Below are 110075 nucleotides of genomic sequence, written 5' to 3'. Positions count from 1 at the left end.
ATAAACAGGCTTTCCGGTGGTTGCCAGCATGGTGTCAAATATGCCGTCGCCAAGCAGGAAACCACGATCTGTCGTTGATATGACGGCTTCTTGCCGGGGCAAGATTGTTCCGTTGAACCAGACGATACTCATGCGGCGGCCTTTTTGTCTTTCCATTGATCGGCAATCAGGAGGAAATTGCGCAGAATATCAAGGCCGTACGGCGTTAATACCGATTCAGGATGAAACTGGATGCCGAATGTCGGGTCTGTTTTATGTTGCACAGCCATGATGATTGAATCTTCGTCATCGGTTGTCGCGGTGATGTCGAGCGGACTGCTGGCTGAAAGTTCGATCATCAGGGAGTGATACCGCGCGGCTTCCAGAGGATTGGGTAATCCCATGAAGATTCCGTCGGCCTGATGTTCGATGGCGCTGGAGCGGCCATGAACAGGGCGCGGGGCGCGGATGGTCCGCCCGCCAAAGGCTTCCCCAATGCATTGATGGCCCAGACAGACGCCCAGAATAGGAATGCGGCCGGAAAAATGCTGCACAATGGCGTTGCTGATGCCCGCTTCACGCGGGGAGCAAGGGCCGGGAGAGATGATAATGGCTTCCGGCGGGTCCATGGCGATTTCATCCAGCGTGATCGCATCATTGCGCACAACGCGGCGTTCATGCCCCAATCGTCCGGTATAACGGGCGAGGTTGTAGACAAAGGAATCGTAATTGTCGATCAGCAATATCATGCGGCTTTCCTGCTTTTTTGATTTTGTGCAAAGCTGTCGAATATTTTTTGCGCTTTATCCAGTGTTTCCCGGTATTCGGCTTCGGGGCTGGATTCTGCTGTGATGCCGCCGCCGACATTCAGGCTTATCGTGTCGTCATCATAAACAAGTGTTCGGATGGCGATATTGCTATCCATATATCCGTCAAATCCGATTAACCCCATGCTGCCGCAATAAGGGCCGCGTGGCGCCAGTTCCAGTTCTTCTATGATCTCCATAGCCCTGATTTTGGGCGCGCCGGTGATGGAGCCGCCCGGAAAGCAACGGCGCAGCAAATCGAGCGCATGTTTATCAGCCCGCAGGGTGCCGACGATTTCGGAAACCAGATGATGTACACCGGGGAAGGTTTGTAGCTGGCATAATTTGGGGACGTCAATGGAGTGATCTTCGCATGAGCGGGATATGTCGTTGCGCAGCAAATCAACGATCATGATGTTTTCGGATCGTTCCTTGACGTTGGCAGCCAGTTCCCTGCGGATGGCCCTGTCCTGTTCGGGGTTTTCCAGATGCGGGCGGGTTCCTTTGATCGGGCACGTTTTGACGTGCCGGTCTTTAACTTGCAAAAATCGCTCCGGTGAACAGGATGCCAGTTTTCTGTTGCCGAAATTCATATAGGCGGCAAACGGCGCTTCGTTGATGGTACGTAAATGACAATAATGCGCAAAAGAATCAAAATCGGCGGTGATTTTCGTCTCAAATCTCTGGGACAGGTTTGCCTGAAAAATATCACCCGCATAAATATAATCGATTATTTTCTGGATGTCGGTCTTGTATTCATTCGGTGACTTTGTGGCAACCCATTCGACGCTATGATCTTGCTGTTTTGCGATTTGTTTTTTTTCTTTTTGTAATAATTCCCCGAATGATTCATAGCGTTGGCGGGCGCGTCTTTCGTTTTTGGAACGCACCATAAAAAAAGCTTTTTCTTCGATATGATCGAAGGCGATAATCTGGTCGTAAAGACCGATCTGCATATCAGGTTTTGAGGAAGGTTTTTCGTTTTTTTTCGGCAAAGATTCTTGTGTTCTCACCAGATTATAGCCGAAATAACCCGCGGCGCCGCCCTGAAACGGCGGCAGGTTAGGAACGGCTTTTTTCAAGAACGGACGACTTTCCAGACGTTCTCGAACGGCTGTGAACGGATCGCCTTTGTAGCAAAGCGTTTGATCTTCATTTGATACGCAAACCCGGTTGCCGGTGGCCTCGATGGTTTCGATCGGGTCGAACAGGACGTAACTGTAACGGCTGTCTTGATGGCTGCGGTGAGCGCTGTCGAAAAACAGGCTATAGGGCCGATTATGAACGCAGGCAAAAATAGCGACCGGATCATGAACGTCTATTGCAAAACTGTAAAGCGTCATGAAGTCCCCCTTCCGCTTTCAGGGGTTATGTAGTCTCTTTACCGGTGAAAAGCAACCCAAAATACGGGAAGAAATCTAGGAAATGTGGTGGTGCGGCGCCTTGAGGGCTGTGCTTTTTTCTTCCGCCATGATTTCGCTCAGTGTTTTTTCCCGGTGGCTTTCGTTAAAGGCGTACCGGATATTTGGTGCGCTGACCCAGCTTTTAATTTTGTTCCATACCGTACGCAGGGTTGTCGGCTTTTCTTTGATGCTGAAACTGGCGGGGTTGTCGTAGCTCCCGTCGATTTCCGCTTTGAGAGGCAAAAAGGCTTTATTATTTTGCGCGTCCATTTGGGCGGATAAAACCCTGTTGACCAACTGGTACGTGTTTTTCAGCATCGTTCGTTCATAAGGATCCGCTGTGTCTTTGATCAGGTTCGCAAAACTCTGGTTCAAGGAATAAATGCTGTGATGTAAATCGGTTATGTTCTCGTCCGAGGGATCCTGAGCCGAGTGTCTTATCTGTAAGTCTGTATGACGCAGCCTATGTTTGGCATTTTCAACTTTGTGGTACGGATCCTTGCCATGATAGACGCGAATTTTGTTATGGGTGGTCTCCAACCCCGGTACGGTCCAGTGATGATTGGCGAATTGGGACGGAGTGTCTTCGCTGTGTATCACGATTGTGTCACTATCTTTTTGTTTTTGCGGTTTTTTGCCTTCATACGCCACGAAAGGTTTTTGGGATATTGTCTGCAATTTTTGCGACATAACGTCGTCGCTGATTTTGCGTTTTTGTTCGTCAGCGATATAAAGTTTTTTAAGAATGGCCAATTCATTTTTCCATGCCGGAATCTCACCGGTTTCAGGTATGGGGCTGCTCATATCGTGGAGCAAGGCCATCATTTCGTTGAAAGTGTTTGAGGGCTGGCCTGCGTGATCCGTACAGGCTGTTTTCTTCATTTCCGGGATGCGGTCGTCAAACAAACGATTCATCTCTTTCATCGCGACCCGATATGTCGTCAGATAACGATCCGGGGATTCGCCAGTGGCGCGGCCTGTTAGTGCGCTGTTGATATGGTTGACCATGGATGCCCACAGGTCTTTTGCTTCTTCGGATAAGGGTAAAGCCAGACCTCTGTCCCGTATATCAGCCAGAGATCCCTCTATCGGTTTTATTTCCGGTGTTTCAGCTTTTTTGGCCGCGGCGGTTTGTTCAGGAACCACTATAAAGCCAAGCCAGTTTGGTATGGCTTCTTCGTCAACCTGTATACCGTCTATTGGTATGGCGGCGAACATGCTCGACATTTCTTTACACCCTGTATAATTATTAAGTTCTAATATATTACATAATTCATATAAAATTAGCAATAAAAAAAGTCAAGAATAGTTGTTTCTATATTTTATAAAAACGCCGGATTTCTGCGGTACATTCCGCTAATCCTATGCGGCTTACCGGAGCGCCGGGCGGGAAGGCATCCAGTAATTTTGTCGGCAGGGCCGAGTCCAGCATTACAAATACTCCGCGGTCGTCGCTTTTACGGATCAACCGGCCAAAAGCCTGCCGTAATTTCAGGCGTGTGGTCATTTCATCGAATGCGCGTCCGCCAAAGGCTTCGCGCCGGGCTTTGTGCAAGATGGTGGGGCGTGGCCAGGGTACCCGGTCATACACCAGAAGCCTCAGGGATTCGCCCGGGACGTCGACTCCGTCGCGCACGGCATCGGTTCCCAGAAGGCAGGCATGGATATCTTCGCGGAAAATGTCGACCAGTGTACCGGTGTCGATCTGGTCGATATGCTGGGCGTAAAGATGCAATCCTTTTTCCTCTAGCGGTCCGGCGATCTGGCCCTGAACCGCGCGCAGGCGGTTGATGGCGGTGAATAGCCCCAATCCGCCGCCGCCCGCGGCCTCAAACAAAGCGCGATAAGCGCCGGCTAACTGGTTGACGTCGTTCTTATTGACGTCGCTGATGATGAAGACGCGGGTTTGCTCTTCGTAATTGAAGGGCGAGGGAATGGAGAAATGCTGAGGGGTGTCTGTGAGCTTGAGAGCCCCTGTACGCAGATCCGCTGTTTCCCAGTTTTCGTCTCTATTTTCTCCTTCCCCGTCGCAAAGGGTTGCCGATGTCATCGCTATGCCATGGGCAAAGGGGGCGATCGCCTTGCTGAACGGGATCATGGGGTCCACCCAGTGACGATAGTAACCAATATCGTGGGCTTTTCCGTCTATACGGTCTATCTCGAACCAGTCGATGAATGTTGAGCTTTCATTTTTGGGTTGTTGTAAGGATTCAAGCATGGAAATCCATCCGGCCAGCGTATGATCGGCTCGGCGGTCAAGGCCGTTTGCCATGGCTTCCATCCGTTTCCTTGTGTCGCTGTTTAGCGTGTCGCTTTGGTCGGCCAGTTTTTTTCGTAGTATGGATGACAGGCGATGCATGGGTTTTTGTAAATTTTTGAACTTGTTGTGCAATAAATTTGCAGCATCGGCCAAGCCGTCAATTAGCGGGTGTGTCTCGGTTTCCAGGGAATAAGGTGTGTGAGCATCGTGGGTGCGTGCATGAACCTGATTATAGACGAGTGCTAAAAATTTTTCTGTCGGGCCGTCAGGATTCTTGTCGCGCAGACGGCGCGACCATCCATGTGCGGGTAAGGTTCGGGCTTCGTGGAAGATGGCTTCCATCTCATTTTCAGCTTCATTGTCGCCAGCGATTAAATCTTCTATCCGGCGTTTGAGGCCGCGCGCCCGGCTTTGACGGCCTCCTTCTGCGCCCCGTATCCATCGCCGGAGATCATGCGTTTCGCGCGCCGTCAAATGGCCGGCAAAGGCGCTGTCGGCCGCATCAAACAAATGGTGAGCTTCGTCAAAGATAAAACGCTGGGGCAGGGGATCGTCAGGACCGGAAATGACGGCTTTAATCATGACCAATGCGTGATTGGCGATGACAATGTCGGCTCTGCGTGCTTTACGAATGGAACGTTCAATGAAGCATTTGTGGTAATGATCGCAGGCGGAAAAAACGCATTCGCCGCGCCGGTCGGCGAGGCCTGTTGTGTGAGGATGTCCCAGTAAACCCGGCAGCCAGCCGGGAAAATCGCCGCCTTGCAGGTCACCGCTTTTGGTTGCTTCGGCCCAGCGGGCCATGATGCCGGCAGCGATAATTTGCTGCGGATATTTTGCCAGCGCGGCCCCCGCAACCATGTCTTCCAGATTGAGCAGGCATAGATAATTTTCACGGCCTTTGCGGATCGTTACTTTGTTGTCTTTAAGTTCGGGATTTGGAAAAACCCGGTCGAGTTCCTGATCAATCTGGCGCTGCAGGTTTTTGGTATAGGTTGCCACCCACACAGGCCCATCGTTTTTTTCTGCCCAGACACTTGCCGGGGCCAGATAGCCGAGGGTTTTACCCACCCCGGTCCCGGCTTCGGCCAGAATGGTGTGTGGCTTGTTTTCTTCCGCTATGGGGGCGAAGGCCGCGGTGATTTTTGCAGCATATTCTTTTTGTGCTGCGCGTTCTTCTGCTCCCGGCGCCAGCAACGATTGCAGCCGTTCGGTGGATTCGTCTTCACTGACGCCGTGATGGGATGGCGGCGGCGGGGGGGCATCTTCGCTCCATTCCGGCAAATAACGCCAGACATTAAATGTGCTTTTGGCGGCAATCGGCCGGGACGGGTCGTATTCCGTTCCTAGCGCGGCGCAGATTGATGGCGCCCACGCCCAGCCTTTGCCGTTCTTACCCATGGCGCGAGCGATTTCCAGAGCGTTCAGTCCTTTTTCTTTCAGGGGCTCTCGCTGCAAGTCGGTTAACAAAGCCTGTGCAGATTCCATCAAGGTGAACGGGGCATCTTCCAGTGTGTCCGGCGGCGTTAGCCCCAAAGCATTGGCCAATCCGGCCGGGGTCGGGACGCAAAAGCGTGCCGGATGAACAAAGGCAAACAGTTCCAACACGTCGCAGGCATGAATATCAATGCGTTCTCCCAGACGGGCCCGCGTATAGGGGCCGTGGCAAACCAGCACTGCGCGTTTGTGCAATTCCATTGAACCGCGGCCATGCGGCAGGATTTTGACTTCGCCATCCTCGGTCAGTAACGCGGCCTCCCGCGTATTCACGGCCAGCGCCGACAGAGCGGGCAGTGTGATGGGGGGTGGAGCAGGAGATGGTGCGGTTTCAGGCATTGCGAATCCATAGCATGTTTGTATCGACAAGGCAGCTATAGAGTGTTGGTGGCGGGAAATAATTGACAGAATAATTAACTTATGAAAAAAACAGAGAGTGTGAAAAATGATAAAGAGGATGTGTCTTTCGTGTTTTTATTACGGTCGATGCCGCAAGTATTACAGGGGTGCTTTGATGATGCCGTGTCTGGTCTCTACAGAGCCAAGCTGGAGAACGACAAGGAACTGGCATTAAGGGGGCAAAAGCTGCGGGTTGTCTTTGCGCCTGAATTTGGACCGGTTTCTCATATGGCTGTTCCCGTTTCACAGGATGAGGCGGCGGCGATCGTTCAGAATTGTACGGAAGAGCTGGCCCGTTTGCATATGCGGGATTTTCGTGTTTTAAAAGCATAAAGGAGATTTGTCTGATGAATAAGGTGTTTGAAAAAGTGGCGGCTCCGTTCCAGATGGTCGCCGGGGTATTTGCCCTCGCTGTGCGGAATGCGAATGAACCGTTTGACGGGTATGGCTCTTCTACGGCTTTGTTAAGCCGTATGAATGCGCGGCTAAAGCGTATGCTGCTAAATAGAAAACCAGGACTTTAGGGAATAGAAAACGGCTGATCGGTATTGAATGCCGGTTTGTTTTCTTCTGGCATTTTCCAGCGTTTCTGATCTTCTTCATTTAATACGACAAATGCATTTTGCGCGGGATCTACGGGGAAGAACCATGTCGGTGTTTTGATTTGTACATCAACGGCCAGTTTTTGATTATCAACTTCAACTAAGGATGTTTGCCCGGTTCCTTTCAGGTTCTTGTCAAGGGCGACGGGGCCGTCCTGGTATATGAACGTATCGAGCAAATACGGCTGTTCGTCTACGTTCACAATAATAGCGGCGTGCTGTACACTCCCTGTAAGTTCTTTGTGACGGTATTCAAATCTTCCAGAAACATAAGTTATATCCTTGTCTTCAAATCCGGCATACCGGAGTAAGGCCGTTTCGAAGGTTGCCAGGTTGTCGCAATCTCCACTATCCAGATTTTTGAACACGTCTTCATAGTTGGTGTCGCTGTGTTTTGTGATTTCCTCAAGGCGGGCTTCTTCTTGATCATAAGCCATATGGCCGAGGACGAATTGATGAACCGCCTGTAGCTTGTCCATGGGCGGGATATCCCTGATTTCAGAAATAAAAGACTGTATGGCTTCCGGAGCGGTTTCCAGTGACGGCAGGGCTTTTTGGATATCGCGCGCGTTGGGATGCTTGCTTTCGTTAGAGAGGTCATAGGCCGCCGTATTGAAGTTTTCCAGTGGTCCGGGGCGGTCAGGTTCTCTTTCCATCCTGAATATATTCGGGATGGTGGTGATGTCTCCGAGATAGTTAAAATTATCAGCCATAAACCCTTGTAATTCACATAAAACGAGATTTTGACTTCATTCTATATGACGGGTTTTAAGCAAATATTAATGGAAACGCTTATTTCCCGGGTGGGACAAATGCTTCCGGGGTATCTCTGCCGGGCCATTTTTCGATATACAGCGAGGTCGACGGGAAGGCAAAAGATGTTTTGGCTTTGTCCTCGACGATTTCCTTGATGGCCAGTGCGAATTGTTCTTTGACGTCCAGCCATTCTCCCCAGACCGTTGTGCGGGTAAAGCAGTAAATCATGATATCTATGGATGAGGCGCCGAAGCTGTCGACCCTGACGAACAGGGGCACTTCGTCGGGTTTGACGAAATCGTCGTTTTTTTCCAGATAGGCCAGTATTTCATCACGGATGGTTTTGAGCTGGTCAACGCTGGTGTCATAGACCACGCCGACTTTCCAGTAAATGCGGCGGTGGGTCATGCGACTGAAATTGGTGACGGCGGCGTCGGAGAGCTGGGCGTTGGGAACGTGCACCGGGGCTTTGTCGAACCGGCGGATTTTGGTGGACCGGAAACCGATATCTTCTACTGTGCCTTCGACAACGCCTTCGACCAAAATCCAGTCGCCGGGGGCAAAACGCTTTTCAGCAATCACAGTAATGCCGCCGATCAGGTTTTTGAACAGGTCTTGTGCTCCCAGAGCGACGGCCGCACCAAACAGCCCCAGACCGGCCAGCAGTGGCCCAACGGCAATCCCCCAGATTTCGAGGATAATCGCACCGCCGATAAAGATGACCAGCACTTTTAAAACTTTGAAAATCCACTGGACCATCATCGGGGTCAGGACTTTTTCCAGCTTGCGCATCATGATGCTCAGAGGGCCGAGCGCCCGGTGCAGCGACCAGAAAATGACAAAAACGATCAGGGAACGCAGGATGCTGTCCCACATTGTGCCGAGTTTTTCATCCAGCTCGGCATATTGTGCGGCAAAGAAAAGGCCCAGAATAACCGGGATAAAACGAATGGGCGGGATCAGGGCATCAATAATTTTGTCGTCGACCTTGGTGTCCGTCCGGCTGCTCCAGGCATGCAGGCGCGCCAGGATGTATTTACTGAATAGGCCGCGCAGCAAGAGGAAGCCTCCTAAAATCAGCAGGGCAATGATGATTTTTCCGATATCGACGCCCATAAACCCGTGTGTCCAGATGTCTGTGGTGATGGCCCATAAATCTTCGAGGGATTTGATTTCAGATGTGTTGATTTCGTTACTCATGCTTATTTCTCTATTTTCCTCGTTCGGTACGTATGGGATAATATAAGAGTATTTATAACGTTTTTTCTGAAGGATTCCATATCTATGTATCCCTTGATTTCTCTATTGCTTATCTGGTGCTGTGTTTATATTGCCATCATTTTTGCGCAAAAAACTCGATTAACGCCGGTTCTTTATTTTCTTTTTCTGGGATCGTTGATGGTTAATACCGGAATTTTGCCGCATGAGACGGATCCTTTTATCGAAGGGTTTTCAGAGATAGGCATTATTCTGATTATGTTTGCGCTTGGATTTGAAGAATGTTCGACTAAATTCGTCAAAAGTATGAAACGCAGTTGGGGGATCGCGTTTTTTGGTGCCGTTGCTCCTTTTTTTACAGCTTTTTTCTTAGCGCTGGTTTTCTGGGAAGATATTAATGTCGCAATTATTTGCGGTCTTGCTATGACGGCAACGGCCGTTTCTCTTACCATGGTTTCACTGAAAAGCGAGGGGCTTAATACATCGCGGGCCGCGACCGGGATTATGACATCGGCCATTCTGGACGATATTGCGTCTTTGGCTTTGTTGGCTATCCTGGTGCCTATTGCCGCTGGCGAAGGGGTGATTGATCCCCTTCATATTTTAATGATTGTCGGCAAGACTATCGCATTTTTTGTGTTTGTGGTTGCTGTCGCAAAATACGCATTACCGCATATTATGCCTCAATGGTTTGAGAGAGTTCCGGTGATTGGTAAATATGGAATGCGTCATTTGCTGGAGTTCGGGCGAGGGGAGCATGCGACACTTACCGTTTTGATTATGGCACTCGGTATGGGGCTTTTGGCTCATTACATGGGGTTCCACCCGGCTGTGGGGGCTTATATGGCAGGTCTTATCATGAAAGAGGAGTATTTCAATTTTCAATGTGCTGCCGGGACTAACCATTATGAGCGAACCAAAACGATCATAGAAAATGTTGCGTTTTCCTGGATCGGGCCGGTGTTCTTTGTATATCTGGGGACCCAGATTGTTTTTGATTGGGATGTTTTTGTATCCGTTATCCCCAAGACCATTATTTTGGTGCTAAGTCTTTTTGTGGCGCAGGTTCTTTCCGCGGCTTTGGCCGCCCGTTATACGGCTGGTTTCAGTAGTGTTGAAAGCCTTATGATAGGTTTTGGTATGCTTGGTCGTGCAGAATTGGCTTTTGTCGTGATGAGTATTGCGTATTTGGAGAAAAGCATTATTAGCACTGAGGTTTTTTATACGCTGATGTTTACAGCATTTTGGCTGAATGTTTCGGTGCCGGTGACCATATCGTTCTGGAAACCCTATTTTACCGGGCAGAAAACGATGCCGGGATTTGGCAATGACCGTAAGTGAATTTCTTGATTTGCAGGCATTGAAACGTCAGCTTTTAGTGCAGCGGGACGAACTGGAGCGGCTGAGTGCAATTTCGGCGGAAAGCCGCGCGGCGGTTGAACTGGACCAGACGGTACAGGGCCGTCTGTCACGCATGGATGCGATTCAGCAGCAGGAAATGGCCAAGGAAACCGAACGTCGCCGGGCGATTGAGCGCCAGCGGATTGATGCGGCCCTGAAACGGATGGAAGACGGCGATTACGGTTATTGTGTCAAATGCGATGAGGAAATTGTGGCGGCGCGTTTGAATCTTGATCCAGCGACGCCTACATGTATAAACTGTGCGTATTAACGCGCGATCAGGACGTGATAGAAAACGAGCAATGGAACTATATCCAGCTGAAAACAGCCGCTTTTCTTTCCGGCTATTTCAGGCGCGGCGGTGCCGGTTCCCAGTGTGCCTGTATAGGCGAATCCCCCGGTGAAATTAGGAGCGGCGATCACCGTGCCGGTATCATCGACCGGGACTGTACTGCCGAGTCCCAGGATTTTATTTATTTCCATGCATAGTCCCATTTCGCTATCCGGGAAAATATACATAGTCAGCAAATCTGTTGAAAAAGCATTATTGTTCGTTGTTTCTATGCCTTGAATTTCTAAGGATCCTTTGAAAGTCCAGATAGGTGTTTGTGAACTATCTCTTTCGTTCGGGACGCTCAGCCCTGCGCCTGCCGGATCGAATATTTTGCAGCCATCAGATGTGCCGGGATTTGTGTAACTGGTTAAAATCCAGTCAGGGCTTTCGAAGCTGATTTCATTTTCCGAGCAGCCATTCATCCGCAGACGGTCCACGGCTTGTTCGTAATTTTTGGCTGTGCGCATGATTTGACTGGCCTGGATGCGGTATTGTTCCGTGCGGCCGCTTTGCTCGGTGTTATCCGACGAGCGTGTGATGGCTATGGTCAGTGTTGCCATCAAGACAATGGCTATCAGAACAAACCAGACGGCATTGCCGGATTCGTTAGGTTTTTGTGGTGTGAGGGCGCATTTCATCCTTTCATTATGGCATGAAATGGGCTATGGATCATCCTCTATTCTGTCATTTAAAAAGAGGTGTAAAAAATGGGACAGCAACCCGCACAGCAAAACCCGTCGCAAGAACCGTCCGTTAACGACCTGCGCGAGGCCAAGCTGCGTAAGCTGAAGATGCTGGAGGATGCCGGTGTTAATCCTTATCCGCCGAAGTTCGAGCGGTCTCACCTCGCGGCCTGTTTGCAGGCGACGTATGCCGAACTGGAAAACGGCGTAGAGACGGAAGACAAGGTTGCCGTGGCGGGGCGTATTCGTGCCATGCGTAATAACGGTATGTTTATCGATTTGCATGATGCTTCCGGCAAGATCCAGATTTTCTGCCATAAAGAGAATATGAGCGAAGAGGAGCTGGAAAAGCTCAATACCTTCGATATCGGTGATATTATTGGCGCGCGCGGTACGATCCGCCGGACGCCGCGCGGGGAACTGTCGGTCAAGGTTGCCGATGTTGTCATGCTGACCAAATCGCTGTTGCCGCTGCCGGAGAAATATCACGGCTTGAGCGATGTCGAGCAGCGCTACCGCCAGCGCTATCTCGATCTGATTATGAACGATCACGCCAAGCAGACGCTTCGGTCCCGGTCGAAAATCGTACGGGCGATCCGCAGTTTTCTCGACGGGAAGGGGGCTTTGGAAGTTGAAACGCCGATTTTGCATCCGATCATGGGCGGCGCGACGGCCAAACCGTTTGTGACGCACCATAACGCACTTGGTACAGACTTTTATCTGCGTGTGGCGCCGGAGCTGTATTTGAAACGTCTGATTGTTGGTGGCTTTGCCGATAGCGTTTATGAAATTGGCCGGAACTTTCGGAACGAGGGGATTTCCCCGCGGCACAATCCGGAATTCACGATGGTTGAGGCTTATCACACCGGCTTTGATTATTATGATGTGATGGACTTGCTTGAGGATTTGATCCGGGCTGTGGTGCAGGAAACGCACGGTTCTCTCAAAATTCCTTATGGGGATTTTGAAATCGACTTTACCGGTCCGTGGCCGCGCAAATCCATGGTACAGCTTGTGGCGGAGGAAACCGATATTGACTTTCTGCGCTTTGAAACAGCCGAGGAAGCGCGCCGTGCAGCCGAAGATCTAGGGATTTCCGTTGATCCGAAAGCGAATTGGGGTCAGGTGCTGGAAACTGTGTTCGAAGAGCAAGTGGAACCGGGGCTGATCCAGCCGATCCATGTGACGGAACATCCGCTGGATATTTCGCCGCTGGCCAAGGTTCACCGCGATAACCCGCGTCTGACCGAGCGTTTTGAGACCTTCATCAACACATGGGAAATCGGCAACGGTTATACCGAGTTGAATGATCCGACCGAGCAGCGCCGCCGTTTCGGCTCGCAGGTTGAGGCACGCGAAGCCGGGGATGAAGAAGCGCAAATGCTGGATGAAGACTTCGTGACGGCGCTGGAATACGGTTTGCCGCCGACCGGGGGCTGGGGCATGGGGGTTGACCGGCTGTGTATGCTTTTGACCGATGCGTCCAACATCCGCGATGTGATTTGTTTCCCGACGCTTAAGCCGAAGGGCTAAGGGCGGGCTTCGAGACGTTCCCGGAATCTTTGGCGATTGCTTTGCATGACGGCTTCTTCGGTGTAGCCAAGGGTGGCGCTTGTTCCTATAGTGCAGGCCCCAAGGTTCAGAAAACAAGCCGAAGAGATGAAATCCCTCAGGGGGCCAATGGTTGCTTCGTGTAAAAATCTGTAAGTGCCGTCAATGGCAGGGGCGACCAGTTCGTCGCTGACCGTCGCGGCGGCCAGTCCCGCGCCGACACTGAGACTGCAAACGGCAAATCTTTGCGTTAGACTGAGCTCTCCGGCATCATACATCGTTGCTATTTTTCCCTCATATGCCCGTGTTTATCATTACTTTGCATAAGAGGAATTGATAGGCAACGGTTTTATTGTTTTTACAGGTCGTTTTTCCAAATTTGCTCTATCCTTCCCTTTAATTTATATTATGTCAAAACTAGAGGGCGTTCGATATGGTCAATTTGCCTTGTGACAAGGGATACAACAAACGTTATCTGCGGCCAGACTGGGACCGGGCGCAGTGGCGCACGTATATCCATGATACGGTTTACGACATCGTAAGGCACGGCGATTACAAGAAATGCAGGACTTATGAGGACTGGGAGAAAGGTGAACGGATTACCCCGCGGGTGCGGGATTTCTGGAATATGATTGTTGCCAATACTCGCCATAGCACAGCGGATAACCAGAAAATACGCATGGCATTTGTTGAGGTTGCGCGTGATTTGCCAAAAACCAATCGTCATAGCCGGTATTGGGATGAATGGCTTATCGGGATGGTTTGCACTGACGGATCCGGTGAAGACGGACGTAAAGTTGCACGGGCGCTGGATTATCAAAAGCATGTTTTGCCGTTCAAGGCAGACAGGGTTCGGAATACGCTGGCTGCCTATCTTGGCTGGTCTTGATTTTCGAGCTTTGGCCGGTCCCCGGTAAACAGAATTCCAGCCTTTTCCTTCGGCATTGATCCTGTTATTCTGAAATCTGGTTCGTTTTTTATGCTCGGAGCATTTATCCCGCATGGTTTTTTCTTCCCGTGACAAGCCACCGCCTTATGACTTGAGTAATTTTACCATTCTGGTGGTGGAGGACTCGGCCTATATGCATTCGCTGATTTCCTCGATGTTGAAGGTGTTTAATGTCGGCGATATTATGGTGTGCGAAGGCGGGCGCGAGGCGATTGATTTGCTGAAGGTCACGCAGGCCCGGACCAAAAGCAGTTATATCAACAGTGTCGATATTGTCCTGACCGACTGGCTGATGAACAAGGGCGCGGGCGAGGAGTTGTTGCGCTGGATACGGTCCAGCGACCGCGATGAAATCCGGTTCCTGCCGGTGATCGTGTGCAGCGGTTACACCACCGATACAATCACGTCGAAGGCCCGCGATCTGGGCGCTCATGAAATTCTGGTCAAGCCCGTGTCGGGGAGCAAGCTGGCCTCGCGGATTTGCTCGGTGATCGACAAGCCGCGGCCTTTCCTGAAAACGCCGCATTATTTCGGCCCTGACCGGCGGCGCAAGGAGCTGCCCTATAAGGGGAAAGAGCGGCGCTTGATACAAACGCAAATGATCAAGGTGGAAGATGTCGAAACCCTCTGGTGATAACGGTCTGTCCGTGCGGCTGTACAACATTAAAAACAGCCTGACGCGCAAGCTGGGGATACGGCCCGGCTGGACAAAAGATATGCCGGGGCATGTCGATGAGGCGCTGGTAAAGGAAGCAGACGCGCTGATTGCCGAGCGTTGTGAGCGCTGCCCGGAGGCAATCGGGCATTTCCTTGAGAAATTGACGGGGGCGTGGGTGAACATGCGGGATCTGCCCGATACGCCTGAGCGTGAAGAGCTGTCGCAGGTGGTTTTTATGACCGCGCACGAGATCAAGGATATCGCGGCGATGTGCGGCTATGATCTGGCGGCGTATTTTGCTGAATCCTTGCGCGATTATATTGACCAGACGGAGCTGAACCTTGAAGCCCAGCGCGTCATCATTCAGGCGCATGTCGATGCCTTGAGCGTCGTTCATAAGCAAGGGCTTAAGGCCGATGGTGGCCCGGCGGCGGATGAGCTGAAGAAGATGGTGAAAGTCGCCATCGAAAAGTACCGGTAGAGCGGGGGTTACTTTTCTCTCATTTCCTCCTATATTCCCCCTATGACCGCCGAAAACACACCATTTAAAATCCAGTCTGATTTTGAGCCCGCGGGGGATCAGCCCGCAGCGATTACGCAGCTTGTCACAGGTTTGCGCGACGGGCTGAGCGATCAGGTGTTGCTGGGCGTGACGGGATCGGGGAAGACCTTTACGATGGCGCAGGTGATCCGCGAGACCCAGAGACCGGCGCTGGTGCTGGCGCCGAACAAGACGCTGGCGGCGCAGCTATACGGCGAGATGAAGAGCTTTTTCCCCGATAATGCCGTCGAGTATTTCGTGTCGTATTACGATTACTACCAGCCGGAAGCCTATGTGCCGCGCACCGATACGTTTATCGAGAAAGACAGTTCCATTAACGAGCAGATCGACCGGATGCGTCACGCAGCGACGCGGGCCTTGTTTGAGCGACCGGATGTGATTATCGTGGCGTCGGTGTCGTGCATTTACGGGATCGGGTCGAAGGAAGATTATCTGGCGATGACGCTGGATTTGAGCGTGGGGCAGGTTCTCGACAGGCAAGAGCTTATAAAACAGTTCGTAGCGTTACAATATGCCCGCAACGATATTGCGTTCGAGCGCGGGACATTCCGGGTGCGCGGCGATACGGTTGAATTGTTTCCGGCACACTTTGAGGACCGGGCGTGGCGGTTTTCGCTGTTTGGCGATGAAATAGAGGAGATTGCCGAGTTCGATCCGCTGACCGGCGAGAAATACGGCAAACTGGACGCGGTGCGGATTTTCGCGAATTCGCATTACGTGACGCCCGGCCCCACGATCAAACAGGCAATCGCCCAGATTAAAATCGATCTGAAGGCGCGGCTGAAAGAGTTTGAATCGCAAGGGAAATTACTGGAAGCGCAGAGACTGGATCAGCGCACGCAGTTCGATCTGGAGATGTTGACCGCGACGGGGATGTGTCAGGGGATTGAAAACTATTCCCGTTATCTCACGGGCCGCGCGCCGGGGGAGCCGCCGCCGACCTTGTTCGAATATCTGCCGGACGATGCGCTGTTGTTTCTCGATGAAAGCCACGTGATGGTGCCGCAGCTCCGCGCGATGTATAACGGTGACCGCAGCCGCAAAAGCACGCTGGTCGAATACGGGTTCCGGGTGCCGGCGGCGATGGATAACCGGCCGCTGAAGTTCGAGGAGTGGCAGGCGATGCGGCCGCAGACGATTTATGTGTCCGCAACGCCGGGGCCATGGGAGCTGGAGCAGGCCGGCGGCGTGTTCGCCGAACAGGTGGTGCGGCCGACGGGGCTGGTCGATCCGCCGGTGGAAATTCGCCCGGTGACGCATCAGGTCGACGATTTGATGGGCGAGTGCAAGGCGGTGATCGCGCAGGGCGGGCGGGTGCTGGTCACGACGCTGACCAAGCGGATGGCCGAGGATTTGACCGAGTATCTCGATGAAAACGGCGTGAAGGTGCGCTATATGCACTCCGACGTCGATACGCTGGAGCGGATCGAAATTATCCGCGATTTGCGGCTGGGGACGTTTGATGTGCTGGTCGGGATTAACCTTCTGCGCGAGGGACTGGATATTCCCGAATGCATGCGGGTGTGTATTCTCGACGCCGACAAGGAGGGGTATTTGCGTTCGCGCACGTCGCTGATCCAGACGATCGGGCGGGCGGCGCGGAATGTCGATGCCAAGGCGATCCTCTATGCCGACCGGGAAACCGACAGCATGAAGGCCGCGATTGCCGAGACCAGCCGGCGGCGGGACAAGCAGCTGACGTGGAATGCGGAGCACGGCATTACCCCGGAAAGCGTCAAGAAGAATATCGGCGACGTGATGAGCAGCGTGTACGAGCGCGGCGATCACGTTCATGTCGGGCGCGTCGCGGGCCTGAGCGATCAGGAACAGGATTTGCTGCTCAACCCCGCGGCGCTGAAAAAACATATCAAAGCGCTGGAGGCGAAAATGCTGGCCGCCGCCGCCGATCTTGAGTTCGAGGAAGCCGCAAGGTTAAGGGATGAGATTAAGAAATTAGAGCAGGCGGATCTAGGACTTTCGTAAATCTTTCGTCCTCGCCTCTTGTCTGTCATTGCGAGCGACCGAAGGGCGCGTGGCAATCTAGGGCCACGAAGGATAATTCTGGATTGCTTCGTCGGCTTGCCTCCTCGCAATGACGATAGGGGGCAACGTGAAGACGCGAAGTTTTTTAAACGCAGAGTACGCGAAGGCGGGAATCTAGAAAGATATTACGCTTGCTTTTGTTGCGCTTCTCTTCTTCCTTTGAAGTCACGTGCGGAAGTTTTGAGCCACTTGGACAGCTTTTTGTTAGAAATATAAATATCCTTATATTTGTTTTCGTTCTCGCGAGTCCGTGGATCATAGGCTAAGATTTCAAAGTTATCATCTTTAAAGCCGGTAATTTGTCCTGAATGATCTAGGTGGAAAAATGGTGCCCAATGTATGTCAAAATTTTTCCATTCCTCTTGCGGGATTTTGTTTAGAGGTTCATTTCTGGTTAGATCTGCAAAATCATTTCTATCCGGGCGTCCCCAAAATATAAGCTCTCCATCCAGTCCTGCTTGTGTAAGGGCATCAATAAAGTCGAGTATTTCCAAACTGTTTGGCTTACAGAAGTCCCATCCGTATTTGGGAGCCAGCTTAACTAGGTCAAGCAAAGGGATTCTTTTTCTTTTATCAAAAATGCGTCGCATCCATGCGGGTGCAGTAGCATGGACCTGAATGGTGTTGGAAAAATGGAAAACGCTAAAATTCATACGTGATATTGAGATATAGTTTTCTCTTAATCAATTAAAAAACGAGTTTTCCCTCTCACTCCCGTAGTGCTATAACTTCCTCATGCTCATATCCCTTAGAAAAAGGAATTTCGTCATGCGTCATTTATTGTTTGTCTTTGCGGTTGTTTGTTTTATGCCGGTGGCGGCGTGGGCCGATACGGCCGGGGAGAAAGCCGAAATCCACGAGATGGCGCAAAAAACGCTGACGCGGCTTTATAAGGAAGAGCCGCATGCGCGCGACGCGATCGCCCGCGCCGAAGGCTATGCCGTGTTTTCCAGTGGCGGGATCAACGCCTTTTTTATCTCGGCGGCTTATGGCTCCGGGGTGGCACACAACAATATGACGGGCGCGGAAACGTTCATGAAGATGGCTTCCGGCGGGGTCGGGCTTGGTCTGGGGATCAAGGACTACCGGCTGGTGTTCGTGTTTCACACGCGCGAGGCCTATAACCAGTTTATTGACTCGGGCTGGGATTTTTCCGGGCAGGCGGACGCCGCGGCCAAGGCCGGGACATCCGGCGATGAGATGAGCGGCGCGGCGGATATTATGCCGGGCGTCAGCGTTTATCAGCTGACCGAAAGCGGGTTGGCGCTGCAGGTGACGTTACAAGGCACGAAATACTGGAAAGACGGCGATCTGAACTAACCGGATTTTTCGCCGCTTCCGGCGGACGGGGACTCTTTGTTTGGGCGCCGAAATATGTTAGAAATAACGTGACGTAAGAATTCGTTGTTTCACTTCCTGCCGGAGCGCGCCTGATGAATTTCGATCCTTTTAATTTGACGATTAAACAAATTGCCACGCTTGTTATCCTTGGGGTGGCGGGGCTGAATATTGTTTTGTTCGCGGGGTTCTGGTTTTTGAACGCCCAGATCGGGGTGGCTCACGATGGCTGGGACGCCATTCAAAAGCATGGCAGTTCTGAAGCCGATATCGGCGGCATTCTGGCCCGGCTGGATTTGATTACGGCGTGGGTGGTGTGGCTGTTCGTGCCGACGATGATCGGCGGAATTGCCGCGACGGTCTATGTTTACTATGGCCGGATCGTTAATCCGCTGACCGCGATTACCGGGGCGACGACGGTGCTGGCGACCGGGGATACGAGCACTGAAATCCCGCACACAACCAATACCGACGAAATCGGCGAGCTGGCGCAGGCGATGCTGGTGTTCAAGAAAAACCTGATCCGTGAGGCTGAATTGCATGCGGCGCATGAAGCCGAACAGGAAAAGAAACTGGCGTTTTTGAAACATATCGAGCAATTGACCGATCGGTTCGATGTTGATGTTGCGCACTTCATTCAGGATCTGGGTGAGGCGATCGGTAATCTGGAGGATACTTCGCGGAACCTGGCGAGCGTGGCCGAGAAAAACGAAGGCCAGTCAAACAGGCTGGACGATGTGTCGCGGGCGGCACTGGACAGTGTGGCTTCGGTGGCGGCAGCAGCCGATGAAATGGCGTCGTCCATCCGCGAAATTACGGCCCAGATCAATGACTCGACGAAAATCGCCAAGGAAGCCGTTGAGAAAAGCGAAACGGCCGGTGATGTGATGAAGCATCTGGAGGCAGATGCCGAGAAAATCGGCGCGGTGGTTGGTCTCATTCAGGATATCGCCGAGCAAACCAATTTGCTGGCCCTGAATGCGACGATCGAGGCGGCGCGGGCCGGAGAGGCCGGTAAAGGTTTTGCCGTGGTGGCCGGGGAAGTGAAGAATCTGGCGGGGCAAACGGCGCAGGCGACAGCCGAGATCGCCGCGCATATTTCCACGACGCAGAATAACACCGCGGAAATTGCGGCAATTATCCAAGGGCTGGGCGAGACGATCAAGCGCATGGATGAAATTTCGTCCGCGATTTCAAACGGCATGGAAAAACAATCGTCGACCACGCAGGAAATCGTTTCCAGTGTCCACGTCGCTACGTCAAGCTCCGAAGCTGTGCAGGGGGTTGCCGGCGGGATTACCAAAACGGCCAGCGATACGAAGGAATCCGCCGGGAACCTTGATAAAGCGTCCGGGGCGCTGGCCCAGATTGCCGTATCCTTGCGCGATGAGGTTGAGGTATTCCTTGCCAATATCAAGGCCGCATAAGGTATGATCCGCACGGCGCGTTACGCATTTCTTTTCTGCTGTTTTTTTTTGAGTGTAATTTCTGACTCATGGGCCGGTGAGGTGACGGACGAGGAAGCACAGGCGATTGCCGTGCGTGAAATTCCCGGAGACATTATTCACCGTGATCGCGCTATTCGTAACAACGCCTTGTTCTATAAGTTTGATATTCAAAATAGCGATGGCATTGTTATGAAGGTTGAAATCGAGGCCGCCACCGGCGCGGTTGTCGATGTGGATATTTTAAAGCTGGGTGAAAATGGCGTTTTGCCGGCTTCCCGCTTGACCATGCGGCAGGCTGATGAGATCGCCCAAGCGCATGTGAAGGAGATTTCCTTTGGCAACCGGGCGCCTAAAACGCTTGAGAGCGAATACAAGCTGCGGAACAGAAAACTCGTCTACGTTTTTAAAATCAAGCGCAGTTTCGAGATGTATAACGTTACAATTGACGCTAATACCGGGGAAATCGTGTCAACGGCAGAGGCGATTGATTAAAAAGACAGGCCGGGAATCTGTGTGTCACCGCCGATGTTTTTCGAGGGCCGGAGTTTTAAAACCGGCGGACGGCGTGAAACGGCGCACCGGTATGTTTCCAAAAGTGTTCGCTGGATGGTGCTGAGGTGAAACGTCATTTCCCTTATGTGATTTTCTTTTTTTTCGATGCTGTATGAATTTGCCGGGAAGTGCAAAAGCGGGCATTTTATCCGGTCCGGGTCTACCGTATGTGTTTGTGGCGAGAAAAATCCAACATAATTCGCCAGCAAAAATCCGATTTTAGGGATATCCTTTGTATTCATCTGAAAAGAAACGGTGTTTTCATCGTGTGTATCAATGTGATCCAGCGGGATTTTGATATCGCCATAGGACAAGGGGACCAGACAGATGGTGTTTTCCGTGACGGGCTGGCCTGTCTGGGGGCAGTTCGGCCCGGTATCATCATCAGCATGCAGCGCTGCCGATAGACTCGCAGCCATGAAGGCCAAAGCTATTGTTTTGGACGTACTCATGAGGAAACTATGGCGCAGGAAAAAGTTCCGGTGCAAGAAAATAAATTTTTCTGTCTGGTTCTATTCGTTATAGGCCGGTTTTTGTCTGACGGGGGGCGTATCCTTGCTGTTGTCGCCGGCAGCCGGTTCAACGGCGGCGATCTGGATGGCCCGTTCTTGCGGCAGATTATCCTGCATGGCGTGATCCATCGGGCCTTCGCAGCCTTTGGCGTTGTATATGCCCATCATCAGGCTGCGCCGTTGCTGGGCGATGTCTTGTACGCTATCGGCGGAATCAGCCGTTTCGTTTGTGCTGTAATCCAGCATATAGCCAGCCGCCGCGAAGCCAATGCCAGCGGTGGCCGTGCCGATTAAAAATGATCCAACCGCGCTGGCAACGCCAATGCCGCGGCTTTTTATTTTTGAGTCGTCTTTAATATCTTGCGTGGTTGTGATGATTTCCCGCATTAAAACGGCTTCTTGGGAAAGCTGGCCACAGTTTAGCTCAAGGTCACCCTGACGGCTGATCTTTAAGTCGACGGCTTCAATGGACGGCGGTATCACTGCGTCCTGAGCCATGGCAGAGAACGTATACATACAGGCAATTAGGGTGGCGGCCAGCGCCAGCGATTTTCTCATAAAGATCTCCTGAGTCGATATTCTAGGCTTTTTAATCGGGGTGATACAAACGATTCTCCTGAAAAATTGGGGATTACTCACAACTTATCCACTTTTTTATACACCGGGTTTGCCAAGGCCGGATTTTCCGGTTAGAATGTTTTCTGTCTGGTGCGGGGTTCCCCCGATTCCTTTTTCTTTTTTTACATTTATTTTTTTGAGGGCGATCATGAATATTTCAGTGAATCTGCGCATTTTGGCTGCGGCGCCGTTGCTTTTCCTGGCAGCTTGTGGCGATGGCTGGGATACAAAATTATATGACGGTGTGCCTTATACGATGGAGCGCACGGCCGGGAACGGGCTTGCTTATGTACGCGCTAACATGATGCCGCCTCGCGGTCCGGTTGTTGACGAAGTGTCAGAGCCGGCTGCTGAGCCCGTCGTTGAAACGCCGGCAACAGAGTTGAAAACGGATCTGAATTCCGAACTGTATATGGAAGTTACGGAAGAACCGGAAGCTGCACCTGAACCGGAACCGGTGCAGAAAGCGGATGATCTGTTTGATAGCTCTCTCCGGAAATAACACCGAATGGAAAATAGAGAGACAAGGCATCCCCAGGAAGGGGATGCCTTTTTCATTTGCGACAAACTTTCTCAAAATTTTGTTCAAAGTTTAGCGGTATTTTCTTTTTATCATATTGATAAATAACAAAAAATTAAATCATTATGAATTACCATAATAATTGTATGGTGATTGAATAATGCTGCGCCCGTGCGGGGGCCTTACTCATTTAAAATCCGTCGATTTGTAAAATATTGTTGTAAAGAAAGGGTGGGAATTATGTCTGGACTTGTGGAAACCTATATTGTCGTGTCGCTGTTGCTGGCCGTATTCGGGGCTGTAACCGCGATGGGATCCTGTCTTGTATTTGGTGTGGGAATGGAACGTCTGCGCGCCGGGTTCGAGGTTATTAAGAACCAGACCGGTTTTTTCAGCGATGCTATTCATAAGCTCGAAGAAAAAATGGTCGAAGTTGACAAACAGGTCGAGTTGACCGGGAGTGTTGTTAAAACGCTGGAAAATAAAGTCGATGTTGTTGATAAGCAAACCAGCTTTTTCAGCGATTCCATTTATCGCCTGGAGCAAAAGGTGGAAAAAATTCAAGAAGCTCCCAAGGTTTCCGAAGCCCCTGTTGTGGTACGGGAATCCCGTATTCAGGCCGACCGAGCTGATGCTCTGGTTTCTCATGCCGAGAGCCTCTTGACGGAGGTCAATCAGCTGGCGATGAAGATGAAAGATGCCAATAGCAACGGTCTGGAAGTTGGCGCACGGCTGTCGCCCAGCCTGTCTGAGAGCTTGATGTTGCGGAAAGCCGCAGATACGACGGATGAAATTCGCTACCACTAAACTTTTCGGAATTTAACTCTTAAACCGGCGGGTGTGAAATCCCGCCGTTTTTATTTGTGGTCTCACTATACCTATACGTCAGGATAGTTGTATTTTTACAACCAAATGTTTTATAAGTTTTATCTTATGGAAACCGGGTGGGGTTTGTGGGGAAAAATGAAGACGAAGACTTTTGATCACATAGAGCCGGTTGAGCGGCTCTATTCTTGTAAGCTATCAATCGAGAGGTGTCAGTGTTATCTGGCCCATTTGCATGCGCTGATTTATGTGCATGAAGATGGAAAACCCGGTGATAATGACAATGATTTCACGGTGAGCAGTATGCGTCATATATTGCGCGCCATGGAGCGTGAACTGCGTTTCAGCACTGATATGCTGATGGCCGGTTTTGACGGCTCATAATTTAAATGGAAAAGAGATAGCCATATCATCGATCTTGCGGTTAAAATAGAAAGTGAAGAAATTTAATCGCTTATCGTAGGGATTGGCTGTATGTGGGTTTTTGTCTGGCTTCTTTTGTCGTCGTTTTTGCTGGGGATTTTTTTCTGGCAATCGCAAATACTCTGGCAACAGAAGAAGGCATGGTCCGCGTTTGCTCAAAAAAACAGCCTGCAGTACATACCGGGTAAGTTTTCAGAAGCCCCCAGTGTGACAGGTAAAATTGGCCGTCATCATATTTCGCTGTTTTCCGATTCACGCATGATGGAAGATATGCGCAGCCGACGTTTCATGACGGTGGTTGAAATAGTCCTGGGTTGTAAAATGCCCGCGGGCGGGGTTGTGGCTACTTTCGGAATGAAGCCATTCGTCGACACGCTGATTTTTCATGAAGAAATCAAGCCGGAGATGGAAGGCTGGGGAGCGGAAAACCTGGTGCGGACCGATGAAGAAAAAATGATGAAGGCCTTTTTAACGCCGGAAAGGCTGAAGGTATTGCAGTCGATTTTTTCTATGAAGGGGGCCAATGCGATTTTCCTGTTTGATAAGGAAGCGGTTGCTTTTCGCATAGAAACAGCCGATCCCCTCCACAACTCCGAGCGCATAGACAAGATCGTGAAACAGTTTTTACGGGGCGCGGATAAGCTGTCTGTCGACAAGGAAGAATATGCAGCCCTGAAGGCGCTGGTCGGCGCGGAAGACGATTAGGCGCGGTTTTTATTCAAAGATGCCATGGACAAGAAGCAAAAACCGTAAGCGGGAAGCGTTAATTCATGGCTGGTTTCTTCCCATGTTCCCGTAAACGGGATGTTTTCTATTCTTTCCAGATCGTTGACGGCCACGGGGATGGTCATATCTATGGCGGTGCCGGACAGGTTAAACAGGCATAAGAGCGTCTCTTTTTCCCCGGCCCGCATGAAGCAGACAATATCTTTTTCGCTATGGTCGACAAAGGTGATTTCACCATGGATGAGTGCCGGATGTTGTTTGCGCCATTTCAAGAAAGCCTTCGTGAAATTCAGGACGGAATCCGGATCGTTTTCTTGGTGTTCGATGGCATAAGGGACGTGTTCGGGCGGGACAGGCAACCAGTTGAAAGCCTTGTCCGTGTCCAGCGTTTTTTCCGCGTCGTTTTCGGCCCATGGCAGCGGCGAGCGTCCGCCGTCCCGGCCATATTTCCATTCCGGCCATAGATAAACAGCCAGCGGATCTTGCAGCAAATGATAGGGCACTTCAAAATCGGGAAGCCCCAGTTCATCGCCCTGATACAGGAAAGGTGTTCCATAAAGGCTACACAGTAAGGCATTGAGAGTCTTTGACATTTCCCGGTTTTGTGCAGGGTCATTGCTGCGGTTCCAGCGCGTTATTGTGCGGCTGACATCATGGTTGGTCAGCGCCCATGACGGCCAGCTTTTAATTCCGTGCCGGGTGGAATTTTCTACGGCTTGCCGGAACAGGTCCGGGGTTGGCGCGTCGCCGAGAAAACTGAAATTGTAAACGGTGTGAAAATATTTTCCTTCCTCCGAATATTTTGCGGACAGGTCCGCAGCTTGCTCTTCACTGAAGGTTCCGGACACTTCGCCGACCATAAAGGTGCCAGGATGTTGATCCATCAGTTTTCGCAAGCGGTTGATAAAGCCGAGAGCTTCGGGCTGGTTGAAATCATAAACATGATCCTGCATGGCGTAGGGTTCGATGAAGCTACGTCCCTCAATAGGTTTTAGGTGCCGGCGCGGGACATGGGGGTTATCCTTCAGGTAGCGGTCATGCATGCAGAACAAAACGCTGTCGAAGCGAAAGCCGTCAACGCCAAGATCCAGCCAGAATTTCATGTTGTCCATGAAGGCGTCCTGTACTTCCGGGTTGTGCAGATTGAGGTCCGGCATGGAGGGCAGGAAGGTGTGCAGGTAATATTGACCGCGGCGCATGTTGAAATTCCAGGCCGGACCGCCGAACTTGGACAGCCAGTTGGTCGGCGCGGTGCCGTCTTCCTTTGGATCGGCCCAGACATACCAGTCAGACTTGTCGCCGATTTTGCTGCTTTCGCTGTCCTTGAACCACGGGTGCTGGTCGGAGGTATGGTTGACGACTTGATCGGTGATGACTTTCAGGTCAAGTTTTTTGGCTTTTTCCATCAGGCGTTTGAAATCATCTAGCGTGCCGAAAATCGGATCGACATCACAATAATCAGCGACGTCATAGCCGAAATCCTTCATCGGTGATTTGAAGAACGGGCATATCCAGATGCCATCAGCCCCCAGATCACGGATGTAATCCAGCTTTTCCGTGATACCGGGCAGGTCACCGATGCCGTCACCATTGGAATCGCGGAACGAGCGCGGGTAAATCTGGTAGATGACCGCGCCTTTCCACCAGTCTGTGTCTATATTTTTGCTCATACGCCGTAAGTTCGATGGGTTCTTTTATAAAAGACCGAAACGCCATTGTGCCGTTCCCCCTCGTGGTATGCCAGTGAAAATATTGTTGCAGCGCGGCAATCAGGCGGCAGCAAAAAGCATTCCAAATGGGGGCAGAATAACGGTCTGGGCCGCGGCATCGTATGTGCCCGTTTGCGTTCCGGCGTTAAAGACGGAGGGGGCGGCGTTGATATCGGTGATCGTTTTTTCCTGATCCGAGAGGTTAAACAAACAGGTTATGGTTTTGTCCTCACGTGTACGGATGAAGCCCAGAACCTGTTCATCGGGAATATCGAGGAATGTTATATCGCCGGTGCGCAGGGCGGGGTGCGTTTTCCGCCATGCCATAAAGGCGCGGGTAAAGTTCAGGGTGGAGCTTTTATCTTTTTCCTGCTGTTTGACGGCCAGCGGCAGGTGTGTGCCGGGGATCGGCAGCCATGTGTCTTTAGCCCTGCTGAACCCGGCGTTGGTAGCTTTGCCATCCCACGGGATTGGTGTGCGGCAACCATCGCGGCCTTTATAGCGGGGGTAGTGAAATATGCCCCACGGATCTTGCAGACGTTCATAGGGGACGTCGGCCTCCGGTAGGCCCAATTCTTCACCCTGATACAGGAACGCCGTGCCGCGCAAGCTACCGAGAAGGGCAATGAACAGGCGGGCCGCGGCCGGGTTATCCGTATAGGAATCGAGGCCGCCCCAGCGGCTGGCTGTGCGGATAATGTCGTGGTTGGAAAACGCCCAGCTGGGCCAGCTATCACCGGGCTGTGCCATTTGTTCCTGAAGAGTGTCACGGAACAGGGCGGCAGATGGAATTTTGCCTTCGCCGCGCATCAGGGCAAAGCTGTAGGATGTATGGAAGCGGTTGGGGCCGGAGCTGTATTCGGCGGCCATTTTGACGGCTTCGTCATCGCCAATTTCAGCCAGAGAGAAGGCGCCGGGGTAGTGGTCAAGTAGAGCGCGCAGTTTTGCCACAAGTTCCAGATTTTCCGGGCGGGACTTATCGTAGATATGACGCTGCATACCGTATGGTTCAGGGAATTCAAGCTGGGTGGCGTGTTCATCGACATCGGCGCTGCGCGGCGGGTTATCGCGCAATTCCTTGTCATGGAAACAAAAATTGATGACATCAAGGCGCAGGCCATCCACTCCTTTATCCAGCCAGAATTTACAATTATCAATCATGGCGGCCATGACGTCGGGGTTGTGGTAGTTCAGGTCTGGCTGTTCTTTGAGCCAGTTATGCATGTAATACTGACCGCGCACAGAGTCGAATTGCCAGGCGCTGCCCCCGAATACGGATTGCCAGTTGTTCGGCGGACTGCCATCGGGCTTCGGATCGGCCCAGACATACCAGTTGGCTTTGGGGTTATCGCGGCTGGACCGGCTTTCGGTGAACCATGGGTGCTGATCGGATGTATGGCCGAGAACCAGATCGACGATAATTTTCAGATCGCGTTTGTGGGCTTCGGTCAGGAGTTTGTCAAAGTCGGCCATTGTGCCGAACAGCGGGTCGACATCCCGATAGTCGGACACGTCATATCCGAAATCTTTCATCGGTGATTTGAAAAACGGGGAAATCCAGATACCTTCGACACCGAGGCCGGTGATATAGTCCAGCTTTTCGGTGATGCCCTTCAGGTCACCGACGCCGTCCTTGTTCGTATCAAAAAAGGAGCGCGGGTAGATCTGGTATAAGACCGCCCCGCGCCACCAATCGTTGTTCGTCATGTGACGTGTCCGTTACTCGGCTGCTTCCGCTTTGTCGGCGGCAATTTTCATCGAGACGATTTTGTCCGGGTTGGCCGGCGGCTCGCCTTTGGCAACGGCGTCGATGTATTCCATACCTTCGGATACCTGACCCCATACCGTGTATTTGCCGGTCAGGAAGGAACAGCCATTATCATCAAAGCAGATAAAGAATTGTGAGTTGGCGGTGTCCGGGTCCATGGTGCGGGCTGCGCCTACGGTACCGCGTTTATAGGGGTATTTGCTGAATTCAGCTTTCAGGTCCGGTTCCTCGGAACCACCCATGCCGGTGCCGGTCGGATCGCCAGTCTGGGCCATGAAGCCGTCAATTACGCGGTGGAAAATGATCCCGTCATAAAAGCCTTCGCGGGTCAGTTTTTTGACGCGTTCAACATGGCCGGGGGCAATGTCGGGCAGCATTTCGATGACGACGGTCCCGCCGGTCGAGACTTCCATTTCCAATGTGTTTTCAGGATCGGCGGCCTGTGCGTTTGCGGTGCTCATGATAAAAATACTCCCGGCAGTTAGTAATAGTGTTTTGAACATTGATCGTATCCTCGATTCGAGAAAAGTTAACAGGGCCACAGATTCGCACATGTTAGGTAGAGGGGCAAGGAAGAATTACCCAAATACCCGCTTGAAAATGTGGTCGACATTCTGGGCGTAGGCGGTGAGGTCAAAAATTTCCTCTAGTCCGTTTTTACCAAGGGCTTTGATTACATCTTCGTCCTTCTTTAGGAAGTCGATAAGTTGCTTTTTGCCTTTGGATTCCCATACTTGCATCGCATTGCGCTGGACGATGCGGTAGCCGTCTTCGCGGCTGATCCCGGCTTGGGTCAGGGCAAGGAGGACTTTTTGCGAGAAGACGAGGCCACCCATTTTTTCAAGGTTCTCCATCATTGTGTCCGGGTAGATCAGCAGATTGTCGATCAGGCCGGTCAGACGCGCGAGGGCGTAATCCAGTGTCACGGTGGCATCCGGGGCAATGACGCGTTCGACGGAGGAATGGGAAATATCGCGTTCGTGCCACAGGGCGACGTTTTCCATGGCCGGGGTGACGGCCATGCGGACGACCCGGGCTTGTCCGGTCAGGTTTTCACTGGCGATCGGGTTGCGTTTATGCGGCATCGCAGATGAGCCTTTTTGCCCTTTGGAGAAAAACTCTTCGGCTTCGCGGACTTCGGTGCGTTGCAAATGGCGGATTTCGATGGCGAGGTTTTCGATCGAGCTGGCGATGACGCCGAGTGTGGCAAAGAACATTGCGTGGCGGTCGCGCGGGATGACCTGCGTTGAGTGCGTTTCGGGTTTAAGGCCCAGTTTTTCCGCAACGTATTCTTCAACCGCCGGGTCGAGCGTCGCGTAAGTGCCGACCGCGCCGGACAGGGCGCAGGTTGCGATATCTTCGCGGGCAGCCAGCAGGCGTTCCTTGCCGCGTTTAAAGGCGGCGTAATGACCGGCGAGTTTCAGGCCAAAGGTCGTCGGTTCGGCGTGGATGCCGTGGCTGCGGCCGATGCAAATCGTGTTTTTGTGCTCTAATGCCCGTTTTTTCAAGGCACCGAGCAGCGCATCGAGGTCTTTGAGCAAAATATCGGCGGCCTGTGTCAGTTGCACGGATAGTGCTGTGTCGAGGACATCGGAGGAGGTCATACCCTGATGCACGTAGCGGCTGGCCTCCGGGTCGTCGATATGTTCGGCGACTGAGGTTAGAAATGCGATGACGTCGTGTTTAACCTCGGCTTCGATCTCATCAATGCGGGCGATGTCGAATCCACCTTTTTCGCGCAGGGCTTTCGGGGTGGCTGCCGGGATCGTGCCCATCTGCGCCATTTTTTCACAGGCGAGCGTTTCGATTTCGAGCCAGATTTTGTATTTGTTCTCTGGCGCCCAGATGGCTGCCATTTCAGCGCGGGTATAACGGGGGATCATCGGTTTTCCTCTTTTTCTTTTCCTGCGGCGAAAATAGGCGGTTTTCGGGCGGGGATCAAGGGATAAGGTTTGTTTGTATAGCTTTTTGTTCTGGCAATATGCCGGGCTGGCTTGTTTGGCGGAGAATTGGTTTTTGTTTCGGACGGCGTAATTATTTGTCTTTTTTGAAAGATGAAGGGAACGCTTTCGTATGTAATATCCTAAAACTTTTCAATACAGGATAAGTATAGTACAGTATTCGCGAGAGACAGAGATGCTTTTACTTTATTTGTTTGCCTATACATACAGGAGGGGCCGTGCGTATATTCATTTGGACTGCATTTTGGTTATTATTTTCATTTCCCGTTTTGGCAAAAGACAAGGATATGAGTTGTGCGCAAGTGAATGCGCAGCTTTCCATCCTGAACGACATTAAAACTACGGTTGGCGGGGATTATGAAGCTATGTCGTCCGAAGATCGCAAAAATATGTCGCAGAAATGGCATCATGAAATTCCGGTAAAACAAGCGGTTTACGAGGAAGACGGATTTGAAGAACGGATGATCCGGTTGGTTAGTCTGTCGCAGAAACACGGTTGTGAGTAGATTACATTAATCCCATGCTTTTAAAGCTGTTGGTGCCGTTTTTTGAGACCACAAGGTGATCGTGGATGATAATGGCAAACGGTTCGGCGGCGGCTTTGATCGCGTAGGTCAGGTCGATGTCGGCTTCGGACGGTTTGGGATCGCCGCTGGGGTGGTTGTGCACAAGAATTAGGGCCGTTGCTCCCAGTTCCAGCGCGCGCTTCATGATTTCCCGCGGATAGGCCTGCGTATGGTCGACCGTGCCGGTCTGCTGGATTTCATCCGCAATGAGTTCGTTTTTCTTGTTCAAAAACAGAAGGCGGAAATGTTCCTTCTTTTCATGCGCCATGGTGGCGGCTAGATAATCGAGCAGTCGTTGCCAGCTGTTTAAGATGGGCTGGTTCATGACGTCTTGTTTCATCATGCGAATGGCGCTGGCCTGGATGGATTTGAGCGTGATGGCGGTGGTTTCCGAGATGCCCGTTACGGTTTGCAGTTCGTCGAGTGAGGCGTTTAAAACGCCGTTGAGCGTTTTAAACCGCGCAACAAGGGCTTTGGCGAGCGGCTTGACGTCCCGCCGCGGCACGGCCATGAACAAAATCAGCTCCAGCAATTCATAATCGGGCAAGGCGTCGGGCGATTTCAGAAACCTTTCCCGCAGCCGGTCCCGGTGGCCGGCATAATGGGGCTTTTGCGGCTCTTTTTTCAGCGGCTCAGCCATAGGGCGGCCTTGTGTAGCCTTTGGGGGAGAGGGTGAAGATTTCATAGCCGTCTTCCGTCACGGCCAGAGAATGTTCGAACTGGGCAGAGAGGGAGCGGTCCCGCGTCACGGCGGTCCAGCCGTCTTCCAGCACCTTGGTGGCGTAATTTCCTGCGTTAATCATGGGTTCAATCGTGAAAAACATTCCCGGCTCCAGCGTCATGCCGGTTCCCGGCTCCCCGAAATGCATGACGGAGGGCTGGCAGTGAAAGATTTTTCCCAGCCCGTGGCCGCAAAAATCCGTGACAACGGAAAAACGGTTGCTTTCCGCCACCGTCTGGATCGCATGGCCCACATCGCCCAGCGTCGCGCCGGGTTTGACGGCCTCGATCCCGGCCATCATGCAATCATAAGTGGTTTCCACGAGTTTTCGGGCTTTGACCGGAATTTTATCGCCGACAAAAAACATGCGGCTTGTATCCCCGTGCCAGCCATCCACAATGACCGTGACGTCGATATTGATGATATCGCCTTCCTGCAGCGCCTTTTCGCAGGGAATGCCATGGCATACCACATGGTTGACCGAGGTGCAGATGGATTTCGGAAAGCCCTTGTAATTCAGCGGGGCCGGGATGGCGCCGTTTTTCTCGATAAATTTGCGGCACAGATCGTCCAGATGCTCGGTCGTGACACCCGGCTGAACGTGCGGGGTAATCATGTCCAGCGTTTCGGCGGCCAGCTTTCCGGCTTTGCGCATGCCTTCAAAATCGGCGGGACCGTGCAGTTCGATACCGTTTGTGGAAAATCTGGGTTGTGTGTTATCAGTCATTTAAACTCTTGCTCTTGAAGCTATACAAAAATAAAACATATACTGACTTAACGTTCTCAGACAAGAATTGCAACGCAAACACTTTTCAACCACGGTTCAAGACAATGCCCAAAGCCGACAATCCTGACACATCGACGGCGGCGCTGATTATTATCGGCAACGAGATACTGTCCGGGCGGACGCATGATACGAACACGCCGTGGATCGCTGAAAAGCTGACGATACACGGGGTGGCGCTGGAGGAAATCCGGGTTGTTCCGGATATTGAGAGCGCGATTATCCGGGCGGTGAATGCCTTGCGCGAACGTTATGATTATGTGTTTACGACCGGCGGGATCGGCCCGACCCATGACGATATTACAGCCGCCAGCATTGCCAAGGCTTTTGATTTGCCGCTGGAACGGCATGAGGACGCCTACAAGGTGCTGGAGGATTATTACGGGATTGACGATCTGACGCCGACGCGGGCCAAGATGAGCCTGATGCCCAGGGGGGCTGGTCTTATTCCCAATCCGGTATCGGGCGCACCCGGTTTTAATATCGGGAATGTCTATGTGATGGCCGGGGTGCCGCGGATCATGCAGGCGATGTTCGATCATATCATTCGTGAAATCCGGCCCGGGCCGCCGATCCTGTCGAGCACGGTGACCTGTGCGATGGCGGAAAGTACGCTGGCCGACGATATGGAGGAACTGCAGGCCCTGTTTCCCGATGTCCAGATTGGCAGTTATCCGCATTACCGCGGCGGTTCGCTGGGCCTTAGCGTTGTGATGCGCACGACGGATGATGCGCTTTTGCGGCGGGTTACCGACGAACTGATCGCCCGCGTGCGCACCCACGGCATCGAGCCGCAGGCCGTGAGCATGAAGGATATGGGGTAGGTTACAGAGGAGGTTGGTAAATCCTGCCGGTCATTTTTGTTGGCTGGTGGTGCGGGCGGGGGGACTTGAACCCCCACGACCAAAGGTCAACGGATTTTAAGTCCGCAGCGTCTACCATTCCGCCACGCCCGCAATCGAGCCTTATTCATACGGGGAACGCGCCGGGTTTTCAAGCCATTATGCTTATCGTTTTTGGGTAATGAACATATGTTTTGGCTTTTTCAGGCGCGCCGGGAATGCGATGTGCCGGGAATATACCCCCGGTGCCGGGACAAAGCCCGGATAAGGGGCCGGTTGTTATGAATGAAAATATTCAGGCGCGCTTCATCAAGACTTGTCGGATCGCCGGTTCCGGCCGGCGGGTTGATTATCTCAGAGAGCAAATAACCGCTGTGGTTCACCAGAATATGCCGGTCCAGTACGGCGAGCGGATAATTCATGCCGCGCAGGACGTAAGGCGGCTTTGAAAAGCTGTAAGATTCCTTGTCGACGGGGCTGGTATATGTGCAGTTTTCTATGCTTTGGCACTCATGGAAATTGAGGGAAAAAGCCTCATGCCCGGAAAAGGCGGCTTCATCAAGGATCGTCCCGGCGATGTCGGTTCCCCCGAAGCGGGCGCCGGTGAATTTGCATTGTTTGACGGATGAAAAACACAGGCATGTGCCAACCATTTCGGCATTTGTGAAATCGCAGCCGTCCAGAACGGCTTCCGACAGATTGGCGCCCATCAGGTTGGCTTCATCCAGTCGCGCGCGGCGCATGACGATATTGTCCAGATTGGCGTTGACCAGATTGGCATGCCGCAGGTCGGCGTCATCCAGAGATATGTTGCTTTGGACGGCCCGTTCCAGGCAATCCGGCAGAGAGGGGAATTCCCCTTGTATGATTATTTCCCCGGTCAGATAGTTTCTAATTTTAAAGACGGGCATTGCTGCGCCTCCTTGATTTGTATGCGTTAATGTCTGTTACCTATTAAACGCACCCCACTTAATACCCCACACAGCTAAACCTATAGTTGTTATAATTATAGAAAGTCAAGAATAAATTGCATAACTCTAATATGTGGCCTTGTCTTTCGGTGGACGGCGCTGTGGTAATCGCCTACATTTTGAGGTGTTATGAGTGAAGACAGCCAAGAAAATCCTTTGGAGAACGGCGTTACGGTCATCCGCCGCCTTGTCAAAATCCTGCCGGACCAGCCGGGGGTTTACCGCATGCTGGACGAGGCGGGCGAGGTTTTATATGTCGGCAAGGCCAAGTCCCTGAAAAAACGAGTGGTGAGCTATACCCGGCCGGACAAGTTGCCGGGGCGGCTCCAGCGGATGATCACGGCGACGCGGGACATGATGTTCGTCACGACGCATACCGAGGCCGAGGCGTTGTTGCTGGAAGCCAACCTGATTAAAAAGCTGAAGCCGCGTTACAATGTTTTGCTGCGCGATGATAAATCGTTTCCCTATATTTTGATAACGGGGGATCATGATTTTCCGTTGCTGACCAAGCATCGTGGCGCGCAAAAGCGTAAAGGCGATTATTTCGGGCCGTTCGCCAATGCCGGGGCGGTTAACCGCACTATTGCGATCTTGCAAAAGGCTTTTATGCTGCGGAATTGTTCGGACAGCGTGTTTGCGGCGCGGACGCGGCCTTGTTTGCAGTACCAGATTAAACGCTGTACGGCGCCGTGCGTGAATTTTTGCACAAAAGACGAATATGCGGCGCAGGTCCGGCAGGCGCGCGATTTTCTGTCCGGTGAGAGCAAGGCGATTCAGGCGGAAATGGCGGCGGCGATGCAGCAGGCCAGCACGGCGCAAGATTATGAGGCGGCGGCCGGCCTGCGGGACCGGATTAAGGCTTTGGCGGCGGTGCAGGGGCATCAGGATATCAATATTCCCGGTATGGGCGATGCCGATGTGTTCGGGTTGTTTCGTGAGGGCGGGCGGGCCTGTGTGCAGGTGTTTTTCTTTCGCGCCGGGCAGAATTTCGGCAACCGGGCTTATTTCCCGCGTGCCAGTGAAGAGGATACGGACGGTTTGTTGCTCAGCGCTTTTATTGCGCAATTCTATGCCAACAAACCGCCGCCAAAGGAAATACTGGTATCTTGTCCGCCGGAGGATGAAACATTGCTGGCCGAAGCGCTGGCTGTTTCCATTACCCAGCCCCGGCGCGGTGCGAAAAAGCGGCTGGCTGATTTTGTCGTGCGAAATGCGCGAGAAGCGCTGGAGCGCGAGTCCCTGAAGCTGGCCGGGGAGCAGAAAAACCGGGAGGCAGTGGCAGAATTGTTTGCTATGGCCAAGCCGCCGCAGCGGATCGAGGTTTACGATAACTCTCATATCTCCGGGACCAATATGGTCGGGGCGATGGTGGTGGCCGGGCCGGAAGGGTTTCGCAAAAGCGCTTACCGTAAATTCAATATCCGTAGAGCCAAGGAATCCGATGATTATGGCATGATGCGCGAAGTGATGGAGCGGCGGTTTTCGCGCTCTTTAAAAGACGGCAGCGGGCCGGGCAGTGAAGACTGGCCGGATTTGTTGCTGATTGACGGCGGCAAGGGGCAGTTATCGGTTGTGATGGAGGTGCTTGAAGCGCTGGGGGTTGCCGGGGATGTGACCGTGGTCGGGATTGCCAAGGGGCCGGATCGAAATGCCGGGCGGGAACAATTCTTTATGCCGGGGCGCGAGCCTTTCCAGCTCCCCATCGATGATCCGGCTCTGCATTATTTGCAACGGCTGCGTGATGAGGTCCACCGTTTTGCGATCGGGGCGCACCGGGCGCGGCGCAGCAAGGATATTGCGCGGTCGCCGCTGGATGATATTCCGGGGATCGGGGCACAGCGTAAAAAGGCGCTGCTGATGCATTTCGGATCGGCGCAGGCTGTAACGACCGCCGGTATCAAGGATTTACAGGCTGTGGATGGGATATCAAAGGCTGTGGCCGAGAAGATTTATGGCTGGTTTCATCAGGTTTAACTTGTGCGCAGGGCAATCAGCGTAATGATTGCCAGTAGCAAGATAGCCCAGAAGATCACGGTTACTTTTACCGACTGTTTCGATTTTTTTTGCATGTACCATGTGCGGGGTTTTACTCCCTTCCACAGGAAGACAAGCTGGGCGGCGAGGGAGACGCTGATAATGTTAGCGGCCAGCAAAAGAGCGGCGCCATAAGCGCCCGGCCACAGGGCGGCGCCGATCATCAGGCCGAGCGTAACGGTCGGCGGCATTAGGGCGACGGCGACCATAACCCCGACCAGTGTGCTGGACAGGCCGGTAACAAGCGAAAGCACAGCCGCCGCGCCTGAGGCAAGGGCCAGTGCAATGCTGTCAAAGCCTACATCCGTGCGGGAGAGCAGCTCATGGCTGTTTATTTCCAGAGGAAACAGGAAGCCGCCAAGAACGGCGAGGGCGAGTGTCATGCTGATGCCGGCCAGATTGGTTTTGATGGCTTTGCCCATCAAGTCTTTGTCACCGAGCGCCGCCCCGAAGGAGAGCGCCAGATTGGGGCCGAGCAGGGGCGCGATGACCATTGCGCCGATGACGACCGCAACATTATCCCGGATCAGGCCAATGGCGCAGACGACGGCAGACAGGAAGACAAGTAATAAGAAATGATTGTCGAGCTGGGCGCCTTTTTCGATGTCGCTATAAAGTTCTTCCCGTGTGAGGGTGCCGCGAACGATTTTTATCTTTTTGCCGTTATCCTCTTCCTCGGTTGCGGCGGGGCGGGGTAGAGATGCCTCGACCGGCATGACGATGATGCGCCATTCTTTTTCCTTGTGCAGCGCGCGTTGCAGCGCATCCATCATTTCTTGCTGGCGGTCAATATGAACCAGAATCTGGGTGGCGCGGCGGCCGTTGCGGTTCTTGACCCCTTGCCAGTGATCGAGGGCGCCATGCTCGTCAGCAATTTCTGCGACTCTGGAACGTACCGTATCGGGAGCTATGACATCTATTCTTCGTAAGGGCATGTTTTTTTTTGAAGGAAAAATCATTTTAAATCAAGAAGATTTGATTTTTTTCTCGAATGTGGGTGAATCCTGTCTTGCGCTTTTGGAATGACGCTGATAGTGTTCGCTCTATTCACTGTTCAAGTATATTTTTATAAGAAACACACCGTTTCGTATTGTTTTATTGAGTGTGTTTTTGCAAGTGGGACGTTCAAGTGAACAGAAAGGGGACTTAGTAATATGTTTCATCGTCCAAAACAGGAAGAAGTAGAAAAAGAGCAACCGTCAAAAGCGGCTGTTGTTGAAGAACAATCCCGGCCTGAGCCGGAGAGCCGGAGCGCTGTCAATGAAAGTGCGCCGCAGACACAACCATTATCTCAATCAACCAAGGCGACAGAGGAAAAAGCCATGAGCACGCAAGATCAGGAAAACCAAAACCGTTCTATTGATATCCCTTCATCCGGAAGCGCATTTCCGCAGCGTCCGGCTCAACAAGGGCAAGCCCCACGTATGCCGGGGAGCAGCTATGCCAGCTCTTATTCGGCGGCGTCATCTTCTGCAGGCGGGACGGCTGAAGACCGGAAACTGGTTATTGGCCGCGGGATTACCCTGTCCGGGGAAATCGATTCATGTGATGTTTTGATCGTTGAAGGTACGGTCGAAGCGGCTCTGAAAGGCGCAGAAACGCTGGAGATTACCGAGAGCGGTGTCTTCTATGGCTCTGTTGAAATTGAAAATGCTACGATCGCCGGGCGCTTCGAAGGCGATATTACGGCAACAGGACGCTTGACAATTACGGCTACCGGCTCTATTACAGGCACGATTTCCTATAAGGAAATGGCGATGGAAGCGGGCGCGATTATTGATGGCCGTATGTCGCCGCTGGATGCGCAACAGTCTCAGGGCTCTGCGCGTAAGGATAGAAAACTTACGAAAGCATCTGCCGCCAAGAACGCTGGTGATGACAGCGAATTGCCTTTGAGCGATACTGCGGTAGCTGCAGAATAAATAAAAAGAAGGGTGCTTCAGGAAAACCCGTTATACGGCGGCGGCCTCATCACTTAGGCCGCCGAAAGCCGATGGTTTTCCAATTAACATGCTTACGGTTTTTAAATGGTTAGACGACGGATGTCCGGCGAAAGGGCACGCATTTGTTTGCGTGCGTCCTTTTGTTCGTGAGAGATGGTTGCTGGTGCTGGCGTTATGCCTGCCCCTGTTTCTGGTGGGAAGCTGTAATGTGCCCCATGCCTTTAGCCGGGCGCATGCCGCGACAGGCAACGAAGCACAAGAAGGTCACTCTGTTTCCTCACATCAGGTCTCCGTATTGCAAAAGCTTGTTCAAAATGATCCGGCGTCTTTGCTTTCTCTCCGTAACGGCGATGTTTTGGACATTCTCGACGTGCCGCAACTCAAGCGGCAGGAAGGTTCCATGCAGGTTTGGCAATATCGTTCGGAAGGCTGCGTTGTTGATGTTTACGTGGATTCCAAGAAAAATGCCGTTTTGCATTATGAGCTGCGCCAACGTACCAAGGCTGTTCTGGGACAGAAGACAAAGAGGACTCCGCCCGAAGATGGCGGCCGGTGTGTACGCTCTGTGATTGCCCAAAAACATGGCTGGGGCCAGTTGTTCGCGGCTTTGCGCTAGGCCGTTTTATCCTTATATCCGCAGAGATCTTTGACCGGGCATTGCCCGCATTCCGGCTTGCGGGCTTTGCAGATATAGCGTCCGTGCAAGATCAGCCAGTGATGCGCGTGCCGCATGAATTCATCAGGAATGATTTTCAGCAATGCCAGTTCCGTTTTTTCCGGTGTTGTGGTTTTCACCATGCCGGTCCGGTTAGCAATACGGTGAATATGGGTGTCAACGGCCAGAGTTGGCTGGCCAAAGGCGATGTTTAGAACCACATTCGCCGTTTTACGTCCTACACCGGGCAGCTTGACCAGTTCATCGCGGTCTTGCGGGATCAGGCTGTTATAGTCCTCCACCAGCATTTTCGACAGGCCGATAATATTTTTGGCTTTGCTTTTGTACAGGCCAATGGTTTTTATCCGGTCGCGAACTTTGTCTTCGCCCAGTGCCAGCATTTTTTCCGGCGTATCGGCGGCGGCGAACAGGGCGGGGGTGGCCTTGTTGACGCCCTTGTCCGTGGCTTGCGCCGATAAAACAACGGCCACCAGAAGGGTAAAGGGGGTGGTGTAATCGAGCTCGCCTTTGGGCTCCGGGTTCAAGGCTTGCAGGCGGCTGAAAAATTCACGGATTTGCTTTTTGGTCATGGGGCTTTATATCTTGTTTTCATGGAAAAGAAAATTACATACGGATTTTTTGATTTGCCGCCTTTGGGACGGGTTATACTGGCCCGGACAAGGGAGGGGCTGTGTTATATGGGGGTTGATGACGGCGTGGATGACTTGGCGCGCCGTTTTCCGGCTGCGTCTTTGCAGCACGATCAAGCCGGTATGACCGCTGTGGCGCAGCAGGTTTTGAAGGCGTGGGCCGGAGAGGATCCTTTGCCGCCGCTGGATTTATCCGCGGGAACGGCGTTTCAAAAACAGGTGTGGGATGCTTTGTTGCATATTCCCCGCGGCCAGACGCGCAGCTATGGCGCTTTGGCCCGGCAGATTGGGAAGCCAACGGCGGCGCGTGCGGTCGGGCAGGCTGTTGGTGCTAATCCGGTCGCCGTTCTGGTGCCGTGTCACCGGGTGGTCAATGCCAACGGCCAGACCGGCCATTACCATTGGGGGCCGGAAACAAAAGTGCGGCTGCTGATGGCGGAAGGCGCGGCGGCCTAGCTAGGTGATCGGGTAATCGCCGTGCTCTGCATTTTGGGCGCTGAGGTATTGAATTTGCTCATTTTTGCGCTTCAGATCGCGATGCAGGTTATGACGGGTCTGCAGCGCCAGCGTTGAAACATCGACGATGGCAATCAATTTTCCCTGATCCAGAACCGGCATGTAGGCAATGTTATATTCCAGCATCATGTCGAGGGCTTGCTCGATCGTCATGCTAGGCGCGGCTGTGTGTACGGCCGGTCTTGTCGCTTCCCATACCGTCAAAAACCCAATGTTGTTATGGGGCAGGGGGTAGCTGCGGCGGGACGGTTCGGTCTGGCGCAACAGTGTTCTGATAACGGTTTCGGCGCTGATTAATCCGGAAAATTGCCCGGTAGCATTCACAACGCCGGCGGCGCGTAAACCATGTTCCTGCATTTTTTCCAGAGCATCCCCCAGCATTTCTTCCGGGCGGAAGCTGGCAAAGCGTGACAAGGCAGCCAAGTCACCCAATGTTGCTACACGGCCAGCCAATGGCGGTGTTTGGGTTATATGATTCATGTGTGTCTCCTTCCCATTTCAATCTCTTTGCATTGCAGGCCTATGTCGGGCCTGTTCACACAACCTGTTCATAAAAGGGAGAGTCATAGCGTAGAATCGTTTTTTGTCTCTCCCCTCGTTCCCCGTGTCACCATTTTATTATGGTGTTAATTTGTTAATTTTTTATCACTGAGGACGGGTAGATAAGACAACAAAAGGGCACAAAAGTCAAGATAACAAAGGTTGTACCTTACAGGGGTTACAGCCCCAGAACATCGCGCATGGAGTAGAGGCCCGGTTCTTGCCGGGATAGCCAGCGGGCGGCATGCAGGGCGCCGCGGGCGAAGATCGCGCGGTCTGTAGCGCGGTGGGTGAGTTCAAGGCGTTCGCTTTCTCCGAAGAAGCTTACCGTGTGTTCGCCGGCAACGTCACCGCCGCGCATGACGGCAAAGCCGATTTCCCCGGCAACGCGTTCCCCGGTTTTGCCGTGCCGTTTATAGACGGCATAGTCATCCAGAGCGATCTTCCGTCCGGATGCGGCGGCCTTGCCAAGGGCCAGAGCCGTGCCGGACGGGGCGTCGATTTTGTGTTTGTGGTGCGTTTCGAGAATTTCTATGTCCCAGTCCGTGTCGAGTCGTGCGGCGGCCTGTTCGACCAGAGCGCTGAGGAGATTGACGCCGAGGCTCATGTTGGCGCTGTACAGGATCGGGGTTTCTCGCGCGGCGTCGGCGATTTCACTTTCTTGTTGTGCGGACAGGCCGGTGGTTGCCACGATGAGGGGTTTATGGAATTTTGCGGCTTGCCAGAGGTTCTGGGCTGTCGATTCCGGCGTTGTGAAGTCGATCACCAGATCGGAGACTTCAAACAATTCTGCCGGTTTTTCCGTGACGAAGAAGCCGCCTTCCGGGTGTGGAAATCCCGGTTTTACGGAGCCGCCCGCCAGTCCCATGCCTTCCCAGTGGCCGGACAGCAATTCACGAACCAAAATCGCGCCAACCCGGCCTGTGCAGCCCGCCACACCGATGCTGATGGGGCCGGCCAGAGGGGTGACGCCTTCGCTGTCTGTTGCTGTTCTGATATTCGTTTTTTGTTTCATGACGATTCTTTTATAAGGAATAAAGTCGTTTTTGTATACGCGGTATTTTTTGACATAATTTATCATTTGGGTTATCACTCTCGTTCAGAAAAACAGGAGTACCGAAAATTATGCCTATTAACGCGGTTAGAAACGTCGACATTTTTCATAGAAATTCCGATGGTACAGGCGAATTGTCGGCAAAGTTCAGGGCGACTGTTCTTGATATTGTTTCCAAGAAAAAAGGGAACAGTTTTGTTTCTTTTGCGCTTCTCAGACGTCACGACGATTCTCATGTTGTTGCGGTAGGCCTTAGTAAAAAGCACCGCGAGAAAATGCGTGTCGGGGGGCATGTTGAAGCCTATACCCATACGACGAACTGTACCCAGTTTGTTAAATTTAGCGGTAAACAATACCGGGTTAGCCGGCAGATGGATTTTTGTGAACGAAAACTCCCGGTTTTTATCCCGCGGGTCTAGATATCCCTGATTGCGACGGTCAGGCGGCTGGTGCAGTTCAGTTTGCCTTCGTCGGTGAATATATCCGTATTCCATACATGTAATGTGCGTCCGATATGGATGGGTTTGCAAATACCGGTAACAAATCCTTTTGTGACGGGGCGCAGATGATTGGCATTAATTTCGATGCCGACGCCGCGCTGTTTTTCCGGGTCGACGCACATCCATGCTGCGACGCTGCCCAGTGTTTCCGAGAGCACGCAGGAAGCACCGCCATGCAGCAGGCCAAAGGGCTGAACCGTGCGTTCATCGACCGGCATGGTGGCCTTGATGTAATCAGCGCCGATTTCAGTAAAGGTAATGCCGAGATGTTTGTTGATATGCTCGTCCCGCAGGCCGCGCGCTGTGTTGAGATCGTCGAGGGAATATGCTGTAAACCAGATAGACATAGGGGGTACGCTACTCCGTTAAATCGTCCCAGAGTTCCTTGACCTTGCCAAGGAAACCGCTGGATTCGGGGGAGTGTGTCGATGCCGCTTTGCCGCCCATTGTCGTGTCCAGTTGCTTGAGCAGTTCTTTTTGTTTTTTGGTCAGGTTGACCGGTGTTTCAACCTGGACCTCGATATACATGTCCCCGGTGGCCTCGCTGCCCAGAACCGGCATCCCCTTGCCACGCAGTCGGAATTGCTGGCCGCTTTGGGTGCCGGCGGGAATTTTAACCTTGGTGCTTTTGCCGCCGATGGTCGGGGCCTCGATCTCGCTGCCGAGCGCCGCCGTGGTCATCGGGATCGGCACGCGGCCATACAGGTTGGCACCGTCCCGGCGGAAAAACTTGTGCGGTTTAATCGCCAGCAGAACATAAAGATCGCCACTGGGGCCGCCGCGGAGTCCGGCTTCGCCTTCGCCGCTCAAGCGAATGCGCCGCCCGGTATCGACGCCAGCCGGGATTTTAACCCGCAAGGTTTTTTCTTTGTGCACGCGGCCCGCGCCGCCACATTTATCACATGGATCACGGATGATTTTTCCCTGTCCGTTACAGGTGGCGCAGGTCCGTTCGATTGTAAAGAATCCCTGCTGGGCGCGCATACGGCCCGCGCCGTTACAGGTCGGGCAGGTTTCTTCGTGCGTGCCTTCCTTGGATCCCGAACCCTTGCATTTGTCACAGGTTTCCTGAGTCGGGATTTTAATGGTCGCTTCTTTGCCCTTGTAGGCATCTTCCAGCGAGATTTCCATGGTGTATTGCATGTCCGAACCGCGGGATGTGCCGCGTCCGCCACCGCCACTTGCCCGGCCCATGAAGTCGCCGAACATGTCTTCGAAAATGTCGGAGAAACCACCGCCAAATCCCGCGCCGCCAAAACCGCCGCCTGCGCCGCCGCCCATGGAGCCATCAAAGGCCGCGCTGCCGTAGCGGTCATAGGCTGCGCGTTTTTGCTCGTCTTTCAGGACGTCATAGGCTTCGCTGATTTCTTTGAATTTTTCTTCGGCGTCGTGGTCGTCCTTGTTCTGGTCCGGGTGGTATTTCAGGGCCAGTTTGCGGTACGCCTTTTTGATCTCATCGGCGTTGGCGCTTTTATCAATGCCAAGGGTTTTGTAAAAGTCTTTAGCCACGACGGGCCTCCTGTTCTGATGTGCGCGGTTTCAAAATACCGGCGAGGCTGTTCCAACTGATCCGGGCGAATTCACCCCAGGTCAGTGTGTTGTCGTTTTTTGCATGAGTGGGCCGTATCACTGTTTTTTTGTCCTTTGTCTCGGCATGATCGTGATTTCTCAAGGTCTGGTTATGTTGATCGCAGAGCGCTTTGTAGGCGAGGATGACCTGCCGCAATTTATGTTCGGCCAGCTCCTTATAACGCGGGTGAACGCCGTCGGGGTGGTAGCGTTTGACCATACGGATATAGGCGCGTCGGATATCCGTCGCACTCGCTTGTGGGGTCAGGCCGAGAATTTCGTAGTTATCATTTGTCATCATAAAACACAAAGAGCACAGAGGAGGTTCTCACGGAGGAAATAGAATTTTAGGAATTCTAAACCCTCCGTGAAAAACCGAGTCCTCTGTGTTTATTTTTTATCTTCGTCCGCGTCGGTGAAATCGGCATCAATGATTTCTTCGTCGGATCCCGATGCTTCGGAGACTTCTTCTGCCTCGTTTTCATCGTCGCCGGCAGCCTCTTCCTGCGCCTTGCGGTAAGCCAGTTCACCCAGTGCCATGGAGGCCTGCATCAGGTCATTGGTTTTTTCGCGGATGGATTCAGCGTCGGTGCCGTCCATTACGTCTTTCAAAGCCGTGATTGCGGATTCGACTTTTTCGCGATCGGCGGCCGGGACGTCATCACCCAGATCAGACAGGGTCTTTTCTGTCTGGTGGATCATGCTTTCTGCCTGATTGCGGGCTTCAACCGATTCGCGGCGCTGTTTGTCTTCTTCCGCGTGGCTTTCGGCATCCTGAACCATTTGTTCGATGTCGGCATCGGACAGACCACCACTGGCCTGAATACGGATTTGCTGTTCCTTGCCGGTGGCTTTGTCTTTGGCCGAAACCTGCACGATCCCGTTGGCGTCGATGTCAAAGGTGACCTCGACTTGCGGAACGCCGCGCGGCGCCGGTGGAATGCCAACCAGATCGAACTGGCCGAGTGCCTTGTTGTCGGCGGCCATTTCCCGCTCGCCCTGGAAAACCCGGATAGTTACGGCGTTCTGGTTATCTTCGGCGGTCGAGAATATCTGTGACTTTTTGGTCGGGATGGTCGTGTTGCGTTCGATTAGGCGGGTGAACACACCGCCCAGCGTTTCGATCCCCAGTGAAAGCGGGGTGACATCGAGCAGCAGAACATCCTTCACGTCGCCCTGCAGAACGCCGCCCTGAATGGCCGCGCCGTTGGCGACGACTTCATCCGGGTTCACGCCTTTGTGCGGTTCCTTGCCAAAGAATTCCTTCACTGTTTCGATGACTTTCGGCATGCGGGTCATCCCGCCGACCAGAACAACATCGTCAATGTCGGACGGTTTCAGGCCCGCATCTTTCAGGGCTGCCTTGCAAGGCTCGACTGTCCGTTTAATCAGGTCGTCGACGAGGCTTTCCAGTTTTGCCCGCGACATCTTGATGTTCAGGTGTTTCGGGCCAGAGGCATCCGCCGTGATGAACGGCAGGTTGACTTCGGTCTGAGATGTAGAAGACAGCTCGATTTTTGCTTTCTCAGCGGCTTCCTTCAGACGTTGCAGCGCCAGTTTGTCCTGACGCAGGTCGATGCCCTGTTCCTTTTTGAACTCATCGGCCAGATAGTCGATAATCCGCAAGTCGAAATCTTCCCCGCCGAGGAAGGTATCCCCGTTGGTGGATTTCACTTCGAACACGCCATCGCCGATTTCAAGAATGGAGATATCGAATGTCCCACCCCCAAGGTCGTAAACCGCGATGATGCCGGAGTTTCTTTTGTCCAGACCGTAGGCCAGCGCCGCAGCGGTCGGTTCGTTGATAATCCGCAGGACTTCCAGACCGGCGATTTTACCGGCGTCTTTGGTGGCCTGACGCTGTGAGTCGTTGAAGTAAGCCGGAACGGTGATTACGGCCTGCGATATGCTTGTGCCCAGATGACTTTCGGCGTCTTCCTTCAGCTTTTTCAAAACCATGGCTGAAATCTGGGACGGGGCCATTTTTTCGCCGTCGACTTCGACCCATGCGTCACCATTGTCGCCTTCGACGATGTGGAACGGGGCTTTGGATTTCATATCCTGCACTTCTTTGTCTTTGAAGCGACGTCCGATCAGACGCTTGATGGCGTACAGCGTGCCGTCGGGGTTGGTCACAGCCTGCCGTTTGGCGGGCTGGCCGACGATGCGTTCGCCGTCTTTGGTAAAGGCGATCATGGACGGGGTTGTCCGGGCGCCTTCACTGTTCTCAATAACTTTGGGTTCTTTGCCGTCCATAACGGCAACACAGGAGTTGGTTGTACCGAGGTCGATACCGATGACTTTACTCATATTTATTTCCTTTCATTGGCAAATTAACTAGACGGCCCAGTGTTAGGCACCGTCATGATTCCCTTTGGTTGCACTCACATCTCAGTATTTAGAAAGCGAATATAGCACACCGGTCCGCGAATGCGAGTCTCGACATACCAAAAACCCCCAATATTTGGCAAGCCATTGGCGCGTCATTTTTTTATACGGGAGGAAAGTGCGAATGGATCAGAAGTTTTTGATGGTGACGGCCTAAGCCTCAAGCTGTATAGCTAACATATAGTCATTGTATGAGAGGTTTTCTATGAAAAGAATTTCGGGCTTTTTGCTCTTTGTTTTTGTGTTGTTTGTGACGTCCTATTCATTAGCCGAGGATAAGGCGTTTGAACGTATTCAGAAAAAGCAGGAGATTAATTGCGGCGTATATGTTCTGGGGTCGATTTTTGGCTATGGCCCGGATGGTAAGCCGACGGGGTTTACCGCCGACCTGTTTGATGAGATTGCCCTGCGGACGGGGATGAAGGTCAAATATACCGAGATTTCAAGTTTTGCGACGATGTTCGAAGATATGAAAGTCGGGCATTACGATATGATCTGTTCGCCGCTGCTATCGTTTCCCTCGACGATGATGAAGGGGCTGCCGGGGACTTTTATCGCTGAAGATCCTATCAATATTTACGCTGATATAGGGGCGGACCTGTCCGGGATTACGGCGCTGGACCAGCTCAACGACCCGCAATATACCTTTGTCGGGATGGATGGCGAACTGGGGGGGATCTATGTGCCCAAGCTGTTCCCGAAGGCGAAGCTGAATATGTTGCCGATGGGGGTGCCGCCGTCAAACATGTTTATGGATGTCCAGACGAAGAAGGCGGATTTTGTCGTGTTGTCTTCGTTGGCGGCCAAGGCGTATGAGCAGGCCAATCCCGGCACGCTCCAGCAGGTGACTGATAAATCACTGGTGCCGGCGTCGGTGCGGCTGTTCTTTGCCGAGGACAGTGAAAATCTGCGTGTTAACATCAATGTTGTGATGGAAGAAATGAAACGCGACGGCACGCTGGACCGCTTGCTGGCAAAGCATGGGTTGAAGGATTAAGCTTCTGTATCCAGCGTATGTCCGGCGCCGGAAGGCTGGCTGCCGCGGAAGCTGCCGTCATCCTTGGCGACGCCGACGCGGGCCGGGCGGAGCAGTCGGTCGTGGATCACGTAGCCGGTTTCAATGACCTGCATGATTGTGCCGGGCGGTTTACCGGTGCCGGGAACCTCGAACATCACTTCATGGAAATTGTGATTGAAAACTTCATCTTCCTTGGGTTCGATTTTATGGATGCCGTGTTTTTCAAAGGCTTTTTCCAGTTCGCGGCCTGTGGCCTCGATCCCGGTCAGCAGCGCGGTTATTTGCGGCTCGGTGTTTTTCAGCTCTTCCGGCACGGCTTCCAGAGCGCGGGTGAAATTGTCCGCGACATCCAGAAGATTGCGGGCGAAGGACATGATCGCATATTTGGATGAATCCTCACGTTCTTTCAGCGCGCGTTTGCGGGTGTTTTCTGCTTCGGCCAGCGCGCGGAGTGTTTGATCGCGCGATTGTGCCAGTTCGGCTTCCAGCTCGGCGATGCGGGCTTCCGGGCCGCTGCTGTCGGCGGCGTTTTGCTCCGGCAAAGATTCGGCGGGCATTTTATGTTCCGGCGTGGCCGCGTTTTCGGGCTGGTGGTCGCTGTGATCGTCCGGGCGGGCTGTGTTCATAAGATTGTAATCCTGATTATTCTTGTTCGTTTACTCATAAAGACCGGGGCGGCGGGCAAAAATCTCCAGATCTTTCATCTTTATATAATTTTGTTCCAGACCATAAATTTCAACCGGCATTTCGATTTTTCCCAGCAAGCCGCCGTCCTTGTTTTTAGAAAAACGGCCGCTTTTGTCAACATAGTAAGCATAGTTCGATTGTATCAGTGGTGACGTGAAATCGGGCATGACCGATGATAGAGGAACCAGTCCGCGCGACAGGGCCAGCTTTTCGACCTGTGCGGAGATATCCTGATCCTTGCCGGCTTTGGGCGCGTAGAGAATGACTGTGTTTTCCGGGTAAAACCAGAGGGATAGCGGCTCTTTTTTAGCCGGGACGCGGGCTTCTTCTATGCGTGAAGGGAGAAGATATTCCTTGTCGGCGCGTCTCAGGGTGATCGCATCATCTGTCAACAAGACATCGTAATATTCGATGCTGTAACCGCTGTCGAAACGAATGGTTTTTGTGTTATTTTCCTTGAGCATGTCACGGCTCAGGACAATGCTGGCGGTGGGCTGGGATTGTTCTTGATTGCAACCGTAATGCGGGGCCGCCGGCAGGTCGGCCATATCAACCTGATAGTCGCCGATTTTGATATCCAGAAAGATATCCTTGAATTCCGATGTGTAGCTGATCGGCCCGATCTTCGGGCAGCCATTCATGGCGTTCAGCGCCGCGAGTTTCAGGATGAACTGGCCCGGCTCTCCGCCGTCATTGTGGAGCAGGGCAATTTGCAGCCTGTTTGGCGTGACGGTGTAGGTATCTTTCGCGGCGGCGGGAACGGTGATCGTTACGAGGCCGAGCAAAACCAGCAGGCAGGCAAAAAATTTCTTTCCGGTCATGGCGTCATTATTTCCGTGCGTATAAAAGGAATCCGTGAACATCAAAAAGGATTGTAGCGATAAAAAGGGCGGCAGGACAATCCCTGTTTGACAATTCATACCCATTCCTTACATTGAGGCCGCTATATGATGATAAAAAGTTGAGGAGAAAAACCAATGAACCGACCGTCCGGCCGCAGTGCCGATGCCTTGCGCCATGTTGAACTGATTACCGGCTTTTCGAAGCATGCGGAGGGATCGTGTCTGGCCAAATTCGGCGATACGCACGTTTTATGCACGGCGACGGTCGAGGATCGCGTGCCGGGCTGGATGCGCGGGCTGGGTAAAGGCTGGATTACGGCTGAATACGGGATGTTGCCGCGGTCGACCAACCAGCGCATGGATCGGGAAGCCGCGCGCGGCAAGCAATCGGGCCGGACGCAGGAAATCCAGCGGCTGATTGGCCGGGCCTTGCGGGCGATTGTCGATGTCGAGGCGCTGGGCGAGCGGCAGGTACGGATTGACTGCGACGTTATCCAGGCCGACGGCGGCACGCGCACGGCGTCGATTACCGGCGCTTACGTGGCGATGTATCAGGCGTTCGAACATATGATGGATTTGCGTATTCTGGATAAAATGCCGCTGATCGACAGTGTGGCTGCGATTTCCTGTGGTATTCATCAGGGCGTTCCGGTGCTGGATCTGGACTATGCCGAAGATTCCGAGGCGGAAACCGACGCCAATTTCGTAATTACCGGCAAGGGCGGGATTGTTGAAATTCAGGGCACGGCCGAACAAACGCCGTTCAGCGAAGCCGAGTTTATGAAATTGCTGGATCTGGCCAAGGCGGGCTGTGCCGATCTGGCGCATTTGCAACGTGTGGCGCTGGAGATCGAGGAGGTTTAGGCCATGACCAAAATACCGCATCTGGTTCTGGCGACGCATAATCCCGGAAAAGTTAAAGAAATCGGAGTGTTGCTGGGCGATGTTGTCGAAAAATTTTCATCGGCCGGGGATTTGGGTTTGCCGGAGCCGGAAGAGACCGGGACGACGTTTGCTGAAAATGCTATTTTAAAGGCGCGGGCGGCGGCGGAAGCCTCCGGTCTGCCGACGCTGGCCGATGACAGCGGGCTGTGCGTTTATACGCTGGACGGGGCGCCGGGGATTTATTCGGCGCGCTGGGCCGGGCCGGAAAAAGATTTTCAGATGGCGATGGAAAAGGTCAATGCGGCGCTGGCCGATGCCGAAGACCGCCGGGCGGCGTTTGTCTGCGTTTTGGCGCTGGCCCATCCTGACGGCGCAGTTGAGACATTTGAAGGCCGCGTTGAGGGCGCGTTGTGCTGGCCGCCGCGGGGACCGCAAGGTTTTGGGTTCGATCCGATGTTTGTCCCGGAAAACGAAGTCCGGAGTTTTGGTGAAATGACGCCGGAAGAAAAAAAAGCCCTGAGCCACCGGGTGCGGGCATTCCGGAAATTGCAGGATTTCTGTAATAATAATTGATGCTGTTTCCGTAAGATACCCTTGCCGTCAACCGATTCCTGCGCTAGCTTTTTGATGCCAAGATATTGAGCAGAGAGGACGGTGTCTTATGAAAGCGCTGATTTATAAAAAATTACTGGGTGTTCAAGCTGTGGCTACGGTGGCTTTGCTTTACGGCATGAGCGATGCACAGGCTAACGATTTTAATACGATCTCCGAAAATATCGTTCATTCGATTTCCGAATTGCCGGGGTTGCTGTCCGGGCTGGCTTATATTGTCGGGCTTCTGTTAGGGGCGTTGGGAATTTTGAAGGTGAAAGATCACGTTGAAAATCCCGGTAGTACGCCGCTGAAGGACGGGGCGATCCGCATTGCTGCGGGCGGCGCGTTGTTTGGTCTGCCGATCGTGTTCGAAGCTATGCGCAATACGATTGGCGATGTGCCCAATACGGTTGGGGCGGCTACGATGAACCCGATAGAACTGAACGTACGATAAGGCAGGGTAAGAACGGGTGGCCTTTGGAATCTATGTGCATTGGCCGTTTTGTGCTTCGAAATGCCCGTATTGTGACTTTAACTCTCATGTCCATGACACGATAGACCATGCTGCGTGGCGTGGTGCGTATGAGCGCGAGCTGTCTTATTATGCAGCTTTGACCGCCGGGCGCGCGGTTTCCTCTATCTTTTTTGGCGGCGGGACGCCTTCGCTGATGCAGCCGGAAACAACGGCGCATATTATTGAGACAATCCGCAGGCTTTGGCCTGTTAACGATGATGTTGAAATCACACTGGAGGCCAATCCGTCTTCGGTTGAGGCTGGTAAGTTCAAGGGATTTCGTCAGGCCGGGGTAAACCGGGTGTCGCTGGGGGTGCAATCCTTTGATGATGAGGCTCTTAAGTTCCTGGGACGGCGGCATGATGTGGGAGAAGCGCGGGCGGCGCTGGATATTGCGGCCGATACCTTTGCGCGTTACAGTTTTGACCTGATTTACGCCCGTCCTCAGCAAAATGTCAGGGATTGGCAGCAAGAGCTTGAAACAGCTTTGCAATATGCGGGGGGGCATTTATCGCTTTATCAGCTAACGATTGAACAGGGAACGCCGTTTTACCAGATGTACAACCGCGGAGAATTCAGCATTCCTGCGGAGGAAACGGCAGGTGATCTATACGAAACGACACAGTCCGTTTTAAATATCGCGGGATTACCGGCCTATGAAATATCAAATCATGCCCGTGCGGGTCAGGAATCGCGGCATAACTTGGTCTATTGGCGCTATCAGGACTATGTCGGTGTCGGGCCGGGCGCGCATGGGCGCCTGACGATTGATGGCGTTAAACAGGCCACCCGGACTCACCGGGCGCCGGAAGAATGGCTGCGGCGTGTGGATAAGGACGGTCATGGCGGACATCCGTTTGAGACGCTGGATGCGCAGGCGCGGGTGAGCGAGGCGCTTTTGATGGGAATGCGCCTGAGCGAAGGGGTGCCGTTTTCCCGTATAGAGGATGAAGGCGGGGAGGACTGGCAAGCGTTCGTTGCGCCGGCCAAGGTCAAGGCGTTGCAGGATGAGGGGCTTTTAACGGAAGATCCCGACCGGTTATGTGCGACGCCCGCCGGATTCCAGCGTTTAAATGGAATTTTGCGCTATCTGCTTTAGCGGTTTGAAAAATTATTTTTCCTTCATCATTTTCATGACGACGCTCAAATCCGTGTTGTTCAGCAGTAAAGCGCCCTGATCTGTCAGTTCGAAATTATAGGACCGAACCGGGGTTCCCCGCGGGCTTTGTTCTTGCTGGCCGATCATCTGGATGACCGTTAGTCCGGCTGTGGTATCGCTTAGTTTTTTCTTGTTTTCGGCGGACAGGGCCGGATCGTTTTTGGCTTCTTTCAAGGTGCTTAGGATATTGTCCATGCCTTCAACAGCGACGCGGGCCTTGCCGGTGGCGCCGTGCGGTGCCTGCATGTCGGTGACAGCTTTCCCGTCAGCCGTGATGCGGTAGCCTTGCCCGGCTACGTGACTGTTTGCGATGGTCAGATCGGTTTTAGCCTGTGTCAGGATTTGCGGCGCCAAAGCGATGGCTTGCAGTCCGGCCATTTTGCCCATGGACGGGGCTTCGATCGACATTTTCAGGGCGTTGCGGCCCAGATCAACCAGTTCCTTGTAAGGCAGATTGTTCAGGCTGATATCGAGTTTGAAATCGTTCGGTTCCATGCCCTTCATGTCGGCGGGGGCGGGGTTTAGCTTCATGCCCTGGTAATAGGCGGCGATTCGCAGTGATACGCGGTCGTCGCGAAACCCCGTCATATCATAGTGATAACCGGCCTTGGCCAGTTCAAACGTCCGGGCAGGTTTGTCTGTGGCGACCGGGCTGGAGAAAGCGATATTTTCGGCGCTGATTGACGATGTGAAACCATCCCAGGCGTTGCTCATGAAATCAAACACCAGATTATACATGGCCAACGCATGCGGGCCGCTGTCGCTTTCGGGGTCGCCGGCTTCCATGCTTTCCGTCAGGGCTTTGATGTTTTCATTATAGGCGGCAAAGCTATCGAGAGAAAAGTTGGCGATGTCCATATCCATGGACAGCTTGCCGATATGGCCGTTGACTTCCGGCGATTTGATGTCGAAATCACGAGCCGTCATGTTGAACGGTCCGGACATCAGGTTGTCGCCGCTTTCCTTGAAAAGCGAGCTGAGTGTGAGTTCGGGGATGGTTATGCTGACCGGCTTGCCGACGGGCGCAAACCGGATCTGGCTATATTTGGCATTGATGTTCAAAAAATTGTTCAGGCGTGTGTCCCATATGCCGGCGAAATACTGGTTGCCGATATTCAGCTCTGCGGCTTTGGAGCCGTCCGCCGCATAGAACGCCAGCGGCATGGGGATGGCCATGGTGATTTTCCACTGTTCCGGGATGTCGCCGGGCATGGCGTTCATGGCGATCATACCCAAATCTGTTTTGCCGCCTTCCGGGCCGGTGAAGCTGATGTGCGGCAGGGTTACCGCATAAAATTTTCCATTGGGTTCCACCAGAAGAGCGCCGTCTTGTTCCATATCAATGCCCTGCATGGCCATGGCCTGCTTTTGATTGTCCAGCAGGGTCGTCATCATGTTTTTCAGTTCATCCGTGCGGTCGGCTTTTTTGGCTAAAGCGGGGGATGCTGATAGTGCTGATATAACCAAAGAAAAACAAATGGTTATCGCTATATTTTTAAGGCGGCTCATAAAATAATTCTCCTGATAACAATGAATGTTGACCCTATCAAAAAACAGTTGTTGCTGCAATCCGCGGAATTGTTGCCGTTACCGATTGCACCGGGGAAAAACTGGCTTTATAGTACGCCCAGACTGTAATTCACTGTGAGCCAACGATGCTGGAAGCCGAAGACAAACAATTCCGCCTGAATGATGAAGGGCATATTTTTTACCAAGCCGACAAGACCAATCCATTGCCGGGAGTGAAGATTGCCCGTGTGAGCAAGGGCGAGTCCATAGTGCGTCCGGCGATTACGATGGATGATGGGGCTCCTGCCGGTGCGAAGGAGCGTCTGGAGGCTTGGTTGCCGGTTCATGTCGATACGGTGCTGGAGGCTCTGGCGCATTTGCGCAATGAGGAAAACATCACTGGATTTGCCAAGGATATTACCGGGCTGTTGCATGGGGCGCTGGGGATTTTACCGCGGGCCGATCTGGAGAATATGATTGCCGGGCTGGATGAAGAGGGGCGGGCCGCTTTGCGCCAGCGTAAAGTGCGGATGGGCCCGGTTCTGGTCTATCTTCCGGCGTTGAACAAACCGGCGGCCGTGCATTTGCGGGCGTTGCTGTGGTCGTTGTGGCACGATTTGCCGCTGCCGGCGCCTGTGCCTGCGGACGGGATTACCTCGCTGTCGCTGGCAGATAAAGCGGACGGGGTTGTCGATCCGGCGCTTTACCGTGCGATGGGCTATCCGGTTTATGGCGGGCGGGCGATCCGGGTGGATATGCTCGACCGGCTGGTTGTCGCCGTTTATGACAGTGCCGATAAAGGCACGTTTAAGGCTCGTCACGAAATGGCGGAATGGCTGGGTTGTCCGATTGCCGATCTTTATGCCGTGCTGGAGGCTATGGGGCATACGAAAATTCATGATCCCGCGGATGAGCCTATTGTGCCGACGGATGAACCCGCATCCCCGGAAGAACCGAAGGCTGAGGCGCAAGAAAACGAAACTGAAAAAGCGCCGGTTGCCGTGCCGCAGGTAAAGCCGGAGCTGGCGACGTTTCGTTTGCGCAAGGGAAAGGCCTATGGCGGGCAACGGCCCAAGCCTTCGTCTGACCGGCCGGCGTCACCGCGGAAAAAGCCGGAGGGCGCGTACCGGAAACCCAAGGGCGGTAAAAAACCGGAGCGCAATGATCGGGAGCCGCAAGAGCGGATTTACAAGTCAGAGCCGGCGCGCAAACCGGAAGATTCACCCTTTGCCATTTTACAACAGTTGAAGGCCAAGTCAGGTGGTGAATAAAGGGGGCATTATCCTGCTTTCTTTCCTGATGGCGGCGATCTTTTTCTTTTCGGTGCCTGAGGCATATGCCGCGCGGTTTAGCGGCGCTTATCTTCTTCATATTTGTGAAAAGGACGATAAAGGCAAGGAAACGGTCAAGGGCGGTCACACCGCCTGTCAGGCTTACATTGCCGGAGTTATTGATTATCACAATGTCTTGCGGTCGATGAAAATGGCGCCGCAGGTCGATATCTGTGTTCCCAAAGATGTTAGCTCTAATGTCTTGCATGATATTGTGCTGACATATTTGCGCAACCATCCGGAGAACGATTCCTTCGTGGCGGCGCCCGCGGTGACGATGGCGTTATACGGCAAGTATCCCTGTCGTTAAATCATACGCCGATCTTCGTTGACCGATGTTCACAGGCAGACTATCCTTTAGTGTATGTGAGGGGGAGACAAGACAGCATGAGCGAAGAGATTACATTTTTATTTACCGATGAAGATCCCGGTAACGAAGGCGTGGTGAAATTCAAGGTTTACCATGACCGGGATGGCAATGTTGTCGGTGAGCGGCTTTATGCCGAAAGAAAAAATGGTGGCGCGGTTATCCATTCCCGTTCCATGCCGGATTCTTTAGATGAATCCTTGCCAGAGGCGCTTGATTTTTGCCGTGAAAAGGGAAAAAACGCCCTTTTGGTTATTGACCCCCATAACAAATTCGATATGTCGCTGATTAACAAAGCGGGTTAGGATTTTTTGATCATAATGGTCGGGGCGAGAGGATTCGAACCTCCGGCCTCATCGTCCCGAACGATGCGCGCTACCAGGCTGCGCTACGCCCCGACATCAAAGCAAAAGACGAGAGAACAGTTTTATAAGGGAGCTGTTCGTTTTTGGCAAGTCCTAGTTTGAGGCTTCATAAAAAAACCGCCTGATCCAGTCAAAGATCAGGCGGAGGATTGCTTTTGAAGGGTAAAAACAAAATCCAAAGTTGAGACAGAAACTTGTTGTCAGGCTGCACCGAGATTGTAAGCGGGAACCCCCATTTCGGACAGGTCGCCGCCCAGATCTTCTTTCGACCAGTGCAGACGGATGCCGATAGTGGCTTTCATCAGCAGCCAAACCAGAAGGCTGGCGGTGCCAACGAACAGGCCGATAGCCGCAATGCCGGCCAGTTGTACGGCGAAAGAGGCGTCCGGATTACTGATGGCGACGGCCAGTGTGCCCCATATACCCGCTGCCAGGTGGACCGGAACGGCGCCGACGACATCGTCAATTTGAAGCATGTCGAGCGCCTTGGATGCGCCGTACATCACGAGGCAGCCGACAATTCCGATCAGGGCGGCCATCCCGAGAGAGGGCATCAATGGCTCTGCTGTGATGGCCACCAGTCCGGCCAGCGCGCCGTTCAGGATTAACGGCAGGTCGATTTTGTGGTCCAGCATTTGACTGAGAATAAGCGCCGTGACCACGCCTGCGGCGGCGGCGGTGTTGGTGTTGGCGAATATCTTGGCAACGGCGATGGCGTCTTCGGCGCTGTTGATCGCGAGTTGCGAGCCGCCATTGAACCCAAACCAGCCAAACCAAAGGATAAAGGTGCCGAGTGTTACCAGTGGCATGGATGAACCATACAGGTGGCGCGGCTTGCCTTTCTGGTCGAAACGGCCACGGCGTGCCCCCAGAAGAATGGCGCCGGTCAGGGCCGCCCAGCCGCCGACACTGTGGACCAGCGTCGATCCGGCAAAATCCTTGAATCCGAGTTCAGACAACCAGCCGCCGCCCCAGACCCAGCTACCGCTAACCGGGTAGATGATTGCGGTCAGGATGGCGCAAAAAATCATGAAGGGCAGAAGTTTAATTCGTTCCGCCAGTGCGCCCGATACAATCGAGGCGGCGGTGGCAACAAAAACCATTTGGAAGAACCAGTCGGCCGCTGCCGAATGCCCGGCGGAAAAATCGCCGGCCAGCGCCGCCGAATCATCGGGGTGGAACAATCCTATTTTTCCGAAAAATCCGCCGTCAACGCCGTCGTACATCAGATTGTAACCGACGATATAGAACATTAATCCGGCCAGGGCGTAGAGGCTGATGTTTTTCATCAGAATTACGCCAACCGATTTGCTGCGGACCATGCCGGCCTCCAGCATTGCAAAGCCGGCGGCCATAATCATGACCAGCGCTCCGCAGAAAAGAAGGAAAAATGTATTAATCACAAAATCGGTTTCTGTCATGTGAACCCCCGTTTTTAGATATGCGTTTAAAACATATCTAATATGCACTAAAGGTATATCAAAAATGAGTCAAGATAAAATTTTCCGGATTATGGAACGTTTTTTATTGAGAATCCCAAGAGATCGGCGCAATCTTTGTGTTTAAGGAGAATAATCTTCTTTATTTACGGAGGTATAAAAAATGGCGGGATTAACGGATACAGAAAGTGGTTTGGTCAATAAAGGATTGAATGCCGCGTTTTCTAATGACGGTTTTGATGTTCGTAAGGCGGGATTAGGTCGGGGAATGAGCGAATTGCAGATTTCTTTTCATGAACAGCACGCCGATAGCAACGGGAAACCACCTGTGGCCAAGGTGGCGGAGCTTCTGGAGGGCGCTGGTATATACCATGCAAAAATCAATGCTCAGGGTATGAAAGTGATGATCAGGTAATTTGTCTAAAAATTACGTTCGACTGTGAAGGTTACGAGATCATCGAGGAGGGAGCGGAGCTGTCCGTCCGGCGCCTCGGCCAGTGCTAGCCGTGCTTTGGCCGCATAGTCGCGCGCCAGATTGATACTGCGATTGATGGTGTCATATTTTGACAGGATTTCCTGGGCACGGGCCAGATCGCCGTCGTTTTGATCGCGATCGCCCATCGTCCGTTGCCAGAAGGCGCGTTCTTCGTCCGTCGCTTTTTCCAGAGCCAGCAAGACCGGTGCGGTCATTTTGCCCTCGCGGAAATCATCGCCAACGGTTTTCCCCAGCTTTTCCTGTGCGGCGCTGTAATCCAGAACATCGTCGACGACCTGAAAGGCCAGCCCCAGATTCATGCCAAATTCGCACAGAGCGCTGGCGGCGGTTTTATCCGCGCCAGCGATGACTGGTCCGATTTCGCAGGCTGCGGCGAACAGGGCGGCGGTTTTGGCGCCGATTACCTGTTCATATTCGCCCATGGTGCAATCCAGATTATTGGCTGTGGTGAGCTGCATGACTTCGCCTTGTGCGATAATCGCTGAAGCATCGGAGAGAATCCGTAGCACGTCCAAAGAGCCGTCCGCGACCATAAGCTGGAACGCACGGGAAAACAGGAAATCGCCGACCAGAACGGTGGCCTGATTGCCAAATACAAGGTTGGTGGCTTTTTGACCGCGGCGCTCTTCGCTTTCATCGACAACGTCATCATGAAGCAAGGTGGCGGTGTGAATAAACTCGACAGCGGCGGCAAGAGCATAGGGGCGATTGCTCTGATCGCCGTAGAGCCGGGTACAGGCCAGTGTCAAAAGCGGGCGTATCCGTTTGCCGCCCGCCGCGATCAGATAGCCGGCAAGCTGCGGGATCATCGGCACGTCGGATTGCATATGCTCGATAATCAGGGCGTTGACCTGTTTCATGTCATCGCTGAGCAAAGCCGAGAGATGATCAAGCGGGTTGATCGCAGTGTCCGTCATGGTTTTTGTCGCTGTTTGCATAGCCATAACGCATACCCCAGCCCGTGACCAAGAGCAAGCGGAATTGGCGCGCCTGACGGATTAAAATCCGGCATTTAGTCTTGCCACGGCGTGGCTGGTTTCTGCAACATTTGTTCTGGAAATTATTTTATCGGCATGATCCAGAAAACCGCTTAGCTGTTCTGCCAGTTTTACGGGGTCATCCGTTACGTTTTCCAGCGCTCTTTTCATCGATGTTCTGTTTGCGGCGATGATGGCTTTTAATCCGTTTTCCCAGGCGCCGGCCAGTATATTTTTTTTCTGTTCGATTTTGTCATATGTATTCTCAATCTGCATGTCGTATTTCATCACGTAGGCGAGGTTATTACTACCTGTTTTGAGCGGATGATTGCCGTCGCAGTGCGACAGATCGGACAGTTGGCTCAGGGCGGCGGCGTAAGTTACCAGAGTATCTTCGTGCTGGCCTAAAAAGGTTTCAAAATCGATTTCTTGTATTTTTGGAAGTGCATTTTCTGCGAAAAGGAAAGATGGCATGACTTACATCCTCTATTGTCATATCTAGTTATGTAGAGGTTGTGTAGCAATGTAAGACTGTGTTGTCCAGTCTGCAGTTTTATTGTTTGCGGATTTTTACAGGCTGGGGCTGCAGTTGCATTCCTCCTGTCAGGAAAGGTTTCTCCGCGAAGCGAATATAGCGGTTGTAAGCGATCAGGGCTGTTGTCGTAATAACCATCAATAGATTCATTCCTGTGACAAGAGCCAAAAGCATATCTTGCACGTGAGTCATGGCGTAACCAAAAGCCAAAAAGTTGCTACAGCACCACATGAGCCACGATGAAAGCGAAATGTTGTTTGGTATTGAGGTCGCCGTTATCAGGGTTTTGATCTGTGGCACGTACGCGATTATTGTTATGATCGCGACGACCGGATACAAAAAAACAAATAGCTGTTCCCACATGGCTTTTCTTCCTCTAAAACACTTTTCGTGTTTTTATGCTAAGCTGTAAATCATAAGAAAATCTTAATTTATGACAATAGAATCGCCCGTTGAAATTCATGTTCTCGACAAGAAAGTGCGGTTGTTGCAGCCGGCGCAGGGGTTTCGTACGTCGCTGGACAGCGTGATGCTGGCCGCGGCGTGCCCGGTTCAGGACGGGCAAAGTGTTTTGGATATGGGTTGCGGTGTCGGCGGGGCGGCGTTTTGCGTACTGCAGCGCCTATCTGGGGCGCATGTGACCGGTGTCGATGTGCAGGCGGATTATGTGGCGCTGGCGCAGAGGAACATTGAATTGAACGGGGCGCAGGTGCTGGCAGAGTTTGTCTGTGCCGATATCCGGGATTTTAAGCCGGATCGGCGGTTCGATCATGTGATCTGTAACCCGCCGTTTATGGAGGCCGGGCACCATACGCCGTCGCCGCATGAGGGACGCGCCTTGGCCAACGGGCATGTGGATATTTGTCATTCTGAGCACTGCGAAGAATCTGAAGCGGCGGCCCAAGATCCTTCGCTAACGCTCAGGATGACATTGAAAGACTGGCTGGATGCCGGGTTTCATAATCTGAAATCGGGAGGATCGTTGACGATGATTCACCGGGCGGATATGACCGACAAGATTATCCAAGGGCTGGGACGGCGGTTTGGCGCGGTGGAAATCATTCCCCTGTGGCCGCGGGCCGGGCAAGCCGCCAAGCGCGTGATTATCCGGGCAATCAAGGACCGGAAATCCCCGGCGGCTTTGCATCCGGGGCTGGTTTTGCATGAAGGTAACGGGGACTATACTGCGGCAGCGGATTCGGTTTTGCGCGATGGTTCAGGGATTTAGAGCCATTTTATGAACGCCCAGATGAACGGCGGCGGCGTAGAGCAGGTGTTTTTTACCGTTACTGCTCATGGAATCCAGCCAGTTGCCTGTGCGGGTGATGGCCGATTTCAAAGATGTCGACGGGTTCTGTGCCCCTTTTTCCGTCAGGTTGTTAAAATGTGTGCGCAGCTTGTTGCGAGCGGACGTGATAAAGGCTGTGACGAGATCGGAGTGCGCTTGCGGCGGGCGACCGCCACCGCCGCCCGATGAGACATCATCGACTCCGATGCTGATTGCTATTGCTTTGCCATGCTCGCCTGTCATTGTTTTTGTTCTTTTGTTAAAGGAACAAAATATCAAACTATGACAAAGGCTGCAAATTTCCAGAGGTTCAGCCAAAAATTTCCTGAAAGGCTTTTTCGCTGAAGCCCAGATGAATGTCGTTGCCGACGACCGTCATCGGGCGTTTGATGATGCCGGGTTTTTCAAGAGCTATGGCCATGGCGCCGGTTTCATCCATTTTGGCTTTGACGTCATCGGGCAGCTTGCGCCACGTCATGCCGGCGCGATTGATGACTTTTTCCCAGCCGTGGGCGGCAAAGGCTTTTTGTAAAAGCTCTTCCTTCGCGCCTTCCTTTTTATAGTCATAGAAGTCGTAGGCAACGCCGTGCCCTTCGAGCCAGTCGAAAGCCTTTTTCATCGTGTTGCAGTTTTTGATGCCGTAAATTTCAACCTTGCTCATGGTTTGTCTCTCTTTCGTCATTGCGAGGAGGCGGAGCCGACGTGGCAATCCAGTGCTACAAGAAAGTTCTGGATTGCCGCGCTCCCGTTGGTCGCTCGCAATGACATTCTATTGTCATGTTACCCCATTTTTTTCATTTCGGCGGCCATGTAGGAGGCGACGTGATCCATGCCGATGCGTTCCTGCTTCATCGTGTTGCGGTGGCGCACGGTGACGGAATTGTCGGCGGCGCTGTCGTTATCGACGGTGAAGCAGAACGGCGTGCCGATTTCATCCTGACGGGCATAGCGCTTGCCGATGTTTTGTTTGATGTCGAGATCGACGTTGTAGTGTTCGCGCAGGTCCATGTAGAGCTTGGTGGCCAGTGGCACGTGGTCCTCTTTTGCGGTCAGCGGCAGGATCGCCGCTTTTTTTGGGGCCACGGACGGATGGAAGTTCAGGTAAACGCCGGATGGCCGGTTCGGATCGACGGTGTAGGCGTCGCACAAAACGGCCAGCGCGCCGCGGGTCAGGCCTGCCGCCGGTTCGATGACGTGCGGGATGTAGCGTTTGGTGTTGTCGTTCGGGTCGATATATTCCATGTTTACGCCCGATGCCTGGCCGTGCGCGGTCAGGTCGAAGTCGCAGCGGTGGGCAATGCCCTCCAGTTCCCCATAACCCGGCGCGGTGAACGGATAGCGGAATTCAATGTCTACGGTGCCCTCACCCGCCTTGGCGTAGTGGGACAGTTCATCCTTTTCATGTTCGCGCAAGGTCAGGGATGTATCTTTAAGGCCAATGGAGCGCCACCAGCGCTGGCGTTCCTCCATCCAGAATTCGCGCCATTTTTTGGCTTCTTCCGGCGGACAGAACCATTCGATTTCCATTTGTTCGAATTCACGGGAGCGGAAAATGAAGTTCCGCGGCGTGACTTCGTTACGGAAGCTTTTGCCGATTTGCGCGATCCCGAACGGGACGCGCACGCGGGAGCTGTCGAGGACGTTTTTATAATTCAGGAAAATCCCCTGTGCCGTTTCCGGACGCAGGTACGCTTTGCTGTCTTCGCTCTGCGTCGCGCCGACATAGGTTTCGAACATCAGGTTGAAAGCGCGTGGTTCGGTTAAGGTTCCAGGTTCGGAAGCATCTGGGCCGATTACTTTGTCTAGGTTGGTCAAAATGCGCGGGTCTTCAAACGAACCACGTTCATATTCAAACGGGTCAGCTGGCATTTTGAGTTTTTTTAGACGTTTTTTTATGTCTTCGTCAGGCGTGTCTTCGTGAAAAACGATCCCGAGGATGTCGTGATGAACTTTATCTTGTCCCATGAGGACAATCAACTGATCCGCCCGGTAGCGCAGTTTGGTTTCCTTGCAATCCACCATGGGATCGCTGAAACCGCCGACATGGCCGCTGGCGACCCAAGTTTTCGGGTTTTGGATAATCGAGCTGTCGAGGCCGACGATTTGCAACGGCTGCCCGTCCGGGCCGATTGGCGGGGTGACAACCATTGCCTTCCACCACAAATCGCGGATGTTGTTTTTCAGTTCCACGCCCAGTGGACCGTAATCCCAGAATCCGTTAATCCCGCCGTAAATGTCGGAGGCCGGGAAGACAAAACCGCGCCGTTTGCACAGGGCGACGAGGTCTTTCATATCAAAGCTGGTATCGGTCATTTGGTTGTCCGCTAATTGTGGTTGGGTCATTGTCCTCTATTCCTTAATGTTTTTATTCATGTCATTCTGAGCACAGCGAAGAATCTTTTTACTTTGCGGCCAGAGATCCTTCGCCTAATGGCTCAGGATGACAATAAAAAGCAATGAGATTTCAAAATGCCCCAAAACATAGACGTTCGTAAAGCATTATCTGCTGATATTCCGGCTCTGGAGACAATAAAACCTCGTAACGAGACCGGTTATTTTGAGCGATGCCTGCGCGAGCAGGAGGAAGGCAAGCGCGAAACGTTTATTGCGGCACTGGACGGGCGCACTGTCGGCTACGGGTTTTTAAACTGGCGGCCGCACTATGCGCTGTATAAAAAGCTGCACATCCCGGAGATTCAGGATTTAAACGTTCTGCCCGATTTCCGGCGGTGCGGGGTGGCCAGCGCGATTATTGACGTGTGCGAAGCGCTGGCGACCGAGAAAGGTTGCGAGGTGATCGGGATCAGCGTCGGGCTGTATAAAGATTACGGCCCCGCGCAACGGCTCTACGTCAAGCGGGGCTATATTCCCGATGGTTATGGCGTCACGTATGACCGGGAAACGGTTATGCCAGGCGAAGTACGCCCTGTTGACGGCGATCTGTGCCTGATGATGGTGAAGAGCTTGCGCTAGCTTTCGAGATTTCAGCTTTGGTAGCCAGCGCCCGTATGATAAATGCGGCCCGCAATGTATCTGCTGTATCTTGGTTTCCTTTTGCGTCCAGTTGTTCGGCCAGACAGGTTATATGTTCCAATGCCGTATCAATAACAATGGTCTTGATTTCTTCCTCCGGACAGCCTTCCAATATCTGGTGCGCTTCTCTGTCATCTACTGACCAGATTGCATTCAGAGCATTTTTTGCTGCTTCTTCCGGTGTCAGTCGTTTTCTTTCAAGTGTCATGTTTTTACCCTCTTGTTTTTTTAGTTGATTATGACTGGTTGAATTCCGGGAACTTTTTTCTTTTGCTAATCCACCGGGAAAAGGTTTCTACTATCTGGTCCATGGCTTTGTCAGCATCTTCTGTGGTGACAGCGTTTTCGTATTGATCTCTCAGATGAATAATGACGGCTCTATGGGCTGTGTGCGCCGTTGTGCCTTCAGACATATCAGGTTCATTCATCTGCACCTGGACCATGGCGCGCTGGAGAAGGGTCGTGACGCTGGTTGTCCTGACCTTCTTTTCAGACGGGAGGATGAACGTTTCATCGTCCAAGGCGCCGTCATCGTCCAAGGCGTCTTCTATATCCGAACTGTCCGGACCCTCTTCAAAGATGTCATTATCGTCGCTCATGGTGCTTCCGCCCTTCTTGTTTGACCATAATCTATTTGCATAACGTTTGTTTTGTTGCAAGCTTTTTGTGAATTTTGTCGGAAAACTTTGGTTCGGGGACGAGAATCCGTGTAACGTCAGGGCATGGTTGCAGGCAGTTTTGTAAAAAGGGGAAAGACGATGACCAAATGGGTTTACAGCTTTGGCGGTGACAATACCGAAGGCCGGACGGATATGCGCAATCTTCTGGGCGGCAAGGGAGCAAACCTGGCGGAGATGGCCAGTCTGGAGCTGCCGGTTCCGCCGGGTTTTACGATCACGACAGAGGTCTGTACCGCTTTTTACGATAACGACAAGCAATATCCGGCAGACTTGAAAGATCAGGTGAAAGCGGCGCTGGCGGGGATTGAAACGGCGCTGGGGATGCGTTTTGGCGATCCGGAAACCCCGTTGCTGTTATCCGTTCGTTCCGGGGCGCGGGTGTCGATGCCGGGGATGATGGATACGGTTTTGAATCTCGGCCTGAACGACGACACGGTGGCGGGGCTGGCGAAAAAAGCCGGGGACGAGCGTTTTGCGTGGGATTCCTATCGCCGGTTTATCCAGATGTATGGCGATGTGGTGCTGGGTATTCCGCACCATGATTTCGAAGATATTCTCGACACGCACAAGCGCGATGAAGGGATTACCCAGGATACGGCGATTACCGCCGATGGCTGGAAAGAGATTGTTGCGGCTTACAAAGACATGGTTGCACGCGATTTGGGGCGGCCGTTCCCGATGGACCCGGAAGAGCAGCTCTGGGGCGCGGTGGGTGCGGTGTTCAGTTCATGGATGGTGCCGCGGGCGGTGGTGTACCGGAAAATCCACGATATCCCGGAAAGCTGGGGGACGGCGGTGAATATTCAGTCGATGGTGTTCGGCAATATGGGCGAAGACTGCGCGACCGGCGTGGCTTTTACCCGCGATCCGTCGACCGGCGAGAATTATTTTTACGGCGAGTACCTTGTGAATGCGCAGGGCGAAGACGTGGTGGCGGGAATCCGCACGCCGCAATCCCTGACGATCAAGGGCAAGGAGAAAGAAGGCAGCGATTTGCCCGCGATGGAGGAAGTTATGCCCGATGTGTTCGCGCAGCTTGACGACGTGCGGCATACGCTGGAAAAGCATTACCGCGATATGCAGGATATCGAGTTTACGGTCCAGCAGGGAACGCTGTACATGCTGCAGACCCGGAACGGCAAACGGACCACGGCGGCAGCGCTTAAAATTGCCGTCGATATGGTGAACGAGGAACTGATTACCAAGGAAGACGCGCTGATGCGTATCGACCCGCAGGGGCTGGATCAGCTTTTACATCCGACGCTCGACCCGATGGCGCACAAGACTATCATGACCAAGGGGCTGGCGGCGTCGCCCGGCGCGGCCAGCGGCAAAATCGTCTTTAATGCCGATGATGCCGAAGCTATGGCGGGGGATGGTGAAAAGGTGATTTTGTGCCGTCAGGAAACCTCGCCGGAGGATATCCACGGCATGCATGCGGCACAGGGGATTTTGACAACGCGCGGCGGGATGACGTCCCATGCGGCGGTGGTGGCGCGCGGTATGGGGCGGCCTTGTGTCGCCGGGGCCGGGGAAATCCGAATTGATTACGAACGCCAGACGATGACCATCAATGATAACGAATTACAGGCCGGGGACATCATTACGATTGATGGTACGACCGGTGAAGTGATGCTGGGCGCGGTGGCAACGATCCAGCCTGCGCTGTCCGGGGATTTTGCCAGTGTGATGGGCTGGGCGGACGATGTGCGGCGCATGGCGGTACGGGCCAATGCCGAAACGCCGCTGGATGCCAAGACCGCCCGTGATTTCGGGGCGGAGGGGATCGGATTGTGCCGGACGGAGCATATGTTCTTTGACCCGGAACGGATCCAAAGCGTGCGGGAAATGATCCTGGCGACCAATGCCCAGTACCGGCGGGATGCGCTGGATAAATTGCTGCCGGCGCAGCGGAGTGATTTTGAGGCGCTGTTTACGATCATGAAAGGGCTGCCGGTGACGATCCGGTTGCTGGACCCGCCTTTGCATGAGTTCCTGCCGCATACAGATGAGGATATCGCCCAGTTTTCAGCAAATTCAGGGATTGATGAGGCGAAGGTCCGGCAGCGTTTGCAGACGCTGGGCGAGGCTAACCCGATGCTGGGGCACCGGGGATGCCGTTTGGCGATTACCTATCCGGAAATCTATGAGATGCAGGTGCGGGCGATTCTGGAGGCGGCCATTAAGATCGGGAATGTTACGCCGGAAATCATGATTCCGCTGGTGGCGACGCGCACTGAATTTACGCGGATGAAGATGCTGGTGGATCAAACGGCGGCGGACGTGTTCGCGGCAAAGGGCGCGAAGACGGACTATCTGGTCGGGACAATGATCGAACTGCCGCGGGCGGCGCTGGCCGCGGATGACATCGCACAGGAAGCGGCATTTTTCAGTTTCGGCACCAACGACCTGACGCAAACGACACTGGGGATGAGCCGTGATGATGCCGGGTTGTTCCTGCCGGTTTATGTGCGCGAGGGGATATTTGAAAAAGACCCGTTTACGACGTTGGACCGCGATGGCGTGGGGCAACTGGTGCAGATGGCCGCCGAGAAGGGGCGGCGCGTCCGCAGTGCTATTAAACTCGGTATATGCGGCGAGCATGGCGGTGACCCGGCCTCGATTGATTTTTGTGAGGAAACGGGTCTTGATTATGTGTCCTGTTCTCCTTACCGCGTGCCAATTGCCCGGCTTGCCGCAGCGCAGGCGGCGATTAAAGGGCCGGCACGGGCGGCTAAAAAGAAAGCGGCTTAAAGTGAATGAGGGAACGGCTTCGTTTTTTGTTTCGTTACATCATCTCTCGTTACGGCTCTGTAGGTTTCTCTCGCTACAGCGCGTTGACCTGAGACATGTATATGGTCTGAATAATTTTTTACAATCGCAGCCAGTGAGGCGCCGTTAACAATTCCTAAAACGGGCGCGCCCGCGATAGCAAAAATGGACGAAATCGTTACAAAGGTGATCCCGCTCATAGCCTTTGGCTTAGCTTGGATTTCCGGTGAAAACATATCAAAGGCCGCTTTTTGACCGACGAGGACACTTTGGGCCAGTGGCGTTAATGTTTCCAGATGTTCATTAAAATCTTTCCGCATTCGTGATGTTTGTGCATGACTTCGGATGGCATTGGTTAGAACCGTAGCGGCAAAAATAACGGCTCTGTATTTGTCCGGAATTCCGGGCACGAGGAGAGAGGGGAGGACAATACCCAAATGAGCGATATAGTCTGCTTTTTTCAGGCGGGATGTTTTTTGAAAAGCTTCCCATGCTGCGTTGGCAACCTGTTTACGGGCTATTTCCCGTTCAATATTTGATTGATCGTTTTCTTCCATCGTCGGTCTCCGGTTTTGAAACGGGATTGTTATATGAAAAACGGAGTGGCTGTCAAATAAAAATGCCCCATTTTCTTTATGGTGCAGACCTGATAAAACGAAAAGATAACCGAAAGGAACGCAGCATGAGCAACGACAATCAAAAAGACGAAGGCAAGACCTTTGATATCTATCATTTCAAAAGCCGGCTGGACATGTTGCTGGCGGCGGCCTTTATTATTATCGTGTTACTGGTTGTGTTGCTGGTGACGCTCTGGAGCGGGCCGGGACAGGCTGCGGGCGGCTCATTCTAGGAGGAACGGGTCATGAATATCCTCTTTATCACATCAAACCGGATCGGTGATGCGGTTTTATCGACGGGTCTACTGGACCGGATTGCCCATGACTATCCGGCGGCGGCGGTGACGATCGTTTGCGGCGGTTTGCCGGCGAGCCTGTTCGAAGGCTATCCGAATTTAAAAGAGATTATTGTCCTGAAAAAACAAAGCTATAACCGTCACTGGTTAAAGCTGTGGCAGAAGGTGGCCGGGACCAAATGGGACATGGTCGTTGATTTGCGCGACAGCATCGTATCGCGTCTGGTCGGAGCCAGGCAGCGTTACATTTATTCCAAGCGCATTGATAAAACGAAGCACAAAGTCGAGCAGGCGGCGGCCGTGATGAAGCTGGACACCGTGCCGGCGCCGCGCCTTTGGTTTACCGATGCGCAGAAAGAACAGGCCGAAGAGCTGATCCCCCAAGGGGTGACCGCTGTTTTGGGCGTGGGGCCGACGGCCAACTGGATTGGCAAGACGTGGCCTGCCGACCGGTTTATCGAAACCATTAAAATTTTGATTGCCGCCAACGGTATTTTACCGGGGGCGCGGGTGGCTGTGTTCGCCGCGCCGGGCGAGGAAGAAGACGCCCGTAAGGTTCTGGCCAGTATTCCCGAAGCCCGTCAAATTGATGTGATCGCCAAGACAACGCCCGGTATGGCGGCGGCGGCTCTGGCGCGCTGTGACATGTTTTTGGGGAATGATTCCGGCCTGACGCATTGCGCGGCGGCGGTGGGGACGCCGACGGTGGCATTATTCGGGCCGAGTTACGATCATTTGTATCGTCCCTGGGGCGAGCATTGCACGTTTGTGCGGACACCCGAAACGTTCGATGAGCTGATTGATTTTCCGGGCTATAACCCCAAAACGCTGGATCACACGCTCATGGAAGGTTTGAGTGTGAAGAGCGTTCTTCATGAGATCGACCGGTTCTGGAACCGTAAAGAAGCGGCGTAAGTCTCTTTGTCGAGTTACTCGTTCAGGCCGTCATAATCGCCTTCTTTGCCGGCAGAGGCGTTGTCACCGTATTTGCTCTGGTATTTCTCACCCAGAATGGTTTCCAGATAGGTTTCCCGCGATTCGGCAGCGACGTCGTAGGGAACGCTTTTGATCCGTTCCCAGCCTTTGTTAATCATGCAGCCCTCAAAATCATGGTATTCGAGGTGTTCGTAGCGCAAGGCGCCATCGCGTTCCGGCGTGTCATATTCAGCCAGCAATCCTTCCGGGGTTTCCGGGTCGGGCATCCAGCCATTCTCCGTATTGCCGGGGAGGGCATGACGCAGGGCACCGGTCCGTTCCAGTTCTTTTAGTTCGGTAATGCAGCGGGCGATGTCCTGATTGAGCATTTGCTGGGCCTTGGGGCCGCGCTGATAGGTGGCATCCGTGGTGTTGGCGCGTTGCCAGTAATGCGCGTGATGGGCCAGGGCGTCTTCGTCATAAGGCGCGGCACAGGCGGAAAGCGCGAGTAATGCCGCGCTGCTGAGGGTCAGGAATAAACGCTTGTCGGTCATGGATGATCCTGTCAATTCATGTGATTCGAATATGGCTTCGTCGCAAGGATAGCAAGGCGGCGGCTTGGCCTCAATGATGATTTCATTTATTCCCCATAATATTATCTGTCCACCATGTTTCCAGAACCGGTCCATAGATCGGAATAGTTTCGGGATGGTGAAGAAATGCGCGGTAAGCAATGTCGTCTTCTCCGGCATAGTAAAGTGGGATCATGTAATGTCCGGCCATCAGTACGCGGTCGAGGGCGTGGGCGTGGGCGACCAGATCGGCGCGGTCTTTCGCATCGGCAATGTCCTGTGCCAGTGCGTCAACCGCCGGGTTGCAGATGCCGGCGAAATTCCAGCGGGCCGGCTGGTTGGCGGCGGCGCACGACCAGTAGAGCATCTGTTCGGTTCCCGGTGACAGGCTGTTCCACCAGTAATAAAGCGTCATGTCGAAATCGTAATCGTTCAGGCGGCCCCGGTAAGCGGCGCTGTCCAGAACCCGGACGTGGGCGTCAATTCCCAGTCGTTTCAGGGACCGGATAAAGGCGAGGGCTATTTTTTCCTCTTCCGGGGCGTTGAGGAGGATTTCGAAGCTGAAAGGCTGGCCGTTTTTAACGCGCCGGCCGTTTTCAATTGTCCATCCGGCTTCTTTTAACAGGGCGTCGGCTGTCTTTAAATTTTGACGGACATCACTGGCGGGGGGTGTCCAGCTGGGGCCGAAAACATCCTCTGGCAGTTGATCTTTCCATGGGCCGAGTAGGGCGGTTTCACCGGCGGAGGGCTGCCCGTGCGCGGCCAGTTCCGAATTGGGGTAGTAGCTTGTGATGCGTTTGAAATGGCCGTGGAACAGGGTTTTGTTGATCCAGTCAAAATCCAGCGCCAGCGTCAGTGCCTTCCGGACGCGGATGTCATCGAACGGCGCGCGGCGTGTATTAAAGATCAGGGAGCGGACCTTTTCCGGGCGGGCATGGGGGAAGCTCTGGGTTTTAACGGCGCCGTTTTGCACGGCTGTAAAATCATAGGCGCTGACCCACTGGGCGATATCGTTTTCCCGGCGCAGATCGTATTCACCGGCCTTGAACGATTCAAAAGCGACGGTGTCGTCGCGGTAATAATCAAAAACCAGCCGGTCGAAATTGAACTGGCCGCGGTTGACGGGGAGGTTTGCTGCCCAGTAATCCGGCACACGCTCTAGCACCAGTTTGCGTCCCGGATCAACTTCGGCGATGCGGTAAGGGCCGCTGCCGACCGGGGTATCCAGCGTTGTTTCCTCGAAATCGCGTCCGGTCCAGTAAGCTTTGGACAAGACCGGCATCATGGCCAGAATCATCACGGTTTCCCGGTTATACCCTTCTCCGAAGGTCATTTTGACTGTGTGATCGTCGATTTTTTCGATGGTTTCCACCAACCGGTAAATCTGCCGCATGTTCGGGCGGCCTTTTTCCTTGAGTGTCTCAAAGGAAAACAAAACGTCATCGGCGGTTATCGGGTTGCCGTTATGGAAACGGGCGGCGGGGTTGATATGAACGGTCAGGGCAGAGCGGTCTTCGGGGATGTCGACACTTTCGGCAATCAGCGGGTAGAGCGTAAACGGTTCATCCCAGACGCGGGCCATTAGGCGGTCATAAAACAGGGCCAACCCGTCATCGGCCTTGCCCTTGATCGAGAAGGGATTGAGGGTATCAAAGGTGCCGATTCGGGCCTGTTTCAGGGTGCCGCCCTTGGGGGCGTCCGGGTTCACATAGGACAGATGATCGAAATCCGGACCGTATTTGGGTGTGCCGTGCGTTGCCAGCCCATAAAAAGACTCGGCGTGGGCCGGTGCGATAAAGGTAAGGATCAGGAAAGAAATATGTATTATAATTTTACGCATGTCTAATGTCATACCATCCCAACGCGTACCTTCCAAACAAGATTTGATCCGGCGCATTACGTTGATCGAAGGCGATATCACGCAGCAAGGCGATGTCGATGCGATCGTATCGTCGATTTCCACCAGCCTTGATTGTGGCGGATCGCTGAATGCCTGTTTGATCGAACGGGCGGGGATTGCGCTGGATGATTTTATCCTGGAGCATATCCACCGGCCGCGGCCCGGCGATGTATTTGCCGTGCCGGCCTTTGACTTGCCGGTAAAACATATTTTGTATGTTGTAACCCCGACATGGCGGTCAGGATTCGACCTAGAAGAGCGCGACCTTTTGCGGTGTTATCGCGGGGCGATGGAAACCGCGCAGAAAATGCGGTTGAAAAAAATAGCCTTTCCGGCGCTGGGGACCGGCGGGGACGGGTTTCCCCTGCAGCGGGCGGCGCGGCTGGCGGTGCAGGGCATCCGTGAGCGGTTGATCGGTCAACTGGAGGAAATCCGGATCGTTTGTAACCGTGCCGATGTTTACGGCGCGTTTGCGCAACGCCTGAAGCGTTCTGGCCGGGGACAGGACGTGTAGTAAAACGGCCTTATGAAATGACCGCTTTCATGACCGTGTGTCCGGAGACTTTCTTGTCCGGGGCCGGTGGCGGCGTTTGCGTTCCCAGCATGTCGCTGGCACACGGCGGGACACCGCCGGCGATATCCTTAAATGAAATTTGTACAGGGCTTTTGTCTGTTTTTTGCTCATTCATGGCACACACTCTCTCTATGTTTTTATGAACCGGATTATTACCGTTAAGACAGGTGAAAGCCGGTTGTCAAAGGAAATGTGGGGGCTAGAGCATGCCTTGGAAATGGCGGCGGCTCATTTCCTCGATTTCGTCTTCTGAGAAATCGAAGTTGGCTCCGAGTTCGTCAATCAGAGCCTGTCGGACCAGAACATTCAGGTCTTCGCCGCTTTCACACCACAGATCAAGCAGGGGGCGGCGGTAGATGATGATGATGTCGTCATCGTTGGCGACTTTGCTCTGTACACCGGGGGAAATCTGGGAGCCGTTACAAAACAGGGCGATTAAATCAAAGGGGTCGTCGATATCCTGTTCCGTCTGGGTGATTTCATCAGCGATGTCTTCGACTTTGAGGGCCAGACCATCACAAAACTCCATGAGCTCCTCCGGCAGATTTTCCAATGCCGTGCGGGTGATGATCTCTACGTCCTCTATGGAGGGAGGAACTGTAAAATTCATGATGATCTGTTGTCGATCCATGAGCCCTGCCTCTGCGTTGATTCTATGACCAAATGTACGACGAAATCACGGGCAAGGCAATCATAAAGCCATATTCCCTGTTGTTTTGTTAAGGAATTCGTGAGATTTTAGAGGATAAAATAAGTCTTATATTGAGATCGGGATATGTGTTGAATGTCATACAGGTTTGAAAACGCCTCGGTTCTTGTCGTAGATGATATGAATCCCATGCTGTCGCTGGTGGCGTCGTTGTTGCGTATTTTCGGCTTTAAAAACGTTTATACGGCAACGAACGGTGAAGAGGCCTTTAAAAAGTTCCGCAAATACAATCCCGATATCGTTTTGACGGACTGGCTGATGGAGCCTATGGACGGTATCAAGCTGGCCGAGCAGATAAGAAAAGATCCGTCGTCACCCAACAAATTTGTCCCGATTGTTATGATGACCGGTTACAGCCACAGAATACGGGTGGAACAATCACGGGATATGGGGATTACCGAGTTTCTGGTTAAGCCGTTTACGTCCCGCGATTTATATGCGCGGATTGAACGGCTGGTTGAAAAGCCCCGTAAATTTGTGGATTCGGGAGAGTTTTTCGGGCCTGATCGTCGCCGGAAACGGCCAAAGGAATATGTCGGGCCTTATCGCCGTGATGGGGATGAAGATGAGGATGCCGTAGGCGCGGATATGGCTGTACAGGCTAATGATGGCGATGGAGACGGTTTTGAGATTGATCTGGTTGACAGGGATAAGGCCAGCCAGATTTTGCGCGAATTGCGCGAAAAAGCGAAAAGCGATGTAAATTAACTTTCATTGTTGGATTGAGTGACGGATGGCTACAGGATCAACAGAAACTGGAAAAGTGAAATTTTACACTCCCCCTAATGTGTTGCGGGAAAAAGTCGGCTATGGCGGCATTGATCCGCAATTACTTGATAAGGCCCAGTTGTTTCTCGATAAGAACGATCTGGATTTTGCGCCTTATGCGGACGGGTATCTGAAGCGATTAAAGCAAGCCATTGATGCTATAAAGGCTGACAAGGTTAAGGGCGCGGCCGCGGTGGACTCTTTGGTTCGCCCGATTATGGAGCTGAAAGCCAATGGCGGGATGTTCCGTTATCGTCTGGTGACCGAGATCGCCGGGGTGATTCTTAATTTCCTGGAAGACGTGAAAGATTTGAACAAGGATGCCCTGCGTCTGGTCGAGGTTCATTACCAGACGATACATGTTATTGTCTCCAGCGGTCTGCGCGGGGATGGTGGCGCCGAAGGGCGGCTGCTTGCCGAAGAGCTGTATGACGCCTGTGTCCGTTACTACAACAAATATGACGGCGTTGTATCACAAGGTTAGTGTTTGCTTTATAAATTTGCGTTATAATTGATCTAGAATCGACTTAAGGAGAGTTTCCTATGGATGGCGGTGCAGCGATTATGGCTCAACAGGCAATGTTACAGCAGGCCGTGGCTTTGAGTGTGATGAAGCAGTCGGCTGATATGCAGCAGCAGCTGGCATCCGTTCTGGAGCAGGCTATTCTGGATGTTCCTGTGGCGGAAGGCCGGGGTGCTAACGTTGATATAGCGGCTTAATCGGTAATTTGTTCGATTTTTACTTCGCCGAGTTCCGGCAGTTTTTCATTAATTTCATCAAGATGCGGGAAGGACGTCTGTCCGCCTTTTCTCAGGCATGACAGTGTCGCGGCGACCGAAGCACGTTTCATCGAGTCAACCAGACTGACCTGTCCATGCAGACCGGCCGCCAGTGTTCCGCAATAGGCATCACCAGCCCCGGTAATATCGACCGGATCAATTTTGATAGCCGGGACGGCGATGATTTGATTGTCCGGGGTGACGGCGATAGAGCCGCGTGGCCCCAGTGTGATAATACAGGTCAGGTTTTGCCCCTGTTGTGCCAGCGCGCGGGCCAGAAGGGCAGCATTATCCATCTTGAGGCCTAGTTTTTCGGCGATTTGCCGGGCTTCCAGCTCATTGATAATCAGATAATCCAGCTTGGCCAGTATTTCCGCGGGAACCTGTATGGCCGGCGTCAGATTTAAAATCGTTGTTGCGCCATGTTCATGGGCGCGGTTGATGATGTCCCAGTTGTGATCCGGCGGGATTTCCATTTGCATCAGGACGACATTGCCGGGGCCGAGAATGTCATTGGGGATTTGCTCCGAATTGATGTCGGCATTTGCTCCCAGCGCGACGACAATGTGGCGCTTTCCTTCTTTGTTCGTGATGATCGCCGAACAGCCGGTGGGAAAATCGGATTGCACCACGCCGGATGTCATTACGCCCTCGCGGCGGATGTGGTTGAGCATCTTGAGACCCATGCCGTCATCGCCCACGCGCCCGACCAGGGCCGTTTTCGCGCCGCACCGGGCCGCTGCCAACGCCTGATTCGCGCCTTTGCCGCCGCCGCCGGTGGTGTAAGCCGCGCACAAAACGGTTTTTCCCGGCTCTGGCAAGACACTGGCCGGGAAATACATATCCTGATTTATGGAGCCAAAGACAATAAGCATGAAATAATTCCTCTGCCTGATGAGATGTAACGGCAATTAACCAGATAATTATTACATGTTTGCCTGTGAAAGAGAACGCTCTTTTCCAAGGGCCGGTTAACGGGATTTCCTCAGATCCTTCAAGAGATCATTCAGCAGAGCGACAACCTCATTGGATGCTTGGTTCATCAGGGAAACCTCGTGCTGGGCATCCTTTTCATTTTTCTCTGAATAAAGGCGCACGGCGGCCTTTCCGTACCGGTGTACCCGTTCATGAGGATCCATCATGGCCTTGTAAGCCGGGTGGTTGCGGATATGCTCTTCCTTGAGATTGTCGTACCATTTCCCAAGGCGGCAGCTGTGATGATCGGCCAGCTCGTCTTCCTTCAGGCTATTCATGCCGACAAACATTTGTGCCAGATTTTTCTTCCAGAGGAAATGGTCCGCTTTGGCCCGGTATAGCGGGTAATTGGGGATCGTCATTTTGTCCAGTTGAGCGAAAACATCGTTCAGAATATTTTCCGTTTGGGCAACGGTGCTGATGACGTGTTCTGTTTTTTCGTTGTTATTTGAAATTTCGTTCGCGATCAGGGACATATCCTGATTGGCGGAATGAATAGCGCCTACCTGTTCATCCATCAACTGCTTGGCCAGGTTGATGTGGTGACTGGATGAGGTGACAGCTTCGTTGATTTCCGTCATGCCGTTACTGACTTCGCTGACCAGTTTTTCACCCTCGGTTATGGCGCCGCCGATATTTTCGATCATCCCGGATATTTCGCCGACACCGCGTGTCAGGTTGGCAATTTTATCCCGGATATCGTTTGCGGAGGTTGAGGTTTGATTAGCCAGTGTTTTTACTTCGTTGGCGACGACGGCGAACCCTTTGCCGGCTTCCCCGGCGCGGGCGGCCTCGATGGTCGCGTTAAGCGCCAGTAAATTTGTTTGGCTGGCGATGGCTTCGATAGTGTCCAGAATATCGGCAATTTGTTGGGATGCTTCTGTAAGAAAAGAAAATTTCTCGACCAGATGAGTGACGTCGCCGGCAATCTGTTTCATGCGAGTGCTGGTTTTTAACGCGGCCTCGGCGCTGCTTTGTGTGCGGTTTTCAACGGTTACGATGGTTTCCGATGATGTTGTGCAACTCTCTGATATTTGTTTGAATGCGCCGTCAATTTGCGAAATGCTTGCGGCAATATTTTGTCCGCGTTTGTCGATGTCACGGGAGCCCCCTGTCATATTGGCGACGGCGGCCATAATCTCACTGGCTTGCATGGAGAGGTTGACGGTGTGGTCGAGCTGGTCGGTTGCACGTTTTTCCATGATTTTGGCAAATTTGGCCGCTTGTGCATCGACTTCCAGACCCATGTCCAGTTCGGGGGGCTCGAAATGCCCTTCTAACAGGGAATTCATGAAATTAATCAGCCGTTTTTGTGGTGATATTTCTGTTTTGAGTTCAGGACTACTGTCTATAGCGACGGCTTCCATAATATCTGTCTCCTCTGATATTTGTTTGATCGTGTGTATCGAGACAATAAATGTAAGATACTTTTTGAGTTGATGGAAGTATTTGTATGTCCATTAGGTGTATTGAATATAGTATTAGATGTTTTGAATACATATGTGTGACTTTATACATTCTTGAATGTATAAAGATATTCATTTTGTTTTTGGGCGGAATGTTTTTATTTTACGGCGTAATGCGGAAAGACAGCGACCATTGCTCGGCTTTTTCCAGATTTTTATCCAGTTCAGCCATGGTTTTGGCCATGTCGGGGCTGTCGTCCCGCATCCATACCCGCAGGGTTTTCAGGTAAAGAGCGCATAGTCCCGTGACCTTGAGGGCGCCCCGGAAGCCGGCGGTGTTGATGTTTGCGGCTTCCAGCATTCTGGTCATGGATTTTCCCAGATGGGGCAAGCCGATAACGGCTTGTTTGGGATCACAGCGAAAGGATGACAAAACAGAGCAAACGGCGTCCCGGTTTTCGTTCAGAATGTCAAAGCGTTCCATTAACAAATCGAACAAGTGATCGCGCGGGGATGTGTCCGCAGGTTTTTCACCGCAACTTTCCATGACGGTGCGGTCTATGATACGGCCGTATGCGGCCAGAATGTCAAACCGGTCTTCGACATATTCGTACAGCTCATGCAGTTTGAGGCCCGTCTGGTCGGCGATATCACGCATATTGACGGCTTCCCAGCCCTTTTCAGCGGCTAGGGACAAGGCGGCATCCACGATTTTTTTGCGGATATTTCCTGTGGTTTTTTTAGGCATAAGCGGTTTTACTTTTCGTTTGTATCCATTACAGATAGAACTGATTTTTAGGAAATTCAAACCGGGAATGCAATCTATGTCTGAAACGAAATACGATCTGGTCGCTGTGGGGAATGCTTTGGTGGACGTTTTGTCCCATGCGGAGGAGGCGTTTATTGCCGCGCAAGACGCGCAATTTGGCATGAAAAAGGGCGGCATGATGCTGATTGACGAGCCGCGAGCCGTAGCGCTCTATGCCGATATGGGGCCGGGGGTCGAAAGCTCTGGCGGGTCGGCCGGGAATACGATTGCCGGGTTTGCTTCTTTTGGGGGCCGGGGGGCTTATATTGGCAAGGTCGCTGATGACCAGCTCGGCGCTGTGTTCAAGCACGACTTAAAAGCTATGGGGGTTCATTTCGACACGCAGCCTTTGGCCCTGGGAGCGCCGACCGGGCGTTGCCTGATTCTCGTGACGCCGGACGCGCAGCGGACGATGAACACGTTTTTGGGGGCGGCGGTAGAGCTGGGGCCGGAAGATATCGAAGACGCCGTGATTGCGGCGGCGCAAGTGACCTATCTGGAGGGGTATCTGTTTGATCCGGCGCATGCCAAGGAAGCGTTCTACAAGGCCGGGCAGGTGGCTCACGATGCCGGGCGAAAAGTATCGCTCAGCTTGTCCGACCCGTTTTGTGTCGACCGTCACCGGGCGGATTTCCAAGGTTTGGTCGAGCATCATATTGATATCCTGTTTGCTAACGAAGATGAGATTAAATCCCTGTATCAGGTGGAGACCTTTGAGGAGGCCGTGCAGGCTGTGGCGGCAAAATGCGAGGTTGCGGCCCTGACCCGCAGCGCCAAAGGGTCCGTTATTGTTGCGGATGGCAAGGTGATCGAAATTGCGCCGGGACATCCGGAGCACGTTGTTGATACGACCGGGGCGGGGGACCAGTATGCCGCCGGGTTCCTGTATGGCTATACAAACGGCCGGACGTTGGCCGAATGCGGGCATCTGGGGACGCTGGCGGCGACGGAAGTGATCCAGCACATGGGCCCGCGCCCGGAAGTTTCGTACAGTGAATTGATGGAAAAAGCGGCTTGAACGGAGTTATCGTGCGAGCACAGGAGCGGGCGCTGTCACTGTTGCGCACAAAGGTTCGCTTTTATCCACATCAGCGATGGATTGGCTGATGGTGGTACTTTTCTCTAAAAAGTGATCGCTTGTTTCTTGCTGGGCGGCTTGATCGTCAATCTCTTCTGCTGCCAATTTTTGGAGGATGGCTACGTAATCTTTATCAAGTTTGCCTGCAAATTGTTGTGCGATTTTTTCTTCAGTGTATTTGTCTTTTCGTTTGCTGATCGTTTTCAGGGCTCTTTCGACCTGTCTTTGTTCATTATCTGTGGCCTTTTTCAGGCTCTTATATAAAGCGTCTCTGGTTCGACCCGTTAGTTGGCCGAGAAGCTCTGTGTTCCATTCTTCCGCCGGTGTGCGGGCAAGACTGTCGGCTAATGCATTCGTGTTAATGAAACCCTGATCGCAATCCTGTGCGTTGGCGAGCGCTGAAAATGTGACGGAAAGGGCAAGGGTGGGGCCCGTCAGAAGCAGGTTTTTAGTGAAATTCATTATGGTGATCCCCTATGTATGGCGTTGGCTAACTAGCACGCAAGATACAGAGGGATGTTCTTTATGTCAAATTTATTGTAAGCCGCGCTCCATAAATGCGGCAATTGACCGGGCAAAACGGGAGGGGTTGCTGACCGGTTCACCTTGAATGATTTTCGCCTGATCGAGCAGCAGATAGGTGGCGTCTTCTATCATGTCATCCTGAGACGAAAGCGAAGGATCTTTAGATTCTTCCGCCCCGCTTTCGCGGGGGTCAGAATGACAGGTAGTGAGCGATGCGATTTTCTTTATCAGCGGGTGTTTGCCGTTGATTTCCAGCACGCGTTTTGATTGCGGTGTGTAACTCTGATGGATTTTCAGGACGCGTTCCATGTGCATGTCGACGCTGCCGTCTGCCGCGACGAGGCAAACCGGGGAGTCGGTCAGGCGTTTGGAGACGCGCACTTCGCCGACATCTTCGGACAGGATGGTTTTCATTTTTTCGATCAACGGGGCGAGGTCTGTGCTTTCGCTGTCGCCGGCATCTTCTTGTTTTTCTTTGTCTTTTTGGTTTTCGAAACGATCGAGATCGATATTGCCTTTGGTGATCGATTTAAACGGTTTGCCGTCGAAATCGGATACGTTTTGCAGCCAGAAATCATCGATTGTATCGGTGAAGAACAGGACTTCCAGCCCGCGCGCCTTGAAGCCTTCGAGCTGTGGTGAATTCTTGAGGTTTTCCATGTTTTCGCCGCTGATATAGTAAATCGCGTCCTGACCGTCTTTCATGCGTTCGGCGTAATCGGCGAGAGAGGTCAGTTTGTTTTCCTCATGCGTTGAGAAAAACCGTGTGACTTTCAGGATCGCTTCGCGGTGTTCGGGGGCGTCATAAAGTCCTTCTTTAAGAACGGCGCCGAACTGATTCCAGAAATTTGTGAAATCAACATCGTTGTCACGGGACAGTCTATCGAGATCGCTCAGGATACGCTTGGCAACGCCAGAGCGGATTTTGGCAATCACCGGATTGTGTTGCAGCATTTCGCGGCTGATGTTCAGCGGCAGGTCTTCGCTGTCGATGACGCCGCGCAGGAACCGCAGCCACGGGTACATCAAGCCGTCGCAATCATCGCTGATGAACACGCGTTTGACGTAGAGGCGCACGGCGTGTTTGCGGCCCGGATCGTACAGGTCCCATGGGCGCAGCGTCGGAGTGAAGAGCAGGGCGGTGTATTCGATCTTGCCTTCCGCGTGCCAGTGGTGGGTCGCTAGCGGTTCATCCATGCCATGGCCGATATGTTTGTAAAACGCATCGTAATCTTCGGTCGTAATCTCATTTTTCGGGCGCATCCACAGGGCGCCGGCGCGGTTGACAGGCTCCGGGAAATCGCCGAGGTAAATCGGGAAGCCGATATGATCGGAATAGGTTTTGATGACCTCTTCGAGTTTCTGGTCGATCAGATATTCGCTCGAATCGTCGTTGATGTGCAGGACGATGGCGGTGCCGTGGGTTCCGGCGAGTTTTTCTGATTCGTCTTTGGTTGCTTCGCGGATGGTAAAGCCGCTGCGGCCGTCGGATTCCCAGTGCCATGCCTGACTGTCTCCCGCCTTTTGCGAGATCACGGCGATTTTATCGGCGACCATGAAGCCGGCGTAAAACCCGACGCCGAACTGGCCGATCAGGGAGAGTTTATCCTTGCTGTCTTTGGCTTGCGCGGCCTGTTCCATCAGGGCGCGGGTGCCGGATTTGGCAATGGTGCCGAGGTTTTCGACCAGTTCGTCGCGGGTCATGCCGATGCCGTTATCACGGACGGTCACGGTGCGGGCGTCGGTGTCCTTGGTGACGTGGATTTTGAAATCACTATCGCCGGCGCTTAAAGCCGGATTTTCCAGCGCGTCATAGCGCAGGCGGTCGCAGGCATCGGCGGCGTTGGAGATCAGCTCACGCAGGAACACTTCCTTGTTCGAGTACAGCGCGTGTGCGACGATTTCCAGCAGCCGCGCTACGTCGGCGGAAAAGGACAGGGTTTCTTCGTGATCCATGGATTCTTTTGTCTGTGCGTTTGTCATAGGGGGCAATATAGCGGTTCCCCATGAAAAATTCCAGAGTGGGTGTTTATAAAATTACGGTGACGGTCGATTAAACCAGCGGTGCTTTGGATCGGGGGGGTGTCCCAGCAGTTCGCCGCCAATGGCGTGAACCGTCAGCATGCCCGTGTTATTATAACGCTCATCAATGATAATTCTTGTACCGCCAACCCCATCTTCTGTGAAGGGGGCGATTAATTCGATCATGTTTTCGCGGAACAATTCAATATCAGCATCGCTGCCATTTGTAGCCAGATCGGACAGTTTGCGGAATCCCGGATGGACCAGAATATTGTGTATAGCGGCTTCTCCGCCGCTATTGGTGCCTAGTTTCAGAATATCCCATGAAGAAACCTGTTCTCTTTCAACCATGCTACGCACAGTTTCAGTGATATCCGGATTGGGGTGAGGGACGTATGTTTTTTCAGTTTGGATATACTGACTATCTTCTGCTAGCGGTCCGCTGATGACATGAAAATGAAGGTTGGCGAGTTTTGAATTGGTCAGATTGATCTCGTCTGCTGGGTCGATGGCATGAAATATGATGAGAGCTCCTTGATTGTCGGGAGCGCTTGTTATTTCATGATTCACCAGATCATTGAAAATGCCGCGCAATTGTTCGGGGGCGAGCGTCTTTAGAGCCCCCATTGTTGTGATGTTTTCATCCTGACGGCAGGTCAGGGAAAAGGCATGCCCTAGTGCGATATGGGCACGGTTATGCGTATAAATTTTTGACTGGTTTGTTTCGGCAATAGCTGGTTTGTAGTCGTTCATTTTTTTATCGTTTTTTATTATGACTAATTTTTTTATCATATTTCTTGAATAAATGCTAAAAAATTTTTTTCTCACGGATTCAGCATCTCTTTCGCCCACAGTTCACCGTGCCTTGTATAGAGGATGCGGGTATGGAGGCGGAAGTCGCCCATGCGCCAGAACTCGATATGGTCGGGGACGAGGCGATAGCCGCCCCAGTGCGGCGGGCGGGGAACGATTTCATCGTTTTCATGTTTGAGCTCGTTTTCCCCGACGCGGTCGAATAGCTCGGTGCGGCGGGCCAGCGGCTGTGATTGCCGGGACGCCCAGGCGCCGATCTGGCTGCCGCGCGGGCGGGTGGCGAAATACTCGTCGGATTCTTCGGCGCTGACATGTTCGATTTTGCCCTCGACGCGGACCTGCCTTTCCGGGCCTTTCCAGTAAAAGCACAGGGCGGCCTGCGGGTTTTGGTCGAGGTCGTCGCCCTTGCGGCTTTGCTTGTTGGTGTAGAAGACAAAGCCGCGTTCATCGAGTCCCTTGAGCAGCATTATGCGCGCGGACGGGCGGCCTTGCGCGTCGGCGGTGGCGAGGCACATGGAATCGGGGAAAATATCCTCGGCGGCCTGTTCCTCCGCATACCAGATATGGAACAGGGTAAACGGGTCGTCCGGAGCCTCGGCGGCGGTTTCGAATGTCTCGATCTTCATTTTTCCCTCTGTATTTTTATGGTTTTTGTGGTTTTATGCCTTGTTTTGTACTATGTCTATGCCTAGATGTTTATACGATTTGATTTTTAATCAAGAGAGAAAGGCGATCAACGCATGAAGAATATGATTTTAGTAAGCGCTGTGGCGGCTTCCGTGGCTTTGGCCGGTTGTCAGACGACCGACTGGGGCCAGAAAGAAACGATGGGCGGCCTGGGCGGCGCGGTACTGGGCGGCTTGGCCGGTTCCCAGATTGGTAGCGGTTCCGGCCGTTTGTGGGCGACGGGCGCGGGCGTTTTGCTCGGTACGCTGATCGGTAGCGAGATCGGACGGTCGCTGGATGCAGCCGACCGCATGTATATGCAGCAGGCACAGCTGAACGCTTACAAAGCGCCGATCGGTGAAACGGTCGCATGGAGCAACCCGGAAAGCGGCAACAGCGGTTCCTACACCCCGACGCAGGAAGGGACCAGCAATAAAGGCCGTTACTGCCGTGAATACGAACAAACCATTTACATCGGCGGCAAGGCCGAAACCGGTGTCGGTACGGCTTGCCAGAACCCCGATGGGACGTGGGAAATTATCTAGTTTTTCCTAAGGTAATATCTGATGAAGAAGGCCGCTTGAGAGAGCGGCCTTTCTTTTTATTCGCGTTGTTCGGTAACAGTTTCCTGTGTCGTCGTGTTCTCCACGGGCGGCGTGCGCGGCGGCGGACTGGCCGGTTTTCCGCCCAGCCCCAGTCCGGGCGGCGGCGGTGCCTGTACGGACGGTCCCAGTCCCGGTGTGCGCGGCGTAATTGTCGGCGGGGCTTTCAGTCCGGGGCCGGCCGGTGACAAAGAGGTCAGCCCGCGGGGGCCGGCAGCTTCCATCTTGGCGCGGTAGGCCGGTTGAGACAGGGTACGGTCCATTGATTTCTTGATGGCGGCCAGACCGGCCTTGTTCTTACACAGCTCCGGCAAGGCGTCCATTGTCACGGTTTCGCCGTCGCGGTTTCGTTTGACTATGGTGCGGCCCAGATCTTCCAGGTCTTCCCAGAGGGTTTTCTTTTGCCGTTCTTCAAACCGCTGGCGCGCGGACGTTTCCGGGTTGCCGCCGCTGCTCAAAGCCTGTTCGAAGACTTTGGCTGAATCCTGCAGGGCTTCGGCGCACCACCCCAGCGTTTGGGCGAAGACAAGTCTTTCATTCTGTAAGTTGGCGGTGTCGAGGAAGGGGGAAATACTTTTCAGTTTTAAGCCTTGCGCAATGACATCTTCAAAAACCTTTTGCACCATTTCATCATGCAGTTTTTCATTAAACTGGCTGTCGGCAAACGCGCTATATTGGACCATAGCGCTAAAAATCGGCGCCGGTTCGATGCCGGTGAGTTCGGAAACAAGGTAACCGGCAGAGCGGACTTGCGTGTTGTCGCTGGTGTTGATGGCGGCGCTCAATATGTCTTCTTGGGAAAATCCCTGCCACGCCATATCTTGCGCGGCTTCGCTGAACAGGAGCCAGCTTTTTATGACGTCCTGATCGAAATGCTGGGCGATGTTCTCGGTCATCTTCAAAGCCAGCGGCAGCATCCGGTTTTTCAGCACATGTTTGTTTTGTTGTTTGGCATAGGCGAAATACGTTGTGTCCATGGCCAAAGGATAAGGAAACAGGTGCGAAAGATGGCCGGGCAGACAGGACAGAACGTTGGCCGCCCGCATTTTGGCGGTTTGCTCGATGGCGGCGCTGTCTTTTTGTAATGCACACATGAAGGCGCTGAAGATGTCGGCATGCAGGTTGGCATCCCCCATTTGCAGAGCGTTTCGCTTGCGCACGATGATATCTCTTTCGCCGGTTTGCACGTTATAGGTATGGTCGCGGTATTTAATAGTGTCGATTGCGTGCCACGCCAGACGATACGCCTCGCGCCGGGCTTCCGTCAGGGTTTTAAACTGATCCAGATTGAGCGTACACAAGGCCATATAGGATGTTTCCCGTGACAGCCCCAGAAAAAGCTTTTTCTGGGCTACGGCTGTCCCCAGCAGTGAGGAATCGTGTCCTGTGGTCCCATGGGTCAGGAGGTGCAGGGCTGTCTGGGCGGCGGGATGGTGCAGAATCTCGTGGCTGGCGACGCCCAGCGCTTCGGTGAGTTGTCCGTCGTGGTGGACGATATAATGGATATAAAGCGAGTCAAAGCAGTCCATCACCTGGCGGGAGATGGCCATACATGTCTGTCTAACTGTGTCGAGCTTTAACGTCATGAAATTCCATAGAAAATTTATATGCCCAAGCGTAATGTAGCACCGGCGGGTTAACAAAATCTCAAATTTTCCGGTTTATGGCGGTTTTTCATTTATGCTAGGGCTGGACAAATTCGCTTGAATGTGCAGAAATCACACGCAATTCTACTGATAAATTTACCGTACGATTTAGGATGGGATACGCATGACGCAAAATAATGGAATTATGGCTGGAAAGCGCGGATTGATTATGGGTGTGGCAAACGAGCGCTCGATTGCCTGGGGGATCACCAAAGCGCTGGCCGATCAGGGGGCTGAACTGGCTTTTACCTATCAGGGTGAAGCGCTGGAAAAACGCGTAAAACCACTGGCCGAGCGTGTTGGATCTGATATCGTCCTGCCTTGTGATGTTACTGATGATGCCGGTCTGGACACGGTTTTCGATACGCTGAAGGAAAAATGGGGCAGCATAGATTTTGTGGTTCATGCGATTGCTTTTTCCGACAAGAACGAGCTGGATGGTTTGTATCTTGACACCACGCGCGAGAATTTCAAGCGTACGATGGATATTTCGATCTATTCCTTTACCGCCGTGGCGCAACGGGCGGCGCCGTTAATGAATGAAGGAGGCTCGATGTTGACGCTGACCTATTACGGGGCGGAGCGCGTGATGCCGCACTATAACGTGATGGGCGTGGCGAAAGCCGGGCTGGAGGCCTCTGTGCGCTATCTGGCGGCTGATCTGGGGCCGAAGGGTGTGCGCGTGAATGCGATTTCTGCCGGGCCAATCAAAACGCTGGCCGCCAGCGGGATCGGTGATTTCCGCGCGATTTTGAAATGGAATGAATATAACGCGCCGCTGCGCCGGAACGTGACGATTGAGGAAGTCGGGAATTCCGGTCTGTTCCTGCTCTCCGATCTGGGAAGCGGCGTGACGGGCGAAGTCCTTCATGTTGACAGCGGATTCCATACTGTTGGAATGTGCGCGGTTGATAATGCCGCAAAAACGGCAGAGTTGCTCAACAGCTTTGCCCCGAAGGATGACAGCGAGGAAGCGGCTTGACCGGGAATCGTTTTGGTACATTGTTTCAATATACGACGTGGGGGGAGAGCCACGGCCCGGCGATAGGATGTGTGGTCGATGGCGTGCCGCCCCGCATTCCGCTTTCCGAAGCTGATATACAGCCCTTTTTGGATAAACGCCGTCCGGGGCAATCCAAATTTACCACCCAGCGCAAGGAACCCGATCAGGTGAAAATCCTGTCCGGGGTATTCGAAGGCTTGACGACCGGGACGCCGATTGCACTGGTGATTGAAAATCAGGACCAGAAATCCAAGGATTACAGCGATATCAAGGACAAGTTCCGTCCCGGCCATGCCGATTTTACCTATATGGAGAAATACGGTATCCGCGATTATCGCGGCGGTGGGCGGTCTTCGGCACGGGAGACCGCGATGCGCGTGGCGGCGGGGGCGATTGCCCGTAAAATTCTGACGACCCAGATCGGACCAGAAGTTATTATTCGCGGCGGTGTGGTGCAAATCGGATCTCTTAAGATTGACCCAGAGCATCGAGACTGGGACGAGGTTGATAAGAACCCGTTTTTTGCGCCGTGGGATGGCATTATTGGCCACTGGACCAAATATCTCGAAGATGTCCGCAAGGACGGCAACAGCGTCGGAGCGTTGGTCGAAGTGCAGGTCAGCGGGATTCCCGCCGGGCTGGGCGCGCCGGTGTATGACAAGCTGGATGCGGATCTGGCCAAGGCGTTGATGTCGATCAATGCGGCCAAGGGGGTCGAGATCGGCAGCGGTTTTGAAACGGTGGCTTTGACGGGCGTTGAAAATGCCGATGAGATCCGGATCGGCAAGGATGGCGCGGCTGAATTCCAGTCCAATCATGCAGGCGGCATTCTGGGCGGAATCTCCAGCGGACAGGATATTGTGGCGCGCGTGGCATTCAAGCCGACCAGTTCGATCCTGACGCCGCGGCGGACCATTGATAAAGACGGTAATGAAACCGACATTGTAACCAAAGGGCGTCATGATCCTTGTGTTGGAATTCGCGGTGTTCCCGTGGCCGAAGCTATGGTGGCCTGTGTTCTGGCCGATCACTGGCTACGGCATAAGGCGCAGTGCCTGTAAAAACTCCTCGTTTTTACCCTGGCTTTCCGTTATCTTTTACCGGTATCAAAGAGAGTGAAAGCCGAGCCTATGTCACAAAACTATTTCCGCAAACGTCCTTTGTTTTCTCCGCCGCACAAGCCGGAAAAACCGCAGAAAAGAAAGCCGCGTATAGGCGGGTTTCTCTGGTCGGCGTTGAAACGGACTTGCATGGTTATTGGTGCTTTTGTGCTGATTAGCGCCTTGATGGGGGCGTTCTTTTCCTCAAAGGAATCCGTGCCGTCTTTGCCCAAGGATATGGTTTTGTACATGCCGATCGAGGGGGCTTATCCGGAAAACACCCATGGTGGCTTCACTGCGCCGTTCGGGAAAAAACCGCTGACGATACGGGAGGCTGTGGCGGCGCTGGAGGCGGCGGCTACCGATGATCGCGTGCGCGGGTTAATTGCCGAGATCAAGGGCGGTGTGCCGGGGGTTTCCCAAATTCAGGAGTTGCGCGCGGCCCTGAAGACATTCCGCGAAGACGGGAACAAGTTTGCTTATATCTATGCCGAGTCCTATGGCGAGGCCGGGAATGGTCTGGCGCCGTATTATCTGGCCTCGGCCTTTGATGAAATCTGGATGCAGCCGATCGGGGTTTTGTCTTTGAGCGGGATGCGCGCGGAGATGCCCTATATGCGTGACCTTCTGGATAAAGCCGGGGTGACGCCGGCGTTTTTTGCCCGCAAGGAATATAAGAATGCCTTTGAGAGCTTTATGGAACGCGACATGTCGGCGGCCACGGAAGAATCGATGACGGCGCTGATCGACAACATGGCAAGCCGGATGGTGCATGACATCGCGTTGACGCGGATGGTGCCTGTGACTCATTTGAAGTTCGAGATCGACCAAGGCCTGTTAACCGGAAAAGAAGCTCTGGTCGCCGGGTTGATCGACCGGGTGGATTATGCCGATGTTCTGGTGGCCGAGACGCACGCGGAGATGACGGGCGATCCCGATAACACCGATATCCCGTTTGTGCGGCTGGCGGATTATGCGCTGGCGCACGGGCATGAAAAGAGCTTGTTGGCGCAGGCCGTTAAACGGCCGGTGGTGGCTGTGATCTACGCGCAGGGCATGATTGTTTCCCGCAGCGAAGGCGGCATCGGGCGTGACGATGTGGCGGCGGCCGAGGATATTTCCGGTTATATAGACGCTGCGGCCGAGGATGAACGGGTCAAGGCGATTGTCTTGCGGATTAACAGTCCCGGCGGTTCGCCGTCGGCGTCCGAAACCATCCGGCGGGCCTTGGTTCAGGCACAGAAGGAAAAGGGCAAACCGGTCATCGTATCCATGGGCGGCGCGGCGGCATCGGGCGGGTACTGGATTGCGGCTCCTGCTGACCGTATTTTTGCATTGCCTGCGACCCTGACCGGTTCGATCGGGGTGACGGGCGGCAAGTTTATCCTGTCCGGTTTGTGGGACAAGGTCGGGGTGAACTGGGGGACGTTGCAATGGGGGGCGAACGCCGGGATGTGGTCGATGAACGAGCCGTTGACCGATCGCAGCCGGGAGCGGTTTAATGCCCTGATGGATAATACCTATGATGCGTTCGTCGCGCGCGTGGCGGAAGGGCGGCATATGACTCCGGCGGCTGTCGAGGAGATTGCCCGCGGCCGGGTGTGGAGCGGGGCGCAGGCGTTGGAGCGTGGGCTGGTTGATGAGTTGGGTGGGTTGTCTGAGGCGCTGGATTATGCCGCCGCGGTGGTCGGTGTCCCGGATCAAAAAGCGCTTAACGTGGTTGTGATGCCCAAGCCGTTGACGCCGGTTGAAGAGCTGATGAGTTTGCTGGAGGGGCAGGTGACGATGGGACAGTCTTTGCAGACTTATATGCGCCAAGTTTCCTGGCTGGAACCTTTTTTGAGCCGGATGGATGCCGCGACACAGACGTCTTCGTCAGGGATCAGCGCCTATGAACCTGTATCGGTGCTGCCAGACTGACGTTCGTCGGGCCTCCATTTTCTATCCACCCGTGACGCAGCAGATCGCTGGACTGGGCACTCGATGTTCGGCCATTTTTATCAATGACAATGAAGCCCCCCATACCGTTGACGCGGGCGACGAGATATTCGATCGCAGTTTGTGCGGCTTGCGGGGCGTCCATGTTTTTTTCTTCGATCAGGAAGGCGATGTGTTTGGCCAGTCCTGTGCGGATGAATTGTTCGCCAACGCCGGTGCATGATACGGCGCAGTTATGATTGTCGGCCCATGTGCCTGCGCCGATGATCGGGGTGTCGCCGATGCGGCCCGGCATTTTGGTATCCCAGCCGCCTGTGGATGTGGCGGCGGCCAGATTACCGTGTTTGTCCCGCGCCACGGCGCCGACGGTTCCATGTTCCTCGACGATCAGTTTTTCAATTTTGGTGTGGGCCAGTACGAAATAATCCCGGCTTTCGATCGGTACGCTGTGTTCCTGTGCGAAGCGGATAGCGCCTTCGCCGGACAGCAGGACATGGGGCGTTTTGTCTTTGACGAGGGCCGCCAGATCAATCGGGTTTTTCAGATTGGGGACGGCGGCGACGGCTCCGGCGCTCATATCGCGGCCATCCATGATGGCGGCATCAAGTTCATAGTTGCCTTCGCTGTTGGCACGCGCGCCATGCCCGGCATTATAGTGGGGATCATTTTCCAGCAGATTTACACAATGATGTACGGCTTCCAGAGCGCTGCCCCCGGCTTCCAGGATTTTTCGCCCGGCTTCCAGGATAATTGTCATGCTGTCGAGGACGACTTGCTGGCTGACTTTTTCCTGCAGGGGGGAGGAGCCGGCACCGCCGTGGATCATCAGGGAGTAGGTCATGCGAATTTTTTCCCCGCTTTGGGGATAATGTCTTCGAGTTTCTGGAGCAGGTCCGGCCACGCCATGATGATGTGCTCGGCAGGGAGGTTGTTTTCCAGTATCGCGATGGCGGCGTGCAGATTATAGGCCAGCGGGATGATCGGGCAGGGCAGGTGCTCGGCCGCGGTCAGCGCCGCCAGAACATCTTTGCGGCGGTCGCCGATATACCAGATGACATCGTTTTCCTGCGGCGGGAGGGGCAGGTCGCTCAGCGCTTTCAGCAGCGGCTCCGGGTTCGGTTTGGATTTGCGGATATCCTCGCGGAAGACAGTGACGGCAAAATAGGGGGTTAGCTCGAACGTTTCCAGAATATCGTGGCCATAGCCCTTGCCCATGCCGGAGCTCACCAGCCCCATCGGGATGTTGTGGGCTTTGAACAAGTCGAGAATGTCATAAATGCCGGGGCAGGGCGCAACGATTTCCTCGACCGGTTTGCGGCGGATCTTGTGAATGGCCCGGTGGACGAGGCGCTTGGGCCGCTTGCCGGAGCGATACTCGGTCAGCGGCATGTGCCGGATTTTCCGGCGGAACAGGCGCGAGAAAAACTTGGCAACTTTGTAGGAAAGATCGTCCAGCCATTCCAGAATATGGAGCAGCCGCGGGTTTAAATGCCGCACGGTGGTGCCGTCCATGTCAAACAGGACAATGGTTGGTTTTTGCAAGCTCATGACAAAGTCTTAGACTGCTATGGATTTTTCTTCAAGAGATAGGCTGTTGCAACGTTGCTTTGCACACCACTTTTCGTATCCCCGGTAAGCCCCTGCATCTTATCGTAAAAAGCAGCCATTTCGATAAACATATCAAGAATGGTTTCTTCTTTTTCGTCTATGGCATTACGCAGGTTTTTGACCATTTCCCGCGTCGGGGCTTGCCCCTGATCGGCGGCGGCGCTGGCTGCTTTTACAAAACTCATAACTTGTTTTGCTTTTGGTTCAAAAGCGGCGCTATCCGTTCCGGCCCACCATGTCAGGTTATTGAGCTTGATGGCGGCGGGTTTGTATTCGGCGGAAAAGCGGGCTTTGCGGAAGGCGATGAGGAGTTTTAGACCTTTGTCTTCCTCGTTTTCGGCCCCGGATACGGGTGCCGTCAGGCCGATGGTGACGGTTTTGTTTGTGAGCAGGTTTTTCACGTCGTCGAAAACACCGCCTTTGCGGGATGCGTTTGAATCGAAGGTTTGGGTGACTTCATTGGATTCAATCCGGTGTTCGGTAATGCCGCCCAGTGGATGGACGCGTTCGTCAATTGTGATGCGTTGATTGGGATCATATGGTGGCTCGACCAGTTTTATTTTTTTGTCCCAGCCAGCAAAACCAAAGGCATCGCGCAAGCTTTCCGGTGCCCAGAAGAATTTTCCCATCATCGTCTCTCGTTGTTCTATGAAAAATGTTCTTCCGGTATAGGGAAAAGTCAGGGAGGAGTCAATCAATGAGCGTATGCAGCAGGTGCTTTGGGGCAGTGAGGAGGGATGCGGGATAAAATTCCTACAAAGGTAAGGTTTAAAACTCGTCATTGCGAGCGTAGCGAAGCAATCTATTTTGTGATTTCGCTACAGAGATCGCGCCATTCGGGATTGAGTTTTTCAATCAGTTCTATTTTCTTTTTTCGGGAACCACTTTTGATTTGTTTTTCTCTGCTGATGGCGTGTTCCATGTCATTAAAAAGTTCGTAATAGACAAGTTTGTTACAGTTATATTTGGCTGTGAAGCCCCCCGTGATTTTGTTTTTGTGTTCGTAAATTCGTTTGGAAAGATTCGATGTGACACCCGTATAGAGAACGCCGTGTTTTTTATTGGTGACGATGTAAATGGCGGGCTGTTTCATAGCTTTTTATAACATGTCATTGCGAGAGAGTGAAACGAACGCGGCAATCTGGACGAGATTGCTTCGTCATGTTATTCCTCGCAATGACGGAGGATGGATTGTGCGGTTAACCCCGCATCTTCGTATTGTTTGTCGGGGGTGTCGTGATCCTGAAAGCGGTCGGGCAGGGTGAGGGGCCGGACTTTCAGGTTTGTCAGCAAGTCGTTGTTGGCCAGATATTCCAGCACGATAGAGCCGAAGCCGCCGCGGGAACCTTCCTCGATCGTGATGAGTTGTTTATGACTCTGGGCGAGGCGTTTGACCAATTCTTCGTCGAGCGGTTTGGCAAAGCGGGCGTCCGCGATGGTGACGCTGTGGCCTTGTTTTCCCAGCATATCGGCGGCTTTCAAACATTCATCCAGCCGGGTGCCATAGGATAGCAGGGCGATGTCGGTGCCTTCTCGCAGGATGCGGCCTTTGCCGATTGCGAGGGGCCGCGGCGTTTCGGGCTGGGCGGTGCCCGTGCCGTTGCCGCGCGGGAAGCGGACCGCAATGGGGCCGTCATCATAGCTGGCCGCGGTGGCGATCATGCGGGTGAGTTCGGCTTCGTCGCTCGGTGCCATCAGCACCATATTCGGGATACAGCCAAGGTAGGCGGTATCGAAGCTGCCGGCGTGGGTGGCTCCGTCGGCTCCGACGAGGCCGGCGCGGTCGATGATAAAACGCACGGGCAAATTCTGGATCGCGACATCGTGGATGAGCTGGTCATAGGCGCGCTGCAGGAAGGTGGAGTAGAGCGCAACGAAGGGTTTGAAGCCTTCGCAGGCCATCCCGGCGGCAAAGGTGACGGCGTGCTGCTCGGCGATGCCGACATCGTACATGCGATCGGGGAAGGCCTTGCCGAACGCATCCATGCCGGTGCCGGAGGGCATAGCGGCGGTGATGCCGATGATTTTGTCATCGGCCTTTGCGAGGTTAATCAGGGTATCCGCGAAAACCTTGGTATAGGCGGGCGCGGCGGCGGCGGGTTTATGCTGGTTGCCGGTAATCACATCGAACTTGGCGACGCCGTGCATTTTGTCGGCGGCAGATTCGGCGTGGCCATAGCCTTTGCCCTTTTCCGTGACGACGTGGATCAGGACCGGGCCTTGGCGGTTGCTGTCCCGGACATTGCGTAGAACAGGAAGCAGATGATCCAGATTGTGACCATCGACCGGGCCGATATAGTAAAAGCCCATGTCTTCGAACATCGTCCCTGCGTGCAGCGCGTGGCGAGCTGTTTCTTCGGCCTTGCCCACGGCGCGGCGCAGCGGCGGCGGCAGGGCTTGTGCCAGTTTCTTGGTGGCTTCGCGGGCGCCCATATAAGGCTTGGACGAGACAAGGCGGGTTAAATGCTTGCTGAGTGCGCCGGTCGGGCGGCCGATCGACATGTCGTTGTCGTTCAGGATCACGATCAGGCGGCTGTTTAAATCGCCGGCATTGTTCATGGCTTCGTAGGCTTGGCCGGCGCTCATGGATCCGTCGCCGATGACGCAGATGACTTCGTTATTTTTATGTGCGTGGTCGCGCGCGACCGCCATGCCGAGTCCCGCAGAAATGGAGGTGGAGCTGTGGCCCGCGCCGAACGGATCGTATTCACTTTCCGCGCGCTTGGTGAAGCCGGACAGGCCGCCACCCTGACGCAGGGTGTGCATACGGTCCCGGCGGCCGGTTAAGATCTTGTGGGGGTAGCATTGATGACCGACATCCCAGATCAGTTTATCCGCCGGCGTATCGAACACGGCGTGCAGGGCGACGGTCAGTTCCACAACGCCGAGGCTAGCGCCCAGATGCCCGCCGGTCTTGGCGACGCTGGCGATGGTCTCGCGGCGGACTTCCTCGGCCAGCGTGCGAAGTTCGTCATCGGAAAAGCTTTTCAGGTCAGCAGGGCCGTCGACCCGGTCCAGTAATGAGGACGGGGTTGCCGATGCGACAATCTGTGGTTTGGGCGCGTTTTTCATGATCCGCTATTCATAGCGTTAACCATGCCGAATTTCCAAGAATAATTTAGAAAAAATTACGCTCGTCTCTCCAAGACATACAGAGCCAGTTCTTTCAAGGTCTCGGCACGGTTGTCGAAGATGTGCAGATGGCGGACGGCTTGCTGTACCAGCATTTCGGCGCGCATTTTGGCTTGTTCCTTACCCATCGCGGTGACGAAGGTGGTTTTCCCCGCTTCTTCGTCCTGATTGGCCGGTTTGCCGGTGACATTCGGATCGGCTTCGACGTCGAGGATGTCATCGGTGACCTGAAACGCAAGGCCGAGGTCGCGGGCGTAATTCCGCAGCGCTTTTTTATGCGGTTCGTTTCCCTTGCCGAGGATGGCGCCGGCTTCGCAGGCGAATTCAAACAACGCGCCGGTTTTCATGCGTTGCAGGCGGGATAAGGTGCCGACATCAAATTCTTCGGTTTCGCCGATCAGGTCCAACATCTGGCCGCCGCACATGCCGTGACCGCCAGACGCCTTGGCCAGCGCCGTTACCAGTTCACAGCGAACGTGGGGATCTTCATGGGTTTCCGGGGAGGACAGGACTTCAAAGGCCAGCGTCAAAAGCGCATCACCGGCCAAAATAGCCGTGGCTTCGTTATAGGCGCGGTGAACGGAGGCCTTGCCTCGCCGCGTGTCGGAGTTATCCATGGCGGGCAGGTCATCGTGAATCAGAGAATAGCTGTGGACCAGTTCCAGCGCGGCGGCCACGCGCCGGGCGCGTTTCTGGTCGACATTGAACAGCTTGGCCGATTGCATCATCAAAAACGGCCGCAGACGTTTCCCGCCGTTCAACGTCCCGTAGCGCATGGCTTCGAACAGCGGCGCTTCCGGCAGATCCGTATCCGGCAACAGCCGTTCGATCGTCTTGTTTACGACCGTGATGGTTTCGTCCATTCTTTCCTGTAGATGGGCACTGGCTTCGCGCGGTGAAGGCATTTATGACTCCTGTGTGTCAAAAGGGGCTGTGGTTACGGAGCCATCGGCGCCGACACTTATTTTTTCAATTTTTTCCTGCGCTTCGCGCAATTTGGATTCGCAGTGTTTTTTCAAGGCGACGCCGCGTTCATAGGCGGATATGGAATCTTCCAGTTTTGTCTGGCCGCGCTCCAGCGCGGTTACAATCGTTTCCAGTTCGCCCAGAGCGTCTTCGAAACTCAGTGTTTCAACAGGGGGGTGTTGGTCCGCCATCGTTTTAATTTTCTTTTCTTTAGATACAGTTCAGCCGCAGTAGTGTAAGGGAATTTCATGAAAGTCTCAAGATATAGTTATGCATAATATGACAAGCGGCTGTGCAATCTTTGCAAATCTGAGTTGTGGGGGAATGCGGTATAATAAAAGGGATAGAGGTTAATTGAGCGCCTTATAAGGAGGTTTGCCATGCAAAACAAACAAACAGCCGGGCAGGGTTGTCCCTTGAAAGATATCAATTTTCTGACGTGGCGCATTCACCGCGCGAAAGAAAAAGCGCATAAGCATGAGTTCGACCATATTCTTTCTTCGCGACCGCGGCAGCGCTCGGCTGATGTGACGAAACATTAAGGCCGTTTTCTTGCTCTGTTGGACATAATTTGTTAATGTCCCGCGGATGCAAAACGATAGCGATCAGAACAAGCACGGATATAGCCTTACTCGCGGTTTGCGGGTGTATGCGGTTGGCGATATTCACGGTTATGTGAATGCGCTTGACTTGATGCATGATAAAATTTCTGCTGATCTGGCTGAAAATCCATCCCGAAGGACAGAGGTTATTTACCTCGGCGATTATATCGACCGGGGACCGGATAGTGCCGGGGTTCTCGATCGTCTTGTCACGGAAAGTCATAAGAAAGACGGGATCAAACGTACTTTTTTGACAGGAAATCACGAAGAAATTGCCCTAAGGTTTCTAGAACGCGGTCTCCTTGGCGGCTGGTTTAATTTGGGAGGGGTTAAGACGCTTGAAAGCTACGGCCTGGAGGTTCCTGATCCGGAAGGTAACTTTTCAAAAGAAAAAGAGCGTTCTCTTCAGAATGAATTTAATGTGTTGGCGGGGAAAAGAGGGCATACCGATTTTTTACGGCAATTAAAATTAAAAGCGCAAAGGGGCGGTTATCTTTTTGTTCATGCGGGCGTAAATCCGCGGCGGCCCATAAACAGGCAGTATCCATACAATTTGCTGACGATCAGGGACGGGTTTTTGGATTCTTCCGTGGATTTCGGCAAAAGAGTGGTTCATGGCCATTCTATCAGTATCGATGGCAAGCCTGTCGAAAAGCCTAACAGAATAGGGGTTGATACAGGGGTTTATCATTTCGGAACCCTGTCCTGTGCCGTGCTGGAGGGGCAAAGTGTCCGGTTTTTGAGTGTAAACGTTGCACCGCGATAAAGGCTTAAACAAGCCCCAGTTTTTTTTCCAGAGCGCCGCAGAGCATATGCCCGATCAGGATATGCATTTCCTGGATGCGGGAGGTTGTGTCTGAGGGGACGAGTATAAAGACATCGCACAGTTCATGCATTTGCCCGCCCGATTTTCCCGACAGGCCCACCGTTACGATCCCCATATTCCGGGCTGTTTCCAGAGCTTTCAAAATGTTCGGGCTTTTGCCGGAGGTGCTGATGCCGATGGCAACGTCGCCTTCCTTGCCGGTGGCTTCCAGTTGCCGGGCGAACATATGGTCGAACCCCATGTCGTTGGCGCAGGCGGTCAGGGCCGATGTGTCGGTGGTCAGGGCAATGGCCGGGATGCTGGGGCGGTCCGCGATATAGCGGATTGACAGTTCGGTGGCGAGATGCTGGGAATCTGCGGCGCTGCCGCCATTGCCGAAAAACAGGATTTTCCCGCCATTCTGGACGGCGGTGACGCAGGCCTCAAGGCATTTTTCAAATTCCGGGAAAAGCGCCGCCTGTGTTTTCCGGAGGGTTTCCCGATGTTCATCGGTTTCATGCTCCCAAAAAGATTTCAGGTCAAAATCATCTGTTGTCACGTGTTTGTCCTATTCTTCGAAGGGGGCGGTGATGTCGACCGGCTCATCGGGTGTATAAATGGCAGGCATATCTTCGTCTTCCGTCAGGGTGTCCGGAACGCTTTGCAGCGGTTCCTGCGGCATGGCCGTGTCATCTGTCGCCGGCTGTTCCTGAGGGAGAACTTCATAGATATATGTCTCGATTTCTTCACTTTCAACGGGCGGCGGGATAACGACGGGCTGGCTGGCGATCGCAGAGGGCGGGGTTTCTTCCGTCAGGGCGGTAGCAACCGGCGCGTCGGGTTTTGCCGCCGGTTTGGGAACGGTTGCTTCCGGCGCGGCGATATATTCAGGCTCATCCATGGCGGTGGGCATTGCCTGTGGGATGTATCCTTGTGTGCTTTGCGGGATGTCGAGCGCTTCTTTTTGTGCCTCGATTTTGAGCAGCGAGCGGTTATAGGCCAGCTCGGCATCGTTAAGCTGGAAACCCAGCAGCAGTTTGTAATCGGTCGCGGCAATGTCGCCGTGCAGAGGAATGATCTGGCGGATGTTTTCGTCTTTGGTGACAAAGGGCGTATCCGCAGAGTATTCCATGGAAACAGCAAAGACTTCTTTGCTCAGGATGTGGCCATCCGGCGTTGAAATGGCCAGGAAATAAGGGTAGGACAGTTTTCTGTTGCCTTCGTTGTCGGCTTCCTGATTCAGCGCTTTCGGGCCGATTTCACCAGAGAATGTCAGGTCCAGATCGACGATCATGTTGCTTGTGTTGACAAGGCAGTGGCTTTTGATCGCGCTCATGGTGATGCTGGAAATTTTGCCTTCGGGCAACGGTGTTTGCTCGTCTGTGAACTGGTGCAGGGCACGCAGGTCATCAACAACGGAGACTTCCGGGCATTCGTCGCCAGGCAGCGGCGTGCTTTCCAGTGCTACCTCTGTGGGCTTCTGGTCGTTGCTCTTCAGAAATTCAGGCATTTTCCATTCAATATTGCTGACGGTTTCCTGAACGCTGTCGATTCCTTTGTTCATAGTTTCGCATCCCCCCAGCGGAAGAATGACGAGGCTTAACAGGGCAATACGGCTCAAGTTCATCGCGCGGAACATGGGACCCTCTCTGGCTGAAAATTTCGTTTCGCAAACATTAAGCGAGCAAAGCTGATTAAGCAAGAGGTGGATTTTTGATTTTAAACAGTATAGAGAAAGGGCATGACAAAAACGCCGCTAAAAATCATATTGGCCGCGCCGCGCGGCTTTTGCGCCGGGGTGGACCGGGCGATCCAGATCGTCGAACGGGCGCTGGGGACGTATGGCGCGCCGGTGTATGTGCGGCATGAGATCGTCCACAACAAGTTCGTCGTGGATAGCCTGAAAGACAAGGGGGCTGTGTTTGTCGAAGAGCTGGACGAGATCCCCGATGACGGGCAGCCGGTTGTGTTTTCCGCCCATGGCGTGCCGAAGGCCGTGCCGGAAGCGGCTGCGCGCCGCGAAATGTTTTATATTGATGCGACGTGTCCGCTGGTCAGCAAGGTTCACCGCGAGGCCGAGCGCCATTATAAGGAAGGGCGGCAGATTATCCTGATCGGGCATGAAGGCCACCCGGAAGTGATCGGTACGATGGGCCAGTTGCCTGCCGGGGCGGTGTTGCTGGTCGAAACGGCGGAGGATGTCGAAACGGTCATTGTGAATGATCCCGACAATCTGGCGTATTGCACCCAGACGACGCTGTCGGTGGATGATACGGCACAGGTTTTAACCGCGCTGCAAGCCCGCTTTCCGGCCATCAAGGGACCGCGCCGCGAGGATATATGCTATGCCACGACCAACCGGCAGGCAGCTGTGCGGGAGATTTCCCAGATGTGCGATGCGCTTTTGGTGATCGGCGCGCCGAATTCATCCAATTCCCGGCGGCTGGTCGAGGCCGCAAAGACCTACGGCTGTGAGAAGGCGCAACTGATCCAGCGGGCGGCAGATATAGATTTTGACTGGCTGACGGGGGTTGAAATCCTGGGGATTACCGCCGGGGCTTCGGCACCGGAAACGTTGGTCGAGGAAGTCGTGGCGGCCACCAAAGAGCGTTTCGATGTCAATGTCGAAGAACATGCTATTGCCCGCGAAACCGTGACGTTCAAATTACCCAAGGCCGTGGCTACGGCATAAACGGCTCGTTAACGGTTTTTATCGTATGATGAGCGCATGGAATTGCTGGTTTACAACATCATTTTGTGTGGCGGATTTCTTGTTTCCTTTGTTGTGCCACATATGCCGGGGCGTCAGATGATGCTCTGGGGTAATGTTATGGCATGTATACTCTTTTCTACTTATTTCTATGGGGTTGGTGAGGTATCGGCGATGCTGGCGTTGATGATCGCCGGGACGTCATCGTTGATGCAAAGTCTCATTCCCAAAGAGCGGCTGGATGAAACACTGGCTGTTCGTTTGCTGATTGCCGTGGTTATGGCCGGTGTCAGCATCAAGATTTCCTATCATGATGCTATGGATTTGCTGCCGCTGATGGCGGTGATTATGATGCGCTTTTCGGAAACGTTTAAAGACCCGCAAATGCTTCGTGTAGGTAATGTCTTGCCACTTATGCTGTGGACGTATTTTAACTATGATGCCGGGCTTTATTTGCCGATGTGGGGTGATGCTTTGATGCTGATCTCGTATTTCTGGGCGATCTTGCGCGTGGAGCAGATGCGCCGCCGGGTGCCGGTGGCTGTGGCGGCAGAGTAGGGCTTTGACTCTCCTGCGAATCCGGGCATAGTCCCGCCTGTTATGAGTGAAAATAAAACAATCGAAATTTATACAGACGGTGCATGTAGCGGGAACCCCGGTCGTTTTACGCCCGAAGCAGCGAAGCTGCGTGGGCGTGTCGGCGCATGCGGCTTTGCCGCTTCGCGCCGGATGACTCGGCCCGGGATGCTTTAAGAAAGGGCTTTGGTTTGGTTAACGTTATTGAAATTTATACAGACGGTGCATGTAGCGGGAACCCCGGGCCGGGGGGGTGGGGGGCGGTCATGCGCTGGAACGGCCACGAGAAAGAACTGTCCGGCGGCGCGGACGACACTACCAATAACCGCATGGAAATGACGGCCGTGATCGAGGCGCTTGCGGCGCTGAAAAAACCGTCCAAGGTTGCGCTTTATACCGATAGTACCTATGTCAAGGACGGGCTGGAGAAATGGATTCACGGCTGGAAAAAGCGCGGCTGGAAGACGGCCGATAAGAAGCCGGTGAAAAATCAGGATCTCTGGGAGGCGCTGGACGATAGCATGCAAAAACACGATGTGACGCTGCACTGGGTCAGGGGGCATAACGGTCACCCGGAGAATGAGCGGGCGGATGCCCTGGCCGTTGCGGCTATTCCCCGCAAAGATTAAACGGCCTGTAAACAAGGGTGTTTCGATTCGGCTGTGCGCCTGAGAAAAAGGTCGATTCAGACCGGCATTTTTCACTTATCCACAGCTTATCCCCTATATTTGTGATCCCTGATATGCCCGTTAAGATTCTCTTAATTATTTCCAGCGAATCCTGAAATCAGTTGAACAGAAGACATATCCATACACAACAGAAGGTTGGCAGAGACGGTAATACAGCAAGGGTGCATAACAACGATAAACAGGGAGTTTCACGTCATGGGGACACAACAAAAAGATAAAGTAATCCTGCCACTTCCGCCGTCAAATAGTGATGATAAAAAATTCGAGATGGAAGTTTATGCTCGATTTATGCGGCATATACGGCACGTACCAACCAGCCGTCTGGAAATCAAAATATTGTCGGCTATTCAGTTCACCGCCGACATGATGGATCAGAGCGATGCGCTGGTGGCTAAGATGTTGGTCGATATGGGGCTATTGGCCCCGCGTAAAGCGTATCCGGGTGATTTTCTGGAATTTGCCGATCGCAGCCTCCAGCGGGCGGCATGGGAGGCCGGCGGACCGACGGCGACGGTTGTGGCGCTCCGGCGTCACTGGGACCGGATCGGCGAAGATCCGTTCGGCTCCTGCCTGCCGGGAGAGTATATCGTTTTTTCAGAGACGATGCTGACCTAGTCGTTCAGATTCATGATCCGGCGCAGGAATTCGGAAAAGTCATCAGATGATTTGACGGGCGAAGAGGGCGCCGGTTTGTAGCTTTCCTCTTTTTTATAGGCGGCATGCATGGTTTCCTGCCAGATTTGTGCGGGGAGGCCGCCGCCGCCAACGCCATTCATGGGGCTGTTGTCATCATTGCCCAGCCAGACTCCCGCTACGAACCGATCAGTATAACCGATAAACCACGCGTCCCGGAAATCCTGTGATGTGCCGGTTTTTCCGGCGGCGCTGATGCCGGGCAGAGCGGCCCGCCGGCCTGTACCTTCCCTGATGACGTTTTCCAGCATATCGGTCAGATCGCGGACGGCGGTGCCCTTGACGACCCGCTTTTCGCGCGAGCGGTCCGGGCGCTGGTAGATCAGCATGCCGTTTTCATCCTCGATTTTTGTGATGGCGTAGGGGGCGGCTTTGTAACCGTCATTGGCCAGAACCGCATAAGCTGTGACCATTTCCAGCAAGGGGATGCCGCTGCTGCCCAGCGCCAGACTTAAATCGCGGTTCAGTTTGGCGTCTATCCCCAGAGCACGGGCTGTCTGGATGGTGTTACCGATGCCGATTTGTTTCATCAGGCGCACGGTCGGGGTGTTCAGCGAATGCGTCAGTGCATATTCCAGAGTGACTTCCCCCTGATATTCATTATGGAAGTTTTCCGGGCGGTATTCGCCTTCTGTGATCGGTGCATCGAGAATTTTATCGTCGGGGGCCCAGTCTTCTTCCAGTGCGGTCAGGTAGACGATCGGTTTAAAGGCCGAGCCGGGAGGGCGCTGGGCCTGGGTGGCGCGGTTGAACTGGCTGGCGTGGAAATCGTTGCCGCCCACCATGGCCAGCAGCGCGCCGTCGGGAGTCATGACAATCAGGGCGCCTTGCGTGATGTGACGGTCTTCGCCGTTTTTGTTTAACGTGTTGGCCAGTGCCTGTTCGGCGGCTTTTTGAATGTCCGGATCAAGTGTCGTTGTGACGGTAATATTGCGGTCGGGCGTGCCGATCAGGTCGTTCAGGTCGGCGGTGACCCAATCGGTGAAGTAGCGTACCTGATCGTTCATGCCCGCATTGTCAGCCGGAGCCGGGAGCATCTGGCTGGTTCCGGCCTGGGCCTCGGTAATGTAGCCGGCATCGTTCATGGCGGCCAGAACCGTACGGGTGCGTTGCCGTGCCAGTTCCGGGTTGTTCAGAGGCGAATAGCGGGTCGGGGCTTTGAGCAAGCCCGCCAGCATCGCCGATTCATACAAGTTGAGTTTGCTGGCCGGTTTGTTGAAATATAGCCGTGCCGCCGCATCGACGCCGTAAGCGCCGGAACCGAGATAAACCCGGTTCAGGTAGGCGCTGAGGATTTCGTCTTTGGTGAGTTCGTGTTCCAGCCAGAGGGCCAGAAGGGCTTCCTGAATTTTACGCTTCAAGGTGCGTTCGTGCGACAAGAACAGGTTTTTGGCCAGTTGCTGGGTGATGGTCGATCCGCCCTGCGCCACGCGGCCCTTGATCAGGTTGGCGGCCATGGCCCGTGCAATTCCCACCGGATCAATGCCGTGATGTTGGTAAAAGCGGCGGTCTTCGGTGGCAATCACGGCATAGATCAAATGCGGCGGCAGTTCATCGACAGAAACGCTGACGCCGTGTAGCTCGCCGTAGCGGGTCAGAGGGCTGCCGTCACGGGCCTCGACATAGATCGTTGTTTTGCGCTCGAATTGCGGTTTGTCGATCAAACTGGGTAGCTCCGTGGCATACCAGGCGATGACAAGCGTCAGGATGATCGCCGTCCACAGGCCGAGCACAAACAGGGCTTTCACCAGACGTAAAAGCAGTGATGGTTTTTTCTTTTTAGCGCTTTTTGTCGATTTGCTTTTTTTCTTGGTCATGGCAAATGATTAGGTGCAATCCAGCCAGTAACGTTTACGGGCGGGGAACTGGTCTGTTTCCGGGAGGTCGTCTTCATATACGCCGCCACATGATTCAACCACGCGGATGGCGGCTTTATCATAGGGATCAACAGTCAGGAGCGCTTTTTCAATGCCCAGATAATTGGCGAACGGGATGGCTTTGAGCAGAAGTTTTTTACCAAATCCCTTGCCGCGCATGGAGGGGCGAATGACAAAATTAATGTGCCCGCCCCATTTTTCCAGATGCCAGTTCAGGCGGTGGCGGATAAAAACGGTGCCAAGATATTCTCCGTCCTTTACCAGCCATAAGATCGTTTCGGGAACCGGTTCAACCCAGTCCTGATATTTTCGATGGGGGATGCCGCGTTCGGCATTCAAATTATCGACAAAGGCCTGAAAGTCACCCTTCAGGACGGTAGCGTCCAGATACAAAACCCGCCCTTGTTCGTGGTATTCCGCGAGGGCTTTCAGGTAGCTGTCTTTATAATCTACAGAAGGTCTTATCAGTTTGGATGCGGACATGGATGGCTATAAGTACTCAGTTTACGATGGTTGCTAATTTATACTGAAAATCCCTGACCGACAACCGGTATCCCTTAAATCAGGAAGATCGCGGCCAGTCCCAGAAAGGCAAAGAAGCCGATGATGTCGGTGATGGTGGTCAGGAAAACGCTTGAGGACAGGGCCGGGTCGCTGCCCATGCGGCTGAGGATCAAGGGGATTCCGGCTCCGGACATTCCCGCGACAATCAGGTTGATAATCATGGCCGCGGCGATAACAGCCCCCAGCATCGGGCTGGCAAACCAAAGGGCAGTGATGATGCCGGTGATGATGGCAAAAGCGGCGCCGTTTAACACGCCGACCACCGTTTCTTTCCAGATGATCCGTACGGCGTTGACCTGCGAGAGTTCCCGGGTGGCCAGTGCGCGCACCGCAACGGCGAGCGCCTGCGTCCCGGCGTTGCCGCCCATCGAGGCGACAATCGGCATCAGGACTGCCAGCGCCACAACTTGCTGGATGGTGGCATCAAAAAAGGAAATAACGACCGACGCGGCAATCGCGGTTAGCAAATTTATAAACAGCCAGCGAAAGCGGGAGGTCGTCGTCGATAAAATGGCGCGGTACAAGTCGTCCTGATCGACCCCAGCCATTTTCATGAAGTCTTCCTGGGCTTCCTCATCAATAACGTCGACGACGTCGTCAATGGTGATGACCCCGATCAGGCGGTCTTCTTCATCGACCACGGGGGCGGAGGTCAGGTTCTCCCGCCGGAAAAGCTGGGCAACTTCTTCCTGGTCAAGAGTCGCGGGTATCGGGTGAACGGTATCAAGAGTCAAATCCTTGACCTTGACGTCCCGCCGGGAGCGGACCAGTCGGTTCAGCGGCATTTCCCCAGTGATCCGGTAGGTCGGGGTGATGATGAAAATATCGAAAAAGTCCGATGGCAGTTCTTCGGCAGCATCCCGCAGGTAATCAATGGTCTTCCCGACCGTCCAGAAATCGGGGACGGCGACAAATTCGCGCTGCATCAGGCGCCCGGCGCTGTATTCCGGGAAGCGCAGGCCTTCCTCCAGCGTGACCCGGATGTCACCGGAGAGTTTGCGCAGGATTTCCTTCTGAAAGATGGGGGACAGGTCAACAATAAGATCCAGGGCGTCGTCGCTGTCCAAATCAGAGATTAGTTTAGCGACTTGTTCGGCGCTCATGCTTTCCAGCGTGGTGCGGCTTAGCTCTGGGGCGAGTTCTGTGAAAACTTCGGCATCAATGGCGTGGCCATGGGAATCCAGAAGCGTTTGACGGTTTTCGTCACTGACTTTGCTGAGCAGTTCGGCTGTGTCAACGGTTCCCAGATCGGCGATGACGGCCTCAACATGGGCGGTGTTGCCTTCTTCCAGTGCTTCTTCAACGGTCTGGATGTCGGCGTCGCTCAGGCCGATGAAGGTCTGGTTTTCCGTGTTTTCAGGAAGCTCTTTTTGTTCCGTTGCTTCTGCCATGCGTCACCCTTTCGCTGTGTACTGTTTTACAGGGAAAGGGGTGCGTTGTCAGCAAATTAACCTGTTTAACCGTGTTCTTCCTCGTAAATCTGGGCGCCGACGGTGGCAAGGGCCGTAACGTTAATGATCCGTCGGGCCGAGGAGGCCGTTGTCAGGATATGGACCGGGCGGGCCGCGCCCATCAGGATCGGGCCGATCGGAATACCGTTGCCGAGAATTTTCAACATGTTGTAACCGATGTTGGCGGCGTCGATGTTCGGGGAAATCAACAGGTTGGCTTCGCCCTTCATTTTTGCATTCGGCATGATGACTTCCCGGATGCTTTCCGACAGGGCTGTGTCGGCCTGCATTTCGCCTTCGACCTCGATATCCGTGCCATCATATTCGGAGCGGAGCAGAGCGGCGGCTTTACGCATTTTTTCGGCCGAGGGGCTGTTATAGTTTCCGAAGTTGGAATAGGACAGCAGTCCAATTTTCGGAACAATCCCGAAGCGGCGGATTTCCTCGGCGGCCATCATGGCCATTTCAGAGATTTCCTCGGCGGTCGGGTTGTCGTTGACGTGCGTGTCGCACAGGAAGTACGGGCCTTTTTCCAGCAGCAGGGGCATCAGGGCGCCGATGGTTTTGACGCCGTCTTTCTTGCCGATAATGTCCATGATGTGTTTCAGGTGGACGTGGTACTGGCCGGTGATGCCGCAGACCATCGAATCCGCTTCATCCTTGGCGACCATCAGGGCGCCGATGGCGGTGGTGTTGGTCCGCAAGGTGAATTTGGCAATCGCCGGAGTAATACCGCGCCGCTGCATGATTTCATGGTAGCTCGTCCAGTAATCGTGATAACGGGGATCGTCTTCCGGGTCGATAATCTCGAAATCCTTGTCGATTTCCATCCGCAGGCGGAATTTTTCGAGGCGGTTTTCCACGACTCGGCGCCGGCCGATCAGGATCGGGCGGGCCAGATTATCGTCGATGACAACCTGAACGGCGCGCAGGACGTTTTCTTCCTCGCCTTCGCAATAGACGACCCGTTTCGGGTCTTTGCGGGCGCGGGAGATGACCGGGCGCATCATCATGTTTGTGTGGACGGTGTATTGTTCCAGCTTTTCGCGGTAGGCGTCCATGTCGGTGATCGGACGGGTGGCTACACCGCTATCCATGGCCGCTTTGGCGACAGCTGCGGGCAGTTCGGCGATCAGGCGCGGATCGAACGGTTTCGGGATCATGTATTCCGGCCCGAATTGCAGGTGCTCGTTGCTATAGACGGCGGCGACTTCTGCTGTGGCTTCCTTGCGGGCCAGTTCGGCCAGTGCCTTGACGCAGGCCAGTTTCATTTCCTCGTTAATCGCCGTCGCGCCGACATCCAGAGCGCCGCGGAAGATAAACGGGAAGCACAAGACGTTGTTGACCTGGTTCGGGTAGTCAGACCGCCCGGTGCAGATGATGGCATCGGGTTTGGCTTCCAAGGCTTCGTTTGGCATGATTTCGGGCGTCGGGTTGGCGAGGGTCATCAGCAGGGGCGCATCGCCCATTTTGGCGACCATTTCCTTTTTCACCACGCCGGCGGCAGATAGGCCGAGGAAAACATCAGCGCCTTCCATCGCTTCGTCCAGTGTCCGGGCGTTGGTGTCGACGGCGAATTTTTCCTTAATCGGGTCCATATATTCGGTCCGGCCCTTATAGACCACGCCTTTGCTGTCGCAAACGGTGATGTTGTCACGCGGCAGGCCCAGTTCGATCAGGATGTTCAGGCAGGCCGTGGCCGACGCGCCGGCGCCGCTGGTGACCAGTTTGATTTTATTGATGTCCCGGCCGGAAATTTTCAGCCAATTGGTAAAGGCCGCACCGACGATAATTGCCGTGCCGTGCTGGTCGTCATGAAAGACGGGAATGTTCATGCGTTCTTTCAGGCGGCGTTCGACTTCAAAACATTCCGGGGCTTTGATGTCTTCCAGATTGATGCCGCCGAAGCTGGGTTCCAGCCGGGCAATGGTTTCCACCAAGGTGTCGACATCAGTTTCGTCGATCTCGATATCAATCGAATCGATGTCGGCGAATTTTTTGAACAGGACGGATTTCCCCTCCATCACCGGCTTGGAAGCCAGCGCGCCGATATTGCCCAGCCCCAAAACGGCCGTGCCGTTTGAAATGACAGCCACCAGATTGCCGCGCGCGGTGTAATCCAGCGCTTTCAGCGGGTCTTTTTCTATCTCAAGGCAGGGAACCGCCACGCCCGGTGAATAGGCCAGCGCCAGATCGCGCTGCGTTTCCATTGGTTTGGTTGCGCGGATTTCGATTTTCCCCGGCTTTTTACCGCTGTGATAGGCCAGCGCATCATCGTGAAGGGCGTCTTTTGTCATGGAGTGGTGTTCCTTTGTGCAGTTAATAAGGAAAAATGCATCACTTGGGTTTCCCGAAGGAAAAAATGGTGCGGTCGAGAAGAGTCGAACTTCCACGGGATTGCTCCCACAGCGACCTCAACGCTGCGCGTCTACCATTCCGCCACGACCGCATTTGAACGCTTTTTAAATGTTACTGCTGTGGACTGCAAATGCCGTTTTTTTGTGCTTCCGGTGCTCACGTACTAAATGTACGCTGTGCGCCGGTTCTCAAAAACCGTCATTTTCGTTACACATCAGCGCATTTAAAGGCGCGTTCGAAAATGGTTTAGGAGGAATAGCAAAACAAGATCGTGGGCGCAAGCGCGAAGATCATTGCAGTGCACAGTAAATCTACCTATGGTGTGCGGTATGGAAATTAAGGTGTCGGACAGCCCTGTTTTATATGAAGATGCGCTTTCAGACATGGAAGCGCGAGTAGCGGCGATCCGTGCCGGGGACGCCGATGAATGTCTGTGGTTTTTAGAACATCCGTCGCTTTATACCGGGGGAACCAGCGCCAAGGCCGATGATTTGCTCGACGCCCGGTTCCCGGTTTATGAGACCGGGCGCGGCGGCCAGTATACTTATCACGGGCCGGGGCAGCGGGTTGTTTATGTGATGCTGGATTTAAAGCGCAGGCAGCAAGTCCCTGATATCAAACATTATGTCTGGCAACTGGAAGAATGGATTATCCGGGCGCTGGCGCGGTTTGATATCAAAGGGGAACGGCGCGAAGAGCGTGTGGGGATATGGGTCGTTCAGCCCGATGGCAGCGAGGCCAAAATCGCGGCACTGGGCGTGCGGGTCCGGCACTGGGTCAGTTATCATGGGATTGCGATTAATGTCGATCCGGATTTGTCGCATTTTTCGGGGATCGTGCCGTGTGGGATCAGCGAGCACGGCGTCACGTCAATGAAAGAGGTTCTGAATCGAAGTGTGTCGTTATTGGAGATTGATGAAGCGTTGCAGGTGGTTTGGGGAGACGTCTTTAGTCAGCCGCCAGAGGAACAAGGCGATTTTGCACATAGTCGCCAAGTCGCCGGGTGAATGATTCAAGATCATTTTTTATCCTGCTGTAATTCTTTGATTTTTCCTTTGTTGTCTCGTTCATGTACAGGGCGCGGTTTATTTCGATCTGCAGGCTGTGGCGGTTCAGCCGGGGATTGCTGTAACGTGTGACGAGTTCACCGCCGCGGTAGGGGTGGTTGATGCCCGTCGTGTAGCCCATATCTTTGAAGATGTTCCGCACAAAATTCAGAAATTCAGGGGCGCAGCTTACGCCGTTAAAATCGCCGAGCACTATGTCCGGCAGTGGCCCATGGTTCCGGGAAGGCATGGAGTGGCAGTTCACATGCCAAACGGCCCCATTAAATTCGTAAACTTTATCAAGTGCTTCTTGCAGTTTATTGTGATAGGGGCGGTAATAGTTATCTATCCGGTTTTTGACGGTATCGGGCGATAATCTCTTGCTGTAGATCGGTACGCCCGCTTTGGCCGCCCGCCAGAGAAGTCCGGCGCCTTTGCGTGCGCGCCCTTCGGTGGAGAGTGGCTCTGGCCAAGGAGATGAGAGCATGTCCGGATCTATGTCATTGTCGGCGCGGTTGGGTTCGATATAGCTGCGCGGGAACAAGGCCCGGAGGAACGCCGCGCCGCAATCGGGCGCCGCCGAAAACAAATCGTCAACATAGCGGTCGACCATACCGTCGAGCGTTTCAAAATCGCAGGCGTAGTCGAAGTCAGCCGGGTAGCACGTGCCACTGTGCGGAGAGTCGAAAACCAGCGGCAGGGAATTTTCCGGAGAAATAAATTCGTAAATATCGGGTAAGGAGTCCTTGAGCATTGCGTCTTTCGTGGGTATATGTGTGAGTTGTCATCCTGAGCCGAGAGGCGAAGGATCTGATTGAGCTGGAGCGCAAAAGATTCTTCGCTTCGCTCAGAATGACATTGTAGAGGGAAAGAAACAAGCCATGCACGATTTACGCGCGATCCGGGAAAATCCCAAAGCGTTTGACGATAACTGGGGCCGCCGGGGGCTGGAGCCGCAAACCCCTCGGATTCTGGAGCTTGATGAAGAGCGCCGTTCCGTCCAGACGGAAATGCAGGATTTGCAGCAACAGCGTAACGAAAAGTCCAAGGAGATCGGCAAAATCAAATCGCAAGGCGGCGACGCGCAGGCGATTATGGATGAGGTGTCGGCTATCAAGGAAAGCGTTACCGCGATGGAAGAGCGGGAACGGACGCTGGCTGAGGAACTCAACCAGCATTTGTCGGCGCTGCCGAATTTGCTGGGCGACGATGTGCCCGACGGGCCGGATGAAAGCGCGAATGTGGAAGTGCGCCGGGTGGGAGAGCCGCCGCGCCCGAACGCCGCACTGGAGCATTTCGAAATTGGCGAAAAGCTGGGGATGATGGATTTTGAAACGGCGGCGAAGCTGTCGGGTTCGCGCTTTGTGTTGATGCATTCCGGTCTGGCGCGGATGGAACGGGCGCTGGCGCAGTTTTTCCTCGATACCCATACGCAAGAGCACGGCTATACGGAAGTCTCGCCGCCGCTGATGGTACGGGACCAGACGATGTACGGGACCGGGCAGTTACCGAAATTTGCCGATGACCAGTTTAAAACGACGCGGGGCGATTGGCTGGTGCCAACGGCCGAAGTGCCACTGACTAACATGGTAGCCGATATGATTTTGGAGTCAGACGCGTTGCCGCTGCGTCTGACTGCTTGGACGCCGTGTTTCCGGCAAGAGGCCGGGGCGGCGGGCAAGGATACGCGCGGGATGATCCGCCAGCACCAGTTCTACAAAGTCGAAATGGTCAGCATTGTTGCGCCGGACAAGAGCGCCGAAGAGCATGAACGCATGACGGAATGTGCCGAAAATATCTTGAGAAAGCTGGGGCTGGCGTTCCGGACGGTGACACTGTGCAGCGGCGATACGGGCTTTGGTGCGCGCAAGACATACGATATCGAGGTATGGCTGCCGGGGCAAAATGCCTATCGCGAGATTTCAAGCTGTTCGAATTGCTGGGACTTTCAGGCCCGGCGGATGAAGGCGCGTTACCGCCCTGTTAAAGGCGAAAAAGATACGCAGTTCGTACATACGCTGAACGGATCGGGCGTGGCCGTGGGCCGGGCGCTGATTGCCGTGCTGGAAAATTACTATGATCCGGCCGATGGCGGCGTGTTTGTTCCCGATGTCCTCAAGCCCTATATGGGCGGGATCGAGAAGCTGGTGCCCGGTGACAAGGCGCTTTTGGCCAATGGCTAGCGCGGTATCAGCGAACCGATAATTACGCCTTTGCGGGTGATTTCATCGTCCCGTGACGGTGTCGGGGAGATGGTTTGCCCGATATCCAGCAGGCCGGGGGTGACATCACCGTAAGCGCCGCTCATGTCAGGAACATCAACATCGGGTTTATAGCCCATTTCCGGTGTGTCGTTCCGGGAGCCGATTTCCTGCCAGTCATTATTTGGATCGTATGTAGGCATGTGCGTTGATCTCCCTGTTTTTTTGTTTATTAGAAAAGGCTATCAGAGCGCCGGAGAAAAAAGCAAGAAAAACGGGATTCTTTTTTGTGGATGGTTGCTGTATCCTGTGATTATTCGATGGGGTCTCAAACGAAACATTTTTGATTATGAACGCGCATGTCGCCCGAAAAATAAGACTGATTATGCATCTCCGGTCGATGGGGGTTTCCGATACCAATGTGCTGGCGGCGATGGAGAAAGTGCCGCGGGAGCTGTTTATTCCCGATGCCATGGCCGATCAGGCTTATGAGGATATTGCCGTGCCGATCGGGCGCGGGCAGACGATTTCCCAGCCTTTCGTTGTGGCGAGCATGACGCAGGCGCTGGGGATTAACGACCGGTCCAAGGTGCTGGAGATCGGGACGGGATCAGGGTATCAGGCCTGTATCCTGGCGCATCTGTGCCGCCGGGTCTACACGATCGAACGGCACAAACCGCTGCTTTTGCAGGCCGAGAAGATGTTCGATCGTTTGAAGCTGCGGAATATTACGGCGATTGCCGGAGACGGGATGAAGGGCTGGCCGGGGCAGGCGCCGTTCGATGCGATTATCTGCACCGCCGCCGCGCAGGGCGCGCCGCCGGATGCGTTGATCGACCAGCTTAAAACCGGGGGGAACCTGATTATTCCGGTGGCGCTGAACGATCATCAGGTATTGCGGCGCTATACCAAGGAAAGCGATGAAGGTACCTATGCGGTTAAAGACCTGATGCCGGTACGGTTTGTGCCGCTTTTGCCCAATCTTGCCCCGGCAAGTGAAGATGACGACGATCAACCGGTTTACGCCCGCCAGTGAACGGTGTATTTTAAAAAAATGAAACGTCATGTCTTGTCAGGCGTCCGCCTGATTCCGTTTTTACTGCTTGTATTGCTTGTTTCGGCCTGTTTTAGCCGGCAAGCGCCTGCGCCCTATACGCATTACGGTTTGCGGGGGGGGGCGGACAGCGCCGGGGCGCATATTGTGGAATCCGGCGATACGATCTGGAACATTTCCCAAAGATACCGCCTGTCGATGCAAGATGTGATTTACGTGAACAAATTGCGGCCGCCTTATGCGCTGGCCGTCGGGCAGTGGTTGAAGCTGCCGCCGCCGACGACGTATACGGTGCGGCCGGG

The 110075-nt window shown here is 53.5% G+C and carries 124 protein-coding genes and 3 tRNA genes (2 of these 127 running past the window's edge); 57 read left to right on the top strand and 70 right to left on the bottom strand.

Translation table 11 applies throughout. From position 1 onward, the window contains the following. The 5 genes from H6868_09455 to H6868_09435 all read right to left on the bottom strand — a co-directional run. Positions 1-132, bottom strand: the 5' portion of a protein-coding gene (locus H6868_09455) for an aminotransferase class IV (protein MCB9989538.1). It extends 624 nt beyond the left edge of the window; the window shows 132 of its 756 coding nt (coding positions 1-132); the start codon lies at positions 130-132; its stop codon lies beyond the left edge, outside the window. Continuing rightward, on the bottom strand, positions 129-728 hold the full coding sequence (locus tag H6868_09450; GenBank protein MCB9989537.1) for an aminodeoxychorismate/anthranilate synthase component II: 600 nt from the start codon (positions 726-728) through the stop codon (positions 129-131). Before H6868_09450 ends, H6868_09455 begins: the two co-directional genes overlap by 4 nt. Next, the gene (gene pabB / locus H6868_09445; GenBank protein ID MCB9989536.1) at positions 725-2128 is read right to left on the bottom strand and encodes an aminodeoxychorismate synthase component I; all 1404 of its coding nucleotides are present in this window, start codon (positions 2126-2128) and stop codon (positions 725-727) included. Before pabB ends, H6868_09450 begins: the two co-directional genes overlap by 4 nt. Before the next feature lie 75 nt (positions 2129-2203). Beyond that, entirely contained in the window at positions 2204-3415 is a 1212-nt protein-coding gene (locus tag H6868_09440) for a hypothetical protein (protein MCB9989535.1), read from the bottom strand. A gap of 88 nt (positions 3416-3503) precedes the next feature. Beyond that, entirely contained in the window at positions 3504-6284 is a 2781-nt protein-coding gene (locus H6868_09435; GenBank protein ID MCB9989534.1) for an ATP-dependent DNA helicase, read from the bottom strand. 99 nt (positions 6285-6383) lie between these two features. Here H6868_09435 and H6868_09430 point away from each other — a divergent pair, with 99 nt between their 5' ends. Both H6868_09430 and H6868_09425 read left to right on the top strand, forming a co-directional pair. Continuing rightward, complete coding sequence (locus H6868_09430; protein ID MCB9989533.1) at positions 6384-6677, top strand: hypothetical protein; 294 nt, start codon at positions 6384-6386, stop codon at positions 6675-6677. 14 nt (positions 6678-6691) lie between these two features. Continuing rightward, the gene (locus H6868_09425) at positions 6692-6868 is read left to right on the top strand and encodes a hypothetical protein (GenBank protein ID MCB9989532.1); all 177 of its coding nucleotides are present in this window, start codon (positions 6692-6694) and stop codon (positions 6866-6868) included. Here H6868_09425 and H6868_09420 read toward each other — a convergent pair. Further along, positions 6865-7659, bottom strand: a complete 795-nt coding sequence (locus tag H6868_09420) for a transglutaminase domain-containing protein (GenBank protein MCB9989531.1) — start codon at positions 7657-7659, stop codon at positions 6865-6867. The genes H6868_09425 and H6868_09420 overlap by 4 nt on opposite strands. 79 nt (positions 7660-7738) lie before the next feature. Continuing rightward, positions 7739-8902 (bottom strand): mechanosensitive ion channel family protein, encoded by a 1164-nt coding sequence (locus tag H6868_09415; protein MCB9989530.1) that lies wholly within the window; start codon positions 8900-8902, stop codon positions 7739-7741. A gap of 84 nt (positions 8903-8986) precedes the next feature. Here H6868_09415 and H6868_09410 point away from each other — a divergent pair, with 84 nt between their 5' ends. Together H6868_09410 and H6868_09405 are read left to right on the top strand one after the other, a co-directional pair. Further along, positions 8987-10261, top strand: coding sequence for a cation:proton antiporter (locus tag H6868_09410; GenBank protein MCB9989529.1), 1275 nt, complete (start codon positions 8987-8989; stop codon positions 10259-10261). After that, entirely contained in the window at positions 10248-10592 is a 345-nt protein-coding gene (locus H6868_09405; GenBank protein MCB9989528.1) for a TraR/DksA C4-type zinc finger protein, read from the top strand. Before H6868_09410 ends, H6868_09405 begins: the two co-directional genes overlap by 14 nt. Here the strand turns inward: H6868_09405 and H6868_09400 are convergent. After that, positions 10589-11293 (bottom strand): hypothetical protein, encoded by a 705-nt coding sequence (locus H6868_09400; GenBank protein MCB9989527.1) that lies wholly within the window; start codon positions 11291-11293, stop codon positions 10589-10591. The two genes, H6868_09405 and H6868_09400, sit on opposite strands and share 4 nt — an antisense overlap. 69 nt (positions 11294-11362) lie before the next feature. Here H6868_09400 and lysS point away from each other — a divergent pair, with 69 nt between their 5' ends. Beyond that, a complete protein-coding gene (gene lysS, locus H6868_09395; protein MCB9989526.1) occupies positions 11363-12871 on the top strand; it encodes a lysine--tRNA ligase in 1509 nt (502 codons plus the stop codon). Here lysS and H6868_09390 read toward each other — a convergent pair. After that, positions 12868-13167 (bottom strand): hypothetical protein, encoded by a 300-nt coding sequence (locus H6868_09390; GenBank protein ID MCB9989525.1) that lies wholly within the window; start codon positions 13165-13167, stop codon positions 12868-12870. The genes lysS and H6868_09390 overlap by 4 nt on opposite strands. 155 nt (positions 13168-13322) lie before the next feature. Between H6868_09390 and H6868_09385 the strand changes: the two genes are divergently transcribed. The 4 genes from H6868_09385 to uvrB all read left to right on the top strand — a co-directional run bounded on the left by H6868_09385 (position 13323) and on the right by uvrB (position 17041). Then, the gene (locus tag H6868_09385) at positions 13323-13778 is read left to right on the top strand and encodes a hypothetical protein (protein ID MCB9989524.1); all 456 of its coding nucleotides are present in this window, start codon (positions 13323-13325) and stop codon (positions 13776-13778) included. A 112-nt stretch (positions 13779-13890) separates the two neighbouring features. Beyond that, on the top strand, positions 13891-14472 hold the full coding sequence (locus H6868_09380) for a response regulator (GenBank protein ID MCB9989523.1): 582 nt from the start codon (positions 13891-13893) through the stop codon (positions 14470-14472). Continuing rightward, positions 14453-14977: a hypothetical protein gene (locus tag H6868_09375; protein MCB9989522.1), complete on the top strand. Its 525-nt coding sequence runs from the start codon at positions 14453-14455 to the stop codon at positions 14975-14977. Before H6868_09380 ends, H6868_09375 begins: the two co-directional genes overlap by 20 nt. A gap of 42 nt (positions 14978-15019) precedes the next feature. After that, positions 15020-17041 carry an excinuclease ABC subunit UvrB gene (gene uvrB / locus H6868_09370; protein MCB9989521.1) on the top strand — a complete coding sequence of 674 codons (2022 nt, stop codon included), beginning with the start codon at positions 15020-15022 and terminating at the stop codon, positions 17039-17041. A 185-nt stretch (positions 17042-17226) separates the two neighbouring features. Here uvrB and H6868_09365 read toward each other — a convergent pair whose 3' ends face one another. Continuing rightward, positions 17227-17754 (bottom strand): hypothetical protein, encoded by a 528-nt coding sequence (locus tag H6868_09365; protein ID MCB9989520.1) that lies wholly within the window; start codon positions 17752-17754, stop codon positions 17227-17229. 115 nt (positions 17755-17869) lie between these two features. On the opposite strand from H6868_09365, the gene H6868_09360 reads away from it, so the two are divergent. The 3 genes from H6868_09360 (at position 17870) to H6868_09350 (ending at position 20379) form a co-directional block, all read left to right on the top strand. Further along, positions 17870-18421: a lipid-binding SYLF domain-containing protein gene (locus H6868_09360; protein MCB9989519.1), complete on the top strand. Its 552-nt coding sequence runs from the start codon at positions 17870-17872 to the stop codon at positions 18419-18421. A 113-nt stretch (positions 18422-18534) separates the two neighbouring features. Further along, entirely contained in the window at positions 18535-19866 is a 1332-nt protein-coding gene (locus tag H6868_09355) for a HAMP domain-containing protein (protein MCB9989518.1), read from the top strand. Positions 19867-19914: 48 nt separating this feature from the next. Further along, positions 19915-20379, top strand: coding sequence for a PepSY domain-containing protein (locus H6868_09350; protein ID MCB9989517.1), 465 nt, complete (start codon positions 19915-19917; stop codon positions 20377-20379). Here the strand turns inward: H6868_09350 and H6868_09345 are convergent. Further along, on the bottom strand, positions 20376-20891 hold the full coding sequence (locus H6868_09345; protein MCB9989516.1) for a hypothetical protein: 516 nt from the start codon (positions 20889-20891) through the stop codon (positions 20376-20378). The genes H6868_09350 and H6868_09345 overlap by 4 nt on opposite strands. Before the next feature lie 60 nt (positions 20892-20951). Next, entirely contained in the window at positions 20952-21509 is a 558-nt protein-coding gene (locus H6868_09340; protein MCB9989515.1) for a hypothetical protein, read from the bottom strand. Positions 21510-21717: 208 nt separating this feature from the next. Here H6868_09340 and H6868_09335 point away from each other — a divergent pair, with 208 nt between their 5' ends. The 4 genes from H6868_09335 (at position 21718) to H6868_09320 (ending at position 24042) form a co-directional block, all read left to right on the top strand. Further along, positions 21718-22071: a hypothetical protein gene (locus tag H6868_09335; GenBank protein MCB9989514.1), complete on the top strand. Its 354-nt coding sequence runs from the start codon at positions 21718-21720 to the stop codon at positions 22069-22071. 258 nt (positions 22072-22329) lie between these two features. Beyond that, positions 22330-22896 carry a hypothetical protein gene (locus H6868_09330; protein ID MCB9989513.1) on the top strand — a complete coding sequence of 189 codons (567 nt, stop codon included), beginning with the start codon at positions 22330-22332 and terminating at the stop codon, positions 22894-22896. A 156-nt stretch (positions 22897-23052) separates the two neighbouring features. Beyond that, positions 23053-23298 (top strand): hypothetical protein, encoded by a 246-nt coding sequence (locus H6868_09325; GenBank protein MCB9989512.1) that lies wholly within the window; start codon positions 23053-23055, stop codon positions 23296-23298. Positions 23299-23388: 90 nt separating this feature from the next. After that, positions 23389-24042 (top strand): hypothetical protein, encoded by a 654-nt coding sequence (locus tag H6868_09320; protein ID MCB9989511.1) that lies wholly within the window; start codon positions 23389-23391, stop codon positions 24040-24042. Here the strand turns inward: H6868_09320 and H6868_09315 are convergent. From H6868_09315 to H6868_09300, 4 genes are all read right to left on the bottom strand, one after another. Next, complete coding sequence (locus tag H6868_09315; protein MCB9989510.1) at positions 24039-25733, bottom strand: alpha-glucosidase; 1695 nt, start codon at positions 25731-25733, stop codon at positions 24039-24041. The two genes, H6868_09320 and H6868_09315, sit on opposite strands and share 4 nt — an antisense overlap. 99 nt (positions 25734-25832) lie before the next feature. Beyond that, entirely contained in the window at positions 25833-27479 is a 1647-nt protein-coding gene (locus H6868_09310) for an alpha-glucosidase (GenBank protein MCB9989509.1), read from the bottom strand. Positions 27480-27491: 12 nt separating this feature from the next. Continuing rightward, positions 27492-28043 carry a peptidylprolyl isomerase gene (locus tag H6868_09305; GenBank protein ID MCB9989508.1) on the bottom strand — a complete coding sequence of 184 codons (552 nt, stop codon included), beginning with the start codon at positions 28041-28043 and terminating at the stop codon, positions 27492-27494. Between the two features lie 75 nt (positions 28044-28118). Continuing rightward, the gene (locus H6868_09300) at positions 28119-29423 is read right to left on the bottom strand and encodes an adenylosuccinate lyase (protein MCB9989507.1); all 1305 of its coding nucleotides are present in this window, start codon (positions 29421-29423) and stop codon (positions 28119-28121) included. Between the two features lie 365 nt (positions 29424-29788). On the opposite strand from H6868_09300, the gene H6868_09295 reads away from it, so the two are divergent. Further along, entirely contained in the window at positions 29789-30007 is a 219-nt protein-coding gene (locus H6868_09295; GenBank protein MCB9989506.1) for a hypothetical protein, read from the top strand. A 1-nt stretch (position 30008) separates the two neighbouring features. Here the strand turns inward: H6868_09295 and radC are convergent, their stop codons facing one another. Next, entirely contained in the window at positions 30009-30707 is a 699-nt protein-coding gene (gene radC / locus H6868_09290; protein ID MCB9989505.1) for a DNA repair protein RadC, read from the bottom strand. Then, complete coding sequence (gene map / locus H6868_09285) at positions 30700-31515, bottom strand: type I methionyl aminopeptidase (GenBank protein MCB9989504.1); 816 nt, start codon at positions 31513-31515, stop codon at positions 30700-30702. Before map ends, radC begins: the two co-directional genes overlap by 8 nt. A gap of 104 nt (positions 31516-31619) precedes the next feature. Here map and H6868_09280 point away from each other — a divergent pair, with 104 nt between their 5' ends. Then, positions 31620-32396, top strand: a complete 777-nt coding sequence (locus H6868_09280; GenBank protein ID MCB9989503.1) for a competence/damage-inducible protein A — start codon at positions 31620-31622, stop codon at positions 32394-32396. Between the two features lie 47 nt (positions 32397-32443). Here the strand turns inward: H6868_09280 and H6868_09275 are convergent. Continuing rightward, positions 32444-32528 (bottom strand) — tRNA-Leu (locus tag H6868_09275). A gap of 89 nt (positions 32529-32617) precedes the next feature. Further along, entirely contained in the window at positions 32618-33325 is a 708-nt protein-coding gene (locus tag H6868_09270; GenBank protein ID MCB9989502.1) for a pentapeptide repeat-containing protein, read from the bottom strand. 189 nt (positions 33326-33514) lie between these two features. Between H6868_09270 and uvrC the strand changes: the two genes are divergently transcribed. Continuing rightward, positions 33515-35362, top strand: coding sequence for an excinuclease ABC subunit UvrC (uvrC, locus tag H6868_09265; protein ID MCB9989501.1), 1848 nt, complete (start codon positions 33515-33517; stop codon positions 35360-35362). On the opposite strand, the gene H6868_09260 is transcribed toward uvrC, so the two are convergent. Next, positions 35359-36357 (bottom strand): TIGR00341 family protein, encoded by a 999-nt coding sequence (locus tag H6868_09260; GenBank protein MCB9989500.1) that lies wholly within the window; start codon positions 36355-36357, stop codon positions 35359-35361. The genes uvrC and H6868_09260 overlap by 4 nt on opposite strands. A 387-nt stretch (positions 36358-36744) precedes the next feature. On the opposite strand from H6868_09260, the gene H6868_09255 reads away from it, so the two are divergent. After that, positions 36745-37344 carry a polymer-forming cytoskeletal protein gene (locus H6868_09255; protein MCB9989499.1) on the top strand — a complete coding sequence of 200 codons (600 nt, stop codon included), beginning with the start codon at positions 36745-36747 and terminating at the stop codon, positions 37342-37344. Between the two features lie 151 nt (positions 37345-37495). Continuing rightward, positions 37496-37981, top strand: a complete 486-nt coding sequence (locus tag H6868_09250; GenBank protein ID MCB9989498.1) for a hypothetical protein — start codon at positions 37496-37498, stop codon at positions 37979-37981. Here the strand turns inward: H6868_09250 and nth are convergent. Then, positions 37978-38610, bottom strand: a complete 633-nt coding sequence (gene nth / locus H6868_09245) for an endonuclease III (protein ID MCB9989497.1) — start codon at positions 38608-38610, stop codon at positions 37978-37980. The genes H6868_09250 and nth overlap by 4 nt on opposite strands. Positions 38611-38718: 108 nt before the next feature. Between nth and H6868_09240 the strand changes: the two genes are divergently transcribed. After that, a complete protein-coding gene (locus tag H6868_09240; GenBank protein MCB9989496.1) occupies positions 38719-39126 on the top strand; it encodes a methylated-DNA--[protein]-cysteine S-methyltransferase in 408 nt (135 codons plus the stop codon). On the opposite strand, the gene H6868_09235 is transcribed toward H6868_09240, so the two are convergent. Both H6868_09235 and H6868_09230 read right to left on the bottom strand, forming a co-directional pair. Further along, entirely contained in the window at positions 39127-39666 is a 540-nt protein-coding gene (locus H6868_09235) for a CBS domain-containing protein (GenBank protein ID MCB9989495.1), read from the bottom strand. It abuts the gene before it with no gap. A gap of 238 nt (positions 39667-39904) precedes the next feature. Further along, on the bottom strand, positions 39905-40675 hold the full coding sequence (locus H6868_09230) for a 4-hydroxy-tetrahydrodipicolinate reductase (protein MCB9989494.1): 771 nt from the start codon (positions 40673-40675) through the stop codon (positions 39905-39907). A gap of 176 nt (positions 40676-40851) precedes the next feature. On the opposite strand from H6868_09230, the gene H6868_09225 reads away from it, so the two are divergent. Continuing rightward, positions 40852-41199 (top strand): hypothetical protein, encoded by a 348-nt coding sequence (locus tag H6868_09225; protein ID MCB9989493.1) that lies wholly within the window; start codon positions 40852-40854, stop codon positions 41197-41199. Here the strand turns inward: H6868_09225 and H6868_09220 are convergent. From H6868_09220 to dnaK, 4 genes are all read right to left on the bottom strand, one after another. Next, positions 41196-41627 carry a hotdog fold thioesterase gene (locus tag H6868_09220; GenBank protein MCB9989492.1) on the bottom strand — a complete coding sequence of 144 codons (432 nt, stop codon included), beginning with the start codon at positions 41625-41627 and terminating at the stop codon, positions 41196-41198. The genes H6868_09225 and H6868_09220 overlap by 4 nt on opposite strands. 10 nt (positions 41628-41637) lie before the next feature. Then, the gene (gene dnaJ, locus H6868_09215) at positions 41638-42789 is read right to left on the bottom strand and encodes a molecular chaperone DnaJ (protein ID MCB9989491.1); all 1152 of its coding nucleotides are present in this window, start codon (positions 42787-42789) and stop codon (positions 41638-41640) included. After that, on the bottom strand, positions 42782-43150 hold the full coding sequence (locus H6868_09210) for a DnaJ domain-containing protein (protein MCB9989490.1): 369 nt from the start codon (positions 43148-43150) through the stop codon (positions 42782-42784). The genes dnaJ and H6868_09210 overlap by 8 nt, the downstream gene beginning before the upstream one ends. An 89-nt stretch (positions 43151-43239) precedes the next feature. Next, entirely contained in the window at positions 43240-45159 is a 1920-nt protein-coding gene (dnaK, locus tag H6868_09205) for a molecular chaperone DnaK (GenBank protein ID MCB9989489.1), read from the bottom strand. 283 nt (positions 45160-45442) lie between these two features. Here dnaK and H6868_09200 point away from each other — a divergent pair, with 283 nt between their 5' ends. Next, on the top strand, positions 45443-46234 hold the full coding sequence (locus tag H6868_09200) for a transporter substrate-binding domain-containing protein (GenBank protein ID MCB9989488.1): 792 nt from the start codon (positions 45443-45445) through the stop codon (positions 46232-46234). On the opposite strand, the gene H6868_09195 is transcribed toward H6868_09200, so the two are convergent. Both H6868_09195 and H6868_09190 read right to left on the bottom strand, forming a co-directional pair. Then, on the bottom strand, positions 46231-46812 hold the full coding sequence (locus H6868_09195) for a nucleotide exchange factor GrpE (protein MCB9989487.1): 582 nt from the start codon (positions 46810-46812) through the stop codon (positions 46231-46233). The two genes, H6868_09200 and H6868_09195, sit on opposite strands and share 4 nt — an antisense overlap. Positions 46813-46911: 99 nt before the next feature. Further along, on the bottom strand, positions 46912-47862 hold the full coding sequence (locus tag H6868_09190) for a hypothetical protein (GenBank protein MCB9989486.1): 951 nt from the start codon (positions 47860-47862) through the stop codon (positions 46912-46914). Positions 47863-47919: 57 nt separating this feature from the next. On the opposite strand from H6868_09190, the gene rph reads away from it, so the two are divergent. The 4 genes from rph to H6868_09170 all read left to right on the top strand — a co-directional run bounded on the left by rph (position 47920) and on the right by H6868_09170 (position 50876). Beyond that, the gene (gene rph / locus H6868_09185) at positions 47920-48648 is read left to right on the top strand and encodes a ribonuclease PH (protein ID MCB9989485.1); all 729 of its coding nucleotides are present in this window, start codon (positions 47920-47922) and stop codon (positions 48646-48648) included. Positions 48649-48651: 3 nt separating this feature from the next. Further along, positions 48652-49242, top strand: coding sequence for an RdgB/HAM1 family non-canonical purine NTP pyrophosphatase (rdgB, locus tag H6868_09180; protein MCB9989484.1), 591 nt, complete (start codon positions 48652-48654; stop codon positions 49240-49242). Positions 49243-49330: 88 nt separating this feature from the next. Then, positions 49331-49717, top strand: a complete 387-nt coding sequence (locus H6868_09175) for a hypothetical protein (protein ID MCB9989483.1) — start codon at positions 49331-49333, stop codon at positions 49715-49717. Positions 49718-49733: 16 nt separating this feature from the next. Next, positions 49734-50876 carry a coproporphyrinogen III oxidase gene (locus tag H6868_09170; protein MCB9989482.1) on the top strand — a complete coding sequence of 381 codons (1143 nt, stop codon included), beginning with the start codon at positions 49734-49736 and terminating at the stop codon, positions 50874-50876. A 12-nt stretch (positions 50877-50888) separates the two neighbouring features. Here the strand turns inward: H6868_09170 and H6868_09165 are convergent, their stop codons facing one another. Further along, positions 50889-52445, bottom strand: a complete 1557-nt coding sequence (locus H6868_09165) for a hypothetical protein (protein ID MCB9989481.1) — start codon at positions 52443-52445, stop codon at positions 50889-50891. A gap of 146 nt (positions 52446-52591) precedes the next feature. On the opposite strand from H6868_09165, the gene H6868_09160 reads away from it, so the two are divergent. From H6868_09160 to H6868_09150, 3 genes are all read left to right on the top strand, one after another. Beyond that, positions 52592-53716, top strand: coding sequence for a hypothetical protein (locus H6868_09160; GenBank protein ID MCB9989480.1), 1125 nt, complete (start codon positions 52592-52594; stop codon positions 53714-53716). Positions 53717-53744: 28 nt separating this feature from the next. Continuing rightward, positions 53745-54086, top strand: coding sequence for a hypothetical protein (locus tag H6868_09155; GenBank protein ID MCB9989479.1), 342 nt, complete (start codon positions 53745-53747; stop codon positions 54084-54086). A gap of 77 nt (positions 54087-54163) precedes the next feature. After that, on the top strand, positions 54164-54448 hold the full coding sequence (locus H6868_09150; protein MCB9989478.1) for a hypothetical protein: 285 nt from the start codon (positions 54164-54166) through the stop codon (positions 54446-54448). 16 nt (positions 54449-54464) lie between these two features. On the opposite strand, the gene H6868_09145 is transcribed toward H6868_09150, so the two are convergent. Both H6868_09145 and H6868_09140 read right to left on the bottom strand, forming a co-directional pair. Further along, a tRNA-Pro gene (locus H6868_09145) sits at positions 54465-54541 on the bottom strand. Positions 54542-54708: 167 nt separating this feature from the next. After that, a complete protein-coding gene (locus H6868_09140; protein MCB9989477.1) occupies positions 54709-55929 on the bottom strand; it encodes an ammonium transporter in 1221 nt (406 codons plus the stop codon). A 181-nt stretch (positions 55930-56110) separates the two neighbouring features. Here H6868_09140 and H6868_09135 point away from each other — a divergent pair, with 181 nt between their 5' ends. Further along, on the top strand, positions 56111-56362 hold the full coding sequence (locus tag H6868_09135) for a hypothetical protein (protein MCB9989476.1): 252 nt from the start codon (positions 56111-56113) through the stop codon (positions 56360-56362). A gap of 5 nt (positions 56363-56367) precedes the next feature. Here the strand turns inward: H6868_09135 and H6868_09130 are convergent, their stop codons facing one another. From H6868_09130 to H6868_09120, 3 genes are all read right to left on the bottom strand, one after another. Beyond that, complete coding sequence (locus H6868_09130; protein MCB9989475.1) at positions 56368-57381, bottom strand: polyprenyl synthetase family protein; 1014 nt, start codon at positions 57379-57381, stop codon at positions 56368-56370. A 60-nt stretch (positions 57382-57441) separates the two neighbouring features. Then, positions 57442-57894: a hypothetical protein gene (locus H6868_09125; GenBank protein MCB9989474.1), complete on the bottom strand. Its 453-nt coding sequence runs from the start codon at positions 57892-57894 to the stop codon at positions 57442-57444. 79 nt (positions 57895-57973) lie between these two features. After that, entirely contained in the window at positions 57974-58318 is a 345-nt protein-coding gene (locus H6868_09120; GenBank protein MCB9989473.1) for a hypothetical protein, read from the bottom strand. 70 nt (positions 58319-58388) lie between these two features. Here H6868_09120 and H6868_09115 point away from each other — a divergent pair, with 70 nt between their 5' ends. Continuing rightward, positions 58389-59183 carry a methyltransferase gene (locus tag H6868_09115; GenBank protein MCB9989472.1) on the top strand — a complete coding sequence of 265 codons (795 nt, stop codon included), beginning with the start codon at positions 58389-58391 and terminating at the stop codon, positions 59181-59183. Here H6868_09115 and H6868_09110 read toward each other — a convergent pair. The 3 genes from H6868_09110 to H6868_09100 all read right to left on the bottom strand — a co-directional run bounded on the left by H6868_09110 (position 59172) and on the right by H6868_09100 (position 61535). After that, on the bottom strand, positions 59172-59486 hold the full coding sequence (locus tag H6868_09110; GenBank protein ID MCB9989471.1) for a hypothetical protein: 315 nt from the start codon (positions 59484-59486) through the stop codon (positions 59172-59174). The two genes, H6868_09115 and H6868_09110, sit on opposite strands and share 12 nt — an antisense overlap. 67 nt (positions 59487-59553) lie before the next feature. After that, entirely contained in the window at positions 59554-59904 is a 351-nt protein-coding gene (locus H6868_09105) for an arsenate reductase (protein ID MCB9989470.1), read from the bottom strand. 119 nt (positions 59905-60023) lie between these two features. Beyond that, positions 60024-61535, bottom strand: coding sequence for a glycine--tRNA ligase (locus H6868_09100; protein MCB9989469.1), 1512 nt, complete (start codon positions 61533-61535; stop codon positions 60024-60026). 177 nt (positions 61536-61712) lie between these two features. Between H6868_09100 and H6868_09095 the strand changes: the two genes are divergently transcribed. Continuing rightward, positions 61713-62216, top strand: a complete 504-nt coding sequence (locus H6868_09095; GenBank protein ID MCB9989468.1) for a GNAT family N-acetyltransferase — start codon at positions 61713-61715, stop codon at positions 62214-62216. On the opposite strand, the gene H6868_09090 is transcribed toward H6868_09095, so the two are convergent. Together H6868_09090 and H6868_09085 are read right to left on the bottom strand one after the other, a co-directional pair. Continuing rightward, positions 62149-62484, bottom strand: coding sequence for a hypothetical protein (locus H6868_09090; protein ID MCB9989467.1), 336 nt, complete (start codon positions 62482-62484; stop codon positions 62149-62151). The genes H6868_09095 and H6868_09090 overlap by 68 nt on opposite strands. A 28-nt stretch (positions 62485-62512) precedes the next feature. Beyond that, a complete protein-coding gene (locus tag H6868_09085; GenBank protein ID MCB9989466.1) occupies positions 62513-62875 on the bottom strand; it encodes a hypothetical protein in 363 nt (120 codons plus the stop codon). Positions 62876-63034: 159 nt separating this feature from the next. Between H6868_09085 and H6868_09080 the strand changes: the two genes are divergently transcribed. Next, complete coding sequence (locus tag H6868_09080; GenBank protein MCB9989465.1) at positions 63035-65710, top strand: pyruvate, phosphate dikinase; 2676 nt, start codon at positions 63035-63037, stop codon at positions 65708-65710. Here the strand turns inward: H6868_09080 and H6868_09075 are convergent. Beyond that, complete coding sequence (locus H6868_09075; GenBank protein MCB9989464.1) at positions 65707-66285, bottom strand: hypothetical protein; 579 nt, start codon at positions 66283-66285, stop codon at positions 65707-65709. The genes H6868_09080 and H6868_09075 overlap by 4 nt on opposite strands. A 125-nt stretch (positions 66286-66410) precedes the next feature. Here H6868_09075 and H6868_09070 point away from each other — a divergent pair, with 125 nt between their 5' ends. Next, the gene (locus H6868_09070) at positions 66411-66578 is read left to right on the top strand and encodes a hypothetical protein (protein MCB9989463.1); all 168 of its coding nucleotides are present in this window, start codon (positions 66411-66413) and stop codon (positions 66576-66578) included. 12 nt (positions 66579-66590) lie between these two features. Next, a complete protein-coding gene (locus tag H6868_09065; GenBank protein ID MCB9989462.1) occupies positions 66591-67556 on the top strand; it encodes a glycosyltransferase family 9 protein in 966 nt (321 codons plus the stop codon). Between the two features lie 14 nt (positions 67557-67570). Here H6868_09065 and H6868_09060 read toward each other — a convergent pair whose 3' ends face one another. After that, positions 67571-68110, bottom strand: a complete 540-nt coding sequence (locus H6868_09060; protein ID MCB9989461.1) for a hypothetical protein — start codon at positions 68108-68110, stop codon at positions 67571-67573. 82 nt (positions 68111-68192) lie between these two features. Next, positions 68193-69968: an ABC transporter substrate-binding protein gene (locus H6868_09055; protein ID MCB9989460.1), complete on the bottom strand. Its 1776-nt coding sequence runs from the start codon at positions 69966-69968 to the stop codon at positions 68193-68195. Between H6868_09055 and H6868_09050 the strand changes: the two genes are divergently transcribed. Beyond that, positions 69967-70542, top strand: a complete 576-nt coding sequence (locus tag H6868_09050; protein MCB9989459.1) for a macro domain-containing protein — start codon at positions 69967-69969, stop codon at positions 70540-70542. The two genes, H6868_09055 and H6868_09050, sit on opposite strands and share 2 nt — an antisense overlap. A gap of 10 nt (positions 70543-70552) precedes the next feature. Here the strand turns inward: H6868_09050 and H6868_09045 are convergent, their stop codons facing one another. Both H6868_09045 and H6868_09040 read right to left on the bottom strand, forming a co-directional pair. Further along, positions 70553-70717: a hypothetical protein gene (locus H6868_09045; protein MCB9989458.1), complete on the bottom strand. Its 165-nt coding sequence runs from the start codon at positions 70715-70717 to the stop codon at positions 70553-70555. A gap of 84 nt (positions 70718-70801) precedes the next feature. After that, on the bottom strand, positions 70802-71233 hold the full coding sequence (locus tag H6868_09040) for a metallopeptidase family protein (GenBank protein MCB9989457.1): 432 nt from the start codon (positions 71231-71233) through the stop codon (positions 70802-70804). 153 nt (positions 71234-71386) lie between these two features. Between H6868_09040 and H6868_09035 the strand changes: the two genes are divergently transcribed. From H6868_09035 to H6868_09025, 3 genes are all read left to right on the top strand, one after another. Further along, a complete protein-coding gene (locus H6868_09035) occupies positions 71387-72019 on the top strand; it encodes a response regulator (GenBank protein ID MCB9989456.1) in 633 nt (210 codons plus the stop codon). Between the two features lie 25 nt (positions 72020-72044). Beyond that, positions 72045-72563 (top strand): hypothetical protein, encoded by a 519-nt coding sequence (locus H6868_09030; GenBank protein ID MCB9989455.1) that lies wholly within the window; start codon positions 72045-72047, stop codon positions 72561-72563. A gap of 80 nt (positions 72564-72643) precedes the next feature. Next, the gene (locus H6868_09025; protein ID MCB9989454.1) at positions 72644-72799 is read left to right on the top strand and encodes a putative motility protein; all 156 of its coding nucleotides are present in this window, start codon (positions 72644-72646) and stop codon (positions 72797-72799) included. Here H6868_09025 and H6868_09020 read toward each other — a convergent pair. The 3 genes from H6868_09020 to H6868_09010 form a co-directional block, all read right to left on the bottom strand. Beyond that, positions 72796-73734: a ribokinase gene (locus tag H6868_09020; protein ID MCB9989453.1), complete on the bottom strand. Its 939-nt coding sequence runs from the start codon at positions 73732-73734 to the stop codon at positions 72796-72798. The two genes, H6868_09025 and H6868_09020, sit on opposite strands and share 4 nt — an antisense overlap. Positions 73735-73830: 96 nt before the next feature. Beyond that, the gene (locus H6868_09015) at positions 73831-75201 is read right to left on the bottom strand and encodes a CZB domain-containing protein (GenBank protein MCB9989452.1); all 1371 of its coding nucleotides are present in this window, start codon (positions 75199-75201) and stop codon (positions 73831-73833) included. Positions 75202-75403: 202 nt separating this feature from the next. Then, entirely contained in the window at positions 75404-75988 is a 585-nt protein-coding gene (locus H6868_09010) for a TetR family transcriptional regulator (GenBank protein MCB9989451.1), read from the bottom strand. A 76-nt stretch (positions 75989-76064) separates the two neighbouring features. Between H6868_09010 and H6868_09005 the strand changes: the two genes are divergently transcribed. Beyond that, positions 76065-77066: an adenosine kinase gene (locus H6868_09005; protein MCB9989450.1), complete on the top strand. Its 1002-nt coding sequence runs from the start codon at positions 76065-76067 to the stop codon at positions 77064-77066. Positions 77067-77072: 6 nt separating this feature from the next. On the opposite strand, the gene H6868_09000 is transcribed toward H6868_09005, so the two are convergent. The 4 genes from H6868_09000 to pdxH all read right to left on the bottom strand — a co-directional run bounded on the left by H6868_09000 (position 77073) and on the right by pdxH (position 81112). Further along, positions 77073-77588 (bottom strand): hypothetical protein, encoded by a 516-nt coding sequence (locus H6868_09000; protein ID MCB9989449.1) that lies wholly within the window; start codon positions 77586-77588, stop codon positions 77073-77075. A gap of 72 nt (positions 77589-77660) precedes the next feature. Continuing rightward, complete coding sequence (gene htpG / locus H6868_08995; protein MCB9989448.1) at positions 77661-79607, bottom strand: molecular chaperone HtpG; 1947 nt, start codon at positions 79605-79607, stop codon at positions 77661-77663. Between the two features lie 81 nt (positions 79608-79688). After that, positions 79689-80525, bottom strand: coding sequence for a hypothetical protein (locus H6868_08990; GenBank protein ID MCB9989447.1), 837 nt, complete (start codon positions 80523-80525; stop codon positions 79689-79691). After that, positions 80498-81112, bottom strand: coding sequence for a pyridoxamine 5'-phosphate oxidase (gene pdxH / locus H6868_08985; protein ID MCB9989446.1), 615 nt, complete (start codon positions 81110-81112; stop codon positions 80498-80500). The genes H6868_08990 and pdxH overlap by 28 nt, the downstream gene beginning before the upstream one ends. Positions 81113-81226: 114 nt before the next feature. Here pdxH and H6868_08980 point away from each other — a divergent pair, with 114 nt between their 5' ends. Then, entirely contained in the window at positions 81227-81697 is a 471-nt protein-coding gene (locus H6868_08980) for a glycine zipper 2TM domain-containing protein (protein ID MCB9989445.1), read from the top strand. A 56-nt stretch (positions 81698-81753) separates the two neighbouring features. On the opposite strand, the gene H6868_08975 is transcribed toward H6868_08980, so the two are convergent. Further along, a complete protein-coding gene (locus tag H6868_08975; protein ID MCB9989444.1) occupies positions 81754-83304 on the bottom strand; it encodes a hypothetical protein in 1551 nt (516 codons plus the stop codon). Between the two features lie 220 nt (positions 83305-83524). Between H6868_08975 and fabI the strand changes: the two genes are divergently transcribed. From fabI to sppA, 3 genes are all read left to right on the top strand, one after another. Continuing rightward, positions 83525-84382, top strand: a complete 858-nt coding sequence (gene fabI / locus H6868_08970; GenBank protein ID MCB9989443.1) for an enoyl-ACP reductase FabI — start codon at positions 83525-83527, stop codon at positions 84380-84382. Further along, positions 84379-85464 (top strand): chorismate synthase, encoded by a 1086-nt coding sequence (aroC, locus tag H6868_08965; GenBank protein ID MCB9989442.1) that lies wholly within the window; start codon positions 84379-84381, stop codon positions 85462-85464. The genes fabI and aroC overlap by 4 nt, the downstream gene beginning before the upstream one ends. 69 nt (positions 85465-85533) lie before the next feature. After that, positions 85534-87423 carry a signal peptide peptidase SppA gene (sppA, locus tag H6868_08960; protein MCB9989441.1) on the top strand — a complete coding sequence of 630 codons (1890 nt, stop codon included), beginning with the start codon at positions 85534-85536 and terminating at the stop codon, positions 87421-87423. Here the strand turns inward: sppA and H6868_08955 are convergent. The 7 genes from H6868_08955 to H6868_08925 form a co-directional block, all read right to left on the bottom strand. Continuing rightward, complete coding sequence (locus H6868_08955) at positions 87386-88282, bottom strand: isoaspartyl peptidase/L-asparaginase (GenBank protein MCB9989440.1); 897 nt, start codon at positions 88280-88282, stop codon at positions 87386-87388. The genes sppA and H6868_08955 overlap by 38 nt on opposite strands. Further along, entirely contained in the window at positions 88279-88989 is a 711-nt protein-coding gene (locus H6868_08950; protein ID MCB9989439.1) for an HAD-IA family hydrolase, read from the bottom strand. The genes H6868_08955 and H6868_08950 overlap by 4 nt, the downstream gene beginning before the upstream one ends. A 17-nt stretch (positions 88990-89006) precedes the next feature. Further along, positions 89007-89681, bottom strand: a complete 675-nt coding sequence (locus tag H6868_08945; GenBank protein ID MCB9989438.1) for a hypothetical protein — start codon at positions 89679-89681, stop codon at positions 89007-89009. A 170-nt stretch (positions 89682-89851) separates the two neighbouring features. Beyond that, the gene (locus H6868_08940) at positions 89852-90142 is read right to left on the bottom strand and encodes a GIY-YIG nuclease family protein (GenBank protein MCB9989437.1); all 291 of its coding nucleotides are present in this window, start codon (positions 90140-90142) and stop codon (positions 89852-89854) included. A 71-nt stretch (positions 90143-90213) separates the two neighbouring features. Continuing rightward, positions 90214-92121, bottom strand: a complete 1908-nt coding sequence (locus tag H6868_08935; protein ID MCB9989436.1) for a 1-deoxy-D-xylulose-5-phosphate synthase — start codon at positions 92119-92121, stop codon at positions 90214-90216. A gap of 56 nt (positions 92122-92177) precedes the next feature. Further along, positions 92178-93086 carry a polyprenyl synthetase family protein gene (locus H6868_08930; protein ID MCB9989435.1) on the bottom strand — a complete coding sequence of 303 codons (909 nt, stop codon included), beginning with the start codon at positions 93084-93086 and terminating at the stop codon, positions 92178-92180. Further along, positions 93087-93338, bottom strand: a complete 252-nt coding sequence (locus H6868_08925; GenBank protein ID MCB9989434.1) for an exodeoxyribonuclease VII small subunit — start codon at positions 93336-93338, stop codon at positions 93087-93089. It abuts the gene before it with no gap. Positions 93339-93527: 189 nt separating this feature from the next. Here H6868_08925 and H6868_08920 point away from each other — a divergent pair, with 189 nt between their 5' ends. Together H6868_08920 and H6868_08915 are read left to right on the top strand one after the other, a co-directional pair. Further along, positions 93528-93689: a hypothetical protein gene (locus tag H6868_08920; GenBank protein ID MCB9989433.1), complete on the top strand. Its 162-nt coding sequence runs from the start codon at positions 93528-93530 to the stop codon at positions 93687-93689. A gap of 46 nt (positions 93690-93735) precedes the next feature. Then, positions 93736-94515, top strand: coding sequence for a metallophosphoesterase (locus H6868_08915; protein ID MCB9989432.1), 780 nt, complete (start codon positions 93736-93738; stop codon positions 94513-94515). A 4-nt stretch (positions 94516-94519) separates the two neighbouring features. Here the strand turns inward: H6868_08915 and H6868_08910 are convergent, their stop codons facing one another. Then, entirely contained in the window at positions 94520-95092 is a 573-nt protein-coding gene (locus H6868_08910) for a D-sedoheptulose 7-phosphate isomerase (protein ID MCB9989431.1), read from the bottom strand. A 30-nt stretch (positions 95093-95122) separates the two neighbouring features. Beyond that, a complete protein-coding gene (locus H6868_08905; GenBank protein MCB9989430.1) occupies positions 95123-96193 on the bottom strand; it encodes a hypothetical protein in 1071 nt (356 codons plus the stop codon). A gap of 102 nt (positions 96194-96295) precedes the next feature. Here H6868_08905 and ispH point away from each other — a divergent pair, with 102 nt between their 5' ends. The 5 genes from ispH (at position 96296) to H6868_08880 (ending at position 99144) form a co-directional block, all read left to right on the top strand. Next, entirely contained in the window at positions 96296-97246 is a 951-nt protein-coding gene (gene ispH / locus H6868_08900) for a 4-hydroxy-3-methylbut-2-enyl diphosphate reductase (GenBank protein ID MCB9989429.1), read from the top strand. A 36-nt stretch (positions 97247-97282) separates the two neighbouring features. After that, positions 97283-97822, top strand: coding sequence for a YgjV family protein (locus H6868_08895; protein MCB9989428.1), 540 nt, complete (start codon positions 97283-97285; stop codon positions 97820-97822). Positions 97823-97864: 42 nt separating this feature from the next. Continuing rightward, a complete protein-coding gene (locus H6868_08890; GenBank protein MCB9989427.1) occupies positions 97865-98017 on the top strand; it encodes a hypothetical protein in 153 nt (50 codons plus the stop codon). After that, on the top strand, positions 97969-98469 hold the full coding sequence (gene rnhA, locus H6868_08885) for a ribonuclease HI (GenBank protein ID MCB9989426.1): 501 nt from the start codon (positions 97969-97971) through the stop codon (positions 98467-98469). The genes H6868_08890 and rnhA overlap by 49 nt, the downstream gene beginning before the upstream one ends. 255 nt (positions 98470-98724) lie before the next feature. After that, a complete protein-coding gene (locus H6868_08880) occupies positions 98725-99144 on the top strand; it encodes a hypothetical protein (GenBank protein ID MCB9989425.1) in 420 nt (139 codons plus the stop codon). Here H6868_08880 and H6868_08875 read toward each other — a convergent pair. The 5 genes from H6868_08875 to H6868_08855 all read right to left on the bottom strand — a co-directional run bounded on the left by H6868_08875 (position 99141) and on the right by H6868_08855 (position 105563). Beyond that, positions 99141-101039 carry a PBP1A family penicillin-binding protein gene (locus H6868_08875; GenBank protein ID MCB9989424.1) on the bottom strand — a complete coding sequence of 633 codons (1899 nt, stop codon included), beginning with the start codon at positions 101037-101039 and terminating at the stop codon, positions 99141-99143. The genes H6868_08880 and H6868_08875 overlap by 4 nt on opposite strands. A 9-nt stretch (positions 101040-101048) precedes the next feature. Beyond that, positions 101049-101582: a GNAT family N-acetyltransferase gene (locus H6868_08870; protein ID MCB9989423.1), complete on the bottom strand. Its 534-nt coding sequence runs from the start codon at positions 101580-101582 to the stop codon at positions 101049-101051. Between the two features lie 74 nt (positions 101583-101656). Further along, a complete protein-coding gene (gene mgtE, locus H6868_08865; GenBank protein MCB9989422.1) occupies positions 101657-103054 on the bottom strand; it encodes a magnesium transporter in 1398 nt (465 codons plus the stop codon). A 65-nt stretch (positions 103055-103119) separates the two neighbouring features. Then, complete coding sequence (locus H6868_08860; protein ID MCB9989421.1) at positions 103120-105411, bottom strand: NADP-dependent malic enzyme; 2292 nt, start codon at positions 105409-105411, stop codon at positions 103120-103122. A gap of 66 nt (positions 105412-105477) precedes the next feature. Beyond that, positions 105478-105563 (bottom strand) — tRNA-Leu (locus H6868_08855). A gap of 226 nt (positions 105564-105789) precedes the next feature. Between H6868_08855 and lipB the strand changes: the two genes are divergently transcribed. Continuing rightward, positions 105790-106479: a lipoyl(octanoyl) transferase LipB gene (gene lipB, locus H6868_08850; GenBank protein ID MCB9989420.1), complete on the top strand. Its 690-nt coding sequence runs from the start codon at positions 105790-105792 to the stop codon at positions 106477-106479. Here lipB and H6868_08845 read toward each other — a convergent pair. Beyond that, positions 106421-107272, bottom strand: a complete 852-nt coding sequence (locus H6868_08845; GenBank protein ID MCB9989419.1) for an N-formylglutamate amidohydrolase — start codon at positions 107270-107272, stop codon at positions 106421-106423. The genes lipB and H6868_08845 overlap by 59 nt on opposite strands. Before the next feature lie 127 nt (positions 107273-107399). Between H6868_08845 and serS the strand changes: the two genes are divergently transcribed. After that, a complete protein-coding gene (serS, locus tag H6868_08840) occupies positions 107400-108701 on the top strand; it encodes a serine--tRNA ligase (protein ID MCB9989418.1) in 1302 nt (433 codons plus the stop codon). On the opposite strand, the gene H6868_08835 is transcribed toward serS, so the two are convergent. Continuing rightward, positions 108698-108922: a hypothetical protein gene (locus H6868_08835; protein MCB9989417.1), complete on the bottom strand. Its 225-nt coding sequence runs from the start codon at positions 108920-108922 to the stop codon at positions 108698-108700. The genes serS and H6868_08835 overlap by 4 nt on opposite strands. Before the next feature lie 146 nt (positions 108923-109068). On the opposite strand from H6868_08835, the gene H6868_08830 reads away from it, so the two are divergent. Then, positions 109069-109755: a protein-L-isoaspartate(D-aspartate) O-methyltransferase gene (locus tag H6868_08830; GenBank protein MCB9989416.1), complete on the top strand. Its 687-nt coding sequence runs from the start codon at positions 109069-109071 to the stop codon at positions 109753-109755. Positions 109756-109773: 18 nt separating this feature from the next. Beyond that, positions 109774-110075 carry the 5' portion of a peptidoglycan DD-metalloendopeptidase family protein gene (locus tag H6868_08825; protein MCB9989415.1) on the top strand. Its footprint extends 685 nt past the window's final position, so the window shows 302 of its 987 coding nt (coding positions 1-302); it begins with the start codon at positions 109774-109776; its stop codon lies beyond the right edge, outside the window.

This window comes from Rhodospirillales bacterium, from assembly GCA_020638175.1.
Taxonomy (GTDB): Bacteria; Pseudomonadota; Alphaproteobacteria; order Micavibrionales; family Micavibrionaceae; genus JACKJA01.
This window is presented reverse-complemented; position numbering and strand designations above follow the sequence as displayed.

Excerpts from the sequence above, each read along its gene's own strand:
- H6868_09450 (MCB9989537.1), bottom strand. The coding sequence starts at position 728 with ATGATATTGCTGATCGACAATTACGATTCCTTTGTCTACAACCTCGCC.
- pabB (MCB9989536.1), bottom strand. The coding sequence starts at position 2,128 with ATGACGCTTTACAGTTTTGCAATAGACGTTCATGATCCGGTCGCTATT.
- H6868_09440 (MCB9989535.1), bottom strand. The coding sequence starts at position 3,415 with ATGTCGAGCATGTTCGCCGCCATACCAATAGACGGTATACAGGTTGAC.
- H6868_09435 (MCB9989534.1), bottom strand. The coding sequence starts at position 6,284 with ATGCCTGAAACCGCACCATCTCCTGCTCCACCCCCCATCACACTGCCC.
- H6868_09425 (MCB9989532.1), top strand. The coding sequence starts at position 6,692 with ATGAATAAGGTGTTTGAAAAAGTGGCGGCTCCGTTCCAGATGGTCGCC.
- H6868_09420 (MCB9989531.1), bottom strand. The coding sequence starts at position 7,659 with ATGGCTGATAATTTTAACTATCTCGGAGACATCACCACCATCCCGAAT.
- H6868_09415 (MCB9989530.1), bottom strand. The coding sequence starts at position 8,902 with ATGAGTAACGAAATCAACACATCTGAAATCAAATCCCTCGAAGATTTA.
- H6868_09410 (MCB9989529.1), top strand. The coding sequence starts at position 8,987 with ATGTATCCCTTGATTTCTCTATTGCTTATCTGGTGCTGTGTTTATATT.
- H6868_09405 (MCB9989528.1), top strand. The coding sequence starts at position 10,248 with ATGACCGTAAGTGAATTTCTTGATTTGCAGGCATTGAAACGTCAGCTT.
- H6868_09400 (MCB9989527.1), bottom strand. The coding sequence starts at position 11,293 with ATGAAATGCGCCCTCACACCACAAAAACCTAACGAATCCGGCAATGCC.
- lysS (MCB9989526.1), top strand. The coding sequence starts at position 11,363 with ATGGGACAGCAACCCGCACAGCAAAACCCGTCGCAAGAACCGTCCGTT.
- H6868_09390 (MCB9989525.1), bottom strand. The coding sequence starts at position 13,167 with ATGTATGATGCCGGAGAGCTCAGTCTAACGCAAAGATTTGCCGTTTGC.
- H6868_09385 (MCB9989524.1), top strand. The coding sequence starts at position 13,323 with ATGGTCAATTTGCCTTGTGACAAGGGATACAACAAACGTTATCTGCGG.
- H6868_09380 (MCB9989523.1), top strand. The coding sequence starts at position 13,891 with ATGGTTTTTTCTTCCCGTGACAAGCCACCGCCTTATGACTTGAGTAAT.
- H6868_09375 (MCB9989522.1), top strand. The coding sequence starts at position 14,453 with ATGTCGAAACCCTCTGGTGATAACGGTCTGTCCGTGCGGCTGTACAAC.
- uvrB (MCB9989521.1), top strand. The coding sequence starts at position 15,020 with ATGACCGCCGAAAACACACCATTTAAAATCCAGTCTGATTTTGAGCCC.
- H6868_09365 (MCB9989520.1), bottom strand. The coding sequence starts at position 17,754 with ATGAATTTTAGCGTTTTCCATTTTTCCAACACCATTCAGGTCCATGCT.
- H6868_09360 (MCB9989519.1), top strand. The coding sequence starts at position 17,870 with ATGCGTCATTTATTGTTTGTCTTTGCGGTTGTTTGTTTTATGCCGGTG.
- H6868_09355 (MCB9989518.1), top strand. The coding sequence starts at position 18,535 with ATGAATTTCGATCCTTTTAATTTGACGATTAAACAAATTGCCACGCTT.
- H6868_09345 (MCB9989516.1), bottom strand. The coding sequence starts at position 20,891 with ATGAGTACGTCCAAAACAATAGCTTTGGCCTTCATGGCTGCGAGTCTA.
- H6868_09340 (MCB9989515.1), bottom strand. The coding sequence starts at position 21,509 with ATGAGAAAATCGCTGGCGCTGGCCGCCACCCTAATTGCCTGTATGTAT.
- H6868_09335 (MCB9989514.1), top strand. The coding sequence starts at position 21,718 with ATGAATATTTCAGTGAATCTGCGCATTTTGGCTGCGGCGCCGTTGCTT.
- H6868_09330 (MCB9989513.1), top strand. The coding sequence starts at position 22,330 with ATGTCTGGACTTGTGGAAACCTATATTGTCGTGTCGCTGTTGCTGGCC.
- H6868_09325 (MCB9989512.1), top strand. The coding sequence starts at position 23,053 with ATGAAGACGAAGACTTTTGATCACATAGAGCCGGTTGAGCGGCTCTAT.
- H6868_09320 (MCB9989511.1), top strand. The coding sequence starts at position 23,389 with ATGTGGGTTTTTGTCTGGCTTCTTTTGTCGTCGTTTTTGCTGGGGATT.
- H6868_09315 (MCB9989510.1), bottom strand. The coding sequence starts at position 25,733 with ATGAGCAAAAATATAGACACAGACTGGTGGAAAGGCGCGGTCATCTAC.
- H6868_09310 (MCB9989509.1), bottom strand. The coding sequence starts at position 27,479 with ATGACGAACAACGATTGGTGGCGCGGGGCGGTCTTATACCAGATCTAC.
- H6868_09305 (MCB9989508.1), bottom strand. The coding sequence starts at position 28,043 with ATGTTCAAAACACTATTACTAACTGCCGGGAGTATTTTTATCATGAGC.
- H6868_09300 (MCB9989507.1), bottom strand. The coding sequence starts at position 29,423 with ATGATCCCCCGTTATACCCGCGCTGAAATGGCAGCCATCTGGGCGCCA.
- H6868_09295 (MCB9989506.1), top strand. The coding sequence starts at position 29,789 with ATGAGTTGTGCGCAAGTGAATGCGCAGCTTTCCATCCTGAACGACATT.
- radC (MCB9989505.1), bottom strand. The coding sequence starts at position 30,707 with ATGGCTGAGCCGCTGAAAAAAGAGCCGCAAAAGCCCCATTATGCCGGC.
- map (MCB9989504.1), bottom strand. The coding sequence starts at position 31,515 with ATGACTGATAACACACAACCCAGATTTTCCACAAACGGTATCGAACTG.
- H6868_09280 (MCB9989503.1), top strand. The coding sequence starts at position 31,620 with ATGCCCAAAGCCGACAATCCTGACACATCGACGGCGGCGCTGATTATT.
- H6868_09270 (MCB9989502.1), bottom strand. The coding sequence starts at position 33,325 with ATGCCCGTCTTTAAAATTAGAAACTATCTGACCGGGGAAATAATCATA.
- uvrC (MCB9989501.1), top strand. The coding sequence starts at position 33,515 with ATGAGTGAAGACAGCCAAGAAAATCCTTTGGAGAACGGCGTTACGGTC.
- H6868_09260 (MCB9989500.1), bottom strand. The coding sequence starts at position 36,357 with ATGCCCTTACGAAGAATAGATGTCATAGCTCCCGATACGGTACGTTCC.
- H6868_09255 (MCB9989499.1), top strand. The coding sequence starts at position 36,745 with ATGAGCACGCAAGATCAGGAAAACCAAAACCGTTCTATTGATATCCCT.
- nth (MCB9989497.1), bottom strand. The coding sequence starts at position 38,610 with ATGACCAAAAAGCAAATCCGTGAATTTTTCAGCCGCCTGCAAGCCTTG.
- H6868_09240 (MCB9989496.1), top strand. The coding sequence starts at position 38,719 with ATGGGGGTTGATGACGGCGTGGATGACTTGGCGCGCCGTTTTCCGGCT.
- H6868_09235 (MCB9989495.1), bottom strand. The coding sequence starts at position 39,666 with ATGAATCATATAACCCAAACACCGCCATTGGCTGGCCGTGTAGCAACA.
- H6868_09225 (MCB9989493.1), top strand. The coding sequence starts at position 40,852 with ATGCCTATTAACGCGGTTAGAAACGTCGACATTTTTCATAGAAATTCC.
- H6868_09220 (MCB9989492.1), bottom strand. The coding sequence starts at position 41,627 with ATGTCTATCTGGTTTACAGCATATTCCCTCGACGATCTCAACACAGCG.
- H6868_09210 (MCB9989490.1), bottom strand. The coding sequence starts at position 43,150 with ATGATGACAAATGATAACTACGAAATTCTCGGCCTGACCCCACAAGCG.
- dnaK (MCB9989489.1), bottom strand. The coding sequence starts at position 45,159 with ATGAGTAAAGTCATCGGTATCGACCTCGGTACAACCAACTCCTGTGTT.
- H6868_09200 (MCB9989488.1), top strand. The coding sequence starts at position 45,443 with ATGAAAAGAATTTCGGGCTTTTTGCTCTTTGTTTTTGTGTTGTTTGTG.
- H6868_09195 (MCB9989487.1), bottom strand. The coding sequence starts at position 46,812 with ATGCCCGCCGAATCTTTGCCGGAGCAAAACGCCGCCGACAGCAGCGGC.
- H6868_09190 (MCB9989486.1), bottom strand. The coding sequence starts at position 47,862 with ATGAATTGTCAAACAGGGATTGTCCTGCCGCCCTTTTTATCGCTACAA.
- rph (MCB9989485.1), top strand. The coding sequence starts at position 47,920 with ATGAACCGACCGTCCGGCCGCAGTGCCGATGCCTTGCGCCATGTTGAA.
- rdgB (MCB9989484.1), top strand. The coding sequence starts at position 48,652 with ATGACCAAAATACCGCATCTGGTTCTGGCGACGCATAATCCCGGAAAA.
- H6868_09175 (MCB9989483.1), top strand. The coding sequence starts at position 49,331 with ATGAAAGCGCTGATTTATAAAAAATTACTGGGTGTTCAAGCTGTGGCT.
- H6868_09165 (MCB9989481.1), bottom strand. The coding sequence starts at position 52,445 with ATGAGCCGCCTTAAAAATATAGCGATAACCATTTGTTTTTCTTTGGTT.
- H6868_09160 (MCB9989480.1), top strand. The coding sequence starts at position 52,592 with ATGCTGGAAGCCGAAGACAAACAATTCCGCCTGAATGATGAAGGGCAT.
- H6868_09155 (MCB9989479.1), top strand. The coding sequence starts at position 53,745 with ATGGCGGCGATCTTTTTCTTTTCGGTGCCTGAGGCATATGCCGCGCGG.
- H6868_09150 (MCB9989478.1), top strand. The coding sequence starts at position 54,164 with ATGAGCGAAGAGATTACATTTTTATTTACCGATGAAGATCCCGGTAAC.
- H6868_09140 (MCB9989477.1), bottom strand. The coding sequence starts at position 55,929 with ATGACAGAAACCGATTTTGTGATTAATACATTTTTCCTTCTTTTCTGC.
- H6868_09135 (MCB9989476.1), top strand. The coding sequence starts at position 56,111 with ATGGCGGGATTAACGGATACAGAAAGTGGTTTGGTCAATAAAGGATTG.
- H6868_09130 (MCB9989475.1), bottom strand. The coding sequence starts at position 57,381 with ATGCAAACAGCGACAAAAACCATGACGGACACTGCGATCAACCCGCTT.
- H6868_09125 (MCB9989474.1), bottom strand. The coding sequence starts at position 57,894 with ATGCCATCTTTCCTTTTCGCAGAAAATGCACTTCCAAAAATACAAGAA.
- H6868_09120 (MCB9989473.1), bottom strand. The coding sequence starts at position 58,318 with ATGTGGGAACAGCTATTTGTTTTTTTGTATCCGGTCGTCGCGATCATA.
- H6868_09115 (MCB9989472.1), top strand. The coding sequence starts at position 58,389 with ATGACAATAGAATCGCCCGTTGAAATTCATGTTCTCGACAAGAAAGTG.
- H6868_09110 (MCB9989471.1), bottom strand. The coding sequence starts at position 59,486 with ATGACAGGCGAGCATGGCAAAGCAATAGCAATCAGCATCGGAGTCGAT.
- H6868_09105 (MCB9989470.1), bottom strand. The coding sequence starts at position 59,904 with ATGAGCAAGGTTGAAATTTACGGCATCAAAAACTGCAACACGATGAAA.
- H6868_09100 (MCB9989469.1), bottom strand. The coding sequence starts at position 61,535 with ATGAAAGACCTCGTCGCCCTGTGCAAACGGCGCGGTTTTGTCTTCCCG.
- H6868_09095 (MCB9989468.1), top strand. The coding sequence starts at position 61,713 with ATGCCCCAAAACATAGACGTTCGTAAAGCATTATCTGCTGATATTCCG.
- H6868_09090 (MCB9989467.1), bottom strand. The coding sequence starts at position 62,484 with ATGACACTTGAAAGAAAACGACTGACACCGGAAGAAGCAGCAAAAAAT.
- H6868_09085 (MCB9989466.1), bottom strand. The coding sequence starts at position 62,875 with ATGAGCGACGATAATGACATCTTTGAAGAGGGTCCGGACAGTTCGGAT.
- H6868_09080 (MCB9989465.1), top strand. The coding sequence starts at position 63,035 with ATGACCAAATGGGTTTACAGCTTTGGCGGTGACAATACCGAAGGCCGG.
- H6868_09075 (MCB9989464.1), bottom strand. The coding sequence starts at position 66,285 with ATGGAAGAAAACGATCAATCAAATATTGAACGGGAAATAGCCCGTAAA.
- H6868_09070 (MCB9989463.1), top strand. The coding sequence starts at position 66,411 with ATGAGCAACGACAATCAAAAAGACGAAGGCAAGACCTTTGATATCTAT.
- H6868_09065 (MCB9989462.1), top strand. The coding sequence starts at position 66,591 with ATGAATATCCTCTTTATCACATCAAACCGGATCGGTGATGCGGTTTTA.
- H6868_09060 (MCB9989461.1), bottom strand. The coding sequence starts at position 68,110 with ATGACCGACAAGCGTTTATTCCTGACCCTCAGCAGCGCGGCATTACTC.
- H6868_09050 (MCB9989459.1), top strand. The coding sequence starts at position 69,967 with ATGTCTAATGTCATACCATCCCAACGCGTACCTTCCAAACAAGATTTG.
- H6868_09055 (MCB9989460.1), bottom strand. The coding sequence starts at position 69,968 with ATGCGTAAAATTATAATACATATTTCTTTCCTGATCCTTACCTTTATC.
- H6868_09045 (MCB9989458.1), bottom strand. The coding sequence starts at position 70,717 with ATGAATGAGCAAAAAACAGACAAAAGCCCTGTACAAATTTCATTTAAG.
- H6868_09040 (MCB9989457.1), bottom strand. The coding sequence starts at position 71,233 with ATGGATCGACAACAGATCATCATGAATTTTACAGTTCCTCCCTCCATA.
- H6868_09035 (MCB9989456.1), top strand. The coding sequence starts at position 71,387 with ATGTCATACAGGTTTGAAAACGCCTCGGTTCTTGTCGTAGATGATATG.
- H6868_09030 (MCB9989455.1), top strand. The coding sequence starts at position 72,045 with ATGGCTACAGGATCAACAGAAACTGGAAAAGTGAAATTTTACACTCCC.
- H6868_09025 (MCB9989454.1), top strand. The coding sequence starts at position 72,644 with ATGGCTCAACAGGCAATGTTACAGCAGGCCGTGGCTTTGAGTGTGATG.
- H6868_09020 (MCB9989453.1), bottom strand. The coding sequence starts at position 73,734 with ATGCTTATTGTCTTTGGCTCCATAAATCAGGATATGTATTTCCCGGCC.
- H6868_09015 (MCB9989452.1), bottom strand. The coding sequence starts at position 75,201 with ATGGAAGCCGTCGCTATAGACAGTAGTCCTGAACTCAAAACAGAAATA.
- H6868_09010 (MCB9989451.1), bottom strand. The coding sequence starts at position 75,988 with ATGCCTAAAAAAACCACAGGAAATATCCGCAAAAAAATCGTGGATGCC.
- H6868_09005 (MCB9989450.1), top strand. The coding sequence starts at position 76,065 with ATGTCTGAAACGAAATACGATCTGGTCGCTGTGGGGAATGCTTTGGTG.
- H6868_09000 (MCB9989449.1), bottom strand. The coding sequence starts at position 77,588 with ATGAATTTCACTAAAAACCTGCTTCTGACGGGCCCCACCCTTGCCCTT.
- htpG (MCB9989448.1), bottom strand. The coding sequence starts at position 79,607 with ATGGATCACGAAGAAACCCTGTCCTTTTCCGCCGACGTAGCGCGGCTG.
- pdxH (MCB9989446.1), bottom strand. The coding sequence starts at position 81,112 with ATGAAGATCGAGACATTCGAAACCGCCGCCGAGGCTCCGGACGACCCG.
- H6868_08980 (MCB9989445.1), top strand. The coding sequence starts at position 81,227 with ATGAAGAATATGATTTTAGTAAGCGCTGTGGCGGCTTCCGTGGCTTTG.
- H6868_08975 (MCB9989444.1), bottom strand. The coding sequence starts at position 83,304 with ATGGCCATCTCCCGCCAGGTGATGGACTGCTTTGACTCGCTTTATATC.
- fabI (MCB9989443.1), top strand. The coding sequence starts at position 83,525 with ATGACGCAAAATAATGGAATTATGGCTGGAAAGCGCGGATTGATTATG.
- sppA (MCB9989441.1), top strand. The coding sequence starts at position 85,534 with ATGTCACAAAACTATTTCCGCAAACGTCCTTTGTTTTCTCCGCCGCAC.
- H6868_08955 (MCB9989440.1), bottom strand. The coding sequence starts at position 88,282 with ATGACCTACTCCCTGATGATCCACGGCGGTGCCGGCTCCTCCCCCCTG.
- H6868_08950 (MCB9989439.1), bottom strand. The coding sequence starts at position 88,989 with ATGAGCTTGCAAAAACCAACCATTGTCCTGTTTGACATGGACGGCACC.
- H6868_08945 (MCB9989438.1), bottom strand. The coding sequence starts at position 89,681 with ATGATGGGAAAATTCTTCTGGGCACCGGAAAGCTTGCGCGATGCCTTT.
- H6868_08940 (MCB9989437.1), bottom strand. The coding sequence starts at position 90,142 with ATGAAACAGCCCGCCATTTACATCGTCACCAATAAAAAACACGGCGTT.
- H6868_08935 (MCB9989436.1), bottom strand. The coding sequence starts at position 92,121 with ATGAAAAACGCGCCCAAACCACAGATTGTCGCATCGGCAACCCCGTCC.
- H6868_08930 (MCB9989435.1), bottom strand. The coding sequence starts at position 93,086 with ATGCCTTCACCGCGCGAAGCCAGTGCCCATCTACAGGAAAGAATGGAC.
- H6868_08925 (MCB9989434.1), bottom strand. The coding sequence starts at position 93,338 with ATGGCGGACCAACACCCCCCTGTTGAAACACTGAGTTTCGAAGACGCT.
- H6868_08920 (MCB9989433.1), top strand. The coding sequence starts at position 93,528 with ATGCAAAACAAACAAACAGCCGGGCAGGGTTGTCCCTTGAAAGATATC.
- H6868_08915 (MCB9989432.1), top strand. The coding sequence starts at position 93,736 with ATGCAAAACGATAGCGATCAGAACAAGCACGGATATAGCCTTACTCGC.
- H6868_08905 (MCB9989430.1), bottom strand. The coding sequence starts at position 96,193 with ATGTTCCGCGCGATGAACTTGAGCCGTATTGCCCTGTTAAGCCTCGTC.
- ispH (MCB9989429.1), top strand. The coding sequence starts at position 96,296 with ATGACAAAAACGCCGCTAAAAATCATATTGGCCGCGCCGCGCGGCTTT.
- H6868_08895 (MCB9989428.1), top strand. The coding sequence starts at position 97,283 with ATGGAATTGCTGGTTTACAACATCATTTTGTGTGGCGGATTTCTTGTT.
- H6868_08890 (MCB9989427.1), top strand. The coding sequence starts at position 97,865 with ATGAGTGAAAATAAAACAATCGAAATTTATACAGACGGTGCATGTAGC.
- rnhA (MCB9989426.1), top strand. The coding sequence starts at position 97,969 with ATGCGGCTTTGCCGCTTCGCGCCGGATGACTCGGCCCGGGATGCTTTA.
- H6868_08880 (MCB9989425.1), top strand. The coding sequence starts at position 98,725 with ATGGGGACACAACAAAAAGATAAAGTAATCCTGCCACTTCCGCCGTCA.
- H6868_08875 (MCB9989424.1), bottom strand. The coding sequence starts at position 101,039 with ATGACCAAGAAAAAAAGCAAATCGACAAAAAGCGCTAAAAAGAAAAAA.
- H6868_08870 (MCB9989423.1), bottom strand. The coding sequence starts at position 101,582 with ATGTCCGCATCCAAACTGATAAGACCTTCTGTAGATTATAAAGACAGC.
- mgtE (MCB9989422.1), bottom strand. The coding sequence starts at position 103,054 with ATGGCAGAAGCAACGGAACAAAAAGAGCTTCCTGAAAACACGGAAAAC.
- H6868_08860 (MCB9989421.1), bottom strand. The coding sequence starts at position 105,411 with ATGACAAAAGACGCCCTTCACGATGATGCGCTGGCCTATCACAGCGGT.
- lipB (MCB9989420.1), top strand. The coding sequence starts at position 105,790 with ATGGTGTGCGGTATGGAAATTAAGGTGTCGGACAGCCCTGTTTTATAT.
- H6868_08845 (MCB9989419.1), bottom strand. The coding sequence starts at position 107,272 with ATGCTCAAGGACTCCTTACCCGATATTTACGAATTTATTTCTCCGGAA.
- serS (MCB9989418.1), top strand. The coding sequence starts at position 107,400 with ATGCACGATTTACGCGCGATCCGGGAAAATCCCAAAGCGTTTGACGAT.
- H6868_08835 (MCB9989417.1), bottom strand. The coding sequence starts at position 108,922 with ATGCCTACATACGATCCAAATAATGACTGGCAGGAAATCGGCTCCCGG.
- H6868_08830 (MCB9989416.1), top strand. The coding sequence starts at position 109,069 with ATGAACGCGCATGTCGCCCGAAAAATAAGACTGATTATGCATCTCCGG.